This window comes from Exiguobacterium acetylicum (assembly GCF_022170825.1).
Classification (GTDB): Bacteria; Bacillota; Bacilli; order Exiguobacteriales; family Exiguobacteriaceae; genus Exiguobacterium_A; species Exiguobacterium_A acetylicum_B.
This window is the reverse complement of the sequence record NZ_CP081878.1, coordinates 899,730-1,015,072: the sequence shown is the minus strand read 5'-3', so window position 1 is coordinate 1,015,072 and position 115,343 is coordinate 899,730. Positions and strand designations below refer to the sequence as shown.

At 46.6% G+C, this 115,343-nt stretch carries 121 protein-coding genes, 2 tRNA genes, 1 riboswitch and 2 other annotated features (2 of these 126 cut by a window edge); of the genes, 30 read left to right on the top strand and 93 right to left on the bottom strand.

What is annotated here, in order from left to right:
* A protein-coding gene (locus K6T22_RS05205) for an MDR family MFS transporter (RefSeq protein ID WP_238239253.1) crosses the window boundary here: on the bottom strand, positions 1 to 864 show its 5' portion. Its footprint begins 597 nt before the window's first position; the window shows 864 of its 1,461 coding nt (coding positions 1–864); its start codon is at positions 862 to 864; its stop codon lies off the left edge, out of view.
* A 145-nt stretch (positions 865 to 1,009) separates the two neighbouring features.
* Between K6T22_RS05205 and K6T22_RS05200 the strand changes: the two genes are divergently transcribed.
* Positions 1,010 to 1,825: an SDR family NAD(P)-dependent oxidoreductase gene (locus K6T22_RS05200; RefSeq protein WP_238239252.1), complete on the top strand. Its 816-nt coding sequence runs from the start codon at positions 1,010 to 1,012 to the stop codon at positions 1,823 to 1,825.
* A 43-nt stretch (positions 1,826 to 1,868) separates the two neighbouring features.
* On the opposite strand, the gene K6T22_RS05195 is transcribed toward K6T22_RS05200, so the two are convergent.
* The 7 genes from K6T22_RS05195 to rnz are packed head-to-tail and all read right to left on the bottom strand — an operon-like array spanning position 1,869 to position 6,620.
* Positions 1,869 to 2,240, bottom strand: a complete 372-nt coding sequence (locus tag K6T22_RS05195; RefSeq protein ID WP_023467636.1) for a hypothetical protein — start codon at positions 2,238 to 2,240, stop codon at positions 1,869 to 1,871.
* Positions 2,241 to 2,267: 27 nt separating this feature from the next.
* Complete coding sequence (locus K6T22_RS05190; RefSeq protein ID WP_238239251.1) at positions 2,268 to 2,831, bottom strand: ECF transporter S component; 564 nt, start codon at positions 2,829 to 2,831, stop codon at positions 2,268 to 2,270.
* Complete coding sequence (locus K6T22_RS05185) at positions 2,828 to 3,781, bottom strand: ATP-binding cassette domain-containing protein (RefSeq protein ID WP_238239250.1); 954 nt, start codon at positions 3,779 to 3,781, stop codon at positions 2,828 to 2,830. Before K6T22_RS05185 ends, K6T22_RS05190 begins: the two co-directional genes overlap by 4 nt.
* Positions 3,717 to 4,436, bottom strand: a complete 720-nt coding sequence (locus tag K6T22_RS05180) for a hypothetical protein (RefSeq protein WP_238239249.1) — start codon at positions 4,434 to 4,436, stop codon at positions 3,717 to 3,719. The genes K6T22_RS05185 and K6T22_RS05180 overlap by 65 nt, the downstream gene beginning before the upstream one ends.
* Positions 4,414 to 4,818, bottom strand: coding sequence for a DUF4430 domain-containing protein (locus tag K6T22_RS05175; RefSeq protein WP_053452846.1), 405 nt, complete (start codon positions 4,816 to 4,818; stop codon positions 4,414 to 4,416). Before K6T22_RS05175 ends, K6T22_RS05180 begins: the two co-directional genes overlap by 23 nt.
* Positions 4,815 to 5,711, bottom strand: coding sequence for a hypothetical protein (locus K6T22_RS05170; RefSeq protein ID WP_238239248.1), 897 nt, complete (start codon positions 5,709 to 5,711; stop codon positions 4,815 to 4,817). The genes K6T22_RS05175 and K6T22_RS05170 overlap by 4 nt, the downstream gene beginning before the upstream one ends.
* A gap of 3 nt (positions 5,712 to 5,714) precedes the next feature.
* A complete protein-coding gene (gene rnz / locus K6T22_RS05165) occupies positions 5,715 to 6,620 on the bottom strand; it encodes a ribonuclease Z (RefSeq protein ID WP_238239247.1) in 906 nt (301 codons plus the stop codon).
* Positions 6,621 to 6,728: 108 nt separating this feature from the next.
* Between rnz and K6T22_RS05160 the strand changes: the two genes are divergently transcribed.
* Positions 6,729 to 6,908 (top strand): hypothetical protein, encoded by a 180-nt coding sequence (locus K6T22_RS05160; RefSeq protein ID WP_238239246.1) that lies wholly within the window; start codon positions 6,729 to 6,731, stop codon positions 6,906 to 6,908.
* Between the two features lie 62 nt (positions 6,909 to 6,970).
* Here the strand turns inward: K6T22_RS05160 and K6T22_RS05155 are convergent, their stop codons facing one another.
* Positions 6,971 to 8,095 carry a M20/M25/M40 family metallo-hydrolase gene (locus tag K6T22_RS05155; protein WP_050678519.1) on the bottom strand — a complete coding sequence of 375 codons (1,125 nt, stop codon included), beginning with the start codon at positions 8,093 to 8,095 and terminating at the stop codon, positions 6,971 to 6,973.
* Between the two features lie 95 nt (positions 8,096 to 8,190).
* On the opposite strand from K6T22_RS05155, the gene K6T22_RS05150 reads away from it, so the two are divergent.
* Positions 8,191 to 8,340 carry a hypothetical protein gene (locus K6T22_RS05150; RefSeq protein WP_156501846.1) on the top strand — a complete coding sequence of 50 codons (150 nt, stop codon included), beginning with the start codon at positions 8,191 to 8,193 and terminating at the stop codon, positions 8,338 to 8,340.
* Here the strand turns inward: K6T22_RS05150 and K6T22_RS05145 are convergent.
* Positions 8,328 to 9,290 carry an aromatic acid exporter family protein gene (locus K6T22_RS05145; protein ID WP_235147627.1) on the bottom strand — a complete coding sequence of 321 codons (963 nt, stop codon included), beginning with the start codon at positions 9,288 to 9,290 and terminating at the stop codon, positions 8,328 to 8,330. The two genes, K6T22_RS05150 and K6T22_RS05145, sit on opposite strands and share 13 nt — an antisense overlap.
* Before the next feature lie 76 nt (positions 9,291 to 9,366).
* Between K6T22_RS05145 and K6T22_RS05140 the strand changes: the two genes are divergently transcribed.
* From K6T22_RS05140 to K6T22_RS05125, 4 genes are all read left to right on the top strand, one after another.
* On the top strand, positions 9,367 to 10,443 hold the full coding sequence (locus K6T22_RS05140) for an N-acetylglucosaminidase (RefSeq protein ID WP_238239245.1): 1,077 nt from the start codon (positions 9,367 to 9,369) through the stop codon (positions 10,441 to 10,443).
* A gap of 57 nt (positions 10,444 to 10,500) precedes the next feature.
* Complete coding sequence (locus K6T22_RS05135; protein ID WP_035409025.1) at positions 10,501 to 11,436, top strand: manganese-dependent inorganic pyrophosphatase; 936 nt, start codon at positions 10,501 to 10,503, stop codon at positions 11,434 to 11,436.
* An 84-nt stretch (positions 11,437 to 11,520) separates the two neighbouring features.
* Positions 11,521 to 12,285, top strand: coding sequence for a 2,4-dienoyl-CoA reductase (gene fadH / locus K6T22_RS05130; protein WP_238239244.1), 765 nt, complete (start codon positions 11,521 to 11,523; stop codon positions 12,283 to 12,285).
* Between the two features lie 297 nt (positions 12,286 to 12,582).
* Complete coding sequence (locus K6T22_RS05125; protein WP_238239242.1) at positions 12,583 to 13,296, top strand: ZIP family metal transporter; 714 nt, start codon at positions 12,583 to 12,585, stop codon at positions 13,294 to 13,296.
* Between the two features lie 78 nt (positions 13,297 to 13,374).
* On the opposite strand, the gene K6T22_RS05120 is transcribed toward K6T22_RS05125, so the two are convergent.
* From K6T22_RS05120 to K6T22_RS05090, 7 genes are all read right to left on the bottom strand, one after another.
* A complete protein-coding gene (locus K6T22_RS05120; protein ID WP_425293146.1) occupies positions 13,375 to 14,001 on the bottom strand; it encodes an HD domain-containing protein in 627 nt (208 codons plus the stop codon).
* Positions 13,983 to 14,519 carry a GNAT family N-acetyltransferase gene (locus K6T22_RS05115; RefSeq protein ID WP_238239239.1) on the bottom strand — a complete coding sequence of 179 codons (537 nt, stop codon included), beginning with the start codon at positions 14,517 to 14,519 and terminating at the stop codon, positions 13,983 to 13,985. The genes K6T22_RS05120 and K6T22_RS05115 overlap by 19 nt, the downstream gene beginning before the upstream one ends.
* Before the next feature lie 65 nt (positions 14,520 to 14,584).
* Positions 14,585 to 15,307, bottom strand: a complete 723-nt coding sequence (locus K6T22_RS05110) for an amino acid ABC transporter ATP-binding protein (protein ID WP_053454500.1) — start codon at positions 15,305 to 15,307, stop codon at positions 14,585 to 14,587.
* A gap of 13 nt (positions 15,308 to 15,320) precedes the next feature.
* On the bottom strand, positions 15,321 to 15,980 hold the full coding sequence (locus K6T22_RS05105; RefSeq protein ID WP_238240032.1) for an amino acid ABC transporter permease: 660 nt from the start codon (positions 15,978 to 15,980) through the stop codon (positions 15,321 to 15,323).
* Between the two features lie 57 nt (positions 15,981 to 16,037).
* A complete protein-coding gene (locus K6T22_RS05100) occupies positions 16,038 to 16,811 on the bottom strand; it encodes a transporter substrate-binding domain-containing protein (RefSeq protein WP_238239237.1) in 774 nt (257 codons plus the stop codon).
* A 287-nt stretch (positions 16,812 to 17,098) separates the two neighbouring features.
* Entirely contained in the window at positions 17,099 to 17,524 is a 426-nt protein-coding gene (locus K6T22_RS05095) for a BrxA/BrxB family bacilliredoxin (RefSeq protein ID WP_053452834.1), read from the bottom strand.
* 30 nt (positions 17,525 to 17,554) lie between these two features.
* The gene (locus K6T22_RS05090) at positions 17,555 to 18,739 is read right to left on the bottom strand and encodes a class I SAM-dependent methyltransferase (protein WP_238239236.1); all 1,185 of its coding nucleotides are present in this window, start codon (positions 18,737 to 18,739) and stop codon (positions 17,555 to 17,557) included.
* A 110-nt stretch (positions 18,740 to 18,849) separates the two neighbouring features.
* Here K6T22_RS05090 and K6T22_RS05085 point away from each other — a divergent pair, with 110 nt between their 5' ends.
* Both K6T22_RS05085 and K6T22_RS05080 read left to right on the top strand, forming a co-directional pair.
* Positions 18,850 to 19,623: a sporulation protein gene (locus K6T22_RS05085; protein WP_238239234.1), complete on the top strand. Its 774-nt coding sequence runs from the start codon at positions 18,850 to 18,852 to the stop codon at positions 19,621 to 19,623.
* 205 nt (positions 19,624 to 19,828) lie between these two features.
* Complete coding sequence (locus K6T22_RS05080) at positions 19,829 to 21,745, top strand: glycoside hydrolase family 3 protein (protein ID WP_238239232.1); 1,917 nt, start codon at positions 19,829 to 19,831, stop codon at positions 21,743 to 21,745.
* A gap of 30 nt (positions 21,746 to 21,775) precedes the next feature.
* Here the strand turns inward: K6T22_RS05080 and K6T22_RS05075 are convergent, their stop codons facing one another.
* Both K6T22_RS05075 and tenA read right to left on the bottom strand, forming a co-directional pair.
* On the bottom strand, positions 21,776 to 22,084 hold the full coding sequence (locus K6T22_RS05075) for a hypothetical protein (protein WP_238239231.1): 309 nt from the start codon (positions 22,082 to 22,084) through the stop codon (positions 21,776 to 21,778).
* Between the two features lie 51 nt (positions 22,085 to 22,135).
* A complete protein-coding gene (gene tenA, locus K6T22_RS05070; RefSeq protein WP_238239229.1) occupies positions 22,136 to 22,831 on the bottom strand; it encodes a thiaminase II in 696 nt (231 codons plus the stop codon).
* 73 nt (positions 22,832 to 22,904) lie between these two features.
* Positions 22,905 to 23,011: riboswitch (TPP riboswitch) on the bottom strand.
* Between the two features lie 193 nt (positions 23,012 to 23,204).
* Here tenA and K6T22_RS05065 point away from each other — a divergent pair.
* The 7 genes from K6T22_RS05065 (at position 23,205) to K6T22_RS05035 (ending at position 32,377) form a co-directional block, all read left to right on the top strand.
* On the top strand, positions 23,205 to 24,086 hold the full coding sequence (locus K6T22_RS05065; RefSeq protein WP_238239228.1) for a DUF1002 domain-containing protein: 882 nt from the start codon (positions 23,205 to 23,207) through the stop codon (positions 24,084 to 24,086).
* A gap of 276 nt (positions 24,087 to 24,362) precedes the next feature.
* The gene (gene abc-f, locus K6T22_RS05060) at positions 24,363 to 26,156 is read left to right on the top strand and encodes a ribosomal protection-like ABC-F family protein (protein WP_238239226.1); all 1,794 of its coding nucleotides are present in this window, start codon (positions 24,363 to 24,365) and stop codon (positions 26,154 to 26,156) included.
* Between the two features lie 194 nt (positions 26,157 to 26,350).
* Positions 26,351 to 27,814 (top strand): alanine/glycine:cation symporter family protein, encoded by a 1,464-nt coding sequence (locus K6T22_RS05055; protein ID WP_238239224.1) that lies wholly within the window; start codon positions 26,351 to 26,353, stop codon positions 27,812 to 27,814.
* Positions 27,815 to 27,945: 131 nt separating this feature from the next.
* A complete protein-coding gene (locus tag K6T22_RS05050) occupies positions 27,946 to 28,839 on the top strand; it encodes a diacylglycerol/lipid kinase family protein (RefSeq protein WP_238239223.1) in 894 nt (297 codons plus the stop codon).
* 244 nt (positions 28,840 to 29,083) lie between these two features.
* The gene (locus K6T22_RS05045; protein WP_238239222.1) at positions 29,084 to 29,800 is read left to right on the top strand and encodes a M23 family metallopeptidase; all 717 of its coding nucleotides are present in this window, start codon (positions 29,084 to 29,086) and stop codon (positions 29,798 to 29,800) included.
* 116 nt (positions 29,801 to 29,916) lie between these two features.
* Positions 29,917 to 31,890 carry a penicillin-binding transpeptidase domain-containing protein gene (locus tag K6T22_RS05040; RefSeq protein WP_238239221.1) on the top strand — a complete coding sequence of 658 codons (1,974 nt, stop codon included), beginning with the start codon at positions 29,917 to 29,919 and terminating at the stop codon, positions 31,888 to 31,890.
* A 16-nt stretch (positions 31,891 to 31,906) separates the two neighbouring features.
* Positions 31,907 to 32,377 (top strand): GNAT family N-acetyltransferase, encoded by a 471-nt coding sequence (locus K6T22_RS05035; RefSeq protein WP_238239220.1) that lies wholly within the window; start codon positions 31,907 to 31,909, stop codon positions 32,375 to 32,377.
* Between the two features lie 53 nt (positions 32,378 to 32,430).
* On the opposite strand, the gene trpA is transcribed toward K6T22_RS05035, so the two are convergent.
* From trpA to K6T22_RS04960, 15 genes are all read right to left on the bottom strand, one after another.
* A complete protein-coding gene (trpA, locus tag K6T22_RS05030) occupies positions 32,431 to 33,213 on the bottom strand; it encodes a tryptophan synthase subunit alpha (RefSeq protein WP_238240030.1) in 783 nt (260 codons plus the stop codon).
* Positions 33,213 to 34,409 carry a tryptophan synthase subunit beta gene (gene trpB, locus K6T22_RS05025; RefSeq protein WP_238239219.1) on the bottom strand — a complete coding sequence of 399 codons (1,197 nt, stop codon included), beginning with the start codon at positions 34,407 to 34,409 and terminating at the stop codon, positions 33,213 to 33,215. Before trpB ends, trpA begins: the two co-directional genes overlap by 1 nt.
* Positions 34,406 to 34,975 (bottom strand): phosphoribosylanthranilate isomerase, encoded by a 570-nt coding sequence (locus tag K6T22_RS05020; RefSeq protein ID WP_238239218.1) that lies wholly within the window; start codon positions 34,973 to 34,975, stop codon positions 34,406 to 34,408. The genes trpB and K6T22_RS05020 overlap by 4 nt, the downstream gene beginning before the upstream one ends.
* Complete coding sequence (trpC, locus tag K6T22_RS05015; RefSeq protein WP_238239217.1) at positions 34,972 to 35,739, bottom strand: indole-3-glycerol phosphate synthase TrpC; 768 nt, start codon at positions 35,737 to 35,739, stop codon at positions 34,972 to 34,974. The genes K6T22_RS05020 and trpC overlap by 4 nt, the downstream gene beginning before the upstream one ends.
* A complete protein-coding gene (trpD, locus tag K6T22_RS05010) occupies positions 35,736 to 36,752 on the bottom strand; it encodes an anthranilate phosphoribosyltransferase (protein WP_238239216.1) in 1,017 nt (338 codons plus the stop codon). Before trpD ends, trpC begins: the two co-directional genes overlap by 4 nt.
* Before the next feature lie 6 nt (positions 36,753 to 36,758).
* The gene (locus K6T22_RS05005; protein ID WP_238239215.1) at positions 36,759 to 37,325 is read right to left on the bottom strand and encodes an anthranilate synthase component II; all 567 of its coding nucleotides are present in this window, start codon (positions 37,323 to 37,325) and stop codon (positions 36,759 to 36,761) included.
* Complete coding sequence (trpE, locus tag K6T22_RS05000) at positions 37,322 to 38,716, bottom strand: anthranilate synthase component I (RefSeq protein ID WP_238239214.1); 1,395 nt, start codon at positions 38,714 to 38,716, stop codon at positions 37,322 to 37,324. The genes K6T22_RS05005 and trpE overlap by 4 nt, the downstream gene beginning before the upstream one ends.
* A 51-nt stretch (positions 38,717 to 38,767) precedes the next feature.
* Positions 38,768 to 39,017 (bottom strand) — a binding site (T-box leader).
* Between the two features lie 48 nt (positions 39,018 to 39,065).
* Positions 39,066 to 39,317 (bottom strand) — a binding site (T-box leader).
* Between the two features lie 56 nt (positions 39,318 to 39,373).
* On the bottom strand, positions 39,374 to 40,642 hold the full coding sequence (locus K6T22_RS04995) for a dihydrolipoamide acetyltransferase family protein (RefSeq protein ID WP_238239213.1): 1,269 nt from the start codon (positions 40,640 to 40,642) through the stop codon (positions 39,374 to 39,376).
* A 14-nt stretch (positions 40,643 to 40,656) separates the two neighbouring features.
* A complete protein-coding gene (locus K6T22_RS04990) occupies positions 40,657 to 41,640 on the bottom strand; it encodes an alpha-ketoacid dehydrogenase subunit beta (RefSeq protein ID WP_023467596.1) in 984 nt (327 codons plus the stop codon).
* Positions 41,637 to 42,650, bottom strand: coding sequence for a thiamine pyrophosphate-dependent dehydrogenase E1 component subunit alpha (locus K6T22_RS04985; RefSeq protein ID WP_238239212.1), 1,014 nt, complete (start codon positions 42,648 to 42,650; stop codon positions 41,637 to 41,639). The genes K6T22_RS04990 and K6T22_RS04985 overlap by 4 nt, the downstream gene beginning before the upstream one ends.
* 13 nt (positions 42,651 to 42,663) lie before the next feature.
* Positions 42,664 to 44,085, bottom strand: coding sequence for a dihydrolipoyl dehydrogenase (lpdA, locus tag K6T22_RS04980; protein WP_029341109.1), 1,422 nt, complete (start codon positions 44,083 to 44,085; stop codon positions 42,664 to 42,666).
* Positions 44,055 to 45,158 (bottom strand): butyrate kinase, encoded by a 1,104-nt coding sequence (gene buk / locus K6T22_RS04975; RefSeq protein ID WP_238239210.1) that lies wholly within the window; start codon positions 45,156 to 45,158, stop codon positions 44,055 to 44,057. The genes lpdA and buk overlap by 31 nt, the downstream gene beginning before the upstream one ends.
* Positions 45,159 to 45,174: 16 nt before the next feature.
* The gene (locus tag K6T22_RS04970; protein WP_023467593.1) at positions 45,175 to 46,299 is read right to left on the bottom strand and encodes a Leu/Phe/Val dehydrogenase; all 1,125 of its coding nucleotides are present in this window, start codon (positions 46,297 to 46,299) and stop codon (positions 45,175 to 45,177) included.
* Between the two features lie 13 nt (positions 46,300 to 46,312).
* Positions 46,313 to 47,233 carry a phosphate butyryltransferase gene (gene yqiS, locus K6T22_RS04965; RefSeq protein WP_238239209.1) on the bottom strand — a complete coding sequence of 307 codons (921 nt, stop codon included), beginning with the start codon at positions 47,231 to 47,233 and terminating at the stop codon, positions 46,313 to 46,315.
* 144 nt (positions 47,234 to 47,377) lie between these two features.
* Positions 47,378 to 49,033, bottom strand: coding sequence for a sigma 54-interacting transcriptional regulator (locus K6T22_RS04960; RefSeq protein WP_238239208.1), 1,656 nt, complete (start codon positions 49,031 to 49,033; stop codon positions 47,378 to 47,380).
* A gap of 123 nt (positions 49,034 to 49,156) precedes the next feature.
* Here K6T22_RS04960 and K6T22_RS04955 point away from each other — a divergent pair, with 123 nt between their 5' ends.
* Positions 49,157 to 49,411 (top strand): DUF2627 family protein, encoded by a 255-nt coding sequence (locus K6T22_RS04955; RefSeq protein WP_238239207.1) that lies wholly within the window; start codon positions 49,157 to 49,159, stop codon positions 49,409 to 49,411.
* Positions 49,412 to 50,087: 676 nt separating this feature from the next.
* Entirely contained in the window at positions 50,088 to 50,666 is a 579-nt protein-coding gene (locus K6T22_RS04950; protein WP_238239206.1) for a dihydrofolate reductase family protein, read from the top strand.
* A gap of 250 nt (positions 50,667 to 50,916) precedes the next feature.
* On the opposite strand, the gene spo0A is transcribed toward K6T22_RS04950, so the two are convergent.
* The 15 genes from spo0A to aroQ all read right to left on the bottom strand — a co-directional run bounded on the left by spo0A (position 50,917) and on the right by aroQ (position 64,716).
* Positions 50,917 to 51,639 (bottom strand): sporulation transcription factor Spo0A, encoded by a 723-nt coding sequence (gene spo0A / locus K6T22_RS04945; RefSeq protein WP_283205701.1) that lies wholly within the window; start codon positions 51,637 to 51,639, stop codon positions 50,917 to 50,919.
* Between the two features lie 3 nt (positions 51,640 to 51,642).
* A complete protein-coding gene (gene recN / locus K6T22_RS04940; protein WP_238239205.1) occupies positions 51,643 to 53,349 on the bottom strand; it encodes a DNA repair protein RecN in 1,707 nt (568 codons plus the stop codon).
* Positions 53,350 to 53,361: 12 nt separating this feature from the next.
* Positions 53,362 to 53,811: a transcriptional regulator AhrC/ArgR gene (gene ahrC, locus K6T22_RS04935; protein WP_238239204.1), complete on the bottom strand. Its 450-nt coding sequence runs from the start codon at positions 53,809 to 53,811 to the stop codon at positions 53,362 to 53,364.
* A gap of 154 nt (positions 53,812 to 53,965) precedes the next feature.
* Positions 53,966 to 54,772, bottom strand: coding sequence for a TlyA family RNA methyltransferase (locus K6T22_RS04930; protein ID WP_238239203.1), 807 nt, complete (start codon positions 54,770 to 54,772; stop codon positions 53,966 to 53,968).
* A 6-nt stretch (positions 54,773 to 54,778) separates the two neighbouring features.
* A complete protein-coding gene (dxs, locus tag K6T22_RS04925; protein WP_238239202.1) occupies positions 54,779 to 56,665 on the bottom strand; it encodes a 1-deoxy-D-xylulose-5-phosphate synthase in 1,887 nt (628 codons plus the stop codon).
* Positions 56,666 to 56,782: 117 nt separating this feature from the next.
* A complete protein-coding gene (locus tag K6T22_RS04920) occupies positions 56,783 to 57,652 on the bottom strand; it encodes a polyprenyl synthetase family protein (RefSeq protein ID WP_238239201.1) in 870 nt (289 codons plus the stop codon).
* A complete protein-coding gene (gene xseB, locus K6T22_RS04915; RefSeq protein ID WP_023467583.1) occupies positions 57,649 to 57,870 on the bottom strand; it encodes an exodeoxyribonuclease VII small subunit in 222 nt (73 codons plus the stop codon). Before xseB ends, K6T22_RS04920 begins: the two co-directional genes overlap by 4 nt.
* Positions 57,871 to 57,872: 2 nt before the next feature.
* Positions 57,873 to 59,195: an exodeoxyribonuclease VII large subunit gene (gene xseA, locus K6T22_RS04910; RefSeq protein WP_238239200.1), complete on the bottom strand. Its 1,323-nt coding sequence runs from the start codon at positions 59,193 to 59,195 to the stop codon at positions 57,873 to 57,875.
* The gene (gene folD / locus K6T22_RS04905; RefSeq protein ID WP_238239198.1) at positions 59,192 to 60,025 is read right to left on the bottom strand and encodes a bifunctional methylenetetrahydrofolate dehydrogenase/methenyltetrahydrofolate cyclohydrolase FolD; all 834 of its coding nucleotides are present in this window, start codon (positions 60,023 to 60,025) and stop codon (positions 59,192 to 59,194) included. Before folD ends, xseA begins: the two co-directional genes overlap by 4 nt.
* 71 nt (positions 60,026 to 60,096) lie before the next feature.
* Positions 60,097 to 60,501, bottom strand: coding sequence for a transcription antitermination factor NusB (nusB, locus tag K6T22_RS04900; RefSeq protein ID WP_023467580.1), 405 nt, complete (start codon positions 60,499 to 60,501; stop codon positions 60,097 to 60,099).
* A 120-nt stretch (positions 60,502 to 60,621) separates the two neighbouring features.
* Complete coding sequence (gene accC / locus K6T22_RS04895; protein WP_053452803.1) at positions 60,622 to 61,974, bottom strand: acetyl-CoA carboxylase biotin carboxylase subunit; 1,353 nt, start codon at positions 61,972 to 61,974, stop codon at positions 60,622 to 60,624.
* A 16-nt stretch (positions 61,975 to 61,990) separates the two neighbouring features.
* A complete protein-coding gene (gene accB, locus K6T22_RS04890; RefSeq protein WP_238239196.1) occupies positions 61,991 to 62,437 on the bottom strand; it encodes an acetyl-CoA carboxylase biotin carboxyl carrier protein in 447 nt (148 codons plus the stop codon).
* A 169-nt stretch (positions 62,438 to 62,606) separates the two neighbouring features.
* On the bottom strand, positions 62,607 to 63,173 hold the full coding sequence (gene efp, locus K6T22_RS04885) for an elongation factor P (RefSeq protein WP_023467577.1): 567 nt from the start codon (positions 63,171 to 63,173) through the stop codon (positions 62,607 to 62,609).
* A gap of 35 nt (positions 63,174 to 63,208) precedes the next feature.
* Positions 63,209 to 64,273 carry a M24 family metallopeptidase gene (locus tag K6T22_RS04880; protein WP_238239195.1) on the bottom strand — a complete coding sequence of 355 codons (1,065 nt, stop codon included), beginning with the start codon at positions 64,271 to 64,273 and terminating at the stop codon, positions 63,209 to 63,211.
* A 14-nt stretch (positions 64,274 to 64,287) separates the two neighbouring features.
* Entirely contained in the window at positions 64,288 to 64,716 is a 429-nt protein-coding gene (aroQ, locus tag K6T22_RS04875; RefSeq protein WP_238239194.1) for a type II 3-dehydroquinate dehydratase, read from the bottom strand.
* Positions 64,717 to 64,871: 155 nt separating this feature from the next.
* Between aroQ and K6T22_RS04870 the strand changes: the two genes are divergently transcribed.
* Complete coding sequence (locus tag K6T22_RS04870; protein ID WP_238239193.1) at positions 64,872 to 65,804, top strand: DUF1385 domain-containing protein; 933 nt, start codon at positions 64,872 to 64,874, stop codon at positions 65,802 to 65,804.
* 20 nt (positions 65,805 to 65,824) lie between these two features.
* Positions 65,825 to 66,226, top strand: coding sequence for an SA1362 family protein (locus tag K6T22_RS04865; RefSeq protein ID WP_238239192.1), 402 nt, complete (start codon positions 65,825 to 65,827; stop codon positions 66,224 to 66,226).
* A gap of 59 nt (positions 66,227 to 66,285) precedes the next feature.
* Here K6T22_RS04865 and hpt read toward each other — a convergent pair whose 3' ends face one another.
* From hpt to K6T22_RS04850, 3 genes are all read right to left on the bottom strand, one after another.
* Positions 66,286 to 66,813: a hypoxanthine phosphoribosyltransferase gene (hpt, locus tag K6T22_RS04860; RefSeq protein ID WP_238239191.1), complete on the bottom strand. Its 528-nt coding sequence runs from the start codon at positions 66,811 to 66,813 to the stop codon at positions 66,286 to 66,288.
* Positions 66,814 to 66,961: 148 nt separating this feature from the next.
* On the bottom strand, positions 66,962 to 67,384 hold the full coding sequence (mntR, locus tag K6T22_RS04855) for a transcriptional regulator MntR (RefSeq protein ID WP_035398709.1): 423 nt from the start codon (positions 67,382 to 67,384) through the stop codon (positions 66,962 to 66,964).
* A 24-nt stretch (positions 67,385 to 67,408) separates the two neighbouring features.
* Positions 67,409 to 68,239, bottom strand: a complete 831-nt coding sequence (locus K6T22_RS04850) for a lipoate--protein ligase family protein (protein WP_238239190.1) — start codon at positions 68,237 to 68,239, stop codon at positions 67,409 to 67,411.
* 138 nt (positions 68,240 to 68,377) lie between these two features.
* Between K6T22_RS04850 and K6T22_RS04845 the strand changes: the two genes are divergently transcribed.
* The gene (locus K6T22_RS04845) at positions 68,378 to 68,758 is read left to right on the top strand and encodes a rhodanese-like domain-containing protein (RefSeq protein ID WP_023467569.1); all 381 of its coding nucleotides are present in this window, start codon (positions 68,378 to 68,380) and stop codon (positions 68,756 to 68,758) included.
* Between the two features lie 65 nt (positions 68,759 to 68,823).
* Here K6T22_RS04845 and gcvPB read toward each other — a convergent pair whose 3' ends face one another.
* The 12 genes from gcvPB to K6T22_RS04785 all read right to left on the bottom strand — a co-directional run bounded on the left by gcvPB (position 68,824) and on the right by K6T22_RS04785 (position 77,628).
* Positions 68,824 to 70,293, bottom strand: a complete 1,470-nt coding sequence (gcvPB, locus tag K6T22_RS04840) for an aminomethyl-transferring glycine dehydrogenase subunit GcvPB (RefSeq protein ID WP_238239189.1) — start codon at positions 70,291 to 70,293, stop codon at positions 68,824 to 68,826.
* Positions 70,286 to 71,632: an aminomethyl-transferring glycine dehydrogenase subunit GcvPA gene (gcvPA, locus tag K6T22_RS04835; RefSeq protein WP_238239188.1), complete on the bottom strand. Its 1,347-nt coding sequence runs from the start codon at positions 71,630 to 71,632 to the stop codon at positions 70,286 to 70,288. Before gcvPA ends, gcvPB begins: the two co-directional genes overlap by 8 nt.
* A gap of 13 nt (positions 71,633 to 71,645) precedes the next feature.
* The gene (gcvT, locus tag K6T22_RS04830; RefSeq protein WP_238239187.1) at positions 71,646 to 72,728 is read right to left on the bottom strand and encodes a glycine cleavage system aminomethyltransferase GcvT; all 1,083 of its coding nucleotides are present in this window, start codon (positions 72,726 to 72,728) and stop codon (positions 71,646 to 71,648) included.
* A 184-nt stretch (positions 72,729 to 72,912) separates the two neighbouring features.
* The gene (locus K6T22_RS04825; RefSeq protein ID WP_238239186.1) at positions 72,913 to 73,227 is read right to left on the bottom strand and encodes a hypothetical protein; all 315 of its coding nucleotides are present in this window, start codon (positions 73,225 to 73,227) and stop codon (positions 72,913 to 72,915) included.
* Positions 73,224 to 73,709: a shikimate kinase gene (locus K6T22_RS04820; RefSeq protein WP_238239184.1), complete on the bottom strand. Its 486-nt coding sequence runs from the start codon at positions 73,707 to 73,709 to the stop codon at positions 73,224 to 73,226. The genes K6T22_RS04825 and K6T22_RS04820 overlap by 4 nt, the downstream gene beginning before the upstream one ends.
* Positions 73,702 to 73,929, bottom strand: a complete 228-nt coding sequence (locus K6T22_RS04815) for a hypothetical protein (RefSeq protein ID WP_238239183.1) — start codon at positions 73,927 to 73,929, stop codon at positions 73,702 to 73,704. Before K6T22_RS04815 ends, K6T22_RS04820 begins: the two co-directional genes overlap by 8 nt.
* A 41-nt stretch (positions 73,930 to 73,970) precedes the next feature.
* Positions 73,971 to 74,399 carry a hypothetical protein gene (locus tag K6T22_RS04810; RefSeq protein ID WP_238239182.1) on the bottom strand — a complete coding sequence of 143 codons (429 nt, stop codon included), beginning with the start codon at positions 74,397 to 74,399 and terminating at the stop codon, positions 73,971 to 73,973.
* A 222-nt stretch (positions 74,400 to 74,621) separates the two neighbouring features.
* Positions 74,622 to 75,083, bottom strand: a complete 462-nt coding sequence (locus K6T22_RS04805; RefSeq protein ID WP_238239181.1) for a prepilin-type N-terminal cleavage/methylation domain-containing protein — start codon at positions 75,081 to 75,083, stop codon at positions 74,622 to 74,624.
* Entirely contained in the window at positions 75,052 to 75,363 is a 312-nt protein-coding gene (locus K6T22_RS04800; protein ID WP_238239180.1) for a competence type IV pilus major pilin ComGC, read from the bottom strand. The genes K6T22_RS04805 and K6T22_RS04800 overlap by 32 nt, the downstream gene beginning before the upstream one ends.
* Positions 75,364 to 75,380: 17 nt before the next feature.
* Positions 75,381 to 76,322 (bottom strand): type II secretion system F family protein, encoded by a 942-nt coding sequence (locus K6T22_RS04795; protein ID WP_238239179.1) that lies wholly within the window; start codon positions 76,320 to 76,322, stop codon positions 75,381 to 75,383.
* 14 nt (positions 76,323 to 76,336) lie between these two features.
* Positions 76,337 to 77,179: an ATPase, T2SS/T4P/T4SS family gene (locus tag K6T22_RS04790; protein WP_238239178.1), complete on the bottom strand. Its 843-nt coding sequence runs from the start codon at positions 77,177 to 77,179 to the stop codon at positions 76,337 to 76,339.
* Positions 77,180 to 77,241: 62 nt separating this feature from the next.
* Entirely contained in the window at positions 77,242 to 77,628 is a 387-nt protein-coding gene (locus K6T22_RS04785; RefSeq protein ID WP_023467556.1) for a Spx/MgsR family RNA polymerase-binding regulatory protein, read from the bottom strand.
* Positions 77,629 to 77,852: 224 nt separating this feature from the next.
* Between K6T22_RS04785 and K6T22_RS04780 the strand changes: the two genes are divergently transcribed.
* Complete coding sequence (locus K6T22_RS04780) at positions 77,853 to 78,116, top strand: DUF2626 family protein (protein ID WP_023467555.1); 264 nt, start codon at positions 77,853 to 77,855, stop codon at positions 78,114 to 78,116.
* Between the two features lie 42 nt (positions 78,117 to 78,158).
* Here K6T22_RS04780 and K6T22_RS04775 read toward each other — a convergent pair whose 3' ends face one another.
* Entirely contained in the window at positions 78,159 to 78,776 is a 618-nt protein-coding gene (locus K6T22_RS04775) for an MBL fold metallo-hydrolase (RefSeq protein ID WP_238239177.1), read from the bottom strand.
* Between the two features lie 168 nt (positions 78,777 to 78,944).
* Between K6T22_RS04775 and K6T22_RS04770 the strand changes: the two genes are divergently transcribed.
* Complete coding sequence (locus K6T22_RS04770) at positions 78,945 to 79,124, top strand: DUF2759 domain-containing protein (RefSeq protein WP_023467553.1); 180 nt, start codon at positions 78,945 to 78,947, stop codon at positions 79,122 to 79,124.
* A 103-nt stretch (positions 79,125 to 79,227) separates the two neighbouring features.
* Here the strand turns inward: K6T22_RS04770 and K6T22_RS04765 are convergent, their stop codons facing one another.
* From K6T22_RS04765 to K6T22_RS04660, 22 genes are all read right to left on the bottom strand, one after another.
* A complete protein-coding gene (locus K6T22_RS04765; protein WP_238239176.1) occupies positions 79,228 to 81,153 on the bottom strand; it encodes an LTA synthase family protein in 1,926 nt (641 codons plus the stop codon).
* A gap of 216 nt (positions 81,154 to 81,369) precedes the next feature.
* Complete coding sequence (locus tag K6T22_RS04760) at positions 81,370 to 82,320, bottom strand: ROK family glucokinase (protein WP_238239175.1); 951 nt, start codon at positions 82,318 to 82,320, stop codon at positions 81,370 to 81,372.
* 83 nt (positions 82,321 to 82,403) lie between these two features.
* On the bottom strand, positions 82,404 to 82,607 hold the full coding sequence (locus K6T22_RS04755) for a YqgQ family protein (RefSeq protein WP_238239173.1): 204 nt from the start codon (positions 82,605 to 82,607) through the stop codon (positions 82,404 to 82,406).
* Complete coding sequence (locus K6T22_RS04750; protein WP_238239171.1) at positions 82,591 to 83,628, bottom strand: M42 family metallopeptidase; 1,038 nt, start codon at positions 83,626 to 83,628, stop codon at positions 82,591 to 82,593. The genes K6T22_RS04755 and K6T22_RS04750 overlap by 17 nt, the downstream gene beginning before the upstream one ends.
* Positions 83,629 to 83,789: 161 nt before the next feature.
* Positions 83,790 to 84,299 carry a GNAT family N-acetyltransferase gene (locus K6T22_RS04745; RefSeq protein WP_238239169.1) on the bottom strand — a complete coding sequence of 170 codons (510 nt, stop codon included), beginning with the start codon at positions 84,297 to 84,299 and terminating at the stop codon, positions 83,790 to 83,792.
* Positions 84,300 to 84,557: 258 nt separating this feature from the next.
* Entirely contained in the window at positions 84,558 to 85,514 is a 957-nt protein-coding gene (locus K6T22_RS04740) for an L-lactate dehydrogenase (protein ID WP_053452782.1), read from the bottom strand.
* A gap of 165 nt (positions 85,515 to 85,679) precedes the next feature.
* Positions 85,680 to 86,459: a DUF92 domain-containing protein gene (locus tag K6T22_RS04735; RefSeq protein WP_238239168.1), complete on the bottom strand. Its 780-nt coding sequence runs from the start codon at positions 86,457 to 86,459 to the stop codon at positions 85,680 to 85,682.
* A complete protein-coding gene (locus K6T22_RS04730; RefSeq protein ID WP_238239167.1) occupies positions 86,453 to 86,998 on the bottom strand; it encodes a 5-formyltetrahydrofolate cyclo-ligase in 546 nt (181 codons plus the stop codon). Before K6T22_RS04730 ends, K6T22_RS04735 begins: the two co-directional genes overlap by 7 nt.
* Before the next feature lie 57 nt (positions 86,999 to 87,055).
* The gene (rpmG, locus tag K6T22_RS04725; protein ID WP_012369771.1) at positions 87,056 to 87,205 is read right to left on the bottom strand and encodes a 50S ribosomal protein L33; all 150 of its coding nucleotides are present in this window, start codon (positions 87,203 to 87,205) and stop codon (positions 87,056 to 87,058) included.
* 104 nt (positions 87,206 to 87,309) lie between these two features.
* Positions 87,310 to 89,493, bottom strand: coding sequence for a 1,4-alpha-glucan branching protein domain-containing protein (locus K6T22_RS04720; protein ID WP_238239166.1), 2,184 nt, complete (start codon positions 89,491 to 89,493; stop codon positions 87,310 to 87,312).
* Positions 89,494 to 89,525: 32 nt separating this feature from the next.
* Positions 89,526 to 90,251, bottom strand: coding sequence for a DUF4912 domain-containing protein (locus K6T22_RS04715; protein ID WP_238239165.1), 726 nt, complete (start codon positions 90,249 to 90,251; stop codon positions 89,526 to 89,528).
* A 107-nt stretch (positions 90,252 to 90,358) separates the two neighbouring features.
* Positions 90,359 to 91,021: a phosphate signaling complex protein PhoU gene (phoU, locus tag K6T22_RS04710; protein ID WP_238239164.1), complete on the bottom strand. Its 663-nt coding sequence runs from the start codon at positions 91,019 to 91,021 to the stop codon at positions 90,359 to 90,361.
* A gap of 18 nt (positions 91,022 to 91,039) precedes the next feature.
* On the bottom strand, positions 91,040 to 91,816 hold the full coding sequence (gene pstB / locus K6T22_RS04705; protein ID WP_283205710.1) for a phosphate ABC transporter ATP-binding protein PstB: 777 nt from the start codon (positions 91,814 to 91,816) through the stop codon (positions 91,040 to 91,042).
* Between the two features lie 99 nt (positions 91,817 to 91,915).
* On the bottom strand, positions 91,916 to 92,824 hold the full coding sequence (gene pstA / locus K6T22_RS04700) for a phosphate ABC transporter permease PstA (protein WP_238239162.1): 909 nt from the start codon (positions 92,822 to 92,824) through the stop codon (positions 91,916 to 91,918).
* Between the two features lies 1 nt (position 92,825).
* Positions 92,826 to 93,767, bottom strand: a complete 942-nt coding sequence (gene pstC, locus K6T22_RS04695; RefSeq protein WP_238239161.1) for a phosphate ABC transporter permease subunit PstC — start codon at positions 93,765 to 93,767, stop codon at positions 92,826 to 92,828.
* Between the two features lie 90 nt (positions 93,768 to 93,857).
* Positions 93,858 to 94,802, bottom strand: a complete 945-nt coding sequence (locus K6T22_RS04690) for a PstS family phosphate ABC transporter substrate-binding protein (RefSeq protein ID WP_238239160.1) — start codon at positions 94,800 to 94,802, stop codon at positions 93,858 to 93,860.
* Between the two features lie 226 nt (positions 94,803 to 95,028).
* Positions 95,029 to 97,101, bottom strand: coding sequence for a peptidoglycan D,D-transpeptidase FtsI family protein (locus K6T22_RS04685; RefSeq protein WP_238239159.1), 2,073 nt, complete (start codon positions 97,099 to 97,101; stop codon positions 95,029 to 95,031).
* Positions 97,102 to 97,236: 135 nt separating this feature from the next.
* The gene (locus tag K6T22_RS04680) at positions 97,237 to 97,845 is read right to left on the bottom strand and encodes a superoxide dismutase (RefSeq protein ID WP_029341059.1); all 609 of its coding nucleotides are present in this window, start codon (positions 97,843 to 97,845) and stop codon (positions 97,237 to 97,239) included.
* 93 nt (positions 97,846 to 97,938) lie between these two features.
* Entirely contained in the window at positions 97,939 to 99,399 is a 1,461-nt protein-coding gene (locus K6T22_RS04675; protein ID WP_238239157.1) for an alpha-amylase, read from the bottom strand.
* A 116-nt stretch (positions 99,400 to 99,515) separates the two neighbouring features.
* Positions 99,516 to 99,589 (bottom strand) — tRNA-Ile (locus tag K6T22_RS04670).
* Between the two features lie 11 nt (positions 99,590 to 99,600).
* A tRNA-Met gene (locus tag K6T22_RS04665) sits at positions 99,601 to 99,674 on the bottom strand.
* A gap of 127 nt (positions 99,675 to 99,801) precedes the next feature.
* The gene (locus K6T22_RS04660) at positions 99,802 to 101,445 is read right to left on the bottom strand and encodes a Na/Pi cotransporter family protein (protein ID WP_238239155.1); all 1,644 of its coding nucleotides are present in this window, start codon (positions 101,443 to 101,445) and stop codon (positions 99,802 to 99,804) included.
* A 207-nt stretch (positions 101,446 to 101,652) separates the two neighbouring features.
* On the opposite strand from K6T22_RS04660, the gene K6T22_RS04655 reads away from it, so the two are divergent.
* The 4 genes from K6T22_RS04655 (at position 101,653) to K6T22_RS04640 (ending at position 105,261) form a co-directional block, all read left to right on the top strand.
* Positions 101,653 to 102,135: a hypothetical protein gene (locus K6T22_RS04655; RefSeq protein ID WP_238239154.1), complete on the top strand. Its 483-nt coding sequence runs from the start codon at positions 101,653 to 101,655 to the stop codon at positions 102,133 to 102,135.
* 170 nt (positions 102,136 to 102,305) lie between these two features.
* Positions 102,306 to 103,415, top strand: a complete 1,110-nt coding sequence (gene ispG, locus K6T22_RS04650; protein ID WP_023467533.1) for a flavodoxin-dependent (E)-4-hydroxy-3-methylbut-2-enyl-diphosphate synthase — start codon at positions 102,306 to 102,308, stop codon at positions 103,413 to 103,415.
* A 98-nt stretch (positions 103,416 to 103,513) separates the two neighbouring features.
* Entirely contained in the window at positions 103,514 to 104,083 is a 570-nt protein-coding gene (locus K6T22_RS04645; protein ID WP_238239153.1) for a hypothetical protein, read from the top strand.
* Between the two features lie 98 nt (positions 104,084 to 104,181).
* Complete coding sequence (locus K6T22_RS04640) at positions 104,182 to 105,261, top strand: GGDEF domain-containing protein (RefSeq protein WP_238239152.1); 1,080 nt, start codon at positions 104,182 to 104,184, stop codon at positions 105,259 to 105,261.
* Positions 105,262 to 105,322: 61 nt separating this feature from the next.
* On the opposite strand, the gene K6T22_RS04635 is transcribed toward K6T22_RS04640, so the two are convergent.
* The 5 genes from K6T22_RS04635 to K6T22_RS04615 form a co-directional block, all read right to left on the bottom strand.
* Complete coding sequence (locus K6T22_RS04635) at positions 105,323 to 107,152, bottom strand: bifunctional diguanylate cyclase/phosphodiesterase (RefSeq protein ID WP_238239151.1); 1,830 nt, start codon at positions 107,150 to 107,152, stop codon at positions 105,323 to 105,325.
* A gap of 146 nt (positions 107,153 to 107,298) precedes the next feature.
* A complete protein-coding gene (locus K6T22_RS04630) occupies positions 107,299 to 108,729 on the bottom strand; it encodes an NAD(P)H-hydrate dehydratase (protein WP_238239150.1) in 1,431 nt (476 codons plus the stop codon).
* A gap of 95 nt (positions 108,730 to 108,824) precedes the next feature.
* The gene (locus tag K6T22_RS04625; RefSeq protein WP_238239149.1) at positions 108,825 to 109,256 is read right to left on the bottom strand and encodes a Fur family transcriptional regulator; all 432 of its coding nucleotides are present in this window, start codon (positions 109,254 to 109,256) and stop codon (positions 108,825 to 108,827) included.
* Positions 109,228 to 110,097, bottom strand: coding sequence for a metal ABC transporter permease (locus tag K6T22_RS04620; protein WP_238239148.1), 870 nt, complete (start codon positions 110,095 to 110,097; stop codon positions 109,228 to 109,230). Before K6T22_RS04620 ends, K6T22_RS04625 begins: the two co-directional genes overlap by 29 nt.
* A complete protein-coding gene (locus tag K6T22_RS04615; RefSeq protein WP_238239147.1) occupies positions 110,094 to 110,861 on the bottom strand; it encodes a metal ABC transporter ATP-binding protein in 768 nt (255 codons plus the stop codon). Before K6T22_RS04615 ends, K6T22_RS04620 begins: the two co-directional genes overlap by 4 nt.
* A gap of 215 nt (positions 110,862 to 111,076) precedes the next feature.
* Here K6T22_RS04615 and K6T22_RS04610 point away from each other — a divergent pair, with 215 nt between their 5' ends.
* From K6T22_RS04610 to K6T22_RS04600, 3 genes are all read left to right on the top strand, one after another.
* Positions 111,077 to 112,615 carry a Ppx/GppA family phosphatase gene (locus K6T22_RS04610; protein ID WP_238239146.1) on the top strand — a complete coding sequence of 513 codons (1,539 nt, stop codon included), beginning with the start codon at positions 111,077 to 111,079 and terminating at the stop codon, positions 112,613 to 112,615.
* Positions 112,612 to 114,765, top strand: a complete 2,154-nt coding sequence (locus tag K6T22_RS04605) for an RNA degradosome polyphosphate kinase (protein WP_238239145.1) — start codon at positions 112,612 to 112,614, stop codon at positions 114,763 to 114,765. Before K6T22_RS04610 ends, K6T22_RS04605 begins: the two co-directional genes overlap by 4 nt.
* 63 nt (positions 114,766 to 114,828) lie before the next feature.
* Positions 114,829 to 114,999 (top strand): XapX domain-containing protein, encoded by a 171-nt coding sequence (locus K6T22_RS04600; protein ID WP_034785920.1) that lies wholly within the window; start codon positions 114,829 to 114,831, stop codon positions 114,997 to 114,999.
* Positions 115,000 to 115,201: 202 nt separating this feature from the next.
* Here the strand turns inward: K6T22_RS04600 and K6T22_RS04595 are convergent, their stop codons facing one another.
* Positions 115,202 to 115,343, bottom strand: the 3' end of a protein-coding gene (locus tag K6T22_RS04595) for a hypothetical protein (protein WP_238239143.1). It continues 476 nt past the right edge of the window; only the last 142 of its 618 coding nucleotides appear in the window; its start codon lies beyond the right edge, outside the window; its stop codon occupies positions 115,202 to 115,204.

The window sequence follows — 115,343 nt, the reverse complement described above, 5'->3', positions numbered from 1 at the left end:
TCCGAGCACGCCTTGCGCAAAGATCGGAATGTACGCTGACATCGAGACGAGCACCCAGGCCGAAAAGAAGACTGCCAAGTTAATCACGAGAATGACCGGATGGCGAATGACCGCTGGCGGCAACAGCGGGTCGCTCGCCTTTTTCTCAACCCGATAAAACGTAAACAGTAAAACAAAACTAATGAAAAAGCTGGCTAAGATGATCGGACGCAAGAATGTCTCCGATTCACTGCCTGATAATAAGCCGTACAGAAACGCACTCATCCCGAGCGCAAACAGTAACGCACCTCGGTAATCGATTTTCCGATCCGTTTCACGGACGGTCTCTTTGTAGTACACGACAATCATGAAAAAGGACAATAACGCAAACGGTACGTTCAATAAGAAGATGTAGCGCCATGAGAGTGATTCCACAAGGAACCCACCGACAAGTGGTCCGGCGACACCGGAAATTCCCCAAACAGCACTGAGTACGCCTTGGATTTTCCCGCGTTCTTCATATGTATACAAATCACCGATGATCGTCATTGCAATCGGCAACACGGCCCCTGCCCCAATCCCTTGAACGGCACGGAAGACGATTAACATCTCCATCGATTGAGCAAGTCCACACGCTAGTGATGCTACTGTGAAGACACCAATTCCGAATAACAGGACACGTTTTCGTCCATATAAATCGGCCATTTTCCCGTAAATCGGCGTCGAGACAGCCATGAATAGCAAGAATCCAGCAAAGATCCAACTGACTAATTTTGCCCCGTTCAGCTCACTTGCCATGACAGGTGTTGCCGTTGCAACGATCGTCCCCTCGATCGCGGCTAAAAACGTCGCGAGCAACAACGCGACGGTTACTTTTTTCCTCATCCCTTCCACTTCCTCTCTCCAGTTCTATCATACTGGTTGGACCAGTGATAAGAAAAGTAAATGCTTACGAGACAGGATTCGCGGGAACGGTATGGAATGGTATACACTAGACTCAGATTCACGATTTCGAATGGAGGAATGTCCTATGTTACGAAAAACGGCACTGATTACTGGTGCATCGGGTGGAATCGGACTCGATCTCGCTGTCCTCGCAGCGCGAGATGGTTTTGATTGCGTACTCGTTGCCCGCAATGAAAAGAAACTGAAAGAACTACAACAAGTTCTCGAAAAACGGTATCAGATCAAAGTCTATGTATTCGCTGCTGATTTATCACTACACGATAGTGTTGATCACCTTGTGCAGTACTTAGAGGAGCAAGAGCTAACAGTTGATCTATTGTTCAACAATGCCGGCTTCGCTACGTCGGGACGGTTTGCTGAAATTGACCCAACGGAAGATATTAACTCAATCCAAGTCAACGTCGTCGCTTTGACGGACCTGACGAAACGACTCTTACCAGGGATGGTCGAACGTGGCTTCGGACGCATCTTGAATGTCGCATCCGTTGCCGCCTTCATGCCAGGACCTTACATGAGTGTGTATTATGCGACGAAAGCCTATGTCCTCTCGTTCTCCGAAGCACTCGCAACGGAAGTCGATGGCTCGGGTGTCAGCGTAACCTGCCTCTGTCCGGGACCGACTGATACGAACTTCTTCGATCGAGCGAACATCACGCTCCCGTTCAAGAGTATGCCGTCGCACCTCGTCGCATTCGCAGGGTATCGTGGCATGCTCAAAGGTCGCCGTGTCGTCGTTCCAGGTGCGAGCAACCGCGCCATGGTTTCCTTATCTCGTCTCTTGCCACGCCGTCTCCTGACGGAAGTAACTGGTCGGATCCAGGACCCTGCTCGCCAGCAAGAGTCCTCGACAGAAGAAGATCTCCTGTACGCGAATTCATAAAAAATACGGAAGAGCCAGACATCTGGTTCTTCCGTATTTTTGTTTACGCTTCGTGATGACGAAACCGTCGCGTCGCGTACCGTTTAACGCGATCAAAGGTCGTCGTGTAGCGGTACAGATAACGAATGACGAGCGCACCCGTAATCGAGACGATGTAGCCCGTCGATAAGACGAGTAGCCAGGAGACAATCGCGAGGAACCATGAACTCTCGAATCGTAAATGTTGCCATAGTAATCCTTCTGATGAGGTAATCAACATGGCGCTTGGGAAAATAGCAGCAGCGAGTAAGTAACAAGCAGCGTAACGTCCTCTAATCGTACCTTTCATCAACAGAATACTGCCAAACACTAAGCCGACACTCGAGACGATGAGCAACATGACGACATAAGCAAGCGAAATCGATGATCCCAGCATATGCCTTCCCTCCTGTTCGGTATGTTACTATTCTGTACCCCTCTTTTCATCGAATGAATGCATAATTCGTAAAAAAATCGGAAACAATATCCAAATGAAAATGGCGTTACTGAATCCGTGTAGCAAATCAAACGTTCCTCCGGTCACGAGTAAGGTGAAGAAAGCTTGCCACGAAAAGTCGGTCAGTACTAAGAACCCGAGGTTACTTACCCATCCGTATAAGAAACCAGCGAGAAATCCATATCCAGTCAATACAATCCGGTAACGAAGAAACGGAACGAATCCTAGACTAGCGATGGTTGCATACGCTAGCGCCTGAAAGAGAACGAACGGACCGCTTCCGAGAAACAAACTTGTCAATACGACGACAAGCATCCCAGAAATGGCACCGACGACCGGATGGACGAATACGGCTACTAATAAAATGAGAGCCGTTGCCGGCTGAATGTTCGGCAAACTGGAGAACAACAATCGTCCGACGATTGCCGCTGCCGTGATGATGGCAATGAATCGTAATCGCTGATCTGTCATCGGCAGTTTTTCAAAGATGATCAAGAACAGACAAACGATCAGAATCGTTGTTACGATCATACAAATAGCCGGCTTTCCTGTAAAAATTGCTCCGTTGGTCCGTCAAAGGCAATTTCTCCGTGTACGAGATAGATGATCCGCTGCGCTGCGCGGATCAGGGCTGGATCATGTGTCGCCATGACGATGAGTGCCGCCGGACTCATCTTCCACGAATCGATGAAAGCCATCCGCGCTGGATCCTCAAGACCAGCCGTCGGTTCATCAAAGTAATAGCTGTCCTTGCACCAATCGATCTCGTCTAAAAGACGTTTTTTTTGCGTCGCAAAACTACCGCTTCGGTCATTTAGTGGTGCGAGCATCGGATGCGCTGGTACATAATGCGTCTGCCCCGAACGCCGGACTTTGCCGTATAGCGGTCGCTCAACTCCGAGTACAAGCCGTAGTAACGTCGATTTCCCACTTCCATTTGCACCGACGATCGCAATCCGTTCACCTTGATGAAACGATAATTTCCCTGTCACGAGTGCATAACGCGCCTGTAGCGGATAACGGTGCTGGACGTTCTCAATCCAGTCTAAGAGACGTCCTGTCGTTTCGACCGGTTCACTCGTACGCGAGAGGTCGGATTGTCTCGTCATCGAACAATGAATTTGACAATCAAACCGTCGTTCGATTTCTTCAAGCAATCCCATCAATCGCTTCCGCCGGACATGATCAAGAAACAGAAATGGTTCCGACAAGAACAGGGTCTTTGGTGACGAAGACAAGGCATGACCGAGCGCAACGAGCTGTTGTTCTCCGGATGAGAGTTCACTCGACTCGGCTTCAAAAAAAGCTTCTAGTCCTAGCAAGGTCGCGAGTTCTCCTGCCCGAAACAAAGAAACGGTAGCGAGAAGATCCCGGACACGTCCATGTAGTAGTCGCTCTGGTGTCAAAACAGCTTGTTCATGTTCGTTTGCCTGTCGTCGTAAACGTTCTTCTCGATCGGTGTCGGTATACATGATAGGCATCCCGGATTCCCCCTTTCGTAAATAATAACGATACCGGTAAAGCAATCGCCGTAATGATTGCCCATGGTGTAAAACAGAGCACTAAACTAATCGTGAGCAGTACCCCGGTCTGCACATCACGACTCGCTACCGGTCTTAAGCGAGACGGTGCCGCTTCGATCGGTATAATATGATAGGCCGCCATCCGCTCTAGTCGAACAGCAAGCGACGCATCCGGATGACTCATCTTGACTTCCGGCCAAGTTCGTAGGAAAGACGGAATTAACGCCAGCACCATACCTGTCAACCGCGTCAATCGGGGTAAAAAACGAAATAATGGTCCCATCTGATCGAGTCGAACCAATGTGAAGATCCATTGACTCGAAGTGACGAATAGCGTCACCTGAATCGTCGTCTCATAGATTGCCACCGTGTCGATACTCGCTCCATACAAAAGCGGCACACACATCATGACCGCATAAAGAGCTGGAAGGACTAAATAACGAAAGACATTTCGTTCTTGAACGAATAAAAAGAGCAGTAGATGATAGACGACGATGGTCGTTTGGTCGTGTGTGAGGACGAAAGGAATCATGATCATCCCGATGAAAAAGAGAGCGACGTTCACTGGGTGAAGTCGCTCCCGTTCTGGTTTACTCAAAATAAGCCATTGCATCTTTTTCAAATCGCCATTCGAGACGATCTCCTTTTTTCAGTTCATAACTTCCGGCACCGACTTCACCCGGTTTTCCATTGACACCGAAAACCCAGCCACTTCCTGCACCAGCTGACTTTTCACGAATCCCATCGACTGCCGTGACGTATGCCATCTCACCTTTACCTGTTTTGACGACATCGAGTGTCGTGTCTTCGAGCGCATCAAGTGCCGTGTCTTCTTTATTAAGACAAACGTCTTTATCAAACAACGTCTTATCCTTAACATGATCGACGACCGATACTTTGACTTCCGCGTCACATGACGCTGTTTGTTGCTCCTCTTTTGCTTCTGCACAACCGGCAAGTAACACGATACTTGCGGCAAATAGCCATTTTTTCATCGTACGACTCCTTTTCGCCTTGATGTCTCAAAGCTGTAATTGTATAAAAGAATGGTTTTATCTCGAAGTGATTGACCGTCAGAACGGTAATACGTCAAACGGATCGCATTCGCTAAAACATCGTCTCCGGTATTGACATACGGAATCAGTTTCCCTTTGTCATCAATCAAAAAGACTGTCGCATCTTGCAGACTGAATGTTTCGTATAGACCATCGAGATCCATCTCGATGTATGGTGTTTTCGAATCGTGTAAAATTTCGTGAATCGAGAGCTTTCGTAACATTTCAAACGATTGTTCAGCATCGATCAACTTTTGATAGTACGAGGTCAGGGATTTTGTCGTCAACTCTTCACGCGGTCGATAGGAGATCGTACCTGTCAATTCCTGATAACTGACATCATATCGAATGAAACGTTTCGGTGTTTGAACGAGCATCTCAAACGAAGCATTTCGGAGATTTCCACCGCGATCAAACATCAACTGACTTTGTTCCATGCGTAGCCCCTCTTCCCCGACACGTCGTTCGACTTGTGCGAGAAAACTGTCAAATGAATCATCCGTGATTGTCACGCGACCAATCTGTTGCGTTTCTTCCCGCAACATCCCAGCGTCAAACGGTCCGAGAAAGAGTTGGAATAAGAAGAACAGGAATCCAAAGAGTGCCATATAGCGTTTATAACGCGAGTTCTTTTTGGGGTGCAGGACGATCAAGAAAATAATGATGCCGAGCGGTAGCTGAATATCATAAACGGGAAATGACACAGCACCGAGACACGCATAAAAAATGAACTTCATGTACAAATATTTTTCTTTTTCTGTCCGGCGCTCGAGTAAAAAGCCTAATCCGCTAGCAGCCAGTAAAAAGAGCGCCCATAAAATGAGAAAGTCCATCGCCTATCCTTTGACCGGGACGACCCGGTGATCATTCATGAGATGACTGTTCGCGAATACTTCTCGCGCCTCTTGCTCCAGTACTTCTTCTTGATCGACATAACGGGCGGATACATGCGTCAACAGAAGTTTTTTTGCCTGTGCCGCATCCGCGATTTCGGCTGCCTGACGGGCGGTCGAGTGCCCGAAGCGTCCGGCGTGTTCGACTTCACTGTCTGCAAACGTCGCCTCATGCACTAACACATCGACGTCTCGCGCGAGTTCAATCGCCGCTTCGCATGGCATCGTATCACCAAGAACGGCCAGTTTGATCCCTGGTTTTGGTGCTTCTAAAAAGTCCGACGACGCATAGATCGTACCATCGAATTCAAATGTTTCTTCGAGTGTGATTCGGCGATAGAGTGGACCAGATGGTACGCCTAGTGCTTTTAGCGCATCAACACGTAACGCTCCTCGTTCCTCTGGTCCTTCTAGTCGATATCCGAACGCTGAAAAACGGTGTTCGAGCAGGCGCGCGGTAATGAGAAATCCATCCTGTTCGTAGGTTTGACCATCCTCGACTTCAATGATCCGCAGCGGGTATCGCAAATACGTCCCTGTGATGCGTAATGTCGCGTCCATCCATTCTTTAATCCCAGTCGGTCCATAGATCGTGAGCGGTGTCGTTCCTTCTAGCGCCGCTCTTGTACTGATGAAACCAGGCAGTCCAAAGATATGGTCCCCATGCAGGTGGGTAATGAAAATCGCATTGACTTTACGTGGTTTAATCGGACTGTGTAAGATTTGATGCTGCGTCGCCTCGCCACAATCGAACAACCACGTCATTTTGGGGTGTAACAAGGCAATCGATGTGACGTTCCGTTGTTTCGACGGCATACCGGCTCCTGTCCCTAAAAAATAAAATTCCATCTTTTTCCCCTTTTCGTAAAATTAGCATTTTTTATACACAAAATACACCTTTCATCCGGTGAAGCATGGTAAACTGTACCTATTCAGATTTGGAAGGTGGTTTTTTCCATGACTAAAATTGAACGGACCTATACCCGCATCGTCCGGGAAGCCCGCAAACTGAACGAGAGTTATCGGCAAAAATACGGAAAGTCGATTCAAATTGATGAAATCGCTTCGACCTTATTATGTACAGAAGAACTCGTTCTAGAGTCTATGGAATATGTTGATCGTCCTCAAGTAGTTTAATCGTACAATGATAAAGAGTGTACCGCAATGTTGCGGTACACTCTTTTTTGTGTTTCATCAGCTTATTTGTTCGTGATGTAATCGACTAACGTCACGCAAAGTTCCGCTGTTTTGACGAGTTCTTCGATTGGCATCTTCTCATTTGTCGTGTGGATATCTTCATATCCGACAGCCAAGTTGACCGTTGGGATACCAAAACCAGCGATGACGTTGGCATCTGATCCGCCACCAGAATGTAAGAGACGTGGTGTCCGTCCGAGTTGAGTGATCGCTGCTTTCGCGACTTCAACGACTTGATCTCCATCCTCGAACTTGAAGCCTGGGTACATGACTTTGACTTCGACTTCAGCGCGACCGCCAAGCTCTGCTGCCGCTTCTTCAAACGCCGCTTTCATCTTCTCTGTCTGTGCTTCCATCTTTGGAGCGACGAGTGACCGTGCTTCAGCAAAGATTTCGACATAATCGCAAACGATGTTCGTCGATGGACCACCACCGCTGAATCGGCCGATGTTCGCCGTCGTCTCTTCATCGATTCGACCGAGCGGCATCTTCGCGATCGCTTTCGAAGCAATCGTAATCGCCGAGACACCTTTTTCCGGTGCTACACCAGCGTGAGCTGTTTTCCCGAAAATCTTCGCATTGACTTTTGCTTGTGTTGGGGCAGCCGTGATGATGTCTCCGACTTTTCCATCTGAATCGAGTGCAAAACCGTAATCGGCATCGATTTTTGATGGATCAAGAACCATCGCACCGACGAGTCCAGATTCTTCACCGACTGTGATGACGAACTGAATTTTTCCGTGAGGTTGTTTCGTTTCATTCAATACATGCACGAGTTCGATCAGAGATGCGAGACCTGTTTTATCGTCTGCCCCAAGAATCGTTGTGCCGTCCGTCTTGACGTAACCGTCCTCGATGATCGGTTTAATGCCTTGACCCGGGAATACCGTATCCATATGGGAAGTGAAATAAATTTTATCGACGCCGTCTTTCGTTGCCGGAAGCGTGACGATTAAATTGTTTCCTTTATGTTCCGTCTTGGATGAAGCGTCATCCTCGAACACATCACATCCGAGATCCTCGAACGTTTTTTTCAAATGGGCACAAATGCGTGCCTCCTCTTTTGATTCCGAATCGATCTGGACAAGTTCTAAAAACGTATCTAATACGCGTTGTTCATTGACCATGACAAAACCCTCCTCCTAATATGTTTCAATCCACTAGCGCTTTTTTAGTATACCATCCCCATCGTCATTTGCACTTCTGAAAGGTTGTTTGTACAATGGCAGTAATCAGTCGATACGAGAGAGGAGTCAATGACGATATGGCAAAACCATCGAAACAACAACGCATCATCAAATGGACGACGATCGGGATTTTAGCGATCTTCCTGATTGGTACGTTCGCCTCGACGATGTTTTATTTCTTTTGATTGACGTAGCGTTGTTTTAAACGTAAATATTGCTCCGCTTCTTGTAGCATGTGCAGTAAGGCAGAGCGGACCTCGAACTCTTCCCGCGTGACGGGTAAGGCAGAGGCACGAAAACGTGTCAATAATGCCTCTAGTTCTGAAATGTACACCATTGCGTCGGCTTCAGGTCGGACATTGTCACCAATCGTCCGAAAGAAGTCGGCGACTTTTTTTCCTTCTTCGACGACGAGGACGAGTTCCTCGGCATGATGGACGATACCGCGCAGTAACTCGAATTGTTGTTCGCGCATCCGGAAGTAGGCATAATCTTCATCATCGTTCCGACGACCGATTGCGTTTCCCATCCGTTTTAAGGCGGCATCCTTTCCTTCACGTAACAGACGTTCTGTCTCGTCAAGCGTCAACGCATGATGATTGACCCGCCCTGTCTCGATCGCAGCGGCGACTTCGAAGAATAAGGCAGCGATCCGTTGATCAATCTTTTCTCGGCGGTCGTCAATCAACAAATCGAGACTTGGCATGTACATGTTGACAAGCAATCCGACACCGACTCCAATGCCAAGCAATAAGGATTCATTTAACAGGATGTGCGCGTTGAGCTGACGTTCCGTATACAAATGTGTCAGAATGACGACACTCGTGATGAAGCCGTCCTGAAGTCGGAGGCGTTGAACGGAGGGAAGGAATAAAATGAAATAGATCAATAACGTCACCGGACGATAGCCGATGACCTCGAATAGAATGAATCCGAGCACGATGGCAAGTAATGATGCCATGATGCGTTCGTAAGAAGACCGAAACGTCTTCTTTCGTGTCGATTGGATGCTCAAGATGGCGATGATGGCAGCGAAGACGTAATAGTCGAGCTTGAGCTGTTCTGCGATCCACATCGCGAGCGCAGCAGCGACTGCTGTCTTCAGCGTGCGATAACCGATTTGCAACAGGTTCACCCCCTTTTGTTTTTCTTTGTTAGACTACCTACGTTGGACACGAATGTCCATTGCTTTTTAAAGGACGTGATTTTCTTTGACAACACGCACTATCCGTCCCGGTCGCCCAGTGCGCCGGACCGGTTCACTAAAAGGATTACTTTTCTTCTTTCTCATCGGCGTTCTCTTATTCTTTTGGCTCCGTGATGAGCCGAAGACCGTCTTAACACCACCGGCACCGTACACGGCAGAACGATATGACAAGGGTAAGATTAGCGAACAAGACTTCCAGACGTTTGCGGAAGCGAAGACGCATGCGGGAGAACAAGGTGCTGTCAAACGTTCGTCAGATGATCGTTATGTCTACCTCGGTGGACAAGGTACTGGAATCGTCGACGATCGCGGTATTCTGTCGATTCATCGCGATGCTGATTTAAAAAAACGACTCACCTACGTCGCTTCCGGAACACGCGTCCAGTTGCTTGAGTTCGGGGAAAAGACGAGTCGCGTCAGCATTGCCGGTGTGACTGGTCATGTACCAACAGATCGCTTACGCCCGTTCCCTGCAGAACGTGTCTCGAACGCATCCTACTATCAGACGAAGGGCGATCGCCTCCTTCACTATATCGTTGCGGACAGTGGGCTCGGTGGATTGATTGTCGCTGGTGAAGCGACGAACGCGACGTCTCGGACGACGAAATATGTTGAATCGAAGACACTAACGCGTGATTTGACGAAACCGACGCGGCTCAGCGCCAAACAACTCGACGCATTCATCAAGGATCAAGCACCGGACAGCCCCTTGATCGGTAAAGGGAAAGTTTTCAAATCCGTTGAAAAGAAATATCGGGTTAACGCTGCTTATCTGCTTGCACACGCCATCCACGAATCCGATTATGGGCGGTCTGAGATTGCCCGGGAGAAAAATAACCTGTTTGGTGTCAATGCGACAGATTCCGCACCAGGAGAAGATGCAACTGTCTATAAATCCTTGACGGACTCGATCCAGCAAACTGGTCGTTTCATCGCAAACGACTATCTCGATCGGGATGGTCGCTATTACCGTGGCGCCTACCTCGGAAACAAACAAAAAGGGATGAACGTCTTTTACGCGTCTGACCCTTTTTGGAGTGAAAAAATCGCTGGTATCATGGTGAAAATGAACGCTTTCTAAATCAGAGATATGATACACTATAGGGCGAGACAACAATCATTGAGGAGTGAACACGTCATGGAAAAAGTTTTAGTATTTGGTCACAAAAATCCTGATACCGATACGATCACATCGGCAATTGCTTATGCAGAATTAAAGAAGGCACTCGGTGTCAATGCCGAAGCCATCCGTCTTGGTGAAATGAATGATGAAACGTTATTCGCACTCGATACGTTCAAAGTATCAGCACCACGTCTAGTGACAGAAGTGGCAACAGAAGCGTCACACGTCATCTTAGTCGATCACAACGAACGTCAACAAAGTGCGAACGATATCGATGCCGTTACCGTAACGGAAGTCATCGACCATCACCGGATCGCAAACTTCGAAACATCAGATCCTGTCTATTACCGAGCAGAACCAGTCGGTTGTACGGCAACGATCCTCAACAAGCTCTATAAGGAACACGGTGTTGCGATCAAACCAGAAATCGCTGGTCTAATGCTATCAGCAATCATTTCTGACTCGCTTCTGTTCAAATCACCGACTTGCACGGAGCAAGATATCATCGCAGCACGTGAACTCGCAGAAATCGCTGGTGTCGATGCAAACGTCTACGGTCTTGAGATGCTCAAAGCTGGAGCGGATCTCTCGAAGAAAACCGTTCCAGAATTGATTTCACTTGACGCGAAAGAGTTCACGATGGGCACACTCAAAGTCGAAATCGCTCAAGTCAATACAGTTGATACAGCTGAAGTCTTGCTTCGCCAAGAAGAACTCGAAACAGCGATCAACGAAGTCATCCTTGCAAAAGGTCTTGATCTATTCGTCTTCATCGTCACGGATATCTTGACGAACAACTCTGTTGGACTCGTCCTCGGGAAAGAAGCGAATCTCGTCGAACGTGCCTACGGTCTTGAAGCGACGAACAACCTCGTCTACCTCGAAGGTGTCGTCTCTCGCAAAAAACAAGTCGTTCCTGTCTTAACAGATACAGCTCTTGCAACACAATAAGCAAAAAAAGAAGGAGTTCGCTCCTTCTTTTTTGAATAAAGAATATGAATGGTTGTTCATTCATTACATAAAGGAGGAATCAATATGACACAAACAATCATGGTGACGGGTGGAACGAACGGAATGGGGAAAGCGATGGCGCTCGCCTTAAAGGAAGCCGGATGGAATGTCGTCGTTACGGGACGGGACGCGGAACGCTTGCAACTCATGGATGAAGCATTAGGGCAGATTCACGGCGAACACTTGACGATTCAGATGGATGTTCGTGACGCAGATGCTTGTCTCGCAGCTGTCAATCAAGCACGCGAACGATTCGGTCGTCTTGAGGCATTGATCAACAATGCTGCCGGGAATTTTATCTGTCCAACCGACGAGTTATCACCGAATGGGTGGAAGACCGTCATCGACATCGTCCTCAACGGAACCTTCAACTGCTGTCATGCGCTGGTCAAAGGCTGGCAAGAAGATCAGGTCGTTGGTGGACAAATCGTCAATATCGTCGCTTCTTATGCCTGGCAGGCAGGTGTCGGTGTCGCTCCGAGTGCTGCAGCGAAAGCTGGCGTTCTGAACTTGACACGAACGCTTGCCGTCGAGTGGGGTTATAAATATCAAGCCCGTGTCAACGCTATCAGTCCGGGACCAATCGAACGGACAGGTGGTGCTGACAAACTCGCTTTATCACCAGAACACGCAGAACGGATTCGTCGCAACGTGCCGCTCGGTCGATTCGGTACACCGGAAGAGATCGCAACGCTCGCTACCTGGATGGTATCGGATCAAGCCCGCTACCTAAACGGAGAATGTATCGCTCTTGACGGTGGTCATTGGTTAAATAAACAACCGTTCTGATGATTGAGATTTAATGACTTAAGTAGTCAGTCTCCACAAAGATAAGAATGACGCGTTTCACGCCACTCCTACAGGAAAAAGCGCATTTTTGCGCTGTCAGAGACGAACAAGCTAGTTTTCCTGCTTGAATGAAGCAGGAAAACTAGCTTGTGTCTCGCCTGAGAAAAGGGCGTGAAAAGACGCGACATTCTTTTTTTGAGTCAGCCCCTTGCATTCGTCTCGAACTATTTTTCTTTCTTTTCGCTATGTTTATGAATTATCTAGAACAGGTAGAAAGGACAAGAAGGAGGCGATCGTATGTGGGAAGCGTTCGGTTGGGGAGCGCTAGCAGGTGGTGCCGTTGTGATCGGCGCTCTGTTTGGATTATACTTACCGCTAAAACAACGACTGATCGGTTACATCATGTCGTTTGGGACCGGTATCTTAATTGGTGCAGCGACATTCGAGTTACTCGATGAAGCATTAAAGAAATCAACGACGCTTGTCGTTGCGATTTCCTTTATCGTCGGGGCACTCGTCTTCACTGGTTTTGACCTATTCGTTTCGTCACGCGGCGCGAGTAAGCGGAAACGCTCATCTGGTGGGAATGAAGGAACAGGAACAGCGATTTTCTTCGGGACGATTCTTGATGCCATTCCGGAATCAATCATGATCGGTGCCAGTCTGTTATCCGGAAATGTCAGCGCCGCCCTCGTTGCAGCGATTTTCGTCAGTAACATCCCAGAAGGTTTATCGAGTACGACGGGCTTACGAAAAGACGGTTTTTCGAAGAAACAAGTACTATTGATGTGGGGAGTCGTCTGGTTGATCTCTGCCCTCGCTTCTCTTGCCGGTTATACGATTCTCTCCGAACTTCCAGACATGCAGTTTGCGATGATTGGTGGATTTGCAAGCGGTGGGATCATCGCGATGCTCGCCTCGACGATGATGCCGGAAGCCCACGAAGAAGGTGGGGCGATCGTTGGTCTATTCGCAGCACTCGGTCTGATTACAGCGATCATCCTCAGTTAAAGACAAAAACAATGCGCATTTTCCGTAAGCTTAATCGGAAAATGCGCATTGTTTTTTAGTCATTTCGAAAACAAGTCTTCAGCTATCTGTCGAACCATCCCACTCTTCTTTGAACCGTGCAACGAACTCTTCCATATAGCGATGACGCTCCTCGGCTAACTGACGTGCCGTTTTCGTATTCATTAAATCTTTGAGTCGAAATAGCTTCTCTTCAAAATGATTCAAGGCACTCGTCTCCCCGGTTCGGTCACCAGGCTCTCGCGGTGCGAGTCCAGGTACATGCATCGGCTCCCCGAACCGACCGGCGAACTGAAACGTGCGGGCAATTCCGATTGCGCCAATCGCATCAAGGCGGTCGGCATCCTGAACGATCTGACCTTCGATCGTCTCGATCGGTGGGCGTGTGCCATCTTTATACGACAGGCTCGTAATGATGGCTAGAATCTGTTCTTGTTCTTCCTCTGTCACCTTTCCTTGCAAAAACGTGGCGACCGTTTCTGCCGTTCCCCCGAGTTTGCTATCTGCTACATCATGAAGTAGAGCCGCTAGTTCGATGATCCGAATATTCCCACCTTCTTGTTTAGCAATATGTAACGCTAAACGGCGAACCCGTTCGATATGGGCATAATCATGACCTGAAAAGTCCGTCGCGTGAAACGACCGGACGAAGATTTCCGTTTCTTGAATCATTGTCGTCCCCTCCATTCTGGTTCAAGTAATCCGTAAAGTAACATATCATGCCGCTCTCCGTCTCGCCGCAAAAAAGATCGGTATCTCCCTTCCTGGGCGAAACCAAGCCGTTCATATAATTCAATCGCACGCGTATTATAATCAAAGACCGTCAATTGAATCCGGTACAAATTCAGCTCTAAGAAGGCATACTCAAGCAGTGTCTCCATGGCATCCGTCGCATATCCTTGTCCTTCGCAATCCGGATCGATACCAATCATCAGCCATGCCGTTCCATGTGTAAATAGAATATCTTCTAGTGCAATGACGCCGATCATCCGCTCATCTTCAAAATTACGAATCGCAAATCGGAATGTCTCCGGTGCATCCGTCGCCATCATCTGTTCAATTTTGTCCGTCGACAAATGACGGAATGGTGTCGCACTGAACTGACGAGCAAACGTCGCATCGTCAAGCAAACGCTGCATCACTTCGGTATCTTCCGATTGAAAACGCGTCAGACGAGTATGATGACCTTCAAGTAATTTTTTCATCAATCTTCCCCCTCTATACTAAAAACCGAAAAACGCTAACCCTTTTCAGAGTTAGCGCACTGTCATCATAAAACTTTTTCGAGGAACTTTTTCGCTCGGTCTGTTTTCGGATTGTCGAAGAGTTCAACCGGTGAACCTTCTTCCATCAGAATCCCTTCATCGAGGAACAGGACACGATCGGCGACTTCTTTTGCAAAGCCCATCTCGTGCGTAACGATGACCATCGTCATCCCACTTTCAGCAAGTTGCTTCATGACGTCAAGCACTTCGTTGACCATCTCCGGGTCAAGCGCTGACGTTGGTTCATCAAACAACATGACATTTGGTTCCATCGCAAGGGCACGTGCGATCGCGACCCGTTGTTTTTGCCCACCTGACAACTGATTCGGATAATTATCGCGTTTTTCGGCTAGACCGACACGATCAAGTAACGTTTCCGCTCGTTTGATCGCTTCGTCCTTTGAGATACCGAGCACGTTGATTGGTGCATACGTCAGATTATCGAGGACAGACTTATGCGGGAACAAGTTAAATTGTTGGAAAACCATCCCGATGTTCTGACGTGCTTTTGAGATGTTCGCTTTTGGTTTCGTCAATTCGAAACCGTCGACGATGATCGTCCCACTCGTTGGTTGTTCAAGTAAGTTGATGCAACGCAAGAATGTTGATTTACCAGACCCCGACGGTCCGATGACAGCGACGACTTCTCCGCGCGTAACCGTCGTCGAGATACCTTTTAATACTTCTAATTTTCCGAACTGCTTATGCAAATCGGTGACTTGGATCATAGGTTCCATCTGATTACCCACTCTTTCTCATAGCTTTTTCGACTTGTTGGCCTATCAAGCTCAATCCCATGACGAGAACAAAATAGACGAATCCGGCAAACAATAACGGTTCGAAATAAATCGCCTTTTCTCCTCCGACGATTTGAGCGCGACGCATGACATCAAGAACACCGACCGTCGAGACGAGTGCCGATTCCTTCGTCAACGTGATCAATTCGTTCATGATCGCAGGAAGGATATTTTTAAAGGCTTGCGGCAAAATGATCGAACGTAGTTGTTTGAAATACGAAATACCGAGTGCATCCGCTGCTTCCCATTGCCCACGATCAACAGCTTGAATCCCTGCCCGAATGATTTCCGAAATATAAGCTCCGGAGTTCAAGGAGAAGGCGATGATTGCCGATTGGTACCCTGTCGTGACATACCCTGTCAATTGCGGTAGACCGAAGTGGACGATCGCGAGTTGCAAGATCAATGGGGTTCCCCGGAAAATTGCTGTGTACGCATGTCCAATGAAACGGATGAAGCGACTCTTCGTGATTTTCAGTGCCGCGACGACAATTCCGATCAGCATCCCGGAGATCGCCGCGACGATGACGACTTGGAAGAGGACCGGAATTCCCTCGAGAATATATGGAATTGAATCTTGAATCTTTGTAAAGTCTATCATAATCAATCTCCTAACGTCGCACAAAAGGGATGAGGTTACCCCCACCCCCATGCACTTGACTTATTTTGCTTCTTTTTGGAACCATTCTTCTGCTAATTTATCGATTTCACCACTGTCGATCATCTTCTTCAGCTCTTTGTTGAAATCGTCACGCATCTTATCTCCTTTTTTGAAGGCAATCGCTGAACCAGCTGGACCATCCTCTTCGATTTGGTACGTTTTCAGAGATGCATCTTGATCCATGTATTTAACAGCAACTGCGTCCTCGATAATGAGGGCATCGATTCGACCAGTATTTAACTCTTGAATGATTTCTGGAATTTTGTTCAATGGAACGGCTTCACTATCCTTGAAACGATCTTTCGCAAGTCCCTCTTGGATTGAACCAAGCTGGACACCGATTTTTTTACCTTTGAGTTCATCTTCTGAACTGATCGCTTTATCTTTTGTCATGACCAAGTTCTTCGATTCGAAGTAGATATCTGTGAAGTCGGCGTTTTTCTTCCGTTCTTCCGTTGGTGTCATCCCTGCCATGACGAAATCAACACGACCTGAGCTAAGGGCACCTAGTAAGCTACCGAACTCCATGTCTTCGATTTTCAAGTCATATCCAAGATTCTTGGTGACTTCCTTCGCGATGGCAACGTCGAACCCGACGATGTCTTCTCCCTTTTTCGTATCGATGTATTCAAATGGGAAGTAATCCGCTGACGTTCCCATCGTCAACACTTTATCGCTGTTACTTGATCCACCTGTTGATTCTTCCGATGCGCCACATGCTGCCATCGTGACCGCCAGGATGCCTGCCATTGCCGTTGCTAATAATTTTTTCATTCGAGTTTTCCCCTTCCAACGCTCAATCGTCAGAACTTTAACAATAGTATGACTTATGTGTATGTCCAATTCAATACCGAAAAGCCTGAACTGTTCTATTGCTTTTAGGATATACGAATATTTATTCACTGTAAAGCATAAATATATAAAATATTTTCATTTTCTATTCATAATTCATGCATAAATGACTTTTTATACATTTTTGCAAACGCTTTCAAACTTCATTTTTATTATGCTAGACTTATGAATTTACAAAAAAAAGACCCCTTTTCAGGAGTCTTCTTCGCTTATGCGTAAATTTCAATCAATGATTCGAGTTTCTCGACGACTTCTTCTGCCGTGAATGACTCGATGTCGAACCGCTCAACCATCGAGAGAATGTTTCCATCTTGCATTAACGCAAATGATGGAGATGAAGGTGGGTATCCTTCGAAGTACTCACGTGCTCGGTCTGTTGCTTCGCGATCTTGTCCAGCAAATACTGTAACGAAATGATCAGGCTTGATGCCCTCTTTCCGGTTGACGTACGCTGCAGCAGGACGGGCGATCCCGCCAGCACATCCACATACTGAATTGACAAGGACGAGTGTTAGCCCTTCGCGTTTCATTGCTTCATCCACGCTCTCTGGCGTCGTTAATTCTTCAAATCCAGCAGCGTTTGCTTCTTTGCGGGCTGTTTGGACGACATCTTCAAAATACATTTGGAAATCCATCGTATTGCCTCCTTTGATTCGTTCTCCTTCTTATTGTACGAGTTTCGGTGAAATCTGTCCAAGTCTGTCGCTCAATTCATTTTCTAAAAACGGTCGAGCATGCAACAGATCACGGAAAGCGATATAACGGTCAATTTTCTCTTCCGTTGGTCGCTTGTTTTGTTTGTATGCCCGAATCAAGACATTCTTCGGTGTATGCTCGAGATCGATGAATTCGAGTAATTGTGCTTCATACCCGACGAGCGTCAGTAATTCCGCTCGTAACGAATCCGTAGCAAGCGATGCAAATTTCTCTTTGATCAATCCATGTTGCAACATGACGTCAAGCGGAAAACAATCGAGTTGACGGTTCAATTCCTTTTGGCAGCACGGTACGCTCAGAATGACTGATGCATTCCAGTCAACAGCTCGTGCAAGGGCAACGTCTGTCGCGACATCACAGGCGTGAAGCGTCACCATCAAGTCGACTTCCGTCTCACCGGTATAATCATGGACGTCCCCGACGCGGAAGGTCAAATCAGTATAATTAAGATCATGCGCAATTTGCGAACATTCTTCGATGACTTCCTTCTTTAGATCAAGTCCTGTGACTTCAAGGTCGAATCCTTTGACGACTTTTAAATAATAATAGAGGGCAAACGTCAAATACGACTTCCCGCACCCGAAGTCCAAGATCCGAAGTTTTTTTCCTTTTGGTAAAGCAGCGATGCTATCCTCGACGAATTCAAGGAAGCGATTGATTTGCTTGAACTTATCGTACTTCTGTTTTTTGACCTGCCCCGCTTCCGTCATGACGCCAAGACGGATCAAGAATGGAACCGGTACACCATCTTCTAATAGATAGGTTTTTTTTCGATCGTGCGACAACAGAGCTTTCATCGGCTCTTTTTTCGACGTCTTGATCGCAACCTTCATCTTTTTCGAAAGCTGGAATTGCCACTCCTCTTCTTCAAAACGGAAGAGGAATTGCCGGAATTCTGCAAACAAATCGTCGAGTCGACCGATGAAATCTTCGATTAAAATATTTTCATGCTTCATAACGCGTTCAAATTGAAACTCAACCTGCATCATCACCGTATCTCTTAATAGAATCGGTTTTACTTTGATTCGTCGGAGATCATTTGATTTTTGGCGCGGATTACTCATCGTTGCATGGATCAGTGTTCCTTGCGTGATTTGCGAGGCAAGGCTCGCTTTTAATTCATGTAGTTCCACTAGTCGTCCCGTCCTTTTCTGATGTTCTTTCGAAACTGTAGCAAATTCGTTCCCGTTCGACAAGTTTACACGCTTTATCATTCGTACGTAACTAAAAGGAGGAATTCATCATGTTCAAAAAAATTCTCTCACAAATCGGAATCGGTGCCGCAACGGTCGATACACGCTTAACGGATGACCGGTGCGAACCAGGCGGTCAAATCCACGGTGTCGTCCATATCAAAGGCGGAAACGTCGATCAAGAGATTGACCGGATTTACCTTGAGTTCAACACCCAGTACAAGCAAGAGGTTAATGATAGTACGACATTTACGACGTTCACACTGGATCGATTTGCCCTTAACGAAGCGAAGTTCACGATCGAAGCGGGTGTCGAGCGGGAAATTCCTTTTACATTACGTGTTCCGCTGAATACGCCACTCTCTGTCAGCCAGTCGAAATCATGGATCGAGACGGGTCTTGATATCGCACAAGCCGTTGATCCGTCAGACCGTGACGCTGTCATCGTCGAAGCGAACCGTTACCAAGCGACGGTCTTAAATGCGATGGAATCACTTGGCTTCCGATTGAAGAAAGCCGACACGGAAAAGTTACCAGGACGGTTCCGCAAAGAGTTACCGATTGCCCAGGAACTTGAGTATTCAGCACGCAATACACACTACGCTCATAAACTAGATGAGATCGAGATCATCATGCTCCAAGATAGCTCAGGGATTGATTTGATCGTCCAAGTCGACCGTCGTGCGCACAGTCTCGGATCATTATTCAGTGAAATGGCTGGTGCAGATGAGTCGATGATCAAACAGCGTCTATCAAATAGTGAACTACAAGATCAGTCGTTCGTCGAACGTCAGCTGACGAGCATCGTGGAACGCTATAGCTGATTGATAAATTGAGTTACTTAAAAGTGATTCCTCTTCAGGGGAGTCGCTTTTTTTGTTCAATTCGATATGATCGAAAACTTAAATGAAACTTATTTTAAATTGTAATCGTTTACAAATAAAATATTGTTTTAAAAAAATCCCCTTGCTATACTGTCCGTATTGAAAAGAATTCTAGTCATGATTTGCCTAGAGGAGGACGTACACCATGAAAAAAATCGGTCAGTTCACGTTAACAGCCGGACTTGCAGCAGTACTCGTCTCAAGTAGTTTGCCTGTCATGGCAGCGACAGAATCATCAACAGAGCGGATCAATCAAAAGATTGACGCGATGACACTCGAGCAAAAAATCGGACAGATGATCATGCCGGACTTCCGGCAGTGGAATGGAAGTAATCATACATCCCTTGCTCCAGAAGTCGCAAACATCATCGATCGCTATGATTTAGGTGGCGTCATCTTGTTTGCTGAGAACGTCAGTGAAACTGAACAGACGACGAAACTCGTCCATGATCTGCAAGAAGTCGTCAAACAGGACGCTAGTAACGATATTCCGCTCTTCGTCACGATTGACCAAGAAGGCGGTATCGTCACTCGCCTTGGAACAGGAACGAACTTACCCGGCAATATGGCGTTAGGTGCAACCCGGAGTAGCAACTATGCCAATGACGCTGGTCACATCATCGGTTCCGAACTACAGGCGCTCGGCATCAATGTCAACTTCGGTCCAGATCTTGACGTCAATAGTAATCCTGCAAATCCGGTCATTGGTGTCCGTTCGTTCTCAAGTGATCCGGAGCTCGTCGGCACACTCGGTTCCGCACTAATGAAGGGCATTCAGGATGAAGGCGTCGCAGCAACTGCCAAACACTTCCCAGGTCACGGCGATACCGCAACCGATTCTCACTATGGCTTACCGGTCGTTGATCGCTCCCTTCAGGAGCTAGAACAAGTCGAACTCGTGCCTTTCAAGCGAGCGATCGCTGAAGACATCGATATGATCATGACAGGACACATCGGAATGCCGCAAATCGAATCCGAAGTCGTCACGTCAAAAAACGGCACCTTCCCTTTACCTGCGACGTTGTCGGATGATGTCATCACAGGTGTGCTTCGCGAAAAACTTGGCTACGATGGTATCGTCATTACGGACGCGTTGAATATGCAGGCGATCGTCGATAACTTTACAGAATCAGAAGCTGTCTTAAAAACTTTTGACGCTGGTGTCGACATCGCCCTCATGCCGACGATTCTTCGTTCCGAGCAGGATGTCGCAAAACTCGATCAGATTTTCAAGGATGTGATTGCTGCGGTCAAAGACGGTCGTCTCTCGGAAGAACGGATTGATCAATCGGTTGAACGGATTCTGACGCTAAAGGCAGAGCGCGGAATTTGGAACGGTACGACGGATACGACATCGCTAGCAGATAAACTCGCACAAGCGAATCAGGTCGTCGGTAGTCCTGACCATAAAGCTAAAGAACGCGCGATGACGGAAGCTGCTGTCACGCTCGTGAAAAATGATCAGCGGACGTTACCGTTCAAACCGAAAAAGAATGCACATGTCCTCGTGATCGCCCCAGCAACGGATCAGACGGACAGCATGAAAAAGACGATCGCATCCCTACCAAAGAATCGGAACTGGCACGTAACGACAGCGAATTACTCAGCTACTACGCTACCACTTGAACAAAATCCAATCCTTCGAGCGCAACTCGATGCAGCAGATTACATCATTGTCGGCTCAAACGTCAATACGAGTGCTAAACTGCTATCCACCGCACCAGAACAAGCGATTCCGGCTTCGATCTTCCGCTATGCGAAACAAGCAGATATTCCGTCTGTCTTACTCAGCCTACGTAATCCATATGATGTCGCCGTTCAACCCGATGCACCGGCACATGTCCTCGTCTATGGGTTTAAAGGAGATCCGAACGGACCGGACTCTGAAGCTGGTAACTTAAAATCCGCAGGACCGAATCTCCCGGCAGGTATTCGCGCAATCTTCGGAACGTTTAAGCCGCGTGGTACGTTACCTGTTGATGTGCCAGTCTTTCAGAACGGTGCCTTTACCGATCAACTCCATCTCGAATTCGGTGACGGCTTTAAAAATTGGAAGAAATGATGGCACAATACACCAAAAGACCGAAGCTCCTTAAAGGATGCTTCGGTCTTTTAACGATTGATACGGGTATTCAGCTTCTGCTTTCGCACGCTGGTAGACGCGGTAAAGTGAGTAGATCAGCAGACCATAAATGACAATCATTATGACAGTTGAAATGAAGCTACCGATGCTAAATTCGAACTGGAACGTCACCTTCAAATTCCAGATGGTAGCATATGTACCATACACCGTCATCAATATGGGGATGATGTATCCAGCAAATCTAACGTTCGCTTTTCCAAGCATTCGTTGCACGACATAGGCCGCGATAATGACCAGCAAAATGACGATGGTTTCCATTCCAATCCCTACTTCCGCTAAATGATATACCTAATTCTACCATCTAACCGTTTAGGAAGATACTGTTCGCGCCGGAATCGTCTCGTACACAGACGTGAATGTTTCTTCTGTCCATCCCATATGCCAAAACAGCAACTCATAATAACAGCTCGTCACGAAATGCCGTTTCATGCGTTCGCGTTCCGTAGGACTGGCTTGTTCAGCCAAAGCATCGAGCCGTGCAATCTGCTCAAAGACGACCTTTTCGAACCATTCCGAACTATACGTGTCAATCCATTGCTGATAGATTTTTTCTTCTGGCGTACACGTCAGTAACTGTTGACCGACTTCGTAATACAACCAGTAACATGGCAAGATGGCAGCAATCGTCTCACCGAGTGTCCCCTCGCTCGCATGATGCATGTGTGAGACGTAAGCATATGCCGTCGGTGCCGGTTCGAATGCTTCTAGGTCTGCTTCCGTAATACCGAGCGGCTCAAAAAATGATTGGTGCAGGCTCAGTTCTGCCCCATATGTCGAAGTCGCGTGCTCGGCAAGTGTTGCGATCGTCGCAAAGTCGTCTGCTTTTGACGCTGCCTTCGCTTGAATCTTCGCAAAGTGTTTTAAGTAATACGCATCTTGCATGACATAATGTCGAAATTTCGAGAGTGGTAACGTCCCTTCCCCGATTCCTTGTACGAATGGGTGCGTAAAACTACTATCCCAGTACGCTTGTGCCGCCTGCTTGATTTCTTGTGTGAATGTCATAATCTCATCCTCCTCGTTTTTTATGAAACGAAAAAACACCACCCCGAAATACACGGGCATGGCGCAAGAAGAACAAGACTTGACGCCACTTCCCTCCGTAAGTACGAACTTAATCAGGTTCAAAGGGTCCGAACGTCTTCGTTCGTCTCAGTCGGTCTACCGACTCCCCTAGTGGTCATTATTCGATTCAAATCCACTATAGCATGCTGAAAACGGAAGTCAAGTTGTCCTCTTTTCGCTATACTATGAAGTGTCAGAAGGCGGATGCCGTCTCCATCTACAGACCGATTCCGAACTTCTTTCATTCTCGTACACTAACTTTAGTACCTGATACTATAATTCATTCTGTTACTTACAATTGGAGGATTTCATTATGCATACACCAACAAAAATCATGGCGTCAGCCGTTATCGCTTCTGCTTTATTACTCCCGACAGCAGCATCTGCCGAGCAAGTCGTCGATAAGACGATCGTCACACTCGGTGAGTCGCTCGGCGCAAAAGATAAGGATTGGGTGCTTTCACGTCTTAATGCACCGGAAGGCATCACGCCGATCATCGCAACCTCTGCCGACGAAGAAAAATATCTCGGGAAAAACATTCCACAGTCGCAAAAAGGCGGCAACATGTATTCATCCGCTAAAATCGAATTGACGGAAAAAGGGGACGGGCTTTCCGTTGCGACGGAAAACATCACGTGGGTCACAAAAGATATGTACTTGAACGCTCTCGTCACGGCGGGTGTCAAAGATGCCGACATCACAATCACTTCTCCTTATAAAGTGACCGGAACATCGGCACTAACAGGAATCATGAAAGCCTATGATCAAACTTCTGCCGAGACTGGAATCAAGCTGACTGACGAACGGAAAGATTTAGCACAGCAAGAATTATCGGTCACATCTGACGTCGGGAAGACGGTCGGAACGGATAAAGTCGCTGACTTGATGAATGAGATCAAGGCTGAGATCGCGAATCAAAAACCGGAAACTAAAGTCGAGATTGAAAATCTAATCGTCCAAGTCATTCAAAACAACAACATCCAATTGTCTGACGCACAGATGGATCGATTGACGAATCTGTTCAATCAAATGGAGCAAGCGAACATCAACTGGGGACAAATCGAGAGTGGACTGAAAAATGCGGGTCAAGATATCCATGCGTTTGCAACGTCTGAGGAGACAAAAGGTTTCTTCGCTAAATTATTTGATGGTCTGAGTGATTTCTTCAGCTCAATTGCTGGGGTATTCAAATAATTCAGACTTTCTCATCTGACAAAATAATGGTAAACTGATTGTATCTGAAATGAAAGGTGGTGTGAAAAGATGGACTTTGCCGCGTGCAAACACTGGTTGATGGAACAATTATATCTGTTGCGCGCGATTTTTCATGGAATGGCGTTCTAAGGCACCCGTCTGCCCTTTTTTAGAACTTCATGAATGAAAAATACAGCAAAGCGCATCTTTCACACACTAGGGAGAGTGCTATTTGCGCTCTCCTTTTTTTGATGCGCGCGAAAGGATCAACTGATTATGATGATTTGCGACATTCAACACCTGACAAAACAATTCGGAGGCGAAACGATCTTAACGGACGTTTCCCTCTTCTTAAACGAACACGATCGTGTCGGTCTGATCGGACGAAACGGGAGTGGTAAAACGACATTACTCCGTCTGCTTGCTCGCCTCGACCAGCCGGACGGTGGTGTCATCTATCAAAAGAGTGGTTTGACGATCGGCTACTTGGAACAACTTCCTGTATATAGTGAGACGATGACGGGACTCGACGTCCTATGGACGGCGTTTGAAGACATCCTCTCGATCCGTTCTCGGATGCAACAGTTGGAACAATTGATGGCGACAGCACCAGACGATCTTGAGGCGTTACTCGTGCGATATGCGGAAGCGACGAATGCATTCGAACAAAAAGATGGTTATCTACTCGACTCGAAGATTGAGCGCATGGTGAAAGGATTACATCTCCGTCCGTTACTCACTCGCCCCTTCCATCAGCTAAGCGGCGGTGAGCAGACGAAGATTTGTCTCGGTCGTATGTTGCTGATGAAACCGAATCTCCTCATTCTTGACGAGCCAACGAACCATCTCGATTTAGCTGCCGTTGAATGGCTGGAGCAGTTTTTACGGGACTATACAGGAACGGTTCTACTCGTCTCTCACGACCGAGTGTTCTTAGATGCTGTCGTCACTTCAATCATTGAACTTGAGGATGGCGAGCTGACATCTTACGCAGGCAATTACAGTGCGTTCGTCGTCGAGAGAGAACGTCGTCTGCTCGAACAGTTCCATGCGTATCAGGAGCAGCAGAAAAAAATCAAGAAGATGAAAGAAGCGATTCGTCGACTTCGACAATGGGCGAACGAAGCATCTCCACCGAGTGAGAAGCTGTTCCGTAAAGCGAAATCGATGGAACGGGCACTCGAGCGGATTGAAAGGATTAAACGACCACAACTCGAAGCCAAAACCGCTGACATCTCCTTCTCCTCTACCGATCACACGAGCCAAGTCGTCTTTCGAGCCGAAGCACTGTCTTTTGCTTACGAGACGCGACAACTTTTTGATGCGATTTCGTTTGAAATCATGGTCCAGGATCGAATTGCGATTGTTGGAACGAACGGCAGCGGAAAGTCGACATTACTATCACTACTACTTGACGAATTATCACCGGACGCGGGCACACTCACGCGTGGACCATCGAATCATGTCGGGTATTTATCCCAACACGCTCATTACGAAGAGGACGCTCGATTGATTGACTGGTTCAGAGACCGGATTGCCGTTCCGGAAGCAAAAGCCCGTCACATTCTTGCCCGGTTCTTGTTCTTTGGACCGACTGTCTTCCGGTCTGTTTTGTCACTAAGCGGCGGAGAGCGCGTTCGACTGCAGCTAGCCGTCCTCGTTCATTCGTCAATCAACGTATTGATTCTTGATGAGCCAACGAATCATTTAGATATTGAATCAAGAGAAACACTTGAAGAAGCACTCGAAAATTTTTCTGGAACACTGATTGCGGTCTCGCACGATCGCTATTTCTTGAATCGTCTCTTCCCCCAGATCCTTTGGCTCGAAAACGGTCTGACGCGTTATCATGGTACGTATACGTATGCTCAAAAGAAGCGTACTGAGTTAGTTACGCCTTCTTCCATCAAAGTAGTCACACCAAAGCGTCTGTCGCAAAACGAGTTAGAAGTACAGATTGAGCGGCTCGAGCGAAAATTAGCAAAGCGTGAAGGCTCGACTGACACGGTTTCTAAGGCCATCCAACAGCAACTCGATGACCTGTACGAACAGTTACTGCAATATGGATAATTCGTTTTTATTTGGCTGTCACTCTGAATTAGAGAGTGACAGTTTTTTGTGTTTTTTCAGACTCTCTATTTATTGTCATTTAGCTAACTTTATTAAATTTTAAAATTTAATTTTATTTTGTTGTTGCATATTATCAGAAAATTCGTATAATTTAGCGTATAGCTTTTATTATTCTTTGGGAGGAATACACCATCATGAACGCCATTCAGCAAGTCATTCAAGGAAGTGTCGATTACGCCAACAACATTTTATGGTCATATGTACTAATTGCCGTATTGATCGGCGGCGGGATCTACTTCACAATCCGAACTGGCTTCATCCAATTCACTTACTTAAAAGAGATGTTCCGCGTCACGCTCGATAAAAGTGAACAAACAACAGATGATAAAGGGGAAAGTATCACTTCTCTCCAGTCGTTCTTTATCGGTGCTGCAACTCGAATCGGTACTGGTAACCTTGCTGGTGTCACGATTGCCGTCACACTTGGCGGACCAGGTGCCGTCTTCTGGATGTGGATAGTTGCTCTCCTCGGTGGTGCGACAGCGCTCATCGAAAGTACACTTGCTCAAGTCTATAAAGTACGCGATACGAAATCGAATGCTTACCGTGGGGGTCCTGCCTACTACATCGAAAAAGGCTTGAAAAACCGTGTTCTTGGAATCGTCTTTGCGATTTTAATTGCCGTCACATTCGGTCTTATCTTCAACTCCGTTCAATCAAACACGATTGCCGCTGCTTTTGACAATGCATTTGGTATCAATACAGCTGTCGTTGGTGCTGTACTTGTCGTCTTGACAGGACTCGTCATCTTTGGTGGTGTCCACCGTGTCGCGAAGTTTTCTGCGATCGTCGTTCCTGTCATGGCTGGACTCTACTTGATTGCTGCCCTTTATGTCGTCGTTACGAATCTCACTGAGCTTCCTGGTGTATTCGCAATGATTTTCAAAAGTGCATTTGGGATCGAGCAAGCGTTCGGTGGATCGGTCGGTGCTGCGATTTCACTCGGTGTCAAACGTGGATTGTTCTCGAATGAAGCCGGGATGGGGTCTGCTCCGAACGCTGCCGCTGCTGCTGAAGTTTCGCACCCAGCCAAACAAGGTTTCTTGCAAACACTTGGTGTATTCCTTGATACGTTGATCGTCTGTACAGCGACAGCAACGATCATTCTCCTCAGTGATAGTTATGCTGCTGGAAATGGCGAAGGGATCGGCATGTTGCAAAATGCACTTTCTGAGGAATTCGGTGCGATTGCTCCACCATTCATCGCACTCAGTGTCTTCTTGTTCGCGTTCAGCTCAATCGTCGGTAGTTACTACTATGGAGAGACGAACATTGAATTTATCAAACAAAGTCCGGCAGCCGTCTTCGGTTTCCGTATTGCGACAATGGGCTTCGTCTTCATCGGATCTGTTCTTAGCCTCGGTATGGTATGGAGCTTCGCCGATTTATTCATGGCAGGCATGACATTGATCAATATGACGGCGATCCTTCTCTTAAGCGGTATTGCCCTCAAAGTCATCAAAGACTACCAGGATCAACGGAAACAGGGACTCGATCCTGTCTTCTCAGCCAAAGCACTCGGTATTGAAAATACGGAGTGTTGGGATGTCGAAGAAGAAGCTCGTCCTGCTGCTGGTGAAGTTCCACCGTCACAGTAAAATTTGAATCATGATCCTTAGCACCGAGTATGCCTTTTGTGCCTACTCGGTGTTTTATTATGCAACAAGTAGATTATGTTTTAGGTGGACAGGGAAAAAGTCAACAGATTGTCCTGAAGGAGGAATTCATCTTGTCTCAAGTCATGCTGATCATCAATCCGTCGTCTGGTAAAGAACTCGGAAAAAAGCACGCATCTTTTGCTGAAGAAACGCTTGCTACTCGTTTTCAAACCGTCGATGTTCGATTCACGGAAAAAGAACATGATGCGACGGAATTCGCACGTCATGCTGCTAAGTCAAAATATGATGCTGTCATCGCCATGGGCGGTGACGGTACAGTCAATGAGGTCATCACAGGAATCGCCGAGCAACAACATCGCCCAACTCTTGGCATCGTACCACTCGGAACCGTGAACGATTTATCACGCGCTTTACACATACCGACTGATCCAGAAGAGGCGATCCAGATTCTAGCAGAAGCTCCTGCTCGACCGCTCGATATCGGTAAATACGATGACCACTATTTCATGAACGTCATCGCCGTTGGTCTGATCGCAGAAGCCGTCGAAGAGGTGAGCGTCGAACAAAAGACATCGCTTGGATCGGTTGCCTATTTCATTGAAGGTCTGAAAGCCTTTAAAGATCATAGTCCTTATCCAATTGAAATCGACTCTGCTGAGAAGCAGTTCGACGGAGAAGCACACTTGCTCATCATCGCCTTGACGAATTCCGTTGGCGGCTTCGAATCGTTTGCAGAAGACGCAAAAGTCGATGACGGGCTACTGCACGGTTTCATCATTACGAAGCTTGGCTTCTTTGATGCGCTTCAAGCATTGCCAAAACTCATCACCGGAGGATTGTCAAAAGCAGATCAAATCGAGCATTTCACGACGACACGCGTCGAAATCCGTTCGAAAGAAGAATTGCCGATTAATGCCGATGGTGATACAGCGGGTCACGTTCCCGTGACTGTCGAAGTACTTCCTCAACATTTAACTGTGTTTTCACCATCTTCTGCTGATTGACGGTATATGTTCGTAAAAAGAACTGACTTCTTGTCAGTTCTTTTTTTACTTATTAATCCATTACAATATATGTTAACAAAGCGTAATTTTGAAACATATTTGAAATATTTTCGTGTTATTGACGATGCTATAATCATCTCAGGCGAAAAATCATTCTTTAAAATAAATAAATATACATAAATTCTTACAATTTTGTAATGTTCAACTTCTGTCGCTTTAGATTTTTAAGGAGGAATTACTCTTAATGAAACGATTACTTACAACAATGACAATGACAGCTTTGGTAGTTTCAGGTTTTGCGACAACAAGTGCTTCAAAAGTCGAGGCAGCTACAACATATAAAGTTAAGGTTCTTGCAGACGGTCTTCGCGTCCGAACAGGTCCGTCAACAGCTTATAAAGTAGTGGGTAGCGTCAATACAGGACAAACGTTCAATTATCTCGGTGTTTCCGGATCATGGACGAAAATTTCTTATGGTGGTTATGCACGCTACGTCTCATCTACATATGTCAAAAAATACAGCACGACGACTTCAACAAAAGCAACGACTGGTTTCTCGCGTCCAGCAAGCGGTCCGATCACACAAGGATACGGTGCTGCAAGTGGTGTTTACGGTTATACGTTCCACAACGGTATCGATATCGGCGCTCCAACGGGTACACCTGTTTACGCATCAGCTGCCGGAAAAGTCATCACATCTCGTTATTACGGGGCGTACGGCAATCATGTCATGATGACACATACCGTTAATGGCATCCAATATACGACGGTGTATGCACACTTGAACAGTCGCTCTGTCTCAGTCGGACAAACGATTGCTAAAGGTTCGAAAATCGGTACGATTGGCGCAACAGGAAATGCGTTCGGTGCTCACCTCCACTTCGAGATGCATCGCGGATCTTATGTTTATAGCGGAACATCTGCTGCAAATAGCGTCAATCCACTCAATTACTTCAACTAAGCTTGATTCCCCGGACTTCTCATCACGAGAAGTCCGTTTTTGTGTTTCAGATGAAATCTACTGACAGGAGTGGTACGGTATGATTATGAGTCTAATCCATAATGGAGGTGAAGCACATGAAACGAACGATCCCCCTTCTTTTATCCGCAACGTTTGGTGTGACCTTACTTGCTGCTTGTCAAGATCAACCAACACCAGAAGAACGGCTTGATGCCTACATCAAACTTTGGGAAAAACAAGATTACGATAAGATGTATACGTATGCGAGTGCGGCTACTAAAAAAGAATACGGTAAAAAAGAATTTATCGAGCGGACGAAACAATTATCGAAATCGCTTGATATTAAAAAGTTATCCGTCGAGCGAAAAAAAGCAGAGGAAGCGACGGATGACAAAAAAGCGTCTCTTCCCGTCCAAATCTCATTTGATACGATTGCAGGATCCGTCGCATACGATAAACAAGTTCCATTGACATTCGAAAAACAAGGTGAGACCGAAAACTGGTTTATCGACTGGGATACTTCTTTTGTCCTAAAGGATTTTAAAAAGGACGACAAAGTCCAACTACAAACCGTCGAAGGCAAACGTGGTGATTTACTTGACGCAAACGATAAACCGCTCGCGACCTCCGGCAAGGGATATGAAGTCGGCGCGACAGCCGGGCAATTAAAAGACGTCGCACAAGTCGCCGAATTGCTCGACCGCCCGACCTCTTCGGTCGAAGATTCCTTAAAGGCGAGTTGGGTCAAAGATGGACAATTCGTTCCGCTCAAAACGCTGACCGACGAAGCAACGGTTGATAAACTGCGTAACATCTCTGGAATCAGCGTCAAAGAGACAGAAGTCCGAACGTATCCGCTTGGTAAGGCAGCGTCTCATTTGATTGGATATATCGGTTCTGCAACAGCAGACGAGATTAAAGAATCGAAAAATCAAATCCAAGCTGGCGAACAAGTCGGCAAACGCGGGCTTGAACAAGTACTTGATGATCGCTTACGTGGTAAAGCAGGTGCGACGATCACCTTACAGAAAAAGGACGGTTCAAGCGTTACCGTTGCCGAAACGAAACCGACGGATGGCGAAGATATTGCGTTGACGATTAATGCTGATCTTCAGAAAAAAACCTATGACACGATGCAGGATGATCCCGGAACAGCATCAGCGATTGATCCGCGGACCGGTGAAACACGTGTCTTACTCAGTTCTCCTGGCTTTGATCCTTCTGAATTCATGTCAGGAATCTCGCAAGCACGGCTCGATGAGCTGACGCAGGATCCGGATCAGCCCTTGTTGAACCGATTCACGAGTGCCTTTGCACCTGGTTCGACTCAAAAACCGTTAACAGCCGCTGTCGGATTGAAGAGTGGAACACTCGATCCCGAAAAATCCTATACGATCAACGGACTGAAGAATAAAATTGATGGCTTTAACGTCACCCGCATTCATGAGACACCGGGTCCGGTCAATCTGCATAATGCACTCGTCTATTCCGACAACATCTACTTCGCCCGTTCGACACTCGAACAAGTCGGAACAAAGGCGTTTACGTCTGGTCTTGAAGCGCTCGGATACGGTGAAAAGCTACCGTTTGCGTATCCGTTACGTGCCTCACAGATCTCAAACGACGGCACAATTTCTTCTGATGGACAGCTGATGGACACGTCTTACGGACAAGGTCAGATGTTGACAAATATTCTACACTTAGCGTCGATGTATGAAATTTTCCTGACGGATGGAACAATCTATCGTCCGACGCTCTTACAAGAAGAAAAAACGAAGCAAGTCTTTAAGAAGGATCTACTCGATGCAGACGATGCGAAGATGATCCGTAATGATCTCTATGATGTCGTTCATAACGGCTACACGCTCCCCGCTGACATCAAGGAAGTTGATGTTGCCGGTAAGACTGGTACGGCAGAATTGAAAAAAGCAGGTGAAACCGACGGCAAAGAAAATGGCTTCTTCGTCGGCTATGACAACGACAAAAAAGATCTCCTCGTTGCCATCATGATCGAGTCAGTCGAAAAAGAAGATCGCGGTAGTCCGTATGTTTCTGGACTCGTCGCCGAAGTACTCAAACAAAATCGATGATTGGAGTGATCTCGTAATGATCCGCATGAGCCGCACTTCAGACCTCTCTGCCCTGCTTACACTGACGGCTGAGACATTCGAGCATCATAAGCGGTTGTCGCCTCACTTTCACCCAGATGTAACGACACCGTACTCACTGGAGTCTTTAAGTCAGATCGTAGAAGCAGAACAACACCTCTGTCTGACAGCGCTCGACGGAGAAAAACTCATTGGTTACTTGTTTGGCAAGTGGACGGCATCAAAACCCGACCGGTTTACGCCTGTTCGGATTTTGAACATCACTGACGTCGGTGTCACTTCTTCCCATCGTTCGTCGGGAATCGGTCGCCAGTTAATGCAAGCTGCAGAAGAACACGCACTCGAGCGAAAGGTCGATGCTGTTCGCTTGAATGTCTGGTCAGTCAACGACCGGGCTGCAACGTTTTACGAAGAACTCGGATTTGAGCCGCTGTATACGAGTTTGCAAAAGCCACTCACTCAAAAATGATATTAAATTAGACACTAAACAGCGGATGATCAGATGATCATCCGCTGTTTTTATTAATGTGACGGAGTTGTCGCAAGGCGTGCTACCATTAATTGTTTAATTGTCTCGCGATCGTCCTGATGGAGCAAGTCGACAATCTTACTGCCGACGATGACACCAGAAACCGGTCGACTCAATTGTTTGACGTGTTCCGGTGTACTAATTCCGAACCCGGCAAGGACCGGTACCGGACTATGGGCTGCGACGTTCGCTAAATGGTCTTCAAGTGTCGTATCAAACGTCGTCTGTCCGCCTGTTGTCCCGTTGACTGTGACCGCATAAAGGAATCCTTCGCTTTTATCGGCAATCTTTTGGATCCGTTCCATCGGACTCGTCAAGGAGACGAGTTGAACGAGTGCGATATCTGACTTGTCTTCTTGTTCAAAGAACTGTTCGCTCTGCTCAAGTGGGAGGTCAGGAATGATCAATCCGTCGACACCGACTTCGCGACATGTCGCTAAAAACGCCGTTAAACCATACCGGAAAATCGGATTCAAATACGTCATCAAGACGATTGGAACATCGACGGTCTGACGGGCAATCCGGACTGCATCGAGCACGTCCTTTAGTCCAACGTTTGCTTCTAAAGCACGAAGTCCAGCTTCTTGAATGACTGGACCATCAGCGACAGGATCCGAAAACGGAACGCCGACTTCAATCGCTGTTGCACCAGATTCAGCGAGGAACGCCAAAATTTCTGGGAGTTGATCAATCCCTCCATCTCCCCCCATGACGTACGGGATGAAGGCTTTTTCGCCTTTGCTTGTAACGGTACGAATCGCTGTTTCTAATCGCATCATGCTTCCCCCTTTAGTGCGTTTCGAACAGTGACGACATCTTTGTCGCCCCGTCCTGATAAGCAGATGACGAGAATCTCTTCTTTGTCCATCTCTGCAGCGAGTTGAGTCGCGTAGGCGATCGCGTGTGCTGATTCGAGTGCCGGGATGATTCCTTCCTTGCGGCTCAACAGCTGAAGTGCTTCGAGTGCTTGTTCATCGGTCACGGCTTCATATTTAACGCGGCCGATATCTTTGAGCAAACTATGCTCTGGTCCAACACCTGGATAATCGAGTCCTGCTGAGATCGAGTGCGCTTCTTGGACTTGACCGTGTGCATCCTGTAAGAGATACATCATCGATCCGTGCAAGACTCCGACCTCTCCTTTTGTCATCGTCGCTGCGTGTTTATCCGTCTCAACACCACTTCCGGCTGCTTCGATCCCGTACAATTCCACGTCCGTATCATCGATGAACGGATGGAACATCCCGATCGCATTACTGCCACCGCCAACACACGCGACGATTGCCTCTGGCAGACGCCCTTCTTTTTCGATAATTTGACGACGCGTCTCTTTTCCGATGACAGCTTGGAAATCACGAACGAGTTGCGGGAACGGATGTGGTCCGAGAACGGATCCCATCAAGTAGTGCGTATCGTCAACGTGTTTGACCCAGTAGCGAAGTGCCTCGTTGACGGCATCTTTAAGTGTCCGACTCCCTTGTGTGACTGGGATAACGGTTGCTCCGAGCAACTCCATCCGGAAGACGTTCAGTTCCTGGCGCCGGACATCCTCTTCCCCCATGAAGATGACACATTCGAGATCGAGTAAGGCACAGACCGTTGCTGTTGCAACACCGTGTTGCCCTGCACCGGTCTCGGCAACGATTTTCCGTTTACCCATTCGCTCAGCTAGTAATGCTTGTCCGATCGTATTGTTGATTTTGTGCGCACCCGTATGATTCAAGTCTTCTCGTTTCAAGTAGATTTTTGCGCCACCCACTGTTTTTGTCAAATGTTCCGCGAAATAAAGTGGTGTCTCACGCCCAACGTATTCTTTCAGCAATTCATCCATCCGTGTTTGAAACGCTGGATCCTCCTTCACTTCTGCATATGCTTCCTCGAGTTCAATCACTGCGTGCATCAATGTTTCCGGGATATAACGACCACCATATTTACCGTATTGCCCTAGTGTATCCGGTTGTGCGTAGCTCATATTTTTCTCTCCTTTACGGCATCTGCAAATGCCTGCATTTTGATGGGATCTTTTCGTCCATCCGTCTCGATGCCACTTGAGACATCGACAGCGAACGGTTGATAATGTCTGATTGCTTCTCCTACGTTCCCTGCTGTCAAACCGCCAGCAATGAACAGCGGACGATTGGTTTGAATGTCTTGTGACCAGTCGAATGTCTCGCCACTTCCAGCAACCGGTGCGTCGACGAGCAAATAATCCGTCTGTTGCTGTGCTTCTTCGATATCCGTCGCCGGAACCGCTTGAATGACGGGAATAGGTAGCTTGCCGTCCGGGATGGTGCCATGAATTTGAATGAGATCCAGTTCGACTTGTTCGACGGCGTCAACCACCTGTTGATAAGTCGGAGAGACAAACACGCCAACGACTTGAATCGTGCTCGGAATGTCGCGTCTGAGACGTGCTGCCTCCTCCAGCGTGACCTGTCGTTTACTTTTAGCAAAGACGAAGCCAATGTAATCGGCGAAGTGAATTGCCGCTTCGACATGTTCTCTTTCCCGGAGACCACAGAACTTAATCCGTGTCATACGCGAACGCCACTCACTTCTCGAATGAAGGCTTGCGGATCATCTGCCCGCATCAATGTCTCGCCGACGAGAATCCCGTCTGCACCAGCCACGTGTAATCGCTGTGCTTCCTCGACCGTCTTAATGCCACTCTCACTGATGTACCGGACATTCGGTTGTTTCTGTTCGAGTAATCCGATCGATGTCTGTAAATCAACTTCGAACTTCTTCAAGTTGCGATTGTTGATGCCGATGATCTGCGCATCAATCGCCTCTGCTCGACGTAACTCTTCTTCATTATGAACTTCAACAAGAACTTCTAGCTCCTCCGCTTGCGCATATGCATGTAGATCCGCAAGTGTTTCCTGATCGAGAGCAGCGACGATCAAGAGAATCAATCGTGCACCATGTGCTTTGGCCCGGTCGATCTGAATCCGGTCGATGATGAAATCCTTACAGAGGACGGGGATGTCGACTGCTGCAGCGACTGCCGCTAAATCGTCCATCGATCCTTTGAAATAGGTCTCGTCCGTCAAGACGGAGATGACAGTGGCACCACTCGCTTCATATTGTTTTGCCTGTGCGACGACGTCGACGTCGAGAGCGATCGCCCCTTTTGAGGGTGAAGCTCGTTTGATTTCCGCTATGACGGATAAATCAGTTCCTGCTAATCGCTGTGCGATGGACGGCTTCAGTGCCTCACGCTCAGTTCGTTTGACCCCGTTTAATTTCAATTGTAGAACTTCTGTCCGTTTCGTTTCGATGATGCGGTCTAAGATATTCATCCGATTGCTTCCTCCCGTGTCATTTGTCTGAGTTGATTTAATCGTTCCATTGCTCGTCCTGAGTCGATGCTTTCTGCTGCTAGAGCAATCCCTTCTTCGATCGTCTTCGCCCGATTTGCTGCAAAAAGCGCAATCCCAGCGTTCAGTAAGACGGTATCACGATAAGCACCAGTCTCTCCACCAAGAACACGGAGTAAAATCGCTGCATTCTCTTGCGCACTTCCACCGCGGATCGCTTCAAGTGGTGCGGTCTTCAGTCCGACTTCCTCTGGGTGAAGACTGAAACGAATCAGTTCCCCTTCGTCAAGTAAGACGAGTTGGTTCGTTCCGGCAAGCGACGCTTCATCCATTCCGTTTGCACCGTGTAAGACAATCGCCCGTTTTCGTCCGAGCCGATGTAATGTCAACGCCATCGTCTCGAGCATATCCTCCCGGTAAATTCCTAACAGTTGTGTCTGGAGCGGAACCGGATTCGTCAACGGACCAATCAAGTTAAAGATCGTTGGAATCCGTAGATCGCGTCGGACTTTCATGATTTGCTTGACGCGTGGATGCATCCGTTGCGCAAACAAGAAGGCGATTCCGTTCGTCTCGAGTTGCTCTGCTAAGCGTTCCGGTGTTGCATCAAGCGAAACACCGAGTGCTTCGAGTACATCGGCACTCCCCGTCTTACTTGAGACACTCCGGTTACCGTGCTTCGCGACCTTCATGCCAGCACCTGCAAGAACGAAGGCAGCTGTTGTACTGATGTTAAACGATTGTGAACCATCACCGCCTGTTCCACAGTTGTCCATGAACTCGCCTGTGACCGGAATGTCAAGTGCGACTTCGCGCATGATTGAAGCGAGACCCGCTAGTTCTTCCGCTGTCTCTCCTTTTGCTTTTAATGCAACGAGGAAAGCAGCAATTTCGCTATCGGTCACGTCTTCTGCAAACAGTTCACGTGCTGCCTGTTGCATCTCTTCATATCGTAAATGTTTTGCTTCGGCTAATTTTAATAATGTCTCTTTCATCGTTTGTCACTCCTTCGTCAATTCAATGAATCGTTTAATCATCTGCTGCCCTTGAGGCGTTCCGACGGATTCCGGATGAAACTGGATGCCGAATGTCGGATGTGTCTTGTGCTCGAGCGCCATGATCGTCCGGTCCTCCGTTTCTGCCGTGATGATGAGTTCCGACGGTAAATCGTTTCGCGCGACGATCAGTGAATGGTAGCGCATGACCTCTAGTGTTTCCGTCATCTCACGAAAGAGTTGACCGGTTTGTTGAATCATCGATGTCTTTCCGTGCATGATGACCGGTGCTTCGACGACACGTCCCCCGAATGCTTCTCCGATCGCTTGATGTCCGAGGCAGACGCCAAGGATCGGGACTTGACCGGATAATTGACGAATCAGATCGATGCAGATGCCAGCGTCAGCCGGACGGCCGGGACCGGGTGAGAGAATGATGCCGTCCGGCTTCATCTCACGTAGTTCTTCTATGCTGATTGCATCGTTTCGAATGACGTGAACGTCCGTGTAAACCGATGCGTATTGATATAGGTTATAGGTAAAGGAATCATAGTTATCAATCAGGACGATCATTTCCAAACCTCCAGTAGTGATTTTGCTTTGTGTAATGTCTCCTGATACTCAAGTCGCGGAATTGAGTCGTAGACGATACCAGCACCAGCTTGAACGGAGGCAACACCATCTTTGATGACCATCGTCCGAATGGCGAGGGCAAAATCCATATTCCCGCGGATATCAAAATAGCCAACAGCTCCGGCATATACTTCTCGTTTGACCTGTTCATACTGATCAATCAGTTGCATCGCTCGAATTTTCGGAGCACCTGTGACCGTGCCTGCCGGGAGACAAGAGACGAGTGCATCTGCTCCGGTCTTACCATCTGCTAACGTACCTTCGACGACTGAGACGAGATGCATGACGTTCTTGAATCGCTCGATTTGCATCAATCGTGTCACTTCAACGGTACCGATTTGACAAATCCGTCCCAAGTCGTTGCGTCCAAGATCGACAAGCATTCGATGTTCTGCTCGTTCTTTCTCGTCGTGCAGCAACTCTTCTGCGAGCCGTTCATCCTCCTCTTTCGTCTTCCCCCGGCGACGTGTGCCGGCAATCGGATTCGTCGTCACCCGGTCTCCTTTGACTTGGACGAGGCTTTCAGGAGAAGCACCAAGTACGATTGCTTCGCCTAAGTCGATATAAAAGAGATAGGGACTCGGATTATCTTTGCGGAGCTTCCGGTAAAATTGGAACGGATCACCCGTGAACGTCGCATCGAGTCGTTGCGAGAGAACCAGTTGGAAGACATCCCCTTGCCGAATATGTGTCTTTGCTTGCTCAACGAGCCCTTCAAACGTCTCTTGATCCATCAACGGTTCATAGACGACATCTCGAAGCGGACGCTCGATATCTGTTCGCTCTCGCGGTTGCTCGAGTTGCGCTTTTCGTTCTGCCAAACGTTGACGTAAGACGTCACGATCGGTGATGCCACCGAGCGACGTCTGAATCAAATGGACACGATGCTCGAGATGATCGAACAGGATGATTTGGTCGTATACGGCGAGTAGCGCGTCCGGTAGTTGTCTCGTTCGCTCTGGAACATCACCAAGCGTCTCATAGGCGCGCATCATGTCGTAACCGACATATCCAATCCCACCCGCTAAAAACGGAAGGTCTTCTTCGACGCCATGCCGGAGAATCATCTGTTGCATCAACCGTACTGGGTCACCCGTTTCCTGTGTCTGTTCACCTGTTGTTAAATGCTCCCGCGTTACCGTTCGTCCTTCTGCGCGGATCATCTCCACCGGATCGACACCGATGATTGAATACCGTCCTTGATCCGTATGGGCGGAGCTTTCAAGTAAACATTTCTGTGTTCCACTCAGTTGTTGGAAAATCATGATTGGCGTCATCTCGTCGCCATTTAGTTCAAGTTGTTCAATGATAAGTGTGTCTGTCTGAACCATCCCTGTTCGCCTCCTGGAATATAAAAAAGTCCTCCACACAGCGTATGCTGCATGGAGGACGATTAACTCGCGGTGCCACCTCTCGATTGGAACGGTTCGACCGTTCCCACTCTGTCTGATGCGTCTAAATAAGAGACATCATAGCCTACGATAACGGGGGCATCCGTCGTGACCTACTTCTTCGTTCAGCCACGCTCTCATGAGACCATTCACGAAACCTCGCCGTACGGAAGTCGCACCATTCTTCCGCTCTCTGAAACGCCGATGTTGTCTCGTTACTTAACTCACTCTACGATTTGTTCGATTCGATTGTATACGAAAAGGGTCTTCTCGCCCATTCATGTAGAACATGAAGGACGGGAAGACCCGCGGTACCACCTTCGTTGACGATGCTGACACCGTCCCCTTTGAAACAAACCGGACCATTGTCCTGATTCGTCGACCCCGATAACGGGAGGAACCCGTCAGAGCCTACTACCTACTTAAAGGATTCGGTCTGAAGCTCAGAAGGCCATTCGCTTGTTGCCCGATACTGATTCGCACCATCCATCAGCTCTCTTGAATCGTTTCACAAGTTACTTCTCTTCGTCTTTGCTATCGTGTGTTGAGTTGATTCTTATATTACGATGCTTCTTCTTCCCTGTCAACTGGAAACTTTCAGTATAAGGAAAGTTGATTCGGATCAATCGATTCGAGTGCTTGTTTGACGGTTTGGAGGAACTGTCCGGCAACAAGTCCGTCGAGTACCCGATGGTCGATCGACATACAGAGGTTAACCATATCGCGTGCTGCGAACATGCCGTTCACCCAGACCGGACGCTTGACGATCGATTCAACAGATAGAATCGCCGCTTGCGGGAAGTTAAGAATCGGCGCCGATTGAATCGAACCGAATGAGCCCGTATTATTGACCGTAAACGTCCCACCTTGCATCTCTGCAGACGACAACGTACCGGCTTGTGCACGTTTCCCGAAGTCATCGATCGCGCGTGCGATGCCTTTGATGCTTAATTCATCCGCATTCTTGACGACCGGTACGAATAGAGCATCCTGCGTCGCGACAGCAAGTGACAAGTTGATCGCTTTCTTTTGAATGATCTTATCCCCCGCCCATGTCGAGTTCATGATTGGATGTTTCTTCAATCCTTCGACCGTCGCCTTCATGAAGAACGGCAAGAACGTCAATTTGACCCCTTCTTGTTTGAAGAACGCATCTTTATGACGGTTACGTGCTTCGACCAAGTTCGTCACATCGACTTCGATCATTAACCACGCATGTGGTGCTTCGTGTTTCGCGCGGACCATGTTCGAAGCAATCGCTTGGCGTACACCGGCAGTCGGGATCTCGATGTCGCCCATTTCGGTAGGTTGTGGTGCGCTAACTGGACGTTTTGGTGCTGGTGGTGCTTCTGCTGGAGTCGCTACCGGAGCCGCTTGCGCTTCCGGTTTTGGTTCAGTTGCTTGTGGCGCCGGAATAGAGCCAGACTCAATCAGTTTCAACAGATCCTTCCGGGTAATCCGGCCACCGGCTCCTGTACCCGTCACTTGTTCGAGGTCAATGCCATGTTCGCTCGATAGTTTCAAGACCGCTGGTGAATAGCGTTTTTTCATCGATGTATCAGACGACGTCGTCTCTTCAACAGCTGGTACTTCTTGTTCTGTCGCAGCAACTTCCGTTGATCCACCACTGACTTGCATCGTAACGATTGCGTCACCAACTTGCAACGTGTCGCCTTCTTCTGCAAGCAGTTTTTCGATCACACCATCAAACGAAGATGGAACTTCTGCCGTTACCTTATCGGTAATGACTTCTGCAATCGGATCATATTTTTTGACAGTATCGCCCGGTTTGACGAGCCACATCGAAATCGTTCCTTCAGTGACGCTCTCCCCGAGTTGTGGCATCGTAAGTGTTTCAGTCTTCATCGGTCAGTTCCCCCTTAGTATGCGTGTAACGTCCGAATTTTGTCCTCAATTTTCTCACTTGAGATGTTGAAGAACTTCTCCATCGTCGGAGCGTATGGCATCGCTGGGACGTCTGGACCACAGAGTCGTTCGATTGGTGCATCGAGATCGAACAAAGCTTCTTCTGCGATGATCGCCGACACTTCACTCATGACGCTACCTTCTTTATTGTCTTCCGTGACGAGCAAGACTTTCCCCGTCTTTTTCGCCGCTTCGACGACTGCTTCGCGGTCGATCGGATACACAGTTCGTAAATCAAGGATATGAACATCAATCCCGTCTTTTTCAAGGCGCGTTGCTGCCTCAAGTGCCATATGGACACACAGACCGTACGTGATGATCGTCACGTCTTCGCCCTCACGTTTGACGTCTGCTTTACCGATTTCGACCGTATAGTCGCCTTCCGGAACATCCCCTTTTAACAGGCGATAGCCACGTTTATGCTCGAAGAACAAGACCGGGTCATTCGAACGAATCGCTGCCTTTAGCAATCCTTTTGCGTCGTATGGATTAGACGGGATGACGATTTTTAGACCTGGTGTCGAGTTGAACATCGCCTCGACTGATTGGGAATGATAAAGTGCTCCGTGAATGCCACCGCCAAACGGTGCGCGGATGACGATCGGACACGTCCAGTCATTGTTCGAACGGTAACGAATTTTTGCTGCTTCACTGACGATTTGGTTGACCGCTGGCATGATGAAGTCAGCGAATTGCATTTCAGCAATTGGACGCATCCCGTACATCGCAGCTCCAATTCCGACACCGGCAATCGCACTCTCAGCGAGTGGTGCATCAATGACGCGTTCTTCTCCGAATTGTTCGAGCAATCCTTGTGTCGCCCGGAAAACACCGCCCCGAACACCGACATCTTCGCCGAGGATGAAGACGGATTCGTCCCGCTCCATCTCCTCTTTGATTGCACTATTGATCGCTTCGATTAAACTTAACGTCGTCATTTCGTTTCCTCCTCGTCGTACACATAACGTAATGCATTTTCTGGCGCATCGTATGCTGCTGCTTCCGCATAAGCTGTCGCTTCGTCGACTTCTTTTTCCATCGTTTGTTCGATGGCTGTCGCTGATTCTTCCGTCAAAACGCCCATTTCGATCAGACGCGCACGGAAAAGTTTGATTCCGTCACGTGCTTTTAAGGCATCAAGTTCTTCAGCAGAACGGTACGATTTATCATCATCATCCGATGAGTGTGGAACGAGACGTTCGACTTCAACTTCGATCAAGGTCGGACCTTCGCCCCGTAATCCACGCTCACGCGCTTCCTTGACGACCTTGTAGACAGCGAGTGGATCGATGCCGTCCACCGTATATCCCGGCATTCCGTAACCAATCGCTCGGTCAGCAACGTGTTTTGCCGACAATTGCTTCGAGAGTGGTGTCGAGATCGCGTATTTATTGTTTTCACAGAACAAGATGACAGGAAGCTTATGAATCCCAGCAAAGTTTGCCCCTTCGTGGAAATCCCCTTGGTTTGATGAACCTTCTCCGAACGAGACGTAAGCAACGAGTGGTTCCTTACGCATCTTCGCAGCCAGTGCGATCCCAACGGCATGAGGTACTTGTGTCGTAACTGGACTTGAACCTGTCACGATATTTAATGCACGCGAACCATAGTGCCCTGGCATTTGACGACCACCTGAGTTCGGATCTTCTGCTTTTGCGAATGCCGATAGCATGATATCGCGAGACGTTTGACCGAAGTGCAAGACGACGCCTAAGTCACGGTAATACGGCAAAATGTAATCCGTTCCTTTTTCAAGGGCGAATGCCGCACCGACTTGGGCCGCTTCTTGTCCTTGACATGAGACGAGGAAGGGAATTTTACCTGCCCGGTTCAACTTCCACATCCGTTCATCGATTTTACGGGCACGGACCATCGTTTCAAACATGTGAATCGCGTCCTGTTCCGTTAATCCGAGTTCTACCAATTCTTTGAATTCTATCTTTTCCATCCGTAATTCCTCCTTAGGCGTGAACCGCAAGTCCGTCGACGGCAAGTGCTGCTTCTCCGAATGCTTCTGACAAGGCTGGGTGCGGATGCACGAGCTGTCCGACTTCCCATGCTGTCGCATTCAGTACGAGTGCTAATCCACCTTCACTGATCAGTTCCGTTGCTTTTGGTCCAACGATGTGAACACCGACAAGATCATCTGTCTTCGCATCCGAGACGAGCTTGATGAAGCCCGCCGCCTCTCCTTCGATTCGCGCTTTCCCTAATCCATTGAACGAGAAGCTCCCTACTTTGACGTCCATTCCGGCACGTTTTGCTTCGTCTTCCGTCAAACCGACCGATGCCGCTTCCGGTACGCTGTAGATACAACGTGGAACGAACGCATATTCCAGTGGTGTCGTCGTTCCGTTTACGATCGCTTCGACCGCTTTGACCCCTTCTGCTGACGCGACATGCGCGAGTTGCAAGCGACCGATGACATCCCCGATCGCATAAATATGTTGATCCTTCGTCCGGAAATGATCATCGACTTGGATGAAGCCATTTTCGACGACGATATTCGTGTTTTCGATCCCGATACCTTCAACGTTCGCCATCCGACCGATAGCGACGAGTAACTTATCTGCTTCAAGTGTCGTCTGTTCTCCGTTCCGGTCGATTGCAATTGAAACACCGTCTTCTGACATGCGGAACGTATCGCTTTGAGCAGCGGCGCCGGTATGAATCTTAACGCCACGCTTTTTCAATTGACGGGCCACTTCCCGGCTGACTGCTGCGTCTTCCGTCGGTAAGATCCGGTCGCTGAATTCAACGACCGTTACTGCGACGTCGAAATCCGTCAACATCGAAGCCCATTCGACACCGATGACACCACCGCCGATGATGACGATCGATTTTGGTAAATCTGCCATATCGAGTGCATCATCCGAGCTGAGAACATACTCTGAATCAAAAGCGAGTCCGTTTAATGGACGAGGACGTGAGCCAGTCGCAACAATTAATTGACGCGGAAGGATCAATTCGCCTTCGCCCTCTTCCGGCTCGACACTGATCGTTCCTGGCATCGGTGAAAAGATACTTGGTCCAAGAATCGAACCCCGACCATGGAAGACTTCAATCTTCCCTTTTTTCATCAGATGCTGAATGCCTGCTTCTAATCCATCCACGATCTCTTGTTTTCGTTGTTTGACCTGTTCGAATCGTAAGAACGATTCCGGTACGTCCACGCCATATGTAGCAGCGTGTTTGACCGTCTGATAGACTGCTGCTGATTTCAAAAAGGCTTTAGATGGGATACAGCCACGATGTAAGCATGTCCCGCCTAATTTTCCTTGTTCTACGATTGCTACCGACTTTCCGGCTTGCGCTGCACGAATCGCAGCGACATATCCACCGGGTCCACCACCTAGGACAACGACGTCGAATTCTCTAGCCATGTTGGTTCGCCTCCATATTCCTTAACTTCCTCTTCCCCACGTAAGACACGCAACACTCCTTCTGCGAGCGCCTGTAACTCATCCTCACCAGGACTACGTACGACTTGACCAAGGTGCGCGACACGTTCTTCGATCGAACGCGTCAACCGATCGCTATAAGCAAGTCCGCCCGTTAAGATGATCGCATCGACCTGACCGAACAAGACGGCACTTTGACCGGCAATCTCTTTTGCGATCCGGTACGCCATCGCGTCATATAACAATGCCGCTTTTTCGTCGCCTTCCTCAATTCGGCGCTCGATTTCGATCGCGTCGAATGTACCCAAGTGCGCGACAAGTCCGCCTGACCCAACGACCAGACGCTTCATCTCTTCAAGTTTATACTTGGTACTATAACATAGTTCTACTAGTTGACCAACAGGTAGCGATCCGCTCCGCTCTGGTGAAAACGGACCTTCTCCGTCAAGTCCGTTATTCACATCGATGACACGCCCGTCTTGGTGTACACCGACCGTAATGCCACCGCCCATGTGCGCGATAATTAGGCGCAATTCTTCATACGGACGCCCGATTTCCTTCGCGTACCGCTTGGCAACAGCTTTTTGGTTCAAGGCATGAAAAATACTCTTTCGTTCAAGTTCAGGTAAGCCTGTAATCCGTGCAATCGGCTCTAGCTCGTCAACGACGACCGGATCGACGATGAACGACGGAATGTCGAGTGTTCGAGCAATCTCATCTGCCAAGAGTCCACCAAGGTTCGAGGCATGGACACCAAAAATACCACTGAGTAAATCTTCTCGCATCTCGCGATTGACGGCATATGTCCCGCTGACGAGTGGTCGAAGTAACCCACCACGTCCAACAACTGCAGTAAGCGCTTTCAAATCAATCTGCTCTTCAGCTAGCACTTCGAGTAACACATGACGACGCATCTCCAGCTGCGCTGGAAGCGGTCCTCCGACCGCTTCCGCTGGATGGCGTAACGTCTTTGTGAACACCTGATTCGCTCCTTCGAAGATACCGATCTTCGTCGACGTCGAACCGGGATTGATCGTTAAAATACGTTCGCTCATGGATATCCTCCTCTGATCAGCCACGTGATCCTAGAATGTTTTTATCACGACGCAAGAACTGACTGCGGGCACTACGCATTGTTGCAATGCGCTCTTCTGCCATTTTTTCAGCCGCACGGTATGTTGGTAGGTGGTCGCGTTTTGCAATTTCGAATACTTTCGTAACAGCATCATAGACGAGTTCTACTTTTTTCATTGCGCGGTCACGGTTGTATCCGTCGAGTTCATCGGCAACGTTGATGACACCACCGGCATTGATGACGAAGTCTGGTACGTATAAGATATCGCGCTCCTCTAACATATCACCGTGGCGATCTTCTTTAAGTTGGTTATTCGCTGCACCTGCGATGATCTTGACTTTCAATTGTGGAATCGTTTCGTCGTTTAATGTTGCACCGAGAGCACATGGTGCAAAGATGTCCGCTTCGACGCTGTAGATGTCTTCTGGTGCGACAATCAAGGCACCGAATGCTTCTTCTGCACGTTGTAATGCTTCTTGGTTGATGTCCGTGACGATCAACTTCGCCCCTTCTTCATGCAAATGACGGCACAGGTTGAAAGCAACGTTACCGACACCTTGGATCGCAATCGTTTTGCCACCGAGTGAATCTGTTCCATAGACTTCTTTTGCTGCTGCTTTCATACCACGGTAGACACCGTACGCTGTAACCGGTGATGGGTTCCCGCTTGATCCGAATGCCGGGCTGACACCTGTAACGAAGTCTGTTTCCATATGGATGTAGTCCATGTCTGCAACCGTCGTGTTGACATCTTCTGCTGTGATATAACGACCGTTGAGTGACTGAACGTAACGACCGAATGCCCGGAAGAGTGCTTCTGATTTTTGTGTTTTCGCATCACCGATGATGACAGCTTTACCGCCACCGAGGTTCAAACCAGCCGCTGCGTTCTTATACGTCATGCCTTTTGATAAACGGAGTGCATCAATCAATGCTTCCTCGTCTGATGCATAATTCCACATACGAAGTCCACCAAGTGCTGGACCGAGTGTCGTATCATGAATCGCGATGATGGCTTTTAATCCAGATACTTTATCGTGGCAAAAAACAACTTGTTCGTAATCTTCCATCTCCATTGTTTCAAAGATACTGAAGCGTGATTCTACGTTTGTTTCGACCATTTTAAGTTCCTCCTCAGGTTGTTTGTTTCACTTTTTTCGTCTGTTGAGCATTTAATAGCGCAAAGGCTAATGAGTACATTTTTGCTTCTGCTGTATCGGCACGGCTTGTCAATACGACCGGAGCCCGTGCTCCGACGAGAATCGCCGCAACCGAGGCATGTGCGAAGTACATCAGTGATTTGTAAATGACGTTCCCGACTTCGATTTGTGGGACGACGAGTAGATCTGCTTGACCTGCCACGTCCCCTGTCAATCCTTTTTGCTGTGCAGCGACGAGATTCACGGCATTGTCGAGCGCAAGTGGTCCGTCCACAAGGCAATCCTTGATTTGACCACGTCGGTTCATTTGTGTCAAAAGAGCAGCATCAATCGTTGCTTGCATCGTCGGATTAACGACTTCGACGGCAGCTAAGACTGCGACTTTCGGTAATCCGTAACCGAGCGCTCGCAAGGCGGAGACACCGTTTTCGATGATTTTCACTTTGTCTTCGAGTGACGGTTGGATGTGAATCGCTGCATCGGTCAATCCGATCGCTGATTCACGGCCTGGTACTTCAAACAATGCGACATGCGACAAGACATTCCCTGAACGTAGACCCGTTTCCTTATTCAAGACAGCTTTCATGAACGTTGCTGTCGGAACGAGACCTTTCATCAACACGCTCGCATCCCCTTTGCGAACGGCATGAGCAGCGCGTTCAGCCGCTTCTTGCGATGTAGAAGTATGGGTAATCACGAATTGTGACTCCCGTAATGCCCGTTTTTGAATCATCTGCTGGATTCGGGTCGCATCCCCGAACAAATGAAAACGCGCTAAGTCATTCTCAATTGCTAATGCGACAGCATCCATCACTTCCTCGTCATCCGCAGCTGCAATCGCAACGACGGAATCTTCGAGTCGAGCTGCCTGCTCGACCATTTCACTGAATCTCACCGTATTCCCCCCTTACCTGTCATACATAAATAGTAATAGCAATTTTCGTGCCAAATCAAAAGAGACGGTAGGACAAGCAAGAACGTCTTTAATTTTGCACGCTTTTGCATTTTTTGCAATATATTGCACGCAAAAATTTGCGCTTTACGAATAGATGTTAAATCGTTCCACTTTATAATAGAGTGCTCGGAGTGAAATCCCGAGTTGCTTCGCCGCTTCTGTTTTGTTGCCATTAAAAGCAGTAAGCGCTTCCCGAATCAATCGCTCTTCGACATGTGACATCTCATCTGATAAATGCTTGATTTCCTTTTTCTGTCTCGTTGCAACTTTTGTTGTTTGTGGAACGACGAGTTGAAGATGACCTTTCCGTAAGACCGTTTCCGTTTTATCGGTAAAAATCAGAGCACGACCGATCACATTTTCGAGTTCACGGACATTTCCTTTCCACGGTTGTTTTTTCATCGCGATCAACACATCATCCGAGATCCGTCCGACGGATCGTCCGTAACTCTGATTTAATTTTCGAAGCAAATGCAACGTTAACGGTTCAATATCGTCTGGTCGCTCCCGTAGTGATGGAATGTGGATTGGCAAACGATTGATCCGGTAATAGAGATCTTCTCGGAACTCATTCATGATGATTTTTTCTTCTAGATTCGCATTCGTCGCAGCGATGATCCGGACATCGACTGGAATCGCTTTCGTCCCACCGACACGAACGACTTCATTTTCCTGTAATACGCGTAACAGTTTAGCTTGAACGTCAAGTGGTAATTCTCCAATTTCATCTAAGAACAACGAACCACCGTGCGCTTCTTCGAAGTAACCGCGCTTGCCGCCACGCCGTGCTCCTGAGAACGCTCCATCTTCGTAACCGAATAGTTCACTTTCGAGTAACGTCGGCGCAATCGCCGCGCAATTGACGCGGACGAATTGTTCATATTTACGTTCGCTCGCCGCATGGATCGCATGCGCGAACAACTCTTTTCCAGTTCCGGATTCACCACGAATCAACACGTTGACCGGCATCGTTGCTGCAAGTTTCGCTTGATCGACGACGAAGCGCATCGCTTCGCTTTCGGCGATGATATCATCAAATGTATACTTCGCTTCGAGCGTCCGAATTTTTTGCCGTGCTGCCTTTAATTCTTTTGCGAGTGCTTTCATTTCTGAGATATCCCGAATGACACCAACGGAACCACGGACCTGTCCATCGACGATGACAGGTGCAGCATTAACGATAATGTCCCGTTGATCTTGTCCGATTTTCATGCGAACATCTCGCACATTCTCACCCGTGTTCAAGACTTTTAAATGAACCGAGTCCTGCATTCCGATGTCGGCACTTGCCGGTTTTCCGACGACATCCCGTTCCGTGAAACCCGTCATTCGTGTGTATGCTGGATTGATCATCATCGTTTGACCGTCTTGATCAGCGACGGAAATCGCTTCACTCGTACAATGAATGATCGCTTCGAGCATTTTCTCTTTTTCAGTCAGACGCTCGAGTAACACTCTGACGAATTCTCCCGGCAAAACCGCTGCTCCTGGAAAATCATGAATCAATTGTTCCAGTACGCCATTTTCTCCCGTAGCGTCAATGATAAAATCAACATCTGTCCCTTCGAACGCAGACCAGCTCGTTTCGATACGAATCTCAGCGCGACGTGCAAGCGCCACCCCTGGCGCGTCCATATTTGGATCGACAAGTCCGATGACCGTTAATAATGGTGAACGTTGAAACGCATGCAGGACTTCTGTTCCCCCTTGACCAGCCCCGATGACAAGTAGATGATGCATCTGAATCCCCCCCTTTGAAACTGCTTACATTTCTATCGTACTCGGAATAAAATAGGGAAGCAAACCCGATTCGCAGAACGATTGATTTTTTGATACAATACGCTTGGAAAGGAGTGGCGTCCTATGCGTATCATTGGTTTGCTCTCATTATTGATTCCTGGTATCATCGGTGCAATTGGTATAAAACTCATGCGCGACAGCGTATTTCTAATTGCTCAAGTTCCCTTTAAATACTTAGGCGATGCAGGATATGTATATGTCTTACAAGGTATCGTCGGTTTGATTCTTGCGATGGGTGGCATCGGTTTTGTCGCAGGATATGTCTTTTATCGCGATCGCAAACGTGGAAAAGTCTCCGACCGCTATCAAAAAAAATGAACACAGAAAAAGGTCCCCATCTCTTGAACTCATTTCAAGCGCGGGACCTTTTACTCGTATAAAATTGGTTTCACTTACGGATGAACTCCTCTCATAGTTAGAACTATTCGTGTACTCCAAAACCTTAGGTGTTCCTCTTAATGAAGAGGTGGAAAGAAATCAGATCTGGCTATCGGGCTAACGATAGAATGGTGTTTCAGTTCCATCATCTGACTGTACTCGGGACCTAGGTGGAGCGTAATGTCATCCGCTTGGAGCAGTCAAACATTCGGTTGCTAACAATCACTGCTAGACAACACTCCTTTTCACGAACTGTACTTTTTCATTTTAGACGATCCGTTACCTTCCACTTTTCCCTAGCTTCGAAATCATGGAAGCTCCCATTCATTCGAGATTTCTCATCTAGAATGAACAAGATACCTTGGTATGACTTCTACCAAGAGAATGTCGTCCGGCATTCTTGAGCCATTTACAGTTGGCGTTCTGAGATGATGTTCATCAACAGGATTTCCGGAGTCCTTGTCGACTCGACGTTCATCTGACGTCTTTCCAAATCATTTGGTACCTTTATTATAACAAACATTTCAGTTTATGCAATATTTATTTGTAAACGCTTTTATCTTTTTTGCTCGCTACGGTATGCTGTATGAAGAATACAATCGAAAGGAGCTCGTGTATGCGAAAAATCATCGTATTCGAACATCTATCCTTAGACGGTGTCGTTCAAGCACCGAGCGGCAAAGAGGAGGATATGAGCAACGATTTTAAGCATGGTGGATGGACTGCACCATTTCAACATCCTGAGATCGGTCAGGTCATTCGAGGATGGATGCATGAGGACTGCTCCCTCTTACTTGGTCGCAAGACATACGAGCAATGGTCGAGTTATTGGCCACTCCATGCCGATATCTGGCCAGTAGCTAATCGTGCTATGAAGTATGTCGCCACGCGTCATACACCACCTGCCCTTTGGCAGCCGACGACCTATTTGAATCAACCGGCCTCTGAACTGGAGCTTTTGAAACAACAAGACGGTCCACCATTTCACGTCTGGGGCAGTAGTGAACTCGTTCATGCGCTTTCTCAAGCGGATTTGATTGATGAGCTTCGATTGATTCACTACCCTGTCATCATCGGTTCCGGTAAACGTCTATTTCCTGATCGAGGCATGACTCCCCTCATGTGGAACGTCAAGGAACGCCAAACGATTGAAAACGGTGTGTCGATCGTTTGCTATGAGCGGAATAAGAATTAAAAATACACTGTTTATTAATCGGACGTTGTCTTATAACCAGAAGAAAGAGGAAAGAAGCATTTTGTTCATTCAAAATCGCTTCCTAAGGAAAAACAAGCACGAGCGACCCTGAAACGAAGTGAAGCGGCGCGATGCTTGTCCCAGGAAAACGATTCGAGATGAACAAAAAAAGCACAACCTCCCTCATTAAGAGAAAGACTGTACTTCGTCTTCAGTCTGACACCGTCTATTGATTAGACGGTGTATCGCTTCAACCAGATTGTTCTTGATTCATATGACTCGACACATACGAGATGAATTCCGAGTTTTTCGGACTTTTCTCTTGTTCGATGCGACCGTTGAAAAGCTCGTGCTGTTGCATCCCTTCGTTCCAAGCCGACTTGATCGCGTGACGCATTGCTCGTTCGACGCGTGAGGCTGTCGTTTGATGTTTTTTTGCGATCGTTGGATAGAGTTCTTTTGTAATTAAACCGAGTAAGTCCTCTCGTTCGAGCACCATCAATACCGCGTCCTTTAAATACGTGAAGCCTTTGATGTGCGGGGCAATCCCCACTTCTCGGAGTGTCGTCCCGACTTTTAAGTCAATCGTTTCAACCGTCGGTGCTTGTCCTTGATTCGTCACGAGACGAATTTTTTGAACGAGCTGATCCATACTGAACGGTTTAAGTAAGAAATACGATGCTCCAAGGGTAACCGCCTGTTGCGAGACTTCGTCCTTACCGAAAGCACTCAGCATGATGACAGCAGGATTCTTCTTTTTTTTCATCAACTCTTCGAGCACACCGAGCCCATCTAAATGGGGCATGATGATGTCGAGAAGTAATACGTCGACTTCATGTTCTTTCATGCTTTCGAGACAACTCTCGCCGTTGTAGGCGACGCAAACGACTTCCATGTCTTCTTGCGCAGTGATATGTTGGCGAATCAATTCAACCATTTCGCGATTATCATCTGCTATCCCGACTTTAATCAATCCTTACACCCCATTTTTAAGCGATTCTTTCATCATCTTCGCCTGATCCATCAACTCTTCGGCATGACGTAACGTCAAGTCCGTCATATGTGCACCGGAAATCATCCGTCCGAGCTCATTTCCTCGATCTGACTGAGACAAGACATTGACCTGTGTCGTCGTACGGTCCGTCTCTTCGATTTTTCGAATATACAGATGTTGATCAGCCATTGAAGCGACTTGCGGTAAGTGCGTGATACAGAGCACTTGTCCGTCTACTGACAAACGATAGATTTTTTCAGCCATCGCTTGCGCGACACGACCCGAGACACCCGTATCGACTTCATCGAAAATGATGGAAGCGACGCCGACCGAGCGTGAGAAAATCGATTTCAGTCCAAGCATGATTCGAGATAATTCTCCACCTGACGCAACTTTTCCAAGTGATTTAAACGGCTCTCCCGCATTCGTCATGATGAAGAACTCGACTTGGTCGATTCCGTTCTTGCGTAGCATCGGTGTCTTCCCGTCCTGAAGAAAACGAATTTCAAACCGTGCTTTTTCCATGTAAAGCTCACGCAACTCCAAATGAATCGCTTCACTTAATTGAATCGCTGCTTTACGCCGTTGTTGCGAGAGTCGACCACCAATCTCAAACAATTCGCCTTCGAGCTGTTCGACTTCGGCTTTTAAACGTTCAATCCGTTCATCTCGATTCGTCATCGTATCGAGTTCCACTCGAATCTTCTCACCATACGCGATGACTTCCTCAATCGTTGCCCCGTATTTTCGTTTCAACTGTTGAAAGACCGATAAACGCTGTTCAATCTCATCAAGTCGATTGGAGTCGAACTCGAGTGTTTCGAGTTGATCTCGAATTGCGTACCCCACTTCTTCTAGTCCATAAAAAGCGCTTGCGATCGCGTCACTCTGCTGAGAAAACTGCTCATCGATACTTGATGCTTGCTGCAATTCACGCATCGCGTCACCGACGGAATCGATACCGCGCATCTCATCATGTAGAGCATCATACGCTGTCTTAAGCGACGCATATAACTTCTCGAAGTTCGCAAGACGATTTCGTTCGACGAGCAACTCATCTTCCTCATGTGCCCGAAGTTTTGCCCCTTCAATCTCTTCCGTCTGAAACGATAACAGATCAATCCGTTGTGCAAGTTCTTGCTCACTTTGCGCGAGCGATTGCAAAGCCATCCGTTTTTCTTCGTATGCTTGATAGCCCGACTGATAGGATTGTAGTAGCGGTGCAATCGCCTCTTGTGCGAAGTCATCGAGAATCGCTTGATGATACGTACTGTCCATTAAATGCTGATGTTCATGTTGTCCGTGCATGTCGACGAGAACACGCCCGAACTCACGTAAGATCGTCAGTGTGACCAGCTTATTGTTGACACGACAGACACTTTTCCCGGTCGCGAACAGATCACGTCGTAAGATGATCAATCCATCTTCGATATCGATGCCATACTCTTCTGCGAGATCATAGACGAGATGGTCGTCTTCAATCAGAAATAGTCCTTCTAGTTCCGCCCGATCTTCCCCGTATCGAACGAATTCCGAAGATCCACGTCCACCAATCAACAAACCGATTGCGTCGAGAACGATCGATTTACCGGCACCTGTTTCCCCAGTCAAGACGGTCATTCCTTTTTTAAAGTCGATCTGTAGCTCGTCAATGATCGCAAATTGTTTGATCGATAATTCAGCTAGCATCCTGTCAACTCCTTACAGCATTTCTAAGATTCGTTCCGTCACTTCTTTTGCTTGGTCCTCACTTCGTGCAATCAATAGGATCGTATCGTCCCCACACACCGTTCCAAGCAGTTCGTTCCAGCTCAAATGGTCTAGTAAGACAGCGACTGCATTCGCATTTCCAGGCAGGACATGCATGACAATCAGATTTTGAGCAGAATCAATCGAGATGAAGCTATCGCCAAGCAGACGTCGTAATTTCCCGAGCGGGTTAAAACGTTGGTCGGCGGGTAAGCTGTATTTATAACGTCCATCATTCAACGGTACTTTAACGAGATGGAGTTCCTTGATGTCTCGCGATACCGTCGCCTGTGTCACCTTATATCCTGCATTCCGTAATTCATCTACCAGTTCATCCTGGGTTTCTACTTCCGATTGGGTGATGATTTCCCGAATCTTAATCAACCGTTGCCCCTTTGTCATTCCTGCACCTCACAGTATTCTTCGATGTTACTATTGTAATCCAATAAATCATTAAAAGTCCACGCTTGCCATTTTATTATACGGTTTTCGTCTCGCTGAACAACAAGGAAGACGGACCCATCAACCGGATCCGTCTTCGTTTTCATCTGTTCATTTAAAGACTAGCGTGTGCTTGCTTGACCGTCTCTGTTGCATTGACGTCTGGATCAAGCCCAGCTTGACCAAGACGGGCATGTAACAAGAACTCGATATTGCCCTCGCCACCAGTAATCGGCGAGTAATCGAGTTGCTTCACATAAAATCCTTGCTGGATGAAGAATTCGACCATCTCATCAAGAACTCGTATGTGAATCCGCTCATCCCGCACGATCCCTTTTTTGCCGATATCATCACGTCCCGCTTCGAATTGCGGTTTTACAAGCGCCATGACGTCTCCTCCTTCGACGAGGATCGTCTTCAGTGGAGGAAGCATTAAGCGTAACGAGATGAATGAGACATCAATCGTCGCAAACTGTGGCGCGACTGGGAACATGTCTGGCGTCGCATGCCGGAAATTCGTCTTCTCCATCACCGTCACGCGGTCATCCGAGCGAAGCTTCCAGTCCAGCTGATTGGAACCAACATCGAGCGCATACATATGCGTTGCGCCATTTTGTAAGGAACAGTCCGTAAAGCCACCCGTCGACGATCCGATATCAAGACCCGTTTTACCCGTGACATCAAAATCGAATACTTGGAGTGCCTTTTCCATCTTAAAACCGCCGCGACCAACATACGGCATCAACTGACCTTTGACGTGCAGATCAATATCCGATTTGACCTTTTCACCGGCCTTCTCTAATCGTTCCGTTCCGCTAAAGACGAGTCCAGCCATAATCGACCGCTTCGCTTTTTCACGCGTTTCAAACAAACCGCGCTCGACGAGAAGAACGTCGAGGCGGATTTTTTTTACATTTTCCATGAATCGTCACACACTCTGTTTCTTTCCTTGATTGACAAAAGCGCGTACTTCTTCTGCGATTTGTCCAGGTAATAATCCGATTTCTTCAAGTAACTCATTAACACCGCCGTGCTCGATATACCAATCTGGAATACCGAAGCGTTTGACACGTGGGAATGCTTCCTGCTCATTCGCATGCTCAAGGACAGCTGAACCGAATCCACCTTTTAGGACAGCTTCTTCGAGCGTCACGAGTGGAATACCTTCTGCGTAAAGGGCATTCAGCATTTTCTCATCAAGCGGTTTGATCGTCCGGGCATTGATGACACGAACCGATAGTTCGTCTGCTAGGAGATCCGCAATCTTGAGTGCATCTTGAACTTGTGGTCCGAACGCAAGAATCGCGACATCCGTTCCTTCGCGTTCGACTTCCCATGTATCAAGCGAAATTTCATGCAATGTCTCATCCATTGGTACACCGATTCCTTCACCTCGTGGGAAACGAACGGCGATTGGTCCTTCGTATTTAACAGCAGAATAGAGCAAGTGCTGCAGTTCATTCTCATCTTTTGCCATGACGATTCGAATATTCGGCACGTGGCGCATGAAGGCGATATCGAAGACTCCTTGGTGAGTCTCTCCATCTGCTCCGACGAGTCCTGATCGGTCAATCGTAAACGTCACGTCAAGATTTTGACGCGCGACGTCATGGACGAGTTGATCGTATGCGCGTTGGAAGAATGTTGAGTAGATCGATACGACAGGTTTCATGCCTTGCGTCGCTTGACCTGCTGCGAACGTAACAGCATGTTGTTCCGCAATCCCGACGTCAAACATCCGCTCTGGAAATTCTTTTTCAAAACAATCGAGTTTTGAACCGACGCTCATCGCTGGTGTGATCAACGTCAGTTTTTCATCCTCGCGTGCCATCTTCGTCAACGTATCCGCTACCGTAAAGGAATAACTTGGTGCTTTTGATTTCCCTTTAATGACTTCGCCAGACTCCATCTTGTATGGTCCAAGACCGTGCCAAGTACCGACTCCATCGAACTCTGCCGGGCGATAGCCTTTTCCTTTTTTCGTGATGACATGAAGCAGGACAGGTCCTTCTTCTTTTTTCACGTAGTTGAGCTGTTCGATCAAATCATTGAGATCGTGTCCATCGACCGGACCATAGTAGTTAAAGCCGAGCTCTTCGAAGAACATACCAGGAACAAGTGCACCTTTAACGGCTTCCTTCAATTTCTCGCTTCCTTTTTCAAGGCGTCCGCCAATGACTGGAATCTTTTTGATCAACGTCTCGAGCTCGTCTTGCGCGAAACGCACTTTACGTGATGAACGAATCCGTCCGAGCATTTGATGCATCGCCCCAACGTTTGGTGCAATCGACATCTCGTTATCGTTCAAGATGACGATGACGTTTTGTTGCTCTGCTCCGATGTGATTCAACGCTTCAAGTGCCATACCACCTGTCAAGGCACCATCACCAATGATCGCGACTGCACGATCATCCTTACCGCTCAGTTCATTCGAGACAGCAATCCCCATTGCTGCTGACAGGGACGTCGAGCTGTGTCCTGTCTCCCAGACGTCATGCACACTCTCGTTACGTTTTGGGAACCCACAGAGTCCCTTATGCTTGCGAAGCGTATCAAACTGGCTCGCACGTCCTGTGAGAATCTTATGAACGTATGCTTGGTGTCCGACATCCCAGACGAACTTGTCATTCGGACTGTTGAATTCACGATGCAACGCAAGCGTCAACTCGACGACACCGAGATTCGGTGCTAAGTGTCCGCCTGTCGTAGCTAATTCTTCAATCAAAAAGCGTCGAATGTCGCCAGCGAGGACTTCGAGTTCGGAGACCGACATACGCTTTAAAAATGACGGATCCTGTATTTCTGTCAATTTCATACCTTACCGCCTCTTTTCCTTACAATCTTATAGGGTTTGTACCCTACATTGTACTAGAACAATCTATCGAGCGCCATTGTCAGCATAGAAAAAGACGACGCAGATGCGTCGTCCTACTTAATGGTCGCGCTTGACCACGAAGTCGAGCAGTTCCTTAAGTGTCGTCGCTTCGACCGATAATGCATCAATCGCCTGTTCCGCTGCTTCTACTTGGGCTGTCAGTGCACGTTTTGCTCCTTCAAGACCAAGTAATTTTGGATATGTTGCTTTTTCGTTGCCTTCGTCGCTCCCAACCGGCTTGCCGATTTTTTCGGCATCTCCCGTTACGTCCAAGATGTCATCTTGAATTTGGAAGGCAATGCCGAGATGACGACCGTATTGCTGTAAGTGTTCAAGATCCGTCGAACTGACCGAGGCAAGTAAACCACCCGCTTCGACTGCAAAGACGAGAAGTGCTCCTGTTTTCCGACGATGAATCGATTCAAGCTCCGCTACGTCGTTAATGCCACCGCGTTCACCGAGCATATCGTCGAGCTGACCACCGACCATGCCCGTAGCACCGGCTGCTGCTGTCAACCGTTCGACAAGGGCAAGCTTCACTTCTGGCGAAGCCGGTGTCTCAAGAAGACAACTAAAAGCGTTCGTGAGCAAGGCATCTCCTGCTAAAATCGCTGTCGCTTCATCAAAAGCGATATGATTCGTCGGACGCCCACGACGGAGATCGTCGTCGTCCATTGCTGGAAGGTCATCGTGAATCAGCGAGTATGTATGAATCATCTCAAGCGCCGCTGCAGTCGCGTCACCTTTTGAACGATCAATCGAAAAGGCATCGAGTACAGCATAAATCAAGGCTGGACGAATCCGTTTCCCTCCCGCATCGAGTGAATATCGCATCGAGTCGCGTAACCGCTCCGGTGCATCGAGTCGCTCCATGAATTCTTCCATCTTGTTTTCGACTTGTGTCTTCCACTCATTCAAGGCAATCATTGCGCTCCTCCTTTTTCCCGTAGCGTACCATCTTGCTCCAGGATTTGATCGAGTTTTTTTTCAGCAACAGATAACTTTCCTTGGCAGAGAGCTGTCAACTTGACGCCCTCTTCATAAAGAGCCATCGCTTGTTCAAGAGGCGCTTCGCCCTCTTCTAGTAAGGTGACGATCTCTTCTAGTCGTTCCAGTGCTTCTTCAAAAGATTGTTCCGTCTCCATCCTTATTCCCCATCCTCTCGTTTAGCACGAATCGTTCCATCGTGGAAGCGGATATCGAACGAAGACGCTGTCAATGCCTTCGCTGAACGAACGATTTGTCCATCCTGTTCGACATACGTATAGCCGCGCATCAGAACATGCGTCGGACTGACGGAGTCGAGTCGCGCGAGCACATGACGCACCTGTTGTTGTTTCGATTGTAAGATCCGACGAACAATTTCGAGTCGACGACGCGATTGTTCAATCGTCGCCTTTTGTTGCACGAATCGATCACGTACCGGTACCCTCATTAAACGTGTGTGAAGACGCTCCACCTGTTGTCGGTTTTGCGCTACTACATGTTGGATCTCTTTTTGGAGCGACATCTCTGCTCGGTCCAATTGTTCCTGTTTCAGTCCGAGTAGGACGCGTGGTGATTTCAAACCATAGCTCGTTGCAAGACGCGCTACTTGTTCCTGTTTGCTTTTAAGTAGTTGTGAGTACGTTCGTTGTAAACGCCGCTCTACATCCTGGACACGACGGACGAGTGCTTCTGCTTCTGGTGTGACGAGTTCTGCTGCTGCCGTTGGTGTAGCAGCACGCACGTCCGCAACAAAATCGCTAATCGTAAAGTCGGTTTCATGCCCGACTGCCGAAACGATCGGAATACGTGATTCAAACACCGCTGTCACAACAGACATCTCATTGAATGCCCATAACTCCTCGATTGAACCGCCACCACGACCAATGATTAACACGTCACAAGCAGCATGCTCATTCATCAACTGGATAGCACGACTGATTTGCGGCGCCGCATCCGCTCCCTGTACAAGGACCGGGGCGAACACGATGGCTGCTTGCGGATAACGACGACGCAGCGTCGTTGCGATATCATGAAGCGCCGCTCCTTTCGGAGACGTGATGATCCCGATGCGCTCTGGAAAAGCAGGTAACGGTTGCTTGATCGCTGGATCAAACCAGCCGCGCTCCTCGAGATCTACCTTTAAGCGTGAGAACGCCTCATACAGCGCTCCTACACCATCCTCCGTCATCCGTTCGACGTAGAGTTGCATCTCGCCGGATGACACGTATACGGATAAGCGTGCCGTGACAACGACACGCATCCCATCACGGACGTCGGCCTTGACTCGACTGGCCTCCCGGGCAAACATGACGGCTTTCATCCGTGATTGTTCATCCTTCAACGTAAAATAAAGGTGACCGGAAGAGTGTCGCTTAAAGTTCGACACTTCTCCCACCACCTGGACTTGTTGCAGAAGAGCGTCGCCTTCTAGTTCACGTTTGACATAGTGGACTAAATCGGAAACGTGAAGAGGTTCGCTCATCGCGCAGCCTCAATCGTGTTGTGCAGTAGCATCGTGATCGTCATCGGACCAACGCCACCCGGAACAGGTGTAATCATCGATGCAACATCTTGAATCGTATCAAATTCGACATCACCCACGAGCTTTCCGTCGACGCGGTTGACGCCAACATCAATGACGACAGCGCCCGGCTTCACCATATCCGCAGTAATCAGCTTCGGTACGCCGACTGCAACGATCAAGATATCCGCTTGGCGCGTCATCGCACCGAGGTCTTTTGTTTTTGAATGACAATAGGAAACGGTAGCCGATTCATTCAAGAACAACATACCGACGGGTTTACCGACGATTTGGCTACGTCCGACGACAACGACATGTTGACCAGCAATCGGTACGTTCATCTCTTTGACGAGATGGAGAATACCGTTTGGTGTACATGGTAAGAACGTCGGTTCACCAATCATCATTTTCCCGACAGAGACAGGATGGAAACCATCGACGTCCTTTTCAGGAGAAATCGCAAAAATGACTTTGCTCTCATCAATATGTTTAGGTAACGGCAATTGAACGAGAATCCCGTGGACACTCGCATCAACGTTTAGACGTTCAATCAGGTGAAGGAGCTCTGATTCCGTTGTTTCTGCTGGAAGCCGGATCAACTCCGAATCCATACCGATTTCCTTCGCTGCCTTTTCTTTACCACGTACATAAGATTGACTAGCAGGATCTTCGCCAATCAGGATGACAGTCAATTGCGGTTGAATCCGCTGTTCTTTCAGACGTGCGACTTCTTCTTTCAGCATCATACGATATGAATGGGCTACCTGTTTTCCATCGATTACTACTGCCATGATTTGTCCACTCCCCCAAAAAGTTCGATTCACTCTTCTGTCTGTTTGTCTCTATTCGGTTTTACATCGGTTTATGAGTTTTCTTTGACGACGCCTTGTGCGACTTTACCGAGAACACCGTTAACGATTTTCGTTGCTTCTTCATCTGCGAATGCTTTCGTCAATTCGATCGCTTCGTTGATCGTCACTCGAACAGGAATGTTCGTTTCAAACAATAATTCGTAAACGGCTAAACGAAGAATCGTCCGCTCAATGTTTCCGAGTCGTTCGAACGACCAGTTGACGAGTGCTTCGCGAATGTGTTGATCAATCGTTGCTTTGTTTGTTTCGACGCCGTTCACCAATTGCTCGACGAATGTGTCGTATTCCTTACCTTCTACCGCGAATTCAATGGCCTCTTGTGCAGTCAGATCCGAGAGTTCCATTTGGAACAAAGATTGAACTGCGAGTTCGCGTGCCATGTGTCGTTTCATCATGATTTTGCGTGCTCCTTTTTTTGTCGTTCTCAATCAGTTAGTTTAGCACATTCCTCTTTTAAAAAACATAGAGAACGCCAAAAAAAGACGGGAGTTCGTCACACAAACTCCCGTCCTGATTCAGTTTACGATCGTACCTTTTAACTCACGCTCGGCGAATTTCGTCGTGAACGTACCACGACGGAATACCGGGTGACTTAAGACGCGTTCATGGAACGGAATCGTTGTTTTAACACCTTCAATCCAAAATTCAGCCAGTGCCCGTTCCATCTTCGCACATGCTTCTTCCCGTGTTTCCGCATGAACGATCAACTTTGCGACCATCGAGTCATAATACGGCGGAATCATATAACCCGGATAAACTGCGCTATCAATCCGGACTCCCATACCACCTGGTGTCACGTATTGTGTGACGCGTCCAGCAGACGGACGGAAGTCATGGTCTGGATCCTCAGCATTGATCCGACACTCAATCGAATGACCATGGAACTTGATATCTTTTTGTTTGACGGCAAGTGGATGATCAAGCGCGACTTGTAGTTGTGCTTGAACAAGGTCGAAGCCTGTGATCATCTCCGTTACCGGGTGCTCGACTTGAATCCGTGTATTCATTTCCATGAAGAAGAATTCTTCAGTCTCTTCGACGAAGATGAATTCGATCGTTCCAGCTCCCGTGTACTGAATCGCTTGTGCGGCTTTAACGGCAGCCTCACCCATCTTCAGACGTGTTGCTTCACTGACTGCAGGCGATGGTGCTTCCTCGATCAATTTCTGCATCCGGCGCTGAACCGTACAATCGCGTTCACCAAGGTGGATGACATTGCCGTGACGGTCCGCTAGTACCTGTACTTCGACGTGGCGGAACTCTTCGATGAAGCGTTCTAAGTACACGTCCCCGTTTCCGAAAGCTTGTTTCGCTTCACGGCGTGTCTCACTTAATCCGTTGATCAACTCTTCTTCCGAGCGGGCAACACGAATCCCTTTACCGCCACCACCAGCTGTCGCTTTGATGATGACCGGATAACCGATTTCTTGCGCGAGCGCGACCGCTTCTTCGTCCGTGACCGTTCCATCTGAACCCGGCACGACGGGTACTCCACACTCGATCATCGTTTTCTTCGCAACGTCTTTAATCCCCATCTGACGGATCGCATCTGACGTCGGACCAACGAATTTGATCCCACACGCTTCACACATCTCGGCAAAATCGACGTTCTCGGCTAAGAAACCATAACCCGGGTGGATCATCGTGACTTGACGATTCGTCGCGATCGCGAGGATATTCGTAACGTTTAAGTAAGACGAAGCAGAACTCGCTTCCCCGATGCAATACGCCTCATCTGCTAGGCGAACATGTAACGCTTCCTTATCCGCTGTCGAGTAGACGGCAACGGTCTGTATTCCAAGTTCCTTTGCCGCTCGAATGATGCGGACGGCAATTTCACCACGATTGGCAATCAATAATTTTTCCATGCTGTTCACCTCAGTTTTACGGACGGATCCGGAAGAGTGGTTGACCAAATTCAACGAGATCTCCATCGGCGACAAGAATCTCGACGACCGTTCCAGATACTTCCGAGTTTAAGTTATTGAAGAGTTTCATTGCTTCAAGGACACAGACGACTTGACCGACTTCGATCTGATCCCCGACTTTGACGTATGCCGGTTTATCTGGATTCGGACGCGAATAGAACGTTCCGACCATTAATGCATTGATCGTGACTGTCTCGTCTGCGACGACTTCTTCTTCAACAGGTGCCGCTACTTGCTTTACAGGAGCTGGTGCTACCGGAGTTGCTGGCGCTTGGTGCGAAACTGTCACCGTGTCTCCTTGTTTCTTTAACTTCAATTTATACGTATCCGTCTCGAGTGAAAGTTCGTTTACACTCGACTGATCGAGCATTTCGAGTACTTGTTTCAACTGATCGATTTTCATCTGTCATTCTTCCCCCATCTATGCTGTATTCACAATTATTATACCAGGTGCTAATGCCTACTCAAATACTTATATTAACTGGTCATACCATTGGATGCAAGTCATGCTGAATGAAAAAAAGACGCCTCTCGACCTGATAGAAGGTGAGAGACGTCTTGTCGTTTCAATATTATCCGTTGTAACGACCTGTGAAATCACCTGTACGTGTATCAACCGTTACTTTTTCGCCTGCTTCGATGAAGAGTGGCACTTGAATGATGTGTCCAGTCTCGACTGTCGCATTTTTCTTAACGTTCGAAGCTGTATCACCTTTAACGCCAGGCTCTGCTTCAACGATCGTCATGACGACTGTGTTCGGTAATTCAAGACCGAGGATTTCGCCGTTATAAACCGCAATCTGAACTTCCATGTTTTCAAGCAAGTATGGAAGAGCTGCTTCGACTTGTGCTGTCGTCAATTCCAACTGCTCATATGATTCTGTATCCATGAAGACGTATGTTTCACCCATTGGGTAGAGGTACTGCATCTTGTTACGCTCGATGTGCGCACGCTCGACACGCTCACCACCACGGAATGTCATCTCTTGGATGTTTCCGTTACGGATGTTACGCATTTTCGTCCGAACGAATGCTGCTCCTTTACCTGGTTTAACATGTTGAAACTCAAGTACTTGCCAAATCATACCGTCTGAAGTCTTAATCGTTAATCCTGTTTTTAAATCGTTTACTGATACCATGAATGGTTCCTCCTAAAATGTTCCGTCACTCCGAATTAGAGAGTGATCAGTTCTTTTGGTGAAGACGAGAGAATTTCTCGACCTGTTTCCGTGATCAAGACGTCATCTTCAATCCGGCATCCGCCGACTTGTGGCACATAGATGCCCGGTTCGACCGTAACGATCATGCCCGGTTCAAGTTTCGCCTCAGAGCGGAAAGACAAGCCAGGTCCTTCATGTACTTCTAGACCGATGCCGTGTCCTGTCGAGTGACCGAAGTACTCGCCATATCCTGCTTCTTTGATGATATCACGCGTCAACGCGTCTGCTTCAATTCCAGTGATGCCTGGTTTTAAGCCATCGACACCCGCAAGTTGTGCTTGCAAGACCGTATCGTAGATCTTCTGCAGCTCAGCGTTAATCGGACCAACTGCGACAGTCCGTGTGATATCTGAAACGTAACCGTTCAAGAGCGCCCCAAAATCAAGCGTCACGAGTTCACCCGTCGCAATGATCTTCGAACTAGCAACACCGTGCGGCAAGGCAGAACGATAGCCCGATGCAACGATCGTATCGAAAGAAGAAGACGTCGCTCCATGCTTACGCATGAAGAATTCTAGTTCATTTGATACTTCAAGTTCCGTCCGTCCTGGTTGAATGTACGTCAAGATGTGTTGGAAGGTCGCGTCTGCGAGCTCCACCGCTTCCTTAATCATCTTAATCTCTGATGAATCCTTAATCAAGCGTAGGTTTTCGATGATTCCCGTCGTCGGAACGAGCTCAATCGATGAAGCTTGATCGAACGCTTCAAAAGCACCAAGTGTCATCGCATCCTTTTCGACGCCAACCGCACGAACACGTGCCCCTGCCATCAGCTCGCCCATCGTCTCTGGAATCGACCGTTCGATTTGGACGATTTCCATTCCTTTAACTTGATCTGCTGCCTGCTCCGTGTAACGGAAATCCGTCACGAAGTATGCTTGTTCCTCTGTTACGAGACATGCACCGCTTGAACCTGTGAAGCCTGAGATATAACGGATGTTCTCGGCTTTCGTGACGAGTAATCCTGGAAGATCCCGTTCTTTTAATGCCGCTTGTAACGCCTCGATTCGTTGTTTCATGATTGATTTCCCCCTTATTCCGATTGTTGTAAAGCTTGGATCGCTTCCGTTGCCAGGCGATATCCGGTCATACCGAGTCCAGCGATCACACCTCTACAGACTGGTGCAATCATCGAATGATGCCGAAAGGGTTCGCGTGCATGGACGTTCGATAGATGAACCTCGATGACGGGTGCTTCGATCGCAGCGATCGCGTCACGGAGCGCGATACTCGTATGCGTATAGGCAGCCGCATTCAAGACGATACCATCCGCTCCCCGTTCCTCATGAAGAACATCAATCAGTCGCCCTTCATGGTTCGATTGTTCGAACCGAAACTGAATGTTCGGAAAATAAGCGCGAAGGTCGTGTTCTAAGTCGGCTAACGTCGCCGTTCCATATGTATCCGGTTCGCGCGTTCCGAGCAAATTCAAGTTTGGTCCATTTAAAATCAAGACACGCAAAAAAACACCTCCTCGAATTCTTTTTCATTGTATCATAACCCGATTTCCGACTCCTAAAGATTACCTCGTTTTGACGAGTCGAACATAGTTTTTTTAGCGTAAATCAAGTACACTGACGATACACCTTATTTTATAAAGACGGGATGCGTTCTATTATGAAAACGACTAATCCGCCGGTCGGTGGTCAAGCCATCGTCGAAGGCGTCATGTTCCAAAATGCGACCCACGCAGTCTCGGCGATTCGTCGAAATGACGATTCAATCGAGACCTTTGCCCAGCAAAAACCGATTCGCCCACGAATCGCCAAAGGAAAACGAATTCCCCTTCTACGCGGTCTCTTTGCTTTAATGGAGTCTTCTGCGAATGGCGCCAGTCATATGAACTTCGCAAGTGATCGATACGGCGTCAAACCGGGTGAGGAAGAGCCCGAAGAGACGACTGCTAGTCCCTTGACGAAATGGCTCGGAGTCGCTGTCGTCGGAATCCTATCGTTCTTTTTCGGCAAACTACTCTTTACGCTATTACCTGCTTTCCTTGCATCACTGTTCGATGTATTTCCTGCCTTATCTGGACATGTCATTCAGAATGTCATCGAAGCAGCAATCAAGTTAACACTTTTGTTCAGTTATCTCTACGTAATTTCATTGACCCCGCTCGTCAAACGTCTTTTTCAATATCATGGTGCCGAGCATAAAGTCATCAACTGCGTTGAGTCAGGACGTCCACTCACGGTCGAAAACGTCCGCATCAGTAGTCGACTTCATTATCGATGCGGATCGAGTTTCTTGATTTTCACCGTCATCGTTGGATTTTTCGTCTACTTGATCGTTCCAACGGATCCGCTGTGGTTACGTCTTGTCTGCCGAATTGCTTTATTACCAGTCGTCATCGGTCTTTCGTTTGAAGTATTGCAACTGACAAATAAGGCACAGCACATCAGAGGACTTCGCGTCATTGCGTTGCCTGGTCTATGGTTACAGTACTTGACGACGAAAGAACCGGATGATTCACAGATTGAGGTTGCGATTTATGCGTTTGAAGCATTAGAAAAACAGGAACATAACCTACATGAGAATGCACTGGGTTAATCGATAACAGGGGTGATATTATGATCAGACAACGCATTGGTTCTACATTTGCACTCGTCGTGTTACTGTTCGCTTTTGTCGGCTTTGGATATAAACTCGTCAATAATCCAAGTAGTCTGTTTTCACAATTGCTGTTTTTCGGGATTACCGCCGGGATCATCTTCTTACTCTTTAAGTTCCTGACTCGTAATCGAAGCGTCGGAAATGGTGCGAACGCTCAGTACCGTAAATCTGTCGCTCAATCTAAAAAAATGCACGGTACCTCGAACGCTGTTCGTCGGACAGACTTTAAGAAAAAACCGGTTAAGTCTTCAAAAGCACCGGCATCGAATAAAGTCAGACCATTACGTGATCGTTCGAAAGGACCTCATTTGACAGTCATCGAAGGAAAAAAAGGCAAAAAGAAAAAACGTGCTTTTTAATAGCAAAAGTACATCAAAAAGGAAGTTCGTCGCGTACGACGAACTTCCTTTTTTCGTGCTCAATCTGTTTCGACCCAACCGATATACGGAAGGTTGCGATATTCTTCAGCACAATCAATCCCGTACCCGACTACAAAGTAATCCGGAATCTCGAATCCGACATAGTCTGCGACGAGTTCCACTTCCCGACGTGCCGGTTTATCGAGTAATGTACAGACCTTCAAAACTCCAGGTTGATGCAATTTCATGTGATCGCATAGGAAATGGAGCGTCCGCCCTGTGTCGATGATGTCTTCGACGACGACGACGTATTTCCCTTGAACATCGAGATCGAGATCCTTCTTCAACTGGACACGTCCGGAAGACACTGTGTTCGTTCCGTAAGAAGAGCACGCGACCGTATCGATTTGGACACTTCCTTTGATTTCACGCATCAAATCTGCAGCAAAGACCATTGACCCCTTTAATACGACGACGAGAACGATTTGACGTCCGGCAGCATCTGCTTCGATCTGTTGTGCTAATTCACGGACCTTTTCTTTCAGTTGCGACTCTGACACTAACTTTTCTTTAATCGTAATTTCCATGACTAGGTGCGAACACCCGTCACCCCCTTCGTCCATTTTCAGGCTCAGTATAGCATAACACCCTTCAAATGCGCACTTTATCATTAAATTGTAATAGAACGTTCGTGTTTAAGGTGTTTATTTTATAAAAACAAATAAAAAACAAGCCTCAATCCTCTGGATGGGCTTGTTGATAGCGATGCAATTCCTCTTTTAGACCAGGACGTTCAGCAAAGAACTGAATCATACCATTAATCTTATCCAACGCTTCGATACTAATGTGGTGCTCGATTCCCTCGACATCTTTATAGATCAGTTCTTCATCCACACCGACGAGACGAAGAAAATCTTCGAGTAATGCATGACGTTCCACGAGACGTTTCCCGATTTTACGACCCTTAGGTGTCAGCATGAGACCTCGATACTTTTCATACACGAGGTACGTCTCACGGTCGAGCTTTTGTACCATCTTCGTCACCGATGACGGATGAACTCCTAGCGACTCTGCAATATCTGATACACGGGCATATCCTTTGTCTTCAATCAGTTTATAAATTTGTTCCAAATAATCTTCCATACTCGGAGTTGGCACGACATCACCTTCCCATTTCATTCATTAGCGTTTCCAGTTCCATTCATCACTACGGTATTTCTCGGCAAGGCGCTCGATCTCCTGCCACTGCTCACTCGTGAATGTCAACGGAGCGAACGACAACTCAAGCGCCTCTTCGAATCCTTTTGTGAATGCTTCTCGTACTTCGTCAAAAGCAACAGCTCGACCAGCTAGTTCATTCAGGGCGACAGCCTTTCCTGAAAATCGCGCCTTCATCCGTTCGCGCGTCGACTCGTCTTCATATAAGAAACAGTCGAACAATTCTCCTTCATCCACAGAGAGCGGAACCGAACCGTGCTGCAACACGACGCCTTGATGGCGTACTTGTGCACTTCCAGCGACTTTTCGTTTTCCGACAGCGAGTTCGTAATACGATGCCGCATCAAAACAGACTGCCGATTTTGGTTTTCGTAATTCTTCTTTTTCCTCTTCCGTCAAGGGAACGGAAAACTCGACCGGAATGCCGAGGTGATGGTACCCTTTGCGAATCCCTTCCGTCAACATGCGATAACTTTCGATGACCGTCCGTGGTAAACCTTCTGTATCTTCCGGGATGACGACACTGTATGTCAACTCGTCTGCGTGCAAGACAGCGCGTCCCCCTGTCATCCGGCGAACAATCGGAATGCCGAGTTCTGCGATCCGCTCACGATCGATATCACGCGTCGCCCGTTGAAAATGACCAACACTTAATCCACGTGGTTCCCATGAATAAAAACGAAGCGTCGGTGCGATCTCTCCCCGCCCGACGAACTGAATCAATGCTTCATCAATTGCCATGTTCATTGCCGGCTCCATTGCCGGCGTCGTCAACACTTGCCACTCTCTGTTCACTCGAACACCCCCAAAACGTTTCCGTCTTAGTGTATCAAACCCATTCTCAGTCGCGCAATCACGAGTCGATTGCCGAAATCGATTTCGTTGACTATAATGAAACAGAGGTTAAACGAACGAAGGGGTTGGAAGTCGAATATGGAAACTGGAACTATCATTACGATCGTATTATGGGTCGCGTTAATCGCCTACATCGCTTGGCGTTTCATGCCGGTCAAAGGCATCACGAAATTGTCGCAAGAAGAATTCCGCGCGAACTACCGCAAAGCACAAATCGTCGATGTCCGTGAAACACAAGAATTCAAAGGTGGACACATCGTCGGTGCCCGGAACATCCCGGTCAGTCAAATGAAGATGCGTTCGAAGGAATTACGGAAAGACATGCCGATTTACTTGTATTGCCAAGGAAGCATGCGTTCTTCACAGGCTGCAAAAGTCTTGAAAAAAGCAGGTTATACGAATCTGTATCAGTTAAAAGGCGGATTCAAGCAGTGGTCAGGAAAAATCAAACGGAGCTGACGCTTCGCTCATCGTAAAAAGAGGATCTCTCCTTCATCGGAGAAATCCTCTTTTTTCGAGCTCGCTTATACGTGTACTTCTTGTTTTGGTTGATAACGTAAGACTGGCTTGCGCGCAGCAAGTGTCTCGTCCATCCGTTTGACGACCGTCGTGTGCGGTGCGTTCAAGACGACGTCTGGTGTCTCTTCGACCTCTTTTGCGATTTGGAGCATCGCGTCACAGAAGGCGTCGAGTGTTTCTTTCGACTCTGTTTCTGTTGGTTCGATCATGATACATTCCTCAACGTTCAACGGGAAGTAGATCGTTGGTGGATGGTATCCAAAGTCAAGCAGACGTTTAGCGATATCAAGCGTCCGGACACCGAGTGCTTTTTGACGTTTACCTGACAAGACGAACTCGTGTTTACAATAAACATCGTACGGAGCATCAAATGCACCTTTGAGACGAGCCAACATATAGTTCGCATTCAAGACTGCTTCTTTCGAGACGCGAGCGAGTCCAGCTCCGCCCATCGTCCGAATATAGCTATAGGCACGAACGTTGATACCGAAGTTCCCGTAGAACGGTTTGACGCGACCGATTGCTTCTGGACGATCGTAGTCAAGGACATACCGTTCTTCTTCTTTACGGACGATTGGTTTTGGCAAGTACGGAATCAAATCTTGTTTGACACCGACTGGTCCTGATCCTGGTCCACCGCCACCGTGTGGTCCAGTGAACGTCTTATGCAAGTTCAAGTGGACGACGTCAAAGCCCATGTCCCCCGGACGTGCGATCCCCATGATCGCGTTCGAGTTTGCACCATCATAGTACAGTTTCCCGCCCGCTTCGTGAACCGCTTTTGCGATTTCAACGATATCGGATTCGAACAGACCAAGCGTGTTTGGGTTCGTCAACATGAGTGCTGCCGTATCTTCACCGACTTTTTTCTTTAAGTCTTCAAGATCAACAAGACCACGCTCATCCGATAAGACCGTCACCGTATCAAAACCAGCGACCGATGCCGATGCCGGATTCGTTCCGTGGGCTGAGTCTGGTACGAGAACTTTCGTCCGTTTGAAATCACCACGCGCATGGTGGTACGCCTTAATTAACATCAAACCTGTCCACTCACCGTGCGCTCCCGCTGCCGGCTGGAGTGTTACTTCATCCATACCTGTGATGACCGCGAGTTTTTCTTGAAGATCATACATCAAACCGAGTGCCCCTTGAACACTCTCGACCGGCTGAAGCGGATGAATGTGCGCAAAGCCAGGGAGGCGTGCCATATCTTCATTGATTTTCGGGTTGTATTTCATCGTACATGAGCCGAGTGGATAGAATCCAGAATCCACACCATGGTTACGGTTTGAAAGCGCCGTATAGTGTCGGACGAGATCGAGTTCCGATACTTCCGGTAACGCCACGTCTTCCTTCCGTAACATCGAAGCCGGTAACAATTCTTCTACTGCCACTTCATCAACAGTCGGTAGCGGTAAGCTATAGGCGATGCGTCCCGGTTTCGAAATTTCAAAGATCAATGTTTGCTCATTCATGTGTGAGTCCCCCTAACGCTGTCACGAATTGATCCAACTCTTCTTTCGTCCGTAATTCCGTTGCACAAACGAGCATTTCGTTCTGACGCGTTGCGTCATAAGCACCTAGCGGCAAACCGCCGATGATCCCGTGATCGAGCAATTGTTGACTTGCACGTGTCGCATCGATTGGTAACGTGACGACGAATTCATTAAAGCTCGGACCATCGTCAACGATTGTAAAGCCAGCTTGTTTCAGCTTTTGTTTTAACGCATGCGCTGTTTGTAAGTTGCGTGTTGCGAGTTCTCGGATTCCCCGTTTTCCGAGTGCGCTCATCGCGATCGAAGCAGCGAGTGCGTTCAACGCTTGGTTCGAGCAGATGTTAGATGTCGCCTTATCGCGACGAATGTGTTGTTCACGTGCTTGTAACGTCAGAACAAAGCCACGTTTTCCGTTCTCGTCGACCGTCTGTCCAACGAGACGACCCGGAATCTTACGCATCAACGCTTTTGTCGTCGTGAAATAACCACACGTCGGTCCACCAAAACTTTGTGGAATCCCGAACGGCTGGCAGTCTCCGATCGTGATATCTGCACCAAGTTTACCTGGCGCTTCTAAGATACCGAGCGCAAGTGGATTCGCAGAGACGATGAACAGCGCACCGCGTGCATGGGTCGCATCTGCCAATGCTTGTAATTCTTCGACGCGTCCGTAGAAGTTCGGATACTGGACGATGACACAAGCGACGTCTTCAATCGCATCGAGTTGATCGATTCGTGTCACACCTTGCTCAAGCGACAACGTCTCGACGTTTAGTCCTGGACCGTTCGCATACGTCCGAACGACATCGTGCGCTTCCGGATGGACACCGTCTGAAAGAACGATCGTTTTTTTCTTCGTATGAGCACAAGCGAGCATCGCCGCTTCCGCTAACGCCGTGATCCCGTCATACATCGACGAGTTCGCAACATCCATGCCTGTCAATTCGCAAATCATCGATTGGAATTCAAAAATCGCTTGTAATTCCCCTTGCGAAATCTCTGGCTGATACGGTGTATAGGCAGTGTAGAACTCTGAGCGAAGTAACATGTGGTTGACGACAGCTGGAGCATAGTGATCGTAGATGCCAGCGCCAAGGAACGATGGATATTGTTTCGTATTCATATTTTGGTCGGCAAGCTTCGAGAGCGTCCGAATCAAGTCTGTTTCCGGAAGTGGAATCCCGACTTCTTCCAATGTACCGTTATCACGGACGGATGCCGGGATATCAGCGAGTAAATCCTCGATCGACGCTGCACCGATCGTTTGTAACATCGCCTGCTCATCTTCTGCTGTCATTGGTAAATAACGAAAATCCATAGAAATATCCCCCTTATTTCGTGCGACGATAAAACGGTGTCGCTGTTCGTTTTGCTGCTAGACGTTTGCCGCGTACTTCCACTTCAAACTGTTCTTGTTCCGCTACTTCTGCTGGAACGAGTGCCCAAGCAATTGCTTTTCCGACTGTCGGTGGTAATGTACCCGTCGTCACGATACCAACGACTTCCCCGTCATGCCAAACCGGTGCATCTTGACGCGCAATCCCTTTATCGAGTAGTTCAAGACCAATCAATCGACGTGGTGCACCTTGTTCTTTTTGTTGCAACAAGACTTCAGAACCAACGAACGATTTGACTTGTGGTTTGACGGCAAAGCCCATACCAGCTTCGATTGGTGAAATCGTCGCTGATAATTCATGGCCATAAAGCGGAAGACATGCCTCAAAGCGCAATGTGTCGCGTGCCCCGAGTCCGCACGGTACGACACCTTGCTCAAGCAGTGCTTGCCAGACAGCAGGTGCGTCACCAGCTGCCATGTAAAGCTCGAACCCATCTTCTCCTGTATAACCGCTACGCGAGACGATCATCTCGACTCCCGCAACCGTTCCCCGTTGAAACTTGAAGAATCCGATTTCTGATAAGTTAAGTGACGTCATGCCGGAGAGAACTGCTTCCGCACGAGGTCCTTGGACAGCGATTTGACTGTATTGATCTGATTGATTATCAAGTGTGACGTTCCCTGATATATACTGACGCAGATGTTGTTCATCTTTTTCAATGTTCGATGCATTGACGACAAGAAGATAGTCCATTTCTGCTAAACGATAGACGAGTAAATCATCGACCGTGCCACCGTCTTCTTGGCATAAGACGTTATATTGCGCTTGCCCCACCGCAATCTTCGAAATATCATTCGATAATGTGGCTTGTAAAAACGAAAGAGCATCCGGTCCGCTAACGAACAGTTCACCCATGTGCGAGACGTCGAACATACCGACATTCTCCCTTACTGCAACGTGCTCTTCTTTAATCGAGGAAAATAAAACTGGCATTTCAAAACCTGCAAAGTCCACCATCTTACCGGTTTGCGAAACCGTTTCGAATAACGGTGTTCTTTTCAATGTCGTTTGACTCATACAAATCCCCCTATTCACGAACGTTTTTACTCTCTCTTCTCTTTAATGTTCCATTTTCAAATCCATCTTACCAATTAAAATCATAATTATCTAGTATTATTCGGAAAAAGGAACATACGAAAAAGAGAGAAAGGACCCTGTCCCTTCTCTCCTATTGTTTCATATTCTTCCCATGAAAGCCATTTCAAAATTGTTTAATCCCGGCAGTTCGTTTGATTTCTTCTTGAAGTCGTCGACCTTCTGTAACCAACTGACTTGCCCCTTGCTTGACGCGATTTCCTTCTTCAGTAATTCGATTGATGTTTCCTTTGATTTGATCGACACGATGCGTCGTATGATCGATGTTCGTTTGTAGTGTTTGCTGACGAATCGTAAAGCGTTCCATCAGTTGTTTTAACTGTCGAATGTCCTGAGACAACTTCTTTTTGTAAAGACTAAATCCAAACAGCACAAGTCCTACGATGGACAATAAAATAATACCTAACGTAATCCAAATCATGACTTCTCCTCCAATACAGTTTCAATCGCACGCGTTAATTCTTCGATTGATGCCGTTCCTTCAAGTCGAACAGTAGACACTCCAGCATATAAGGAATAGCGACGTTCAAACAATTGTTTCACCTGTTCCCGTTCTGTCACGAGGGGACGATTCGGATCAGAGGCGATACGTTCCCAAATCAAATCAAAGGGTGTATCGATCCAGACCACTATTCCGGACTCCTGCATGTACAGTCGGTTCTCTTCTCGTTCGACGATTCCGCCACCTGTGACAACCACTTCGGCTTTACTATTCTTCAACAATTCGCTTTCATGTGCACGAAACCCTGCTTCGCCATGCTTGGCGAAAAAAGCAGTAATCGTTTGTCCATGTTCCTGTACGAACCGTTCATCTAGTTCGTCGACCTCGTATTGTGTGCTTAATCGATGTCCGACGACTGTTTTACCAGTTCCCATAAACCCAATCAAATAAACCTTACTCATGTGTGACGACCGCCTCGATTCTTTGACCATTCTCTAATCTCGCTTCCATTTTAAAGCCTTTATCGGTCGCTGTACAGCTGACTTGTCCGATTGGGTAGTGAAGCGTTTCTTCTTTCGTACAGTCCGCTTTCGCTGCACGAATGAGTGACTCGAGTTGGAGTGCTTCTTGTTCTAACTGATGATGGCGTATCTCTTCATCGATCTGTTGACAAGAAATCAAGATTACGATTCCCATCCCTAAAAGCAACAATAAGGTTTGAATTAAGATGAATCCTTCTTGACGCACCGGAAAGAACGTCTGTTGTCGTTCAACTGAATCGAGATGATCTCGGCATCCCCTGTCACCATGTAGTGTTTGACGTCGCGGGCGTATGTCAGTTCACCTCCCTGTTCTTTCTTGAGCCGTAACTGATCTTGCACACGCACGAGACGCCATTTTTCAGCCGTCTCTCCCGGATTGACGTCCATTCCGCGGATCTCGTCTCCGACGCGCTCACACATCGTACTGCGCCACATTAGTCTTTCTACTGTATGAAAGAATAGCTCTTCATTCATCCGGTTGACTTCTGGTGGACGGACGAGTGGCGTCAACGTCAAAATCGCTAACAGCAGAAGTGGACTGAGCCAGAGGACGAATGACAATTCGAGGAGCGTCATTCCGGATTCCGCTCGCAAGGCACATCGTTTCATTACACCACGCTCCTTGCTTCAAGACATACGACACGGATCGGCTTTCGACTTGATCCGTTGCCATCTGCTCCAGTTGCTCCGTCTCGCGTTCCCATTTCATCTGTTTTGCTCGTAAATCGAGATAAGGGTCAATCGCTACCATCAAGAATGTACCGATCGCAACGATGGAAAGAATCGTCTCAAGCAAAGAAAATCCCTCTTCTTGCGTAGAGTTCACGACCATTACCTCACTTTCCGAATTGCCATTTGATAGTTCCCAAGCAAAAACTTAATCTCGTATTCAGCTGTCGCCGAACGACAAGACCAGGTTGCTGCATAAATCGAGTGATAACTTTTAAAATAGATGATTCGATTCGATGGTGGAACTGTACACGTATGTCCATTTTGAAACGTTCGTTGCCATAACAGTCGGTCATCTGCGAGGACAAGATATCCTGTCCCATCTCCGCGGAATCGAAACTGCATCAATGCTTGATCTTGTTTCGAGTACTGCATCAATCGTAACGTCTGTATATCTTGTTCCATTAAACGTACTTCTTGTTCGAGCGGGATCCAGTCCGGACGTTTCTCAAACAGTGCCGGCAACAACAAAACAAGTAAACAAGCAACGATCGTCAACACCGCTGTCATCTCAAATAACGTAAATCCTTGCTCACTTCGTAAGTTCGCCGGTCTTCGGATCATAGGTGTACGTCTCCTGATCACAGACAAGGGCATTTGGTTTATCAGCTGTTCCGCGATTGATTGCCTGGAGCGATTCCGGATACTTCTTCTCCTTCGCATAATACAAATTAACTTCTGACCGAATGACACGGATGTTCGCCTCGCAACTGACACCTTTCGCTTGATCTTTCCCGCTCGTCATCGTCGGAATCAAGACGAGTAGCAACAATGAGATGATCAGTAAGACGGCTGCCATCTCAAGTAAGGTGAATCCATCCTGTCGTTTTAAGAATTGTTTCATCGTATCGTCTCCTCTGTTTAGAATGGAAGCTGCTGAATCGCCAGCTGAATCGGATAATACAAGATGAGAAACAACGTTCCCGTCATGATCGTCAATCCGCCGTATAAAATCGGCTCAATCCACAGCAATTTCTTCTCTAGTTCCTCTTCCATTGATTCATGTAAGAGTGTTGCTTGTTCAAGTAACAATGGACCAAGATCACCACTTTCTCGCGCCAAATGGACGATTCCAATCGTCTCGGCTTCGATGATTTCATCTTCACCAAGCGCTTCAGCAAGTGGTTCTCCTGCTTGCTGTTTAGCATGCAAACGCGCATAGAGATGACCTTTTTTATTCGCTTGTCCTTGCTCGAGGTGACGAAATGTCTCTTCGAGTGAGAAACCAGCATCAATGAATGACCCCACTTCAATTGTGAATAAATAGCTGTAGTAGAGACGAATCAAGCGCTGTAGTGGTTTGAGTCGTAAAATACGGGTCAACGGGAAAAGCCGGAAAAAGAGGTAGCCAGAGGTTAACAAAAGAACAGGAATACTTGCGAGTATATACTTTGCTGCAGGATGAAGAAGCAGATGAAGAAAAGAGGGAAGGGTTTTTGGATCCGACATCTCGAGGAGAGACGGGAATACGTAGAGGGCGTAAAAGAAGAACAGGAGGAATAGACTGGTCGCTAGAACAAGCGGATAGCGAATCATCTTCCAAAATTTCGATCGCATTTCCGTTTCGAGGTCGAGCAGTTTCACGATTTGACGTAGAACGAGCAACGGTCGTTCCGTCTTCTCTCCAACAAACAGAAGTCGTTTTAGTGCATTTGTTAAAGCAAGTGGTTCAAGCGACGCTGCGAAGGAGTCTCCTTTTTCAAGACGTCGCTCCATTTCCCCGACTACTTCAGAGAACGGGTGACGCTCAAATCGTTTTAAAATGAGCAACGTTTCTTTCGCTGAGATGCCTTTTGATAACAAGCGATGATATCGTTTTAAGAACCGACTTTGATCGCGGCTTGTAAGTTTCTGACGGTACAGCGTACATCCTCTCCTTTTCGTTCGAGATGAATGATCCGTTGACAGACAGCTAGTTCCGACTCTTCGATACCTAAACTACGTAATCGTAATCGTGCCTCGTCAATACTTCCGGCGTGTAAGGTAAACAACACGACGTGCCCACTGAGTGCGGCATTGATCGTCAAACGTGCTGCCTCCCTCGTCCGCACTTCACCAAAAGCAATCCAGTCCGGGTCTGCCCGTAATATCTCTTCAAAACATCGCGTAGCAGTAAATCCAGCCTTTTCATTTAGTTCCAGTTGTAAAACGTTCGGTACCGTACACTCCACCGGGTCTTCCATTGAGATGATGCGTTTTTCATCCATCGCATCCATCAAGGAATATAACATCGTCGTTTTTCCCGCACCCGTCGATCCCGAGATGATGATACAACCATGCCGTTGCTCTGCTAACCAGCCAAGGTCTAGTTGATCGTGTAGCGTCCGTAATGCCAATTCACGAGAAACCGTCGAGCGATAAAAACGCCACGACATCGCATCCCCTTGTCGACTCGGCAACAACGAGACGCGCATGCCCTTTTTCCCGTGCGGATACAAACCACTTTGCGGAATCCGCTCATTCTGTTCCTTTAAGTTCGCCTCATAGCGGACATGACTGACAAGTGTCCGGTAACGCGTCAGTTCCACCTCTTCTTGTTCACACAAACCGTCACCCGTTCGACAAACGATTCGGACGCAAGCTTCATTCGGTACGAAATGAACATCTGTTGCACCAAGTGATTCGAATCGTTCCATGAGTTGTGTCGTCCATTCCTTCATTTCTCTTCACCTCCCTACCGCAAACAATACACAAAAAAAAGAAGCCGACCAAACCGGCTTCTTTACGATACGTGTGCGATTGTCCGATGTTTACGCTTCGCCAATGTCTCAAGACCTGGTTTATCGTACCCGATAACAAGTTGTTTTCCATCAGTGATGATTGGGCGGCGTAATAATTTCGGATTGTCACTCATGAGGCGTAATAACTCACTGAGTTTCATGTCTTCAATATCAATGCCGAGATCCTTGAAGGCTTGACTGCGTGTTGCGAGCAAACTTTCAATCCCATCCGTCGATAATTTCAACAGTTCCATGAGTTCATCAACTGTTGGAGCATTTCTGAACAGATGACGTTCCTCTACATCAACATGTTCCTCTTTTAACCATGATTTCGTTTTACGACATGATGTACAGCTTGGGTATGTGAAAAAGACTAACTCATTCGTCATTTTTGCTCCTCCTCTCAAAGTGTGGGGTTTCATTACAGTTACTATAGCACGTCAATTTGACTTTGTACACCTTTTGTACAACTATTGTACAACTTTTTTTGAAACTTCATCTTTTGTTCACAGTTATTCCTTAACAATCACTAGAACAGGATGGACGGATGATTGTTTGCTTGGTAAAATAAGTACGTATATTGACTATCTGTCGGATTTAGGGGGTTATAGGAATGGGGAGAATGTACCGCGTACTCGGTTTCTGGACTGGTATCATCGCAGTCATGGCATTTATCGGCGCATTGGGTGGCGATGCAAGCTCAAGTGAGCATACGGATTCATTTTTAGTCATGGGCTTCGTCTTCTTAGCACAAACTGTCTTTTTTGCAGCGCTTGGTTACTTGCGTTTAACTGAAAAAACGTATGTCTATATCTTTGGAGCTTACTTAACTGTATTTTTCATCGTCTTTACGTACTGGTCGAACTTCCAGATGTAATGAAAAAAACTCGTCATCCTTTTGGATGGCGAGTTTTTTTAGTCAGAGGAATGGATTCGATTTCATTTCTTGACGAATCGTCGTACTCGGACCGTGTCCTGGATAGACCGTCGTATCTGCCGGTAGTTCCGCAATGAGTCGATCGAGTGAACGTATCAACACATCTTGGTCTCCACCATAGAGATCCGTCCGTCCTACTCCTTGCTGGAATAAGAGATCTCCTCCGAACGCGATCCGCTCTCCCTTGAAGTAAAACGTCACACTTCCTGGTGAATGCCCCGGTGTCTCGAGTACATGCATCGAAAAGCTACCAATCGTCAACCGTCCTGGTTGAAACAAGTGATCTGCTGGTTTCATCCGCATCGGTGGCATACCGAATTTTGCTGAACCATTCCATTCTGGATTACCGAGCCAGCCCGCTTCTTCCGTATGGACATAGACCGGTGCTTCCGTGAAGCGTCGTAACATATCGACACCTCCTATATGGTCAAAATGAGCATGCGTCAATAAAATGGCTTTTAATGTTGCTCCCCGACTCTCAATTTCATCGAAAAACCGCATATCTTCTGTACCTGGATCAATGACGAGACATTCCTTGTCTTTAAATAACAAATAACCATTCTCAGATGCCATACCGGAAGTGATCATTACGATTTCCATTCTATAAAACCCCTTTACAATAGACTCTTCTCCTACTATACACGAAATTGTCGAAAGTTCCTGCAACGCCCTCTCGACTTTATCCCGCGAGTCGGATAAACTAAAAAGTGAGATTTAAGTGAAATCTTCGTGAAATTCATAACGTGATTGTTTAAGGGGGAGTACGTCATGCATTTGGATCAACCAATCGGTTGGCTTTTCTTCTTCGTCGCACTCGTCGGCGTTTGGGCCGTCGTTCGTTCACTTAAGAAACGCCAAATGTTTCCACTCGTATTCGCAGGCCTAACTGTCGTCTTATTCGGCTGGTTCGGGATTGCGACATTGATTTACGGCGGTATTCCATCGTAATCAGCATACGCTAAAAAGAGAGGTGCCTCGTGCATCTCTCTTTTTGTTTTGTTTTTCTACAAAAAAAACGAATCCACTCGAAAGTAGATTCGTTTTCATCATCTTATTTTGAAGTTTGAAGGAAACGGAGCAAATCACCATAGATGACTTTATCTGAAAGTCCTAATTCTTTCTCAGATTGCTTCGTAGATTGTTTACACATCTCCGCTAGCTCACCGTCTTTCACTTCTTCACCTGTCTTACGATCATAACACGTTTCCTGCGTATAAACCGTCTTATCTGTTACGACAGAGCCATCGCGGAACAGCGCATAATCCTTATGCTGTTTCGAGAAGAGATCGGTACCGAACAATACTTCGTTCTTGAAGTCTTGACCTAACAGATGAAGCAATGTTGGTTTAATATCGATTTGACTCGCAACATCTTCATGTTTGACGCCTTTCGTTTGACCCGGTAAATGGATCACGAACGGCACACGTTGAAGTTGTGCGACATCATACGGCGTCAACTCATCTTTGTTCATGAGTTCTGCCATCGCAGCATTATGGTTCGTCGAGATACCATAGTGGTCACCGTAAAGCATGAAAATCGTATCATCCCATGTACCATCTTTTTTCAGACCCTCGATGAATTTACCGAGTGCCATATCTTGATATGCTAGTGCCTGAACGTAGTGGTTCAGTGTCGTAGAACTCGTCTCAAGCGGTGGTACGAGTTCATGTTCTGGTTTTGGCATCTCAAATGGATAGTGGTTCGTTAATGTGATGAATTTCGAATAGAATGGACGTGGTAAATCTTTTAACATCGGAAGCGACTGTTCAAAGAATTTATCATCGAGCAAGCCCCATTCCGTTAAATCTTCTGGATTTCCTAAGTCGTAATCCGTTTCTGAGAAGAAACGATCGACACCAAAGCTGTTATAGACGATGTCTCGGTTCCAGAACGATTTATTATTCGCATGGAAAACAGCTGAGTAATAACCATCTTCTTTCAACATTTCAGGAGTTGCACGGAATTCGTTTTCTCCATTTGTAAAGAAGGCTGCACCGCGTCCAAGTGGATAGATGGAGTTTTCAAGAATGAACTCAGCATCTGCCGTCTTCCCTTGTCCTGTATTGTGATAGAAGTTATCCCATGAATGAGATTCCTTGATCAGCTTATTCAGGTTTGGTGTAATCTCTTGTCCGTTTGGCGCTTTTAACCCAACTGCAAAGGATTGTGCTGACTCAAAAGAAACGACGATAACGTTCTTTCCTTTATATTTTCCGAACATAGCCGGATTCGGTTCAGCATGTTTTGAATCAATGAAGCTCTGAACTTCTGACAGTTCTGAACTGTCCGCGAGTGCTTTTTGAGCGGATGTTTTCGACTGAATGAGGGCGTCATACATATGGAAGTTAAATGTTCCGATGTTTTTGACAAGCAACTCTCGGTCAAAGGCACGTGTGAGCAATTCTGGACGTTCTGTCTCAGCAAGTGTTAAGTTTCCAAGGAAAACGACAACTGCTGCAACGAATGCGAGAATCGCGCGTCCACGTGACGCAACATTTTTTGACATGTCCATTTTCCGTAAGAAGAACGGTAAGATGATCAAGTCACCAACGATTAGTAAATCAGACCAGTTCAAGAGTGATCCGAGTGATGCAGAAACGGTTTCTGCATTCGACGTTTGGAACAATACCGGCAACGTCAGGTAGTCATTAAAGAAGCGGAAGAAGATGATGTCCGCATATAAAATGAGTGTCGCGACGAACAATGTGCCGTAGATGAACCATTTTTGAACATTTCCCCGGAAGAAGAAGCTGAACCCGAACATGAAGAGCGCTGAACTAATTGGATTAATTAGTAGAATGAATGCTTGCGCAGAGTTCGTTACGGGAACGTTGAAGAAAAGTGTATACGCTAAATACGTTTTTAACCAAATCAATAAGGTCGCAATCCAAAAGAGTTTATGCTCTTTATAGGTGCTGCGAACGCCTTGACCCATCTTTAGGCGCATTCGCGACCAGATGTTTGCGTCTTGCTGCATAAAAACCTGCCTCCTAATTTACATGTGCTTTCTGCTTTCAGTTCACACAACTTACATCATATTTTACATATACCCATATCACGTGAAAATTTTACGCTTAGTTTTACAAAAATGCAACCGGAATCCGGTAGATACTTAACAATCACATAATTACTATACGTTTGTAAACAAAAAAAAGATTCGCCGAAGCGAACCTTTTACTGAAATTGAATATTATCATTTTGTGAGGAACATTTGTTTCGCAAGCCATGCGCATCCGATGACTCCTGCATCGTTTCCAAGTTCGGCGATCTTAAATGTCGTCGACCCGAAGACCCGTGGTAAAGCAAAACGTTCGAATTGTTGACGTAGTGGAGCAAGTAACGTCTCTCCAGCTTTTGAGACACCACCACCAATGACGATGATTTCCGGATTAATACTATTTGCCAAGTTCGAAACTGCAAGCCCGAGATGGAACGTTACCTCTTCTACAACTTCCGTTGCGATACGATCCCCTTTCTCATACGCTTCGAATACATCTTTCGCCGTCACTGCTTTGATGTCGTTAAGTAACGTTTCTTGCCCTTTACGTTTCTCAAGACCAAGACGAGCGATGCCTGTGGCTGAAGCAATCGTCTCGAGACACCCTTTACGTCCACATCCACATAGGACGCCACCTTCCGGCAACATCGTGATATGACCGATTTCTCCTGCCATACCGACTGTACCATGCACGATTTGTCCGTTCGTGATTAGACCACCACCAACGCCTGTACCGAGTGTGACCGCCAGCAATTCTGTTGCACCGCTACCGGCACCTTTCCACATCTCGCCGATTGCTGCAGCATTCGCATCATTCTCAAGCACGGCCGGTAATCCTGTTAACCGTTCGAACTCACCGACAAGCTCAAAGTTGTGCCAACCGATATTGACTGCCTTTTCGACGACACCCGTATTGAAATCAATGAATCCCGGCGCGCCGATTCCCGCTCCGACGAAATCTTCTGGTCGTTTATTACTTTCTTGACACTTCTCAAAGAATGATTTTGCGATGTCTCCTGGAATCTGTGCGCCATCGTTCAAAACGACCGTCTCGATTTCCCATTTTTCCACGATGATGCCTTGCAAATCTAAAATTGCCATCTTGACTGTCGTTCCGCCGATATCAACGCCGAGTAACCATTTCATTGCTCTGTCTCCCCTATGCTCATATAATGTCTACTAATTTATTTTACCGAACATATCCCCATTGCGCAAAGGGTTGCGCAATCTTAGATGTCGTCGGATTGGGAACGCTTCAATTCATGTCGTAAGATGAGTTTTGCCGAATCGTACTGACGTTGCTCCAAAACACCTGCTTCTTGTAATTCATCGAGTTCAAGCATCATCATCGCGATATCGGATGCTCGGTCCCCAAGATAGATGAATGTCCCGTATGTCTTGAGTAACTGTTGGACATCATATAGTGTCTTCATCAACCATCGGCTCCTTTACATATGCATGTAGTAAATCATATGTCGCTTGTAACGATGTCTCATGTGTTCGCTCGTAGGAATGGCTCGATTCAATCCCTGGACCAAACAATCCGTGGCGGACATCGTGTCCCGCACTCACTGCTGCCGAGGCGTCCGAGCTATAGAACGGATAGATATCAACCTTATATGGAATACTATTACGTTGTGCTAAACGCGTTAGCTGATGGCGTAACGCCAAGTCGTACGGACCGGAACCATCTTTTGCACAAATTGAGACCGTGAATTCGTCAGAGTGCTGACCATCTCCTAACGCCCCCATGTCGACCGCGATATATTCTGCGACTTCTTCCGTGAATCCAGCATTTCCACCGAATCCAACCTCTTCGTAATTTGAAATCAGGATTTGGACCGTATGTGGTAATTCGATTGTTTTCCATTCTTTGATCAATTCGAGCAATAAGGCAACTGATGCTTTATCATCGAGATGACGCGACTTCACGAATCCTGTTTCTGTATAAAGGAAACGCGGATCAAATGTTACGATATCTCCTACTTCGATTCCCGCAACGCGTGTCTCTTCTGCTGTCGTCGAACGAATATCAAGTCGTACTTCGATATTATCGGCGGACCGTTCCGTTTTATTCGTCTCGCGCGACGTATGCACACTCGAATGATGGAAGACGATCGTACCGGAAATTGTTTGCCCGTCCATCTTATGAACGAGACAGTTCTCTCCTTCGATTGCTGTCCAAGCATATCCACCTAATTGCGATAAACTGAGTCGCCCTGTTGGCAAGATCTCCTTTACCATCGCCCCTAGTGTGTCGACATGTGCCGTCAGCAATCGTGTTCGGTTTGAAGCACCAGGTAAAGTCGCTAAGATCGCTCCCTTCTCAAGTTTGCGGTACGTGATCCCTTCTGCAATCAACCGCTTTTCTACATATGTAATCGCTTCTTTTGTCGAGCCTGTCGGACTTGGAATCGAGACCAGCTCTTCAATCGTACGTATGACTTCTTTCATGTTCATTCGCTCCCTTTCAATCGGACTACAACGTGATATCCGCTTTGTTCTCATGATAACAAATATTCATTGTGTGTCGGTACTGATATCCTACATGCACCACGCGAAAAAGCTGTAGCACTTTTTTTGCTACAGCTTTTCGTGCACACCATATAAAGAACCTAGACGTATTTTTTCATCCAAATATCATCACGGTATGTGCCGTCTTCTAATTTTACAGAGTCCGGATCTTCGGCATATACTTCAAATCCGAGCGATTCGTAAAGACTTTGCGCTGCTTCATTTCCAGATAATACAGCAAGAATGACTTGCTCGACGTCTGGTAACTTCTTCGCCTCGTCGATTAAGGCTTCCATTAGGGCGCGCCCTGTGCCACCACGATATTCAGGCGATACATATACTGCCGAAATCATCGCTTTGTGCGATTCACGTGACAATTCATAAGGCTTGACCTGACCAAACCCAAACAATGTATCACCATCGAACATACCAAGCCAGACTTCATCGGAGTCGGGTTCTCCTTCAAGTCCTTCTTGTACTTCGCGGAGCGGGGTTTGCTGTTCATCATCAAACGAATGACCAAACGCATCTGGATGATTTTTTAATCCCTCAAGGCGTAGATTCCAGTATTGTTCTGCATCCTCTTTAGTTAATTTTCGAAAAGTATACATGACTGTCGGTTCTCTCCTTTTTTGGGTTTCATGACGTACAAAAAAATAACGGAAAAACGCTTCTATCTTTTACTTAACCTTTTTCTAGTAAAATAAAACCTAGATTTTTTCTCTTTTATTTCAAGCAAAACGGATCTGATTTTTATCTTACATTCTCCATTCTCCAAAAAAACTCAAGTCCGGACATTAAGAAATGTGTCCGATACTTGAGTTTTTCAATCCTCTATTTCGTTAAATACTTCTTCACGATACATGATGTCATCCTTGCAAGACAGGTTCAAGTGTCTGACGTAATACTTCAGCAGAATGATGGAATTTTTTCAATTCTTCTTCCGTCAATGAGACTTCAATGATCTCACGAACACCTTGACGATTGATGATTGCTGGTACTCCAATGTGAATGCCTGAGATCCCGTATTGTCCATCGACATGCGCTCCGACCGTCAACAAGCAGTTTTCATTCCCAAGGATAGCTCGGACGATGCGAACGAGTCCAAGTCCGATCGCATAATAGGTTGCTCCTTTACGCTCGATGATATGATATGCAGCATCTCGAACGTTGATGTAGATTTGATCGAGATCTGCTTGAGAATAACGGTCGTCTTCAGCAAGTAGTTCGTCAATCGTCTTTCCATAGATACGACTATTACTCCAGGCAGCAAATTCCGTATCGCCATGTTCTCCAAGAATGTAGGCATGAGCATTCCGGGAATCAATGTGAAAGTATTCTCCTAGCATTTGACGCAGACGCGCTGTATCAAGCACCGTTCCTGATCCAAATACACGAGATTTTGGAAGACCAGAATATTTCCAAGCTAGATGGGCCATGATATCGACCGGATTGGAAGCCACGACGATGATACCGTCAAAACCGGAATCCATGATTTGACGAATCATTTCTTTCATGATCAACGCATTCTTTGCGACGAGATCAAGTCTTGTCTCGCCTGGTTTTTGAGGAGCACCCGCCGTGATGACGACGACCTCAGCCTCCCGACAATCCGTATAATCGCCAGCCCAGATACGCATCGGCGAAGAGCTGAACGGTGTTCCATGGTTGAGGTCCATCGCTTCTCCTTCTGCTTTTGCTTTATTGACATCAATGATGACAAGTTCCTCACAAAGTCCCGCTGTTGACATCTGATAAGCAAAGCTTGAACCGACTGCTCCGGCCCCAATAAGTGCTACCCGTGTCACTTTCGCATGTAATTCCATATCGTTATGTCCACCCTTTCATTCGCTCTAAGAGTTTGTTAACTATCTCACAAATAAATTGTAACATCTTTCACATTCTTTGTAATATGTGAAATTGATCACATTTGTCCATTTTGTGTCATTGATATCCTAACATAAGGAATTACATCTTCTTATACCTTCCAGTTACCAGAATCGGACGACGATAAACCCAATTCCACTTGCAAGACCGCTCGTCATGACATTCACAGCATCATTTCCAAGAAATCGAATACCTGAGACGTACGTTGTCGGTTGTCCATGATGCTCGCGTTTTTCGGTCCGTTCTCCACAAACCACACATTGATAAACGCGTTGCCAGACGGCTCCAAATAGCGTATCGAGTAGACTTCCGAGTACACCGATGCCGATTACAAGTAAGACATGGCTTACAGAAAGATCGAATATCCACTGCGCTGCTAATGCGATGAAAGCAGCTCCAGCAATTGTACCGATCGTTCCAATCAGTGACATCGCTCCACTCGTTCCTGCTGGTACCCGTCGAAAGGTTTTTAAAGACCATGGATCGCGCCTAGAAAGTGGACCAATTTCAGAAGCCCACGTATCGGCATTGGATGCCGCGATGACGAATAAAAATAATAACTGATATGCCGTATCCATCGTCAGGGAATACGCTAGTGCAGCGACGAAGGCTACCCCACCATTCGCAAGTACTTGCCATCCGTCACGCGCACCGTCTTTTTCAACGATCGAGTCGACGGATCGTTTTTTAGATTGTCCGACCTTCGATAAAAGACTCGAACTACCAAAAAAGAGCAAGAGTACTAGTAGTCCCTTCCAACCGAATCCAAAGGAGACACCACATCCGACGACCATCGTCATGACAGCACCACTTGTCGTTAATAAACGAAAATACCGTCCGACCGAGGCAAGAACGAGACAAAATAAGATCGTAACACTTAACATCGGATGACCTCTTGGTCAGTGACGATCAGATCGACCGGGATGTCGAAGACTTCCACTTCAAAATCAGGAAGGAGCTGTTCTGAAAAAGCAATCGACACTTTACACCCTGTATAGGTCACGAGCGCTCGATCGTAATAGCCCCCCCCCCATCCTAATCGGTAACCATCCCGGCGATAGGCACGTCCCGGAACGAGGCAAAATTCCGCTTGATCAAGTACGGAGCGACGTGCCGAGTCCGTCGGTTCAGCAATTCCCATCTGATTTGATTGCAATTGATCTTCTGGTCTATATTCATAAAAGACCATCTCATCTCCAACTACTTTCGGGATCAAGACGGTCTTGTCCTCTTGCCATGCTTGTTCAATCAACATTCTCGTATCACATTCATTTCGAAACGCTAACGTGATCGCCACACACGTCGCTTGTTGCCATTCAGGTAATAATAAGACACGTTCGTGGATCGATCGTTCCTTCTCAGCACGATTGTCGAGCTGGTCGAGTCGCTCTTTGATCAAACGACGTACTTCTTTTTTGTTCATGATTGTCTTCCTTTCCACAAAAAAAGCCATCACACGAAGTGACGGCTTCCATCTCAATTATTTCACTTCACGGTGAAGTGTGTGCTTACGGAGACGTGGGTTGTATTTCTTCAACTCAAGACGCTCTGGGTTGTTACGCTTGTTCTTTTTAGTGATATAAGTACGGTCACCAGTTTCAGTGCAAGCTAATGTGATTTTAACGCGCATGGGATTCCCTCCTATCTAGCTCTCGATGTATCAAGTGATTTTGCTTTACATAAGGTTAAGCATACTCAAGTATCGTACCAAGAAAGGAAAGGAATTGCAACTGTTCATCCGTTCTTTTTCGGATTCGTCACGTGTTGATATGGTTTTTCAAGGTTCTCTTCAAAACGAAGCGGTTTCTTTTCGACATGATACTCTTGTTCCACCCCGTGACGCGACTCTTCACGTTCTAAATAAACAACGGAAGAATGACGTAACGCATCTCCTTCAAGACGTTTAATAGCAACGACAAGACCACCCGAACGATCCGGTGAACGCTCACTCTCTAAATCATAGACGTTACTGACGAGAGGAATTTCTTTTACTTTCGAAAAAGCCTGCGCTGCTGATGCCGTCTCCATGTTGAAGTTATGAACGACTTGGAAATCAACGATTTTAGCCAAGGCTTGCGCTTGACGTAAAAAGGCTAGATTTAATGCCGCAAGCTGATTGTATGTCTGAACGAGTGGTAAGCCGTGTACTTGAACACCGTAAACATGCACACCATCTTGTAGGCGATACGCCTCTTCATGTTCTGTAACGACGTAGACATTTTCTCCAGCAGCTGCGAGTCGTTTGGCGAGATTTTCAGCTGGTCGTTCTGACGTGTCATATTGTCGTACAAACAATAAGATGGCGTCTGTATTCCAAGATTTTTCGCGTTTAACCGCCACATAATAATCATGAGCCGTCAAGAAGACATCCGGTTCGATATCTGCATCTTGAAGGAATGGATATTCTCGATAACGATCGTCTAACCACTCCATTGTCAGTTCTTCGGCATCGAGACGTCGCTCTGTCTCTTCGAAACGAAGGACATGTTCCCGGAAACGATTCGCTGCATACTGTGCTGTCGTCTGACCATCTAGAATGAACGGCCAGTCGCTCGAGACAGCAAGCAAATATTCTCGAATGAGTTGACGCTTCGCTTTGACAGTCAATGCATCTTGATGACGATTTCGTGCCACGACGCCTGCTAGTCTCTTTTCAAGTTGATGAAGGTGACGAATCATCCAGTCATTTCGTTCATTGATCCAGACTTCCGCATATCCTTTACGTCCCCATGTTCCCATTGCAACATGAACAGTATCGATATCTTGGAAGTGACGTTCAAGGAACGTAGCAGGTGAGATCGATTCAATTTCTTGATCTTCTAAACGTTCCATCGCTTTACCGAGGAAGTCAGGTCCTTCAAACCACCAGTGACCAAACAGTTCCGCATCAAATGGCGCTGTTACGAGAAACGGTGGAAAATCTTGTCCTTGATACGCATCTAGATGTTCACCGAGTGCTTGCGCGAAGTCTGCTGCGTGCTCACTCGTCCGTTGCCAAGCCCAGTCGCGAACGTAATAGTCTTTTTGATCCGTTTCACCAGTTACACGATGCAACTTCAATCCGGTATCGTACCGTAATCCTTCCGGATGCATGAACTCAGCGATTTGATCCCATTCCCGATCATACGCAAGGTCCCGGTAAAACTCACGATAATCCGGGTGACCTGGGTATCCGATGACGGAACTCCAAATCTTCCCTGAGATGATTTGATCGCGTGGGAAAAGCGCTACACCGTGCGGAGAATAGACGGGAGCACCGATTCCGTGTGTTGGTGACGGATCCGCGTTTAATATCGAATGTTCATCAACAAACGTGTAACGAATGCCTTCTTCGTACAAAATACGATCAAGACCAGGCGTATACGCACACTCTGGCATCCAAAGACCAGATGGACGGAACCCATAATGGCGTTCGAAACAATTCAATCCTGTCTGAATTTCAGATCGCGCCGCTTGTTCAGACAACATATGTGGACTGAAACCGTGCGTCGCCGTACAGGTAATCAATTCGAGGTAGCCTTGCTCCTTGTAATGACGGAAGGCACGATTCAAGTCCTTTTCCCAGTGAAGGAACGTATTCAATAAATCATGATACCGATCTTGATAGAACATCAAAGCATCTCGTTCTTTTTGATCGAGGTCTCGCTCTAATTCTTGATTGATCAATCGTAATGTATCCTCGATATGCTCAATATAACGCTCTTGAATCAATGGGTCGGCAAGCATCTCGATGACAGGTGGTGAAATACTGACTGTCCATCCGAGCGGACGTGACAAACGATCGACTTCCCAGAGCAACGGGATGTAAGTTTCTGAAATCGCTTCGTACATCCATCGTTCTTCTAGACGATGCGCCTCTTCGTGACGGATATATGGTAAGTGTGCATGTAAAACGAGTGAAAAATATCCTTTTCGCATAGCTTCTCTTCCTTTCCCTCTCTCTAATTCCATTACCGGACGCGATCGAAGTATGAATACGGACGTAATACTTCGACCCATTCCGGTTGTTCGACCTCTCCGTATTGCCAATGTTGGACGACTTCAGCAAAACGTCCATCTGTGACTGCTTCGTCACGTGGTGTCTCAACCGGTTTCGAACGTAGTACAGGAACAAAATCCCCATCGATCGTTTGAATGCCCCATTCAATGATGTATGTAGTGTTCGGGGCTACTGGTCGTACGAACCAAGCATTTGTCATTTCCGGCAGTTCAAACTGATACGTCCGGTTCGCCTGCCCTTGTTCGTAATCAACGAGCGTGACATCGATGACGCGTAACTCTTTTCGGAACGAATCAAACGATGTATGGTAATGTGTCTCGAGTAACTGTTTTGACAGTTCAGACAACTCCCAGTAGACGTATAACGCCGTCGGTGACTGAACGATGGCATGGAGAATATCATCTTCATAGTGCGTCGCCATTCCGAATGCGTCGCGCTCTAGTGACGGCATCACTTGCACAGACGGTACGACATCAAGTACTGGTGCCGTCGATTTCTTCGTCTGTTTGACGGTTTTCGACTTTACCTTCGGTGCTGCTGTAGAAGGTTGTTCTGTTAATGATTTGCGATATTTAGTCCAAGCGTATTTGATTTTTCCTTCAGTCGTATCCAATTGAGCTGCGATTTGTTTTGTTGTCAGCCCTTGTTCTTTCATTTTAATGATTTGCTCAAGCATTCCCAATCACCTCTCTGTCATTATTCACTTCTTTCCTATTCTACAAACGTGTTTCGAATCCCTTTACAAAAAAAGTAGGCAGAGGAAATTCCTCTTGCCTACTTGGTTCATCCGTTTAAATCATAGTGTTTTCCTTTTTCGAGATAGATCAGATGCTCCCCGACGTTCGTCAAGTGGTCACCCATCCGCTCGATATAGCGACAAATATTCGTAAACTGCATGACTTCATCGACGACGATCGGCTGAAGCGACATATGACGCATGTACTGGCGAAGCGCTTTGTATGTCGTTTCGTCAATGATGTTATCAAGATCAGATAACGCTTTTGCCTTTTCGACGTCTCCATCGCGATACGCGACGATTGCTGTTTCTGTCATGTCCAGTAATGTCTCAAACGCTTCCTTCAATAAGGAAATATCGATGACGTACGGGAATGTCTCGACGCGAAGAACTGCTTTTGAGATATTACCTGCATAATCAGCAATCCGTTCGAGATCCGATGAAATTTTCATCGCCGTGATGATCCGTCGTAAATCCGTCGCAACCGGTTGTTGCTTCGCAATCAAGAGAATCGCATCATCGTTGATTTCGAGTTCAAGATCATCAAGTTCATTATCATTCTCGATGACACTACGTGCGATATCCTGATCGTATTTTTCGAGAGCTTCTGCCGTCGTTGCGATCTGTTGCATCGTCTTACGTGCAAGTAAAAAGACTTTTTGATCAAGTATTGCAAGGTTTTCTCCAAAAATCGTACGGTTCGCTGCCATTCGTCTCGTCTCCTCTTCTTATCCGAATCGTCCTGAAATATAGTCTTCTGTCCGTTTATCGCTCGGATTTCCAAAGATCCGGTCTGTTTGATCGAACTCGACGACTTCACCATTCAAGAAGAATGCCGTTTTGTCCGACACACGTGCCGCTTGTTGCATGTTGTGTGTCACGATGATGATCGAGTAATCTGATTTCAACTCTTGGACGAGTTCTTCTACTTTTAATGTAGAAATCGGGTCAAGTGCCGATGTCGGCTCATCCATCAAGATGACATCCGGTTCAATCGCGAGACAACGGGCGATACAAAGACGTTGTTGCTGACCACCAGAAAGTCCATACGCATTTTCGTTCAAGCGATCTTTAACCTCGTCCCAAATCGCCGCTCGACGTAAACTACGCTCAACGATTTCATCAAGGATTTTTTTGTTTTTGACGCCATGAACGCGGGGACCATAGGCGATATTATCGTAAATCGATTTCGGGAACGGGTTCGGTTGCTGGAAGACCATTCCGACAGACGTCCGCAATTCTTCGACACCGTATTCTTTGTCGAAGATATTACGACCGTGATACTCGATCGCACCATTCGTCCGTACGATTGGTACAAGTTCAACCATCCGATTCAACGTTTTGATGAACGTCGATTTACCGCAACCCGAAGGTCCGATGATTGCCGTGACTTCATTTTTCTTAATATCGAGATTGACGTCTTTTAACGCATGGTCATCTCCATACCATAAGTTCAAGTTTTTCACGTTATAGACGCTTTCGCGTGCTGCTACTGGTTGATTCATGCGCTCCGTCCCTTCTGTAACAACTGATTTCGTGTTCAGCTTCGTATCCATCATCTGTCTTCCTCCTTAAAAGAAATCCCTTCTATCTATCTGATTCGATTAGTAACGTTTTGAGAATCGGTTCCGGATCCAGATCGCAAGTGAGTTCATCGTCAAGAGGATGATCATCAAGATGATGATTCCTGCAGCTGCAAGACCTTGGAAGTCTGCTTGTGGACGACTTGTCCAGTTGTAAATTTGAATCGGTAAGGCCGTGAACTCGGAGAAAATACTTTCCGGTGCACGCGCAATGAAAATCGCTGCTCCAACCATGATAAGTGGTGCTGTCTCACCAATTGCTCGGGATACAGCTAAGATGATCCCAGTAATGACACCCGGTAATGACGCCGGAAGGACGACTTTGAACGTCGTTTGCCATTTCGATGCACCGAGTGCGAGGGATGCATGACGCATCGCTTGTGGAACGGCACGAATCGCTTCTTGTGACGAGACGATGACGACCGGAAGACTCATTAACGCAAGCGTCAATGCTCCAGCAATCAATGTTGATCCGAAGCCCATGTTCCGAACGAAGAACGTCAATCCAAGTAAACCGAAGACGATTGACGGAACACCAGCAAGGTTCGAGATGTTGACTTCGATGAAAGAAGTCATCCGACTCTTTTTCGCATACTCTTCTAAATAGATCGCAGCTCCGACACCAATGATGAAAATCATCGGAATGATCAAGAGCATCAAGAAGATCGATCCCATTAATGCCGGATAAATTCCGGCACGTTCAGGACGACGAGATGGTGCATTTTGCAGAAATTCAAGTGATAACCATGAAGCACCGTCACGGATGACGCCGAACAGGAGAATACCTAAAACGACGAGACCAAAGAACAGTCCAGCAAGGAAAATGACTTTTGTTACGTTGTTGACGACGAGTCGCTGGCTAATTGACTTCTTGACCGCGACAGGATCGATGAATTTTTTCGAGACGGGTTGTTTTTCTGGTAAGGCCATCTTAGTACTCCTCTCTGAAGCGGCGTGTGATCCAGTTCGCGAGTAAGTTCATCACTAATGTGAAGACGAACAAGAGCGTACCGACCGCATAGATACTGTAATATTCGACTGTTCCAAATCCAGCATCACCTAAAGCGACCTGAACGATGTATGCTGTCATCGTCTGGACAGGCTCAAGTGGATCAACAGCCGCAGTCGGATTCGAACCACCAGCGATCGTGACGATCATCGTCTCACCAATCGCACGCGACATCCCGAGAACGATCGACGCAATGATACCTGACAAGGCAGCTGGAACAACGACTTTCAACGCAACTTCAAGACGTGTCGAACCAAGGGCAAGAGCACCGTCACGAATTTTTTTAGGTACAGAACTCATCGCATCCTCAGAGATCGAAGCGATCATCGGAATGATCATGATTCCGACGACGATCCCCGGGCTGAGGGCATTATAGATTTGTAGACCTGGAATTAACTCGACAAGTACCGGTGTAACGAACGTCAAGGCAAAGAATCCGAAGACGATCGTTGGAACACCCGCCAAAACTTCAAGAATTGGCTTTAAGATACGGCGTGCGCGGTCTGACGCGTACTCACTTAAATAAATCGCAGACGTGAGGCCGATCGGCACGGCAACTAGCATCGCAATCACGGTAATCTCTAGCGTTCCGACGACGAGTGGCCAAATTCCATACTCAGGTTGTGAGTTGAGTGGGTACCAGCTCGTACTGCCGAAGAATTCCTTGAATGGAACGACTTCGAAGAAGTGTTCAGTTTCAATGACTAACGTGAGAATGATGCCGATGGTCGTAACGACCGAGACGAACGCACACAGGAATAAAACGATCGGCATGACACGTTCCATGACGTTTTTCACACTGTATTTTTGTTGTCGGTTCTGTTGAATCAGCTCGCGAACCGATTTGTTTTCTGTTGAACTCATCCTTCTTCGCTCCCTACTCCTTCTTGACATGAGAACGGGACCCAACCGGTACAGACTTCCCCGGTTGGGCCATCCTCATGACTCGATGATTTATTTCATTGCATCTTCAATTGCTTTTGCGTTTTCATCGTAACGATCTTGCGGCATTTTGATGTATCCGACTTCTTCAGCAAGATCACCAGCGTTTTCGTTCGTGAACTGAACGAAGTCAGCTACTTGTTTTTTGTCTTTCATCGATTTGTTATTGATGTACGTGTAGATTTCACGTGACAGTGGATAAGAAAGATCTTTGATCGTTTCTGGTGTTGGATCAACTGCATCTTTTCCTTCAGCAGAGAGCGGTACTTCTTTCAACTTATCTTTATTCTCTGCGTAGTATGCATATCCGAAGTAACCGATCGCACCTTTCGTTCCTTCAACACCTTTGACGAGTACGTTGTCGTCTTCTGATAATTGAACATCTTTACGCATATCTTTTTTATCAAGAACTTCTTCTGAGAAGAAATCGAATGTACCAGAGTCTTTACCTGGGCTGAAGAACTTCAACGGTTCAGCCGGGTAAGAAGAATCGACATCTTTCCACGTCTTAATGTTCGGATCGAGCCAGATTTTCTCGAGTTGCTCCATAGAGAGTTCTTTTACCCATGTATTTTCTTTGCTGACTGCGACAGTCAAACCATCATATGCAAGTGCCATTTTTGTAAATTCGATGTTGTTCTTTTTCGCTTCAGCTGCTTCTTCTTCTTTAATTTCACGCGACGCGTTTGAAAGATCTGTTTCACCAACGACGAAGCGTTTGAATCCACCACCTGTACCAGAGACACCAACTGTGACATCTACGTCAGGTTGTTCCATTGAATATTCTTCACCGACAGCTTCCATGATCGGGAAGACCGTAGAAGAACCATCAATTGCGATTTTTCCTTTTAAATCAGATGAACCAGCAGAACCGCTTTCTTCGTTACCACATGCTGCTCCCACTACTGCGATTGATGCTACTGTTGTAATGAGTGCTGTTTTTTTCATCCAAGACATGGTTAATTTTCCTCCTCGAAATTGTGTCGCTGACGATGCTACGACTTTTTATCCGTTTTCCTTACAAGACTTATACTACGGATGAACTATTAAAACGAAATGAATCCAACGTAAAAGAATTGTAAAGGCGTGTTTTTTAGTGTTTACAATTCGAAATCCATTAAAAAAAAAGGTCAATACAAACAAAAAAAACGAGAGTGAGCAATCACTCTCGTTTCTCATCTAGTTAATTTGGCTTAGTTTGCCATGGTACGTCCTTGACGTTGAAATACGCTTTGACAAGGTCATGACCAATTTTCGAGTTGACGGTTTCCTGTTCCATGTAAGGAAGGAACACGGCCCATGCCATCTCTGGATTATCATACGGTGCCCAGCCGACAAGGTTCGAGTTCAATGAACGAACCGGTTGTCCGCTTCCGTCACGTAAAGCGATTCCATCATCACCATAGACACTAACCTGTGCTGTACCCGTTTTTGCAGCAGCATCAATTCCTGTTTGAGCGATGACTTTCGAAGTACCGCGTTCTCCTTTGACAACGCGATGTAATCCTTCCCGGACGTGATCAATATTATCTTGACTCACTTCAATCCGATTCAGATAATTCGTCTTGAAGCTATAATCGACTTGTTTTGTTCCTTTTTCAATCGAATTCGATGCAAGAACTTCTTTTAAGAAGTGCGGCTGAACGCGATAACCACCGTTTGCAAGCGTTGAGATGTACTGCGCAACTTGTAGTGGCGTGAAAGCATCATACTGCCCGATGACTCGGTCCATGAGTAATGTAACACGGTCCGGTGTTCCTTGAACACCTTTCGCTTCGTACGGTAAATCAACACCAGTCGTGACGCCAAGTCCGAACTGACTATAGTAATTCTGCATGATCGCAGCTGCTCCATCGACACTCGCTCCGGCAATGCCGTTACTTGGATATTTCGCCATCCGCATCGCAATATTGAACATGTAGACGTTGGACGATCGCTCAAGTGCTGTTAAATCCGTAATTGGACCCATGTTGACATACGATCCTTTTTTAGTACCGCCAATTGTAATGGGAGCATCGTTGATGACTTCGTTTTGACGAATGACTCCTTCTTCGAGTCCCATCGCAACCGTTGCACCTTTGATCGTCGAGCCGATTTGAAGCGAAGTCAATACGTTGTTGATTGCTACATCCGAGAACTTACCGGTTGCAGGATCCAACTTTTGACCAGACATCGCTAAAATCTCACCTGTCTGCGGATTCATGACGACAGCATATCCTTCTTTTAAATAACGACTGCCCATACCGCGACCCATTTTGATTGCTTGTTGCATGATTTGGTCGACTTGTTTATTGTACTCCGCATCAACAGTTAGAACGAGATCTTTACCAGACTCGCCTTCCTCTCGTTTTGGATCACCGACCGGCTCTCCATTAAACGTTTCATACACATCGTATGCCGGTTTACCACGTAGCAGGTCTTCGTATTGTTGCTCAAGGAATGATGTTCCGACACGGTCATTCAAGCTGTAGCCTTTTGCTTTGAACTCCGCTTGTTGTTCTGCCGGAATCTTCGAGTATTTACCGAAGATATTCCGAAGTGTTCCTTCATACGGATAAGACCGTTCGTAAAACGGTTCAACTGATACACCCTTCAGATCTTCTAAATTCTCGTCGATGATTGCCATCTCTTTTGCAGACGCACCGAGTTTGACGAGTTGTGGATCAAGCGCATAACCGACTTCCATGTTGTGTTTGATTGCAATGACTTCCATCGTTTGATCATCATAATCGATATCCTCTTTTGTGATGGCATCTAAACGAATTTGATCTTGCTCCGGAATCGAGAGCTTACTTTGTGCTTCTGCTGAAGGATACTTCTTTTTGACAGCTGCTTGATAACGACGATCAGACTCTTTCGTGTTCGTCGCGATCCAGAAATCCTTAATATCACGTTCTGTGACTTTCCAATCTTTTTTCGGTAGATCAATGATTGCTGCAAGACGTTGTGCAATCTCAATGCGTTCATCGACTTTCGTCGTTTGTGCTCGACGGTAGACGATGGAGTATTTAGAAATCGTATCAACCAAAAGACGACCATCCCGGTCATAAATCTTTCCGCGTGGCACTTCATATTTTGATGCGATCATTTCTGTTTTTTGAACTTCCCGCGAAATTTTCTCACCATTGACGATTTGCACGACTCCTAAACGGAAAATCAAAATCGCAAACAATAAAAAAACGACGAAGAACATTAAATTCAGACGAAGCGGCAGATGATTACGCCGTCTTCCTCGTACGGTAATTCGTTTAGCCATGGCGTACTCCCCTATCGTTCAAAAGTCATCTTGTTTCATTATATAGAAGGAAACTTTCCATAACAACCTATCCCATCATTTTCCGCATTAAAAAAAGCGTATCGTTCACAATTGAACGATACGCTAGTTTTCACATTACTTCGCGTCAGCGTAAAGCTTCGCTACGTGATCCCAATCAACGACGTTGAAGAACGCATTGATGTAATCAGGACGACGGTTTTGGTAGTTGAGATAGTATGCGTGTTCCCAAACATCAAGACCGAGGATTGGTGTTTTGCCTTCCATGACTGGTGTATCTTGGTTTGGTGTCGAAACGACCGCCAATTTTCCACCGTCAACGATTAACCAAGCCCAACCTGAACCAAAACGAGTTGTTGCTGCTTTTGCGAATGCATCTTTGAATGCATCAAATGATCCGAATGATTCATCGATTGCTGTCGCGAGTTCGCCTGTTGGAGCAGCGCCATCGTTCTTCTTCAACAGTTTCCAGAAGAATGAGTGGTTCCAGTGACCGCCACCGTTGTTACGGACTGCAGTTTGAATGTTTGCTGGGAGAGCATCCAAGTTTTGAAGAAGTTCTTCAAGTGACTTTCCTTCATGTTCTGTACCCTCAAGCGCCGCATTCACGTTCGTGACATACGTGTTGTGGTGTTTCGTGTGGTGAATCTCCATCGTACGAGCATCGATATGTGGCTCAAGCGCATCATAAGCGTAGCCGAGTTCTGGTAATTCAAATTTTGACATGTTCATGTCCCCCTTTGTGCTATTTTCGAAAACTTCAATACCCTTTAAGACTAGCAAAAGAACCTGTGTTGACGCAAGTCAAGACCCTCGGATTTACTCGACTTCTCGTGGAGCAAAAACTGAGACACCACCACCTGGAACTGGGAAGACACCAAATCCTTCATCGTCGATCACGACAGGGTGATCTTGATGGTTCGTATAGTCGAACCATTCTTGGCCTGCCCGTTCTTCACCGACGAACATCCGTTTTTCACACATATCGGCATTCGACAATAAGACCGCACAGCCAGAGTTCTCAATTTCCTCAACTCCACGGCGAACCCAACCGACACAATGTGGATCATCGAGATAATCTTCTTGCTCACCATATGCTTTGTGATAACGTGCATAGAGTAATGCATCGATCATTTCTTTTTTCCCTTCTACCGGATGTGGTCCTTGCACTCCATAATAGTCACCGTAGAAGACACATGGGTAACCGTCTTTACGAAGTAAAATCGATGCATAAGCGTGCTGTTTGAACCAGTCATCTACCCATGATTCGAGTGATTCACCTGGTTGTGAATCATGATTGTCAACAAACGTGACAGCGTTCGTCGGGTGTGATTCAACAAGTGTGTCGGCAAATAATGTCGTTAAGTCAAAGTCTTGTCCCTGATTCGAAGCTTCATGGAACTTATAATGAAGTGGAACATCGAACAAATCGATCGTGTAATCGACGCTATCAAGGAAATGACGGCAATCATCGAGATCTGATTTCCAGAACTCACCGACCATATAGAAATCACCTTCACTTTTTTCAATCATCGATTTTGCGAATTCATGAACGAATTCATAGTTGATGTGTTTAATCGCATCAAGTCGGAACCCTTGGCAGTCGATCGTCTCCTGGAACCAATGACCCCAACGGATCATTTCTTCGCGGACTTCGGGATGATTATAATCGATGTTCGCAAACATCAAATAGTCATAGTTTCCGAACTCATCATCGACCTGATCGTTCCAATCCTTATTTTTACCGGAAATTTTAAAGACACCGGTTTTTTCTTCACGGGCATCAAAATCTGTTCCGTTAAAGAATTCATGTGTCCATACGAAATCCGAGTATTTACCGTTACGACCTGGGAACGTAAACTTTGTCCACGCCTCGATTTCAAACTCTTCTGAAATTTCTTTCGAACGATCTTCCGGATGGACTTCAACGACATTGATCGTCTCGAGTTCATCGGCTGCTGCTTTATGATTCATGACGACGTCCGCGTAAATAGCGATATCATTCTCACGAGCGACTTGAATCGCTTCGACGAGTTCGTCCTTCGTACCGTATTTCGTACGGACCGTTCCTTTTTGATCAAATTCACCTAAATCATAAACGTCATAGATGCCATATCCTGTATCTTCATCCGATTGACCTTTTGACGCCGGTGGAATCCACACGGACGTGATGCCGGCAGCACGTAACTCAGGCGCCCGCTCTTTCAAGCGTTGCCAGTGCTTCCCATCATTCTCTACATGCCACTCAAAAAACTGCATCATCGTATGGTTACGTTCCATCTCTCTTCGCTCTCCCTTAGTTACTATAGTATGAATATTATTACAATATCTTTACTATTCCCCAGAGGAACAAAAATAAACGCTCCCCGTCTGTAAACGAGGAGCGTTCTACTGAATGGACCCTGCAGGGCTCGAACCTGCGACCGGACGGTTATGAGCCGTCAGCTCTAACCAGCTGAGCTAAGGGTCCTTAAGTAATAGTAGCGGCGGAGGGAGTCGAACCCACGACCTCACGGGTATGAACCGTACGCTCTAGCCAGCTGAGCTACACCGCCATGATGTATGTTGCTTACTCTTAATAGATTACGAGATGTGACGAAACTTGTCAATATGCTATTTCAAAAAAATAAACAGCTGATTTCAGTTTTTGAAATCAGCTGTCATAAATAAATCGGATTACGCTTAGTTCGTTAGTGCTGTTCGCTGTTCAAGGACAAGATCCGTGATGTTGACAGCGTGATCGCCAATACGCTCGAGGTTCGAAAGTAAATCGACGAAGATCATCCCTGCTTGTCCCGTACATTCGCCAGCGTTGACGCGAAGGACATGATGTTTACGGAATGAACGCTCGAGTGCATCGAGTTTACCTTCGAGTTCAAGAACTTTTCGAGCCCGCGTGACATCATCTTCTTCCACGGCACGAACGGCACAGTCGACGATTTCTTGCGTTAAGGCATACATGTCATCTAGCTCTTGTTTCGCAGCATCCGTGAACTGAATCCGGTTGACGATTTGGAAGTCAACCAATTCGACGATATTCTCGACGTGGTCTCCAATTCGCTCGAAATCATTGACGGCATGCATGAGTAACGAATGATCGTTTGATTCACGTTCTGACAAATCATGCGCTGCTACTTTGACAAGGTAGTTCGTGACTTCTGTGTTTAAGTGGTTGATCGCATATTCAATCTGCTGTGATTCTGATACATCTTTTTTATCATGCGATTGCGTGTAACGGTGTGCTTTCGCAAGGGCATCTTTCGAGAATTCGCCCATACGCAGAACTTCAAGCTTCGCATGATTTAAAGCAAGTGAAGAAGACTGGTTCAAGATGTTTTGATCCAGATGACGTGGTTTTGAATCAATCGTTGTGTCCGTACCCGGCACGATTTTTTGAACAAGCCATGCGATTTGCGCGATGAACCAGCACTGGATCAATGTGTTAACGACATTGAATGTTCCGTGTGCAAAGGCGATTTGCATTTTCGGGCCTAAATCAAGTGCACCTGTGATCCATGTGATGAAACTTGAGAAAATCGGTAAGGCAATCAAGAACAATATCGTTCCGATGATGTTGAAGATAACGTGTGCTGCTGCTGTTCGCTTAGCTGCAATTGAAGCACCAAGCGCGGCAAGTACTGCCGTAATCGTTGTTCCGATGTTATCACCGAACAAGACAGGTAGCGCTGCTTTGATATCGATCATGCCACCTGAGTACAACTCTTGTAAAATACCGATCGTCGCAGATGACGACTGAACAAGCACTGTAAAGATCGTTCCAACGAAGACACCAAGTAACGGATTATCCGACATTGAGACTGTCAACTCGCGGAACCAGACACTCGATTCAAGTGGAGCCATTCCGTCGCCCATCAATGTTAAACCGTAGAACAGTGCACCGAAGCCAAAGAAAATCTGTCCAATGTACTGAACACGTTCTTTATTGAAGAAGAAGATCAAAAACGCACCAATCGCGATTGCCGGAAGCGCTGCTTCCTTGACGTTAAAGCCGATGATGAAGGCCGTGATCGTCGTACCAATGTTCGCCCCCATGACGACTCCAATCGCCTGTCTTAAATTCATTAGACCCGCACTAACAAGTCCGACGACGATAACGGTCGTACCTGACGACGACTGAATAAGAACGGTAACAACGATACCTGCTAAAATTCCTAGTAGTGGATTCGTCGTATATTTATCGAGGATATAACGTAATCGGTCTCCTGCTGTTTTTTGGAGCCCATCTCCCATATACTTAATACCGAAAAGGAAAATACCGAGTCCACCAATGAAGGTGAAAATCATTTCCTGCAAATCATAGTTCATCTTGCCAGCTCCTTTATTTCATGTGGATTGATGTGTTTGTAAAGTTTATTTTCTCAACTCCCCCATTATGTAAAGGTCCAGTGAACTTGTAAATAGTTTTTCGAACATCCATTTGTTAAGGTTTTATTAATCTGTACTAATACAAAAAAACCTATATTTATCAATGAAAATATCTTTTTATAAATCTGTTATAAAACAATAGAAAGAGTGATATTCTTGTCTTTTTTACGTCAACTAATTAATTACTTACAAACTTCGTTAATTCCAAATCGATCGTTTCTACGTCTTCGATTGGCAGATGTTTCCTTGTATTTCTGTGGATTAGCTTGGATTTCACTTTGGACGACGATCATCGATTCCTTCTTTTTACAAAAAAATATCCCGATTGTTATCTGGTTCATCCTCCATTTCATCTTCGTCGCGATTGCCGCATTACTTTATTTATTATTCATGGCGTATCTGACGAAAGGATTCGTTCGACTGTTGCTTCCGCGTCCGTGGGCATATCGTCAAACGTTTCCTTATACGGTCGCAACGAATCTGTGGACCTTCCCACTTGGTATGCTGCTCTATCAGCTAGGTTATCAACGTTTCGGCGTCGGATTACTCGTAATTGGGCACTTCGTCTATACACTAGTACCGTTGTGGATTGCTCGTTCCTCAAAGCCTCGTCCTTCACACCGAGCTTAATGCATACAAAAATCAGGCGTCCGACGGATTGACGGACGCCTTTCTTTCATTAAACAATTGTAAATGTTCAATTTTCGTTCTTGTTTCTCGATTTTTAGGGAATAGTTCGATATGATAGAAAAGGTAAACATAAACAATATGGCGGTATGCCACAAAAGGAGATTTTCGATATGCCGAAAATGGTCCATCGCTCTAAGACTCGTCCTGTTCGTGTAGGGGACCTTGTCATTGGTGGAAATAATGAAGTCATCATTCAAAGTATGACGACAACTAAAACACACGACGTCGAAGCGACAGTCGCTGAAATCCTACGTCTTGAAGAAGCTGGTTGCCAAATCGTCCGCGTCGCTTGTCCAGAAGAACGTGATGCGCTCGCACTTGCAGAAATCAAAAGCCGAATTAACATTCCGCTTGTCGTAGACATCCACTTCAACTATAAACTCGCGCTTATGGCAATCGAAGCTGGCGTCGATAAAATCCGGATCAACCCAGGTAATATCGGTCGCCGCGAAAAAGTCGAAGCTGTCGTTACAGCAGCAAAAGCGAAAAACATTCCAATTCGAATTGGAGTAAACGCTGGTTCGCTTGAAAAGCATATTCTTGAAAAATACGGCTACCCGACAGCACGTGGTATGGTCGAGAGTGCTTTGCACCATATTAAGATTCTTGAAGATCTTGATTTCCACGATATCATCGTTTCACTTAAAGCTTCTGACGTACAGTTGGCGCTTGAAGCATATCAACTCGCTTCTGAATCGTTCGACTACCCACTTCACGTTGGGATCACAGAATCCGGTCCACTTCGTTCTGGTTCATTGAAATCAGCAGCTGGACTAGGCGCGATCTTGTCACGCGGAATCGGAAACACGGTTCGTGTTTCTCTTTCAGCAGACCCTGTCGAAGAAGTGAAGGTCGCAAAAGAAGTCTTGAAATCATTCGGTCTTGCGGCGAACGCAGCGACATTGATTTCATGTCCGACATGTGGTCGGATCGAAATCGATTTAATGTCGATTGCTGCAGAGATCGAAGATTACATCGAAAACATTCAAGCCAACATCAAAGTTGCGGTTCTTGGATGTGCGGTTAACGGTCCTGGGGAAGCACGTGAAGCCGATATCGGGATTGCTGGAGCACGTAATGAAGGATTGTTGTTCCGCCACGGGGAAATCATCCGTAAAGTACCGGAAGCGACAATGGTCGAAGAATTGAAAAAAGAGATCGATGCCATCGTTCTTGAAAAACAGGCTGAAAAAGAAGCCGAAAAAGCAAATCACGCGTAAAATATAGACTCCTCCTTCGCGGGGAGTCTTTTTTCGTATCTCGATTTCGACTATGTTATACTAAGTGAAGAAAATTCTTAGAACGTGGGTGACTGTAAATGAAAATTGGAATCGACATCGATGGAACAATCACACATCCATCCTCTTGCTTCACTTACATGAATAAACATCTTGGGACGTCGATTGACTTTAATCAGGCGTCTGAATACGAACTGCATACGTATACCGATATGAATCAAATCGAATTTTGGGACTACATGGTGAATTCAGGTCATGAGACAGGTATTTATCGGGAATCAATCCCTCAAGAACACGTCCGCCACCATTTATGGAATTTGCGGAAACAGTATGACCTACACTACGTGACAGCACGATCAGAGCTCGTTCGTCCTGTAACAGAAGAATGGATCAAGCAACACGAACTTCCTCTTGATTCCTTGATCATGACGGGCTCACACGACAAGGTACAAGTCGTCCGCGATCTATCACTTGATCTGTTCATGGAAGATCGCTTAGAGAATGCTGTTCAAATTGCAGAAGACACATCTATTCCTGTTATTTTGTTCGACGCCCCTTATAATCGTAAAGCCTTACCGAATAACGTCATTCGTGTAGCTACGTGGAATGAAGCCGTTCAAGAGATCCATAAATTTGCACCAATTCGTTAAAACAGCCGATTAGGCTGTTTTTTCCATTTCCAATGTTATTGCATGGTCAGATATCGTACAATGGCATTAGATTTAGACTTTAAAGAGGAAAGGGCTTCATGATGCTTGCGACAGTGAATATCTTTTTCATCAATATCTGTATTATCTTTCTTGTTTCTACGTTTACCTTTTATCTACTTCGCGATCGTTTACCGATTCAATCTGACTCAAAATTTTCTACTCGTCTTTATTTCGGACTTTCCAATGGTATAACCGGCATTCTACTTATGCATCATGCCATCGATTTAAATGGAGCATTGATTGACTTACGATTATTACCGCTCGCTTTATCTGCCTTGTTTGGCGGTAATGTTAGTATCACAGTAACCGGACTGATGCTCCTGGTCTATCGATTTTTAATCGATAGTGGGGATTCTCTAAACGCTCTGTTTAGTTCCGTCAGCACACTACTTGGTTTTTTAGTACTTTCTTTTATTTGTCGTCGGTTCATCTCACGACAAGGGTACTTCTTTTCTGCCATCGTCACTGTCGGTTCTTTGCTTGTTCTATGGCGATTGATTATGAGTAACTCTCCTGCGGATGCCTGGGGAACGATTTATATTCCGTATTTCATTTTAACGATTGGTGGAGCCTTTTTGTTTTATCGATTGTCTTCGCTCCTTCAGCAACATTTTGTTCTATACTCCTATCAATCCTATCTTGCTTCGACTGATCAATTGACACGGCTTGCGAATCGACATGTCATCTTAGAAAAAGTCTCGACACTTGAAAAGAATACGGCTTCTTGGGGTGTCATCTTGTTTGACTTGGATCACTTTAAAACGATCAATGATACACATGGTCACGCTGTCGGAGACGCTGTCTTACGCCACTTTTCAATTTTATTGAATGAACATTGCCCGGCACCGGTTACCGTTGGTCGATATGGCGGTGAAGAATTCATCGTCATCGTTCCAGACATCGAACTACATCCTCCTGTCGCCCTAGCCGAGACAATCGTAGCAGCTGTTCAGCAAACACCATTCGTCATGCAAGATCATGCTGTATCCATTACAGTGTCTGCAGGAATTGCGTTTGCTCATCAACAACCTGCTGAAACAGTCTTTAAACAAGTGGATAACGCTTTGTACGAAGCAAAAGCACAAGGTCGAAATCAATATCGACAATACCGATCGTAATGAATACCAAAAAAGCCACTTCTCTTCCGAACACACGTCGGACTGAAGTGGCTTTGCTTTGTTAACGGACCGTTCCTTCATTTGTTTTTTGTAGTAAACATATGATTTCTTCAAGTGGAACCGGTTTAGCAAAGAAATAGCCTTGAAAAAGATGAATGCCGATATCTTTCGCAATACGTACTTCTTCTCCTGTCTCTACGCCCTCCACGATACATTCGACATGCATCGATTGGCTCAATTGAAAAATGGATTCGAGAATAGACTGCCGCTTCTCCGATTCACCAATTTGTTCGATAAATTGTTTCGGAATCTTCAATTGACGTAACGGTAATAAACGTTCGAGAACGTGATAAGATGCATGACCGGTACCAAAATCATCGAGTGATACCGGGAAATCAAGCGTTTTGATTCGTTTCAGCGCCCGATGAATCGACTGGCTCTCAAAATCAAGCGATTGACTCTCGGTGATCTCAATTTTTATCTGTTGTGGTTTTAATGCGTACTTGAGTAACGTTCGTTCGATGAACGGCATGAACGATTCACTCGTCAACTGGCGAGGTGATACGTTTACGGACAATGTAAACTGGTCCGGAACGAGACCCATTAATGCTTTACGCGTTTTACAACTCTCCTCAAAAATCCATTCCCCTAGTCGAATGATCAAATCACTTTTTTCAGCAATCGGGATGAATACAGATGGTCGATCGGCTCCCTCTAGCTCCGTCTTCCATCGAACCAATGCTTCAAGACCAATGAATTGTTCTGATTGGACATCATACTGTAATTGGTAGACCAGATGAAAATCTGTTTCGATATTTGCCTGAGCTAATGATTGAGCTGCTTTGACTCGTAATTCTTGATCCATGCGCCATGCTTGGTCGATACACATCAGTCGCTCGTTTTGTTGCGCTGTTTCTTGTAGCGCAGTCAATAACTGCTGTACCCGGCGCTTCCGATTACTGGTCGCCCCTTCTCCGTTATCGATAACGATGGATATATTGACGTAGACATGATGTCCTTCGATTTCATACGGAACAGAAATTTCTTGGCTTAACTCCTCCATTGCTTCCTTACACGCTACTTCGTCCGGCTTTTCCATGACAATCAATAATGTTCCTGCTTCGATCCGAGCGAAGGCTTGATGAGGAGGTAATTTTTTTTTGAGTCGGTCGATACAAGCACGCAAGACTTGCGACTGCATGTCTTCTCCAAAATACCGTGCTAACTCGTAATAATTTTCTAAATGAATGCCGACAAAAATAAGCTGTTGTTCGGGTTTTGGAAAATCAATTTCATTTAAGCCTTGGCGATTCAAGACGCCGGTTTCTTCATCGCTACGTGCTGTATCATGTAACTGAGTCGCGAGATCGTTCAACCGATTTAAATTCCGGATGTGCAAGTGGTTGATCACAAGAGCGATCGATACACCGATCATGATCATTCCAATCCGACCATAATGGTCGGTCGGATCAATTTCTACCGTCACCGTCTGTACATTCCACATCACATATACACTAGTTGCAATGGTAACAATAATTGCATACCACATCATGATGCGTTGATAAGAGATTAAAGCAATCATTAAAAACAAAAAGCTACTTGCCCAAACGGTAACGGCTGCATACGGTAAAAAGCTAATTGATGTAATGGGAACAACGAGTAGCATTAAGGATAGTAAGTGTGTTTGCAGAATCACTCCCATTTTGCGACGACTGATATAAAAAATCAATAAACCCATGATGACTAAAAATGAAATAATGACCGAACGACTTAAATACGCATTCTTAATTGTCTCTTCCGTCGTTGTATAAATGATCAGGGCACCCACAAACATCATGAACAAGGCAAAGTTGCCAATCCACCATTGTTGTTTTCGAACGATGTCCTCCAAATCCTCTCCCTCCTTTCGATTAGAATTTTCGTATATAGGTTTCGACATCGCTTGATGATACTCCTGTCAAATAGAATGTGTCAATTCTTTCCTAAAAAGAAAAGTCTTCCCTCATGCATGCAACGGAAGACTTTTCTGTCTATATTCTACAACCCTATGCGTCCTAACTCATCAATGACATCTGTCGCAAGCAAGCTACTCGGATGTAAGCGTCGTTCGACTTGTTTCGAGGCCTCTGCATACCACTGTGCTCCATGTGCCAATGTTTCTTCGATCTCCCCTTTTGGGTGTTGGGCAAGAAGACTCGTCAATATACCAAATAACGTATCGCCACTTCCTCCTTTGGCAAGACCACTTGATGCACCAGAGACGACGAACCCTCCACCATCCGGTTTTACGATTAAGATGACATGTGACTTCAAGACGACGGTTACTTGATGCAAGACGGCATAATCTGTTGCTTGACCAAATAGATCATCTTGAATATTCGCTACGCTTTGATTCGTCATTCGGGCAAATTCGCCAATATGCGGTGTGACGATGATCGGCGCGGTCCGTTCAGGATAACTATTTTTTATTAACGCTCCGGCATCTAAAATCACTGGTAGATCACTTTCAAGCAAATAGTCTACCCAGGTCTCAACTGATTCCTGCGACAAACCGGGACCGATCCCAACTGCTGATATAGAAGGTAACATGTCTTGAATCGCTGATAACGTTTGATCAATGACCATCGCTTCCGGCGCCTGAACGATGATTCCCTGTTTCGCAAGTGCCGTCGTTGCCACTTGAAGTTTTCCGACACCTGTTCGTAAGGCTGACCGTGTCGCAAGTTGAATCGATCCTGGCATCGTATCGCTTCCGCCAATCAATAATGCTGTTCCATACGTTCCTTTATGACCATATGGTTCTCGCTTGAACAAAGCGCTCAAATCCGCTCTTGATAAGCGCCACTCACCAAACGTTGGTAATCCGATATCAATCGTTTCTAATTCTCCATAAAAGGGAGCCGTTCGTAATAAAAAAGCAGACCGTTTCGCTGCGTGCAATTGAAACGTCATATCCGATCGAATCGCAATTTCCTTGAATCCTCTTGCATGATCCGTTGGAACACCGCTCGGGACGTCTACTGCATAGACGTGTGCCCCTTGACGTTTTTGTTCCGATACGAATTCACATTGTGTTATAAATGCTTGATTCATGCGCTCTGGATCAAATCCTGTTCCGTACAACGCATCTATAATGACATCATACTGACCGCACGGCTGTTCCGTTACGAGCCCGAATGCTTCTGCATAACGGACATGGATATCTGAAGTATCCGAACGACTCTCTCCAAATGGTGCGCATAGCGTGACATCAAAACCATCACGTAAGAGTTCACGACCTATTACATAACCATCCCCACCGTTATTGCCTGTCCCACATAAAATCAAGATTCGGTCTGTCTTCGTATGACGGTCCTTGATACGAGTTGCGATTTGAGTTCCAGCTCGTTCCATCAGCACTTCAAGTGGTAGTCCAGATGTTCGCGCCCACTCATCAATTTGTCGGGCTTCCAGCGCATCATAAATCATCCTCTCATCACCTCTGTTCGACTATTCCCGTTTTGAAGAGGACTAGTCTTACAAAACGAAAAAAAGAGAACGCCCGAGTGGACGTTCCCAATTATTTAGGACGTCATGCGTTGACAATTCGCACAACGACCATAGATTTCGAATTTATGATCTTCGACTTCAAAGCCAGTCTCTTGGACTGGAGAAATCCATTCCATTGGACAGACATTCAATGTCTCCGTTTTACCACAGATTCGACAAATCAAATGATGATGATGGTGACCTGAAGCACATGCTGCTCGATATTTCATTTCTCCATCTAATTCTGTTACTTCTAATAAATCAATCTCCGAAAAATCGTTCAAGTTTCGGTAAATCGTATCATAACTCAATGAAGGATGAGATGTCCGGAGCGCTTCCGCCACTTCCCGTGCACTGACATAACGATTCACTTCAAACAGATACGATAGCAAATCGAGACGCTTCGGTGTCATTTTAAACCCGGAAGCCTTCATTCGTTCACGCGCTTGTTCGATGTTCGTCTTCATGTGTTTTCCCTCCTATCCAAAAACGTTCCAAAAGCATGACGATGATCAGTTCAAGCACTGCAAGCAAGACGATCATTCCGCCTGGTGCTAAATCAAACTGATAAGCCAGAATGAGCCCAAGTACTGTCGCAATCTCACCGAAGATGATCGCTAAAAAGATCGTCATCTTAAAACTCTTCGCAATTCGAAGTGCTGCCGCAACTGGCAACGTGATTAAACTCGACACAAGCAAAATCCCAACAACCCGCATACTGATCGCGATGACAAGTGCAACGACGATCATAAAGAGAATATGCACTAAGCGAAGGCGAATCCCGGAGACGCGCGCCTGCTCCTCGTCAAATGACAGGAACAACAATTCCTTATAAAAGGCGAAGACGAAGATGACGACGACGACCGTCACGATAAGAATCGTGTAGACATCCGTCAAGGCAACAGCCGAGACCGTTCCGAATAAGAACGAGACAAGGTCCATCGAAAAGCCATTTGCGAGACTAATGAACGTCGCACCGAGTCCCATCCCTGTTGCCATGATGATTGGAATCGCGAGTTCTTGAAAGTGCTTATACTTCGCACGCAACCAATCAATCGTCAGTGCCGCGATGACAGCCGTCACGATTCCTAGATACAGAGGATTCAAATCTGCTAGTTGCGCGACCATCCCAGAGATCAACAGACTGAGCGCAATTCCGGCTAACGTGACGTGTGACAACGCGTCTGCGATTAAGCTCATCCGCCGGACAACGACGAATGAACCAATCAAAGGTGCCGTAAATCCGATCAGAATAGCAGCAACCAAAGCATACTGTAAAAACTTTAACGTCATGAATGCTTCAATCATTGGACACTCTTCCCTTCATGAACGAGAACGCGTCCCGGAACCGGATAGAGTGACCGAATCGTCTGTTCATCTAGTTCCCAGTATTCTTTAATCCCACAGTTACAACCTAAGCGTCCATCGACAAGATGGATCACATCCGTGACGAGTTTACTGACGAAGTGGATATCGTGTGTGACAAGAACGAATGTCCGACGTTTATCCCGACGGAGTTCTTCTAGGATTTCATAAAATTCTTTTACGTATCGCTGATCGACACCAACAGTTGGTTCATCTAAGATCATTAAATCGGGATCATTGACGAGTGCCCGCGCGATGAAGACACGCTGCTGCTGACCACCGGATAGATCACCGACTTTCGAATCCCGCCGTTCCCACATCCCGACCGTTTCAAGGGCAGTCCGAACTTTCTCTCGATCGTCACGAGACAAACGACGAAAGAGTCCTTTTTTCGCGTAAAGTCCCATCTCGACGACTTCTGCGACAGTTACCGGAAAACCCGAGTTGAACGATGCCGCTTTTTGTGAGACATAGCTAATACGCCACCACTCATTGAATTGGGATTGGGGTTGCCCGAATAAACGAATCGTTCCTTTCGGTTGCAATAGACCTAAGATACATTTAATCAGCGTCGATTTCCCAGATCCATTTTCGCCGACGATGGCTAAAAATTGTCCTTGCTGAACTTGAAACGAGACTTGGTTCAACACTCGGCGATCCGGATAATCATAGCTGACTTGATCGATTTCGATGATTGGTGTTTCCATTTATTTTCACTCCTTCCGTTTTCGTAAAACGGAATAATTACGTCTTAATCAACTGTCTTATTATAGCGTCCGCTAATTATCGGTGCAACTCTGACAACTTCCTATCCTCCTATGAAAAAAATCAAGGTACAATAAAGAAAGAAGCTAGCTGTTTTCGGCTTGTTCAGAGAGGGAATTCTTTAAATGCACGCATCGCAGAGAGGAGTCGGAGTCATTTGAAACAAGAACTTGCAGTCATCGATATTGGTTCCAACTCAATTCGATATGTCATCTTCCATCCAATCGCTTCTGGTCGTTACATCGAGAAGATAAATATTAAAGTCGTCGCTCGGTTATCTGCTCATATCAATGAGGATGGAGCACTCGACGATGAAGGTATCACGTTACTCGAAGAAACGTTACATCGATTTTATGAAGTCGGTGTCACCCATGAAGTCGAAGAAACCATCTGTGTTGCGACAGCAGCGATCCGCAATGCGACGAATCGGGAGGCAATCGTTGCTGCTGTTACGGACAACACACCTTTCTCCATTCAAGTTTTAACAGACGAACAAGAAGCATATTATGGCTATTTTGCCATCATCAACTCGACCTTCCTGACAGACGGTTTTTCTGTTGATATCGGTGGTGGTTCCATGGAAGTCACATTGATTGAAAATCGCGAAATGGTTGCCTATCACAGTTTTCCATTTGGCGCTGTCACCTTAACACGGCAATTTGTTTCAGATGAGATACTCAGCGGTAGTGATAAGAAAAAGCTGGTCAAGTTCTTACGTGAACAATTTGAATCGATTCCTTGGTTGAGTGATAAAAAGCTTCCTTTAGTTGGTGTTGGTGGTTCCGCCCGAAACTTCGTCCGGATCCATCAGTCGAATCAGGACTATCCGCTTCGAAGCGTTCACCAATATCAGATCAAAGCGAAAGAACTCACGAAAATGGTCGACGATCTCGAAGGAAAATCGGCGAAACAGCTATCAAAAATTGAAGGGTTATCGAAGGATCGAATTGATATTTTTCTTCCTGCACTCATTGCCATCCAAGAGTTAGCCCATCATATCGAAGCGGAAGAATTCGTTATGAGCAATCTTGGTCTTCGTGAAGGTCTTGTTTATGAATTCGATGTGCAGGATGAAGCCTATCGTCGGATCGAAAACGTGCGTGAGCAAAGCCTCTATCAGCTTGAGAGCGATTATAAGGTCAATCGCGATCGCGCAATGTATATTGGCACGCTTGCGAAGTCGATGTATCGGCAACTTGTTACGTTAGATTTGATTTCAGAACGCGCGTCCGATCTCCGGCTACTCGATTCGGCAAGCCGCTTGTTTTATTGTGGGCAATACATTAATCCAGATACACGATCGGACCAGACGTTCTACCTTTTGACGAATACCGAACTGAACGGTATGACACATAAAGACCGCGTCGCCCTGTCGCTCGTCAGCTCTTATTCTTCAGCAAAACGTATGCAACAACTAGCGAAGCCATTTAAGGATTGGTTTACCGAAAAAACACTGGATCGCTTTGACCTACTGGGCTCTTTACTCAAATTAAGTCATGCGCTCGATGTGACGGAGCGAAAAGCTGTCGATCATCTAGAACTTTTCGTTGAGAAGGATCATCTCCGATTCGTCCTCGATACGGGTGATCATGATTATGGATTTGAAGTCGAAAAGGCTGAAAAACAAAAGAAACATCTAGAGCGAATCATTGATCAGGCGATTACCTTCGAAACGAAAGGAGATCTTCCTTCATGAAGATTGACATACCGGAACATTTTAATAATCGTGAGCTCAGCTGGCTCCAATTCAACAAACGTGTACTGGATGAAGCGTTTGATACACGAAATCCGTTGATGGAGCGCTTTAAGTTTCTCGGGATCTTCAGCTCCAATTTAGACGAATTCTATATGGTTCGAGTCGGCGGTTTAAAGGATGAAGTACTTGCCGGATTCAATAAACCAGAAAACAAACAACAGATGACACCCAAACAACAGTTGCGTGCGATCGCAACAAAAACAAAAGAGTTAGTCGATCGGCAATACGAAGCATTTCAAGCAATCAATCAGACGTTATCAGATGAAGGCATTACATTCTTAAAATACGACGCCCTGACTTCAGAACAGACGACCTATGTAAAATCGTTTTTCCGAGAACAGGTCTTCCCTGTTCTCACACCCGTTGCCGTCGATGCTTATCGTCCGTTCCCGATGCTTTCGTCAAAGTCACTCAACATCGCAACGGTTCTTGAGGCAGAAGATGGGACGAAGCGGAATTTAGCGCTTGTACAAGTTCCGGGTGTGTTGCCACGATTCGTTGATCTACCGGTTGAAGATGACGAAACAACGGCTGTCATCTTGCTTGAAGACGTCATCATCGCATTCATCGATAGTTTATTCAAAGGATACCGTGTCTTATCTGCCATGCCATTTCGGATCACCCGTAATGCCGACCTTCCGTTTCATGAAGAAGGAACGCACGATTTATTGAAGTTGATTGAGAAAGAATTAAAAAAACGACGTTGGGGTGTTGCCATTCGACTCGAAGTCCAAAAAGCGGCGATCAATACCGAACTACTCAACATGCTGCGCGATGTGCTCGATTTACAGGAGCGTGACATTTTTGCTGTTGATGGTCCGATTGATTTGACGTTCTCATTTGCCTTCTACAGTCAAATCGGAACCGAGTATGATCATTTGATTTATCAGACCATCATGCCAGTCGATCCACCGGCACTCGATAGTTCAAAAAATCTGTTCAATCAATTACTAGAACGCGATTACCTGCTCCATCACCCTTATCATACGTTTGATCCAATCGTCCGGTTCATCGTCCAAGCGGCCAATGACCCGAATGTCCTTGCCATCAAACAAACGTTGTACCGTGTCTCCGGTGACTCGCCGATCATCAAAGCATTGAAAACGGCAGCAGAAAATGGCAAGCAAGTCACTGTACTCGTTGAACTTAAAGCACGATTTGATGAGGCGAAAAACATCGAATGGGCAAAACAACTGGAAAAAGTCGGAGCCCATGTCATTTATGGATACAGTGACTTAAAGACGCACTCGAAGATTACGCTCGTCGTCCGACTGCACGAAGGGAAGATTCAACGCTTCGTCCACCTTGGTACCGGTAACTATAATGATTCAACTGCTAAGTTGTATACAGATGTCGGATTATTAACCTCGCGGGAAGAGATTGCCGAAGATGCGACGAACTTCTTTAATTGGTTATCTGGGTACGGAGAACAACCAGAATGGAATGTCATTCAAACTTCTCCCAATGCGATGCTTGAGAAATTCTTATCTTTGATTGATGAAGAGATCCATCATCATAAAAAATACGGAAACGGTCGAATCGTTGCCAAAATGAATAGTTTAACGGAGAAGGACATCATTTTACGTCTTTACAAGGCATCCCGTGCTGGCGTAAAAATTGAGCTGATCGTTCGTGGCGTCTGTTGTCTCCGTCCTGGCATTCCAGATGTTTCAGAGAACATTCGTGTTATCTCAATCGTCGATCGTTATTTGGAGCATTCGCGTATCTTTTACTTCCACCACAACGGACAGGATTTGATGTATGGGTCAAGCGCTGACTGGATGACACGCAATATGCGAAAACGAATCGAAATTTTGTTCCCGATCATGGATGAAGAACATAAGGAGTATTTAAAAGATTGTCTCGCTCTCGCCCTTGCTGATAACGTCAAGTCGCGTGAACAGGCAGCAGACGGCTCCTATCATTACGTAAAGGATGGAAAACAGAGCTGTGAATCACAGTTGCTGATTCAAGACTATACGAGCGGCAAACTAAAACATAAGCCAAGTTTTACAGCACCGTTGACGCAAAAATGGATCACGATCGAAAAGAAGGATGACAAAATCATTCTGGATCAAAATGCTACATGATACGGATGATTTCGTGAATCGACACACCACTTCAAGCGCTTCACAGCAGAAAGGACGAGACGTATGCTTCAGCAAATCTTATTATCTCTTCTAGCAGGCGTTATCTGCGGCGTTGTTTTCACCGCACTGAAATTACCGATTCCTGCCCCACCTGTTTTCCCAGCCATCGTCGGGATCTTTGGCGTATTCCTCGGGATGAAAATTTATCTGTTTCTCGTGGAACGTTTTTTCTAATTCAAACGAAAACCGTTCTCTGACTGCTTCATGCAGAAAGAGAACGGTTTTTTAATTATTTTTTTAAAGCTTCTGCGATGATACGATTCCAGTTGACCTCATCGCATATTGTCTTACAAAACCGAATCGACTTCCTTCACCGATTTTTCGTCAGACGATAACTACATTCGATATACAAAGTGTGAAAAATCTAAAGTTTAATTCACTCATTCTCTTCTGTCGCTGCTGCCGTATCCACCGCATGCAACATCTGTTGATGCAACCATCGATGACACGTCGGACAAACGGTCTGATATCCTTCTGGCGTCAAATGCCACTCCAGTAAAGATTGGCGCGTCTCGTCA

Coding starts and splice junctions, on each gene's coding strand:
- K6T22_RS05200 (WP_238239252.1), top strand. CDS start 1,010: ATGTTACGAAAAACGGCACTGATTACTGGTGCATCGGGTGGAATCGGA.
- K6T22_RS05195 (WP_023467636.1), bottom strand. CDS start 2,240: ATGCTGGGATCATCGATTTCGCTTGCTTATGTCGTCATGTTGCTCATC.
- K6T22_RS05190 (WP_238239251.1), bottom strand. CDS start 2,831: ATGATCGTAACAACGATTCTGATCGTTTGTCTGTTCTTGATCATCTTT.
- K6T22_RS05185 (WP_238239250.1), bottom strand. CDS start 3,781: ATGCCTATCATGTATACCGACACCGATCGAGAAGAACGTTTACGACGA.
- K6T22_RS05180 (WP_238239249.1), bottom strand. CDS start 4,436: ATGCAATGGCTTATTTTGAGTAAACCAGAACGGGAGCGACTTCACCCA.
- K6T22_RS05175 (WP_053452846.1), bottom strand. CDS start 4,818: ATGAAAAAATGGCTATTTGCCGCAAGTATCGTGTTACTTGCCGGTTGT.
- K6T22_RS05170 (WP_238239248.1), bottom strand. CDS start 5,711: ATGGACTTTCTCATTTTATGGGCGCTCTTTTTACTGGCTGCTAGCGGA.
- rnz (WP_238239247.1), bottom strand. CDS start 6,620: ATGGAATTTTATTTTTTAGGGACAGGAGCCGGTATGCCGTCGAAACAA.
- K6T22_RS05160 (WP_238239246.1), top strand. CDS start 6,729: ATGACTAAAATTGAACGGACCTATACCCGCATCGTCCGGGAAGCCCGC.
- K6T22_RS05155 (WP_050678519.1), bottom strand. CDS start 8,095: ATGGTCAATGAACAACGCGTATTAGATACGTTTTTAGAACTTGTCCAG.
- K6T22_RS05150 (WP_156501846.1), top strand. CDS start 8,191: ATGGCAGTAATCAGTCGATACGAGAGAGGAGTCAATGACGATATGGCA.
- K6T22_RS05135 (WP_035409025.1), top strand. CDS start 10,501: ATGGAAAAAGTTTTAGTATTTGGTCACAAAAATCCTGATACCGATACG.
- fadH (WP_238239244.1), top strand. CDS start 11,521: ATGACACAAACAATCATGGTGACGGGTGGAACGAACGGAATGGGGAAA.
- K6T22_RS05125 (WP_238239242.1), top strand. CDS start 12,583: ATGTGGGAAGCGTTCGGTTGGGGAGCGCTAGCAGGTGGTGCCGTTGTG.
- K6T22_RS05120 (WP_425293146.1), bottom strand. CDS start 14,001: ATGGAGGGGACGACAATGATTCAAGAAACGGAAATCTTCGTCCGGTCG.
- K6T22_RS05115 (WP_238239239.1), bottom strand. CDS start 14,519: ATGAAAAAATTACTTGAAGGTCATCATACTCGTCTGACGCGTTTTCAA.
- K6T22_RS05110 (WP_053454500.1), bottom strand. CDS start 15,307: ATGATCCAAGTCACCGATTTGCATAAGCAGTTCGGAAAATTAGAAGTA.
- K6T22_RS05100 (WP_238239237.1), bottom strand. CDS start 16,811: ATGAAAAAATTATTAGCAACGGCAATGGCAGGCATCCTGGCGGTCACG.
- K6T22_RS05095 (WP_053452834.1), bottom strand. CDS start 17,524: ATGGATTTCCAAATGTATTTTGAAGATGTCGTCCAAACAGCCCGCAAA.
- K6T22_RS05085 (WP_238239234.1), top strand. CDS start 18,850: ATGTTCAAAAAAATTCTCTCACAAATCGGAATCGGTGCCGCAACGGTC.
- K6T22_RS05080 (WP_238239232.1), top strand. CDS start 19,829: ATGAAAAAAATCGGTCAGTTCACGTTAACAGCCGGACTTGCAGCAGTA.
- K6T22_RS05075 (WP_238239231.1), bottom strand. CDS start 22,084: ATGGAAACCATCGTCATTTTGCTGGTCATTATCGCGGCCTATGTCGTG.
- tenA (WP_238239229.1), bottom strand. CDS start 22,831: ATGACATTCACACAAGAAATCAAGCAGGCGGCACAAGCGTACTGGGAT.
- K6T22_RS05065 (WP_238239228.1), top strand. CDS start 23,205: ATGCATACACCAACAAAAATCATGGCGTCAGCCGTTATCGCTTCTGCT.
- abc-f (WP_238239226.1), top strand. CDS start 24,363: ATGATGATTTGCGACATTCAACACCTGACAAAACAATTCGGAGGCGAA.
- K6T22_RS05055 (WP_238239224.1), top strand. CDS start 26,351: ATGAACGCCATTCAGCAAGTCATTCAAGGAAGTGTCGATTACGCCAAC.
- K6T22_RS05045 (WP_238239222.1), top strand. CDS start 29,084: ATGAAACGATTACTTACAACAATGACAATGACAGCTTTGGTAGTTTCA.
- K6T22_RS05040 (WP_238239221.1), top strand. CDS start 29,917: ATGAAACGAACGATCCCCCTTCTTTTATCCGCAACGTTTGGTGTGACC.
- K6T22_RS05035 (WP_238239220.1), top strand. CDS start 31,907: ATGATCCGCATGAGCCGCACTTCAGACCTCTCTGCCCTGCTTACACTG.
- trpA (WP_238240030.1), bottom strand. CDS start 33,213: ATGCGATTAGAAACAGCGATTCGTACCGTTACAAGCAAAGGCGAAAAA.
- trpB (WP_238239219.1), bottom strand. CDS start 34,409: ATGAGCTACGCACAACCGGATACACTAGGGCAATACGGTAAATATGGT.
- K6T22_RS05020 (WP_238239218.1), bottom strand. CDS start 34,975: ATGACACGGATTAAGTTCTGTGGTCTCCGGGAAAGAGAACATGTCGAA.
- trpC (WP_238239217.1), bottom strand. CDS start 35,739: ATGAATATCTTAGACCGCATCATCGAAACGAAACGGACAGAAGTTCTA.
- trpD (WP_238239216.1), bottom strand. CDS start 36,752: ATGAAAGAGACATTATTAAAATTAGCCGAAGCAAAACATTTACGATAT.
- K6T22_RS05005 (WP_238239215.1), bottom strand. CDS start 37,325: ATGATCGTCCTGATTGATAACTATGATTCCTTTACCTATAACCTATAT.
- trpE (WP_238239214.1), bottom strand. CDS start 38,716: ATGGTTCAGACAGACACACTTATCATTGAACAACTTGAACTAAATGGC.
- K6T22_RS04995 (WP_238239213.1), bottom strand. CDS start 40,642: ATGAAGACTGAAACACTTACGATGCCACAACTCGGGGAGAGCGTCACT.
- K6T22_RS04990 (WP_023467596.1), bottom strand. CDS start 41,640: ATGACGACGTTAAGTTTAATCGAAGCGATCAATAGTGCAATCAAAGAG.
- K6T22_RS04985 (WP_238239212.1), bottom strand. CDS start 42,650: ATGGAAAAGATAGAATTCAAAGAATTGGTAGAACTCGGATTAACGGAA.
- lpdA (WP_029341109.1), bottom strand. CDS start 44,085: ATGGCTAGAGAATTCGACGTCGTTGTCCTAGGTGGTGGACCCGGTGGA.
- buk (WP_238239210.1), bottom strand. CDS start 45,158: ATGAGCGAACGTATTTTAACGATCAATCCCGGTTCGACGTCGACGAAG.
- K6T22_RS04970 (WP_023467593.1), bottom strand. CDS start 46,299: ATGGTCGAAACAAACGTAGAATCACGCTTCAGTATCTTTGAAACAATG.
- K6T22_RS04960 (WP_238239208.1), bottom strand. CDS start 49,033: ATGCATCATCTACTTGTCATCGGGGCTGGTCAAGGGGGAACAGAAGTC.
- K6T22_RS04955 (WP_238239207.1), top strand. CDS start 49,157: ATGCGTATCATTGGTTTGCTCTCATTATTGATTCCTGGTATCATCGGT.
- K6T22_RS04950 (WP_238239206.1), top strand. CDS start 50,088: ATGCGAAAAATCATCGTATTCGAACATCTATCCTTAGACGGTGTCGTT.
- recN (WP_238239205.1), bottom strand. CDS start 53,349: ATGCTAGCTGAATTATCGATCAAACAATTTGCGATCATTGACGAGCTA.
- ahrC (WP_238239204.1), bottom strand. CDS start 53,811: ATGACAAAGGGGCAACGGTTGATTAAGATTCGGGAAATCATCACCCAA.
- K6T22_RS04930 (WP_238239203.1), bottom strand. CDS start 54,772: ATGGAAAATGTAAAAAAAATCCGCCTCGACGTTCTTCTCGTCGAGCGC.
- dxs (WP_238239202.1), bottom strand. CDS start 56,665: ATGAAATTGACAGAAATACAGGATCCGTCATTTTTAAAGCGTATGTCG.
- K6T22_RS04920 (WP_238239201.1), bottom strand. CDS start 57,652: ATGATTGCCTTGAATGAGTGGAAGACACAAGTCGAAAACAAGATGGAA.
- xseB (WP_023467583.1), bottom strand. CDS start 57,870: ATGGAGACGGAACAATCTTTTGAAGAAGCACTGGAACGACTAGAAGAG.
- xseA (WP_238239200.1), bottom strand. CDS start 59,195: ATGAGCGAACCTCTTCACGTTTCCGATTTAGTCCACTATGTCAAACGT.
- folD (WP_238239198.1), bottom strand. CDS start 60,025: ATGGCAGTAGTAATCGATGGAAAACAGGTAGCCCATTCATATCGTATG.
- nusB (WP_023467580.1), bottom strand. CDS start 60,501: ATGATGAAACGACACATGGCACGCGAACTCGCAGTTCAATCTTTGTTC.
- accC (WP_053452803.1), bottom strand. CDS start 61,974: ATGGAAAAATTATTGATTGCCAATCGTGGTGAAATTGCCGTCCGCATC.
- accB (WP_238239196.1), bottom strand. CDS start 62,437: ATGAAAATCGATCAGTTGAAACAAGTACTCGAAATGCTCGATCAGTCG.
- efp (WP_023467577.1), bottom strand. CDS start 63,173: ATGGTATCAGTAAACGATTTAAAAACAGGATTAACGATTAAGACTTCA.
- K6T22_RS04880 (WP_238239195.1), bottom strand. CDS start 64,273: ATGAAACAACGAATCGAGGCGTTACAAGCGGCATTAAAAGAACGGGAT.
- K6T22_RS04870 (WP_238239193.1), top strand. CDS start 64,872: ATGAAAACGACTAATCCGCCGGTCGGTGGTCAAGCCATCGTCGAAGGC.
- K6T22_RS04865 (WP_238239192.1), top strand. CDS start 65,825: ATGATCAGACAACGCATTGGTTCTACATTTGCACTCGTCGTGTTACTG.
- hpt (WP_238239191.1), bottom strand. CDS start 66,813: ATGGAAATTACGATTAAAGAAAAGTTAGTGTCAGAGTCGCAACTGAAA.
- K6T22_RS04845 (WP_023467569.1), top strand. CDS start 68,378: ATGGAAACTGGAACTATCATTACGATCGTATTATGGGTCGCGTTAATC.
- gcvPB (WP_238239189.1), bottom strand. CDS start 70,293: ATGAATGAGCAAACATTGATCTTTGAAATTTCGAAACCGGGACGCATC.
- gcvPA (WP_238239188.1), bottom strand. CDS start 71,632: ATGGATTTTCGTTATTTACCAATGACAGCAGAAGATGAGCAGGCGATG.
- gcvT (WP_238239187.1), bottom strand. CDS start 72,728: ATGAGTCAAACGACATTGAAAAGAACACCGTTATTCGAAACGGTTTCG.
- K6T22_RS04825 (WP_238239186.1), bottom strand. CDS start 73,227: ATGATTTGGATTACGTTAGGTATTATTTTATTGTCCATCGTAGGACTT.
- K6T22_RS04820 (WP_238239184.1), bottom strand. CDS start 73,709: ATGAGTAAGGTTTATTTGATTGGGTTTATGGGAACTGGTAAAACAGTC.
- K6T22_RS04810 (WP_238239182.1), bottom strand. CDS start 74,399: ATGAAACGATGTGCCTTGCGAGCGGAATCCGGAATGACGCTCCTCGAA.
- K6T22_RS04805 (WP_238239181.1), bottom strand. CDS start 75,083: ATGATCCGAAGACCGGCGAACTTACGAAGTGAGCAAGGATTTACGTTA.
- K6T22_RS04800 (WP_238239180.1), bottom strand. CDS start 75,363: ATGAAACAATTCTTAAAACGACAGGATGGATTCACCTTACTTGAGATG.
- K6T22_RS04790 (WP_238239178.1), bottom strand. CDS start 77,179: ATGAAGGAATGGACGACACAACTCATGGAACGATTCGAATCACTTGGT.
- K6T22_RS04785 (WP_023467556.1), bottom strand. CDS start 77,628: ATGACGAATGAGTTAGTCTTTTTCACATACCCAAGCTGTACATCATGT.
- K6T22_RS04780 (WP_023467555.1), top strand. CDS start 77,853: ATGGGGAGAATGTACCGCGTACTCGGTTTCTGGACTGGTATCATCGCA.
- K6T22_RS04775 (WP_238239177.1), bottom strand. CDS start 78,776: ATGGAAATCGTAATGATCACTTCCGGTATGGCATCTGAGAATGGTTAT.
- K6T22_RS04770 (WP_023467553.1), top strand. CDS start 78,945: ATGCATTTGGATCAACCAATCGGTTGGCTTTTCTTCTTCGTCGCACTC.
- K6T22_RS04765 (WP_238239176.1), bottom strand. CDS start 81,153: ATGCAGCAAGACGCAAACATCTGGTCGCGAATGCGCCTAAAGATGGGT.
- K6T22_RS04760 (WP_238239175.1), bottom strand. CDS start 82,320: ATGAAATGGTTACTCGGCGTTGATATCGGCGGAACGACAGTCAAGATG.
- K6T22_RS04755 (WP_238239173.1), bottom strand. CDS start 82,607: ATGAAGACACTATATGATGTCCAACAGTTACTCAAGACATACGGGACA.
- K6T22_RS04750 (WP_238239171.1), bottom strand. CDS start 83,628: ATGAAAGAAGTCATACGTACGATTGAAGAGCTGGTCTCGATTCCAAGT.
- K6T22_RS04745 (WP_238239169.1), bottom strand. CDS start 84,299: ATGTATACTTTTCGAAAATTAACTAAAGAGGATGCAGAACAATACTGG.
- K6T22_RS04740 (WP_053452782.1), bottom strand. CDS start 85,514: ATGGAATTACATGCGAAAGTGACACGGGTAGCACTTATTGGGGCCGGA.
- K6T22_RS04735 (WP_238239168.1), bottom strand. CDS start 86,459: ATGTTAAGTGTTACGATCTTATTTTGTCTCGTTCTTGCCTCGGTCGGA.
- K6T22_RS04730 (WP_238239167.1), bottom strand. CDS start 86,998: ATGAACAAAAAAGAAGTACGTCGTTTGATCAAAGAGCGACTCGACCAG.
- rpmG (WP_012369771.1), bottom strand. CDS start 87,205: ATGCGCGTTAAAATCACATTAGCTTGCACTGAAACTGGTGACCGTACT.
- K6T22_RS04720 (WP_238239166.1), bottom strand. CDS start 89,493: ATGCGAAAAGGATATTTTTCACTCGTTTTACATGCACACTTACCATAT.
- K6T22_RS04715 (WP_238239165.1), bottom strand. CDS start 90,251: ATGCTTGAGCAAATCATTAAAATGAAAGAACAAGGGCTGACAACAAAA.
- phoU (WP_238239164.1), bottom strand. CDS start 91,021: ATGGCAGCGAACCGTACGATTTTTGGAGAAAACCTTGCAATACTTGAT.
- pstB (WP_283205710.1), bottom strand. CDS start 91,816: ATGAATCAACCAGTAGCAGCACGCGAAAGCGTCTATAACGTGAAAAAC.
- pstA (WP_238239162.1), bottom strand. CDS start 92,824: ATGGCCTTACCAGAAAAACAACCCGTCTCGAAAAAATTCATCGATCCT.
- pstC (WP_238239161.1), bottom strand. CDS start 93,767: ATGAGTTCAACAGAAAACAAATCGGTTCGCGAGCTGATTCAACAGAAC.
- K6T22_RS04690 (WP_238239160.1), bottom strand. CDS start 94,802: ATGTCTTGGATGAAAAAAACAGCACTCATTACAACAGTAGCATCAATC.
- K6T22_RS04685 (WP_238239159.1), bottom strand. CDS start 97,101: ATGGCTAAACGAATTACCGTACGAGGAAGACGGCGTAATCATCTGCCG.
- K6T22_RS04680 (WP_029341059.1), bottom strand. CDS start 97,845: ATGTCAAAATTTGAATTACCAGAACTCGGCTACGCTTATGATGCGCTT.
- K6T22_RS04675 (WP_238239157.1), bottom strand. CDS start 99,399: ATGGAACGTAACCATACGATGATGCAGTTTTTTGAGTGGCATGTAGAG.
- K6T22_RS04660 (WP_238239155.1), bottom strand. CDS start 101,445: ATGAACTATGATTTGCAGGAAATGATTTTCACCTTCATTGGTGGACTC.
- ispG (WP_023467533.1), top strand. CDS start 102,306: ATGCCGAAAATGGTCCATCGCTCTAAGACTCGTCCTGTTCGTGTAGGG.
- K6T22_RS04645 (WP_238239153.1), top strand. CDS start 103,514: ATGAAAATTGGAATCGACATCGATGGAACAATCACACATCCATCCTCT.
- K6T22_RS04640 (WP_238239152.1), top strand. CDS start 104,182: ATGATGCTTGCGACAGTGAATATCTTTTTCATCAATATCTGTATTATC.
- K6T22_RS04630 (WP_238239150.1), bottom strand. CDS start 108,729: ATGATTTATGATGCGCTGGAAGCCCGACAAATTGATGAGTGGGCGCGA.
- K6T22_RS04625 (WP_238239149.1), bottom strand. CDS start 109,256: ATGAAGACGAACATCGAACAAGCGCGTGAACGAATGAAGGCTTCCGGG.
- K6T22_RS04620 (WP_238239148.1), bottom strand. CDS start 110,097: ATGATTGAAGCATTCATGACGTTAAAGTTTTTACAGTATGCTTTGGTT.
- K6T22_RS04615 (WP_238239147.1), bottom strand. CDS start 110,861: ATGGAAACACCAATCATCGAAATCGATCAAGTCAGCTATGATTATCCG.
- K6T22_RS04605 (WP_238239145.1), top strand. CDS start 112,612: ATGAAGATTGACATACCGGAACATTTTAATAATCGTGAGCTCAGCTGG.
- K6T22_RS04600 (WP_034785920.1), top strand. CDS start 114,829: ATGCTTCAGCAAATCTTATTATCTCTTCTAGCAGGCGTTATCTGCGGC.